Origin of the sequence: Streptomyces sp. NPDC005408 (genome assembly GCF_040606445.1) — a bacterium.
In the GTDB taxonomy this organism is placed as follows: Bacteria; Actinomycetota; Actinomycetes; order Streptomycetales; family Streptomycetaceae; genus Streptomyces.
The window spans coordinates 1-115343 of record NZ_JBEXEX010000018.1 but is presented as its reverse complement, the minus strand read 5'-3'; the positions used below and the strand labels follow the sequence as shown (position 1 = coordinate 115343).

Annotated in this window: 90 protein-coding genes, 4 tRNA genes and 1 pseudogene (1 of these 95 running past the window's edge); 22 read left to right on the top strand and 73 right to left on the bottom strand. The window is 69.7% G+C overall.

Annotated features, from left to right (window positions below; genetic code table 11):
• On the top strand, positions 1-3188 hold the 3' portion of the coding sequence (locus ABZS64_RS19210; RefSeq protein ID WP_355830603.1) for a hypothetical protein. It extends 1153 nt beyond the left edge of the window; the window shows 3188 of its 4341 coding nt (coding positions 1154-4341); its start codon lies beyond the left edge, outside the window; it ends in the stop codon at positions 3186-3188.
• Positions 3189-3362: 174 nt separating this feature from the next.
• Here the strand turns inward: ABZS64_RS19210 and ABZS64_RS19205 are convergent, their stop codons facing one another.
• The 14 genes and pseudogenes from ABZS64_RS19205 to leuS all read right to left on the bottom strand — a co-directional run bounded on the left by ABZS64_RS19205 (position 3363) and on the right by leuS (position 19326).
• Complete coding sequence (locus ABZS64_RS19205; protein ID WP_355830600.1) at positions 3363-5516, bottom strand: cell division protein FtsK; 2154 nt, start codon at positions 5514-5516, stop codon at positions 3363-3365.
• A 108-nt stretch (positions 5517-5624) separates the two neighbouring features.
• Complete coding sequence (locus ABZS64_RS19200; protein WP_355830598.1) at positions 5625-6599, bottom strand: hypothetical protein; 975 nt, start codon at positions 6597-6599, stop codon at positions 5625-5627.
• A complete protein-coding gene (locus tag ABZS64_RS19195) occupies positions 6596-6793 on the bottom strand; it encodes a hypothetical protein (protein WP_355830596.1) in 198 nt (65 codons plus the stop codon). The genes ABZS64_RS19200 and ABZS64_RS19195 overlap by 4 nt, the downstream gene beginning before the upstream one ends.
• Positions 6790-7002, bottom strand: a complete 213-nt coding sequence (locus ABZS64_RS19190) for a hypothetical protein (protein ID WP_355830593.1) — start codon at positions 7000-7002, stop codon at positions 6790-6792. Before ABZS64_RS19190 ends, ABZS64_RS19195 begins: the two co-directional genes overlap by 4 nt.
• Entirely contained in the window at positions 6999-7346 is a 348-nt protein-coding gene (locus ABZS64_RS19185; RefSeq protein ID WP_355830590.1) for a hypothetical protein, read from the bottom strand. The genes ABZS64_RS19190 and ABZS64_RS19185 overlap by 4 nt, the downstream gene beginning before the upstream one ends.
• Entirely contained in the window at positions 7343-7885 is a 543-nt protein-coding gene (locus tag ABZS64_RS19180) for a hypothetical protein (protein ID WP_355830588.1), read from the bottom strand. Before ABZS64_RS19180 ends, ABZS64_RS19185 begins: the two co-directional genes overlap by 4 nt.
• A 716-nt stretch (positions 7886-8601) precedes the next feature.
• Positions 8602-9588, bottom strand: a complete 987-nt coding sequence (gene holA / locus ABZS64_RS19175; protein WP_355830585.1) for a DNA polymerase III subunit delta — start codon at positions 9586-9588, stop codon at positions 8602-8604.
• A gap of 75 nt (positions 9589-9663) precedes the next feature.
• Positions 9664-9909, bottom strand: a complete 246-nt coding sequence (locus ABZS64_RS19170; protein ID WP_355830582.1) for a hypothetical protein — start codon at positions 9907-9909, stop codon at positions 9664-9666.
• Positions 9910-9920: 11 nt separating this feature from the next.
• A complete protein-coding gene (locus ABZS64_RS19165) occupies positions 9921-10697 on the bottom strand; it encodes an arylamine N-acetyltransferase (RefSeq protein ID WP_355830580.1) in 777 nt (258 codons plus the stop codon).
• Positions 10698-10797: 100 nt separating this feature from the next.
• Positions 10798-13392, bottom strand: a pseudogene (locus tag ABZS64_RS19160) (ComEC/Rec2 family competence protein); the annotation flags it as partial.
• Positions 13389-14480: a ComEA family DNA-binding protein gene (locus tag ABZS64_RS19155; RefSeq protein WP_355830577.1), complete on the bottom strand. Its 1092-nt coding sequence runs from the start codon at positions 14478-14480 to the stop codon at positions 13389-13391. The pseudogene ABZS64_RS19160 and the gene ABZS64_RS19155, both read right to left, overlap by 4 nt.
• Positions 14481-14611: 131 nt before the next feature.
• Positions 14612-15457 carry a DegV family protein gene (locus tag ABZS64_RS19150; protein ID WP_355830574.1) on the bottom strand — a complete coding sequence of 282 codons (846 nt, stop codon included), beginning with the start codon at positions 15455-15457 and terminating at the stop codon, positions 14612-14614.
• Positions 15458-15534: 77 nt separating this feature from the next.
• On the bottom strand, positions 15535-16323 hold the full coding sequence (locus ABZS64_RS19145) for a hypothetical protein (RefSeq protein WP_355830571.1): 789 nt from the start codon (positions 16321-16323) through the stop codon (positions 15535-15537).
• Positions 16324-16470: 147 nt separating this feature from the next.
• Positions 16471-19326 carry a leucine--tRNA ligase gene (gene leuS / locus ABZS64_RS19140; RefSeq protein ID WP_355830569.1) on the bottom strand — a complete coding sequence of 952 codons (2856 nt, stop codon included), beginning with the start codon at positions 19324-19326 and terminating at the stop codon, positions 16471-16473.
• A gap of 600 nt (positions 19327-19926) precedes the next feature.
• On the opposite strand from leuS, the gene ABZS64_RS19135 reads away from it, so the two are divergent.
• Together ABZS64_RS19135 and ABZS64_RS19130 are read left to right on the top strand one after the other, a co-directional pair.
• Positions 19927-21342 carry a hypothetical protein gene (locus ABZS64_RS19135; protein ID WP_355830566.1) on the top strand — a complete coding sequence of 472 codons (1416 nt, stop codon included), beginning with the start codon at positions 19927-19929 and terminating at the stop codon, positions 21340-21342.
• Entirely contained in the window at positions 21339-22934 is a 1596-nt protein-coding gene (locus tag ABZS64_RS19130; RefSeq protein ID WP_355830563.1) for a ferredoxin, read from the top strand. Before ABZS64_RS19135 ends, ABZS64_RS19130 begins: the two co-directional genes overlap by 4 nt.
• A 77-nt stretch (positions 22935-23011) precedes the next feature.
• Here the strand turns inward: ABZS64_RS19130 and ABZS64_RS19125 are convergent.
• From ABZS64_RS19125 to ABZS64_RS19110, 4 genes are all read right to left on the bottom strand, one after another.
• Positions 23012-23084, bottom strand: a tRNA-Ala gene (locus tag ABZS64_RS19125).
• Between the two features lie 141 nt (positions 23085-23225).
• Entirely contained in the window at positions 23226-23459 is a 234-nt protein-coding gene (locus tag ABZS64_RS19120) for a hypothetical protein (protein WP_040916346.1), read from the bottom strand.
• A gap of 3 nt (positions 23460-23462) precedes the next feature.
• The gene (locus ABZS64_RS19115) at positions 23463-23630 is read right to left on the bottom strand and encodes a hypothetical protein (protein ID WP_355830559.1); all 168 of its coding nucleotides are present in this window, start codon (positions 23628-23630) and stop codon (positions 23463-23465) included.
• A 70-nt stretch (positions 23631-23700) separates the two neighbouring features.
• Positions 23701-25137 (bottom strand): MFS transporter, encoded by a 1437-nt coding sequence (locus ABZS64_RS19110; protein ID WP_355830557.1) that lies wholly within the window; start codon positions 25135-25137, stop codon positions 23701-23703.
• Between the two features lie 94 nt (positions 25138-25231).
• Between ABZS64_RS19110 and ABZS64_RS19105 the strand changes: the two genes are divergently transcribed.
• The gene (locus ABZS64_RS19105; RefSeq protein ID WP_355830554.1) at positions 25232-26107 is read left to right on the top strand and encodes a helix-turn-helix transcriptional regulator; all 876 of its coding nucleotides are present in this window, start codon (positions 25232-25234) and stop codon (positions 26105-26107) included.
• A 97-nt stretch (positions 26108-26204) separates the two neighbouring features.
• Here the strand turns inward: ABZS64_RS19105 and ABZS64_RS19100 are convergent.
• The 7 genes from ABZS64_RS19100 to ABZS64_RS19070 form a co-directional block, all read right to left on the bottom strand.
• Positions 26205-26277, bottom strand: a tRNA-Ala gene (locus ABZS64_RS19100).
• Between the two features lie 105 nt (positions 26278-26382).
• Complete coding sequence (locus ABZS64_RS19095) at positions 26383-27045, bottom strand: histidine phosphatase family protein (protein ID WP_355830687.1); 663 nt, start codon at positions 27043-27045, stop codon at positions 26383-26385.
• The gene (gene rsfS / locus ABZS64_RS19090) at positions 27042-27473 is read right to left on the bottom strand and encodes a ribosome silencing factor (RefSeq protein WP_355830684.1); all 432 of its coding nucleotides are present in this window, start codon (positions 27471-27473) and stop codon (positions 27042-27044) included. Before rsfS ends, ABZS64_RS19095 begins: the two co-directional genes overlap by 4 nt.
• An 83-nt stretch (positions 27474-27556) precedes the next feature.
• Positions 27557-29284 carry an LCP family protein gene (locus ABZS64_RS19085; RefSeq protein ID WP_355830551.1) on the bottom strand — a complete coding sequence of 576 codons (1728 nt, stop codon included), beginning with the start codon at positions 29282-29284 and terminating at the stop codon, positions 27557-27559.
• Positions 29285-29303: 19 nt separating this feature from the next.
• Positions 29304-29927, bottom strand: coding sequence for a nicotinate-nucleotide adenylyltransferase (gene nadD, locus ABZS64_RS19080; RefSeq protein ID WP_355830549.1), 624 nt, complete (start codon positions 29925-29927; stop codon positions 29304-29306).
• A gap of 67 nt (positions 29928-29994) precedes the next feature.
• Entirely contained in the window at positions 29995-30156 is a 162-nt protein-coding gene (locus tag ABZS64_RS19075) for a hypothetical protein (protein WP_186357104.1), read from the bottom strand.
• Positions 30157-30269: 113 nt separating this feature from the next.
• Positions 30270-30434: a hypothetical protein gene (locus ABZS64_RS19070; protein ID WP_355830545.1), complete on the bottom strand. Its 165-nt coding sequence runs from the start codon at positions 30432-30434 to the stop codon at positions 30270-30272.
• Positions 30435-30552: 118 nt separating this feature from the next.
• Here ABZS64_RS19070 and ABZS64_RS19065 point away from each other — a divergent pair, with 118 nt between their 5' ends.
• Complete coding sequence (locus tag ABZS64_RS19065) at positions 30553-31680, top strand: M48 family metallopeptidase (protein WP_355830542.1); 1128 nt, start codon at positions 30553-30555, stop codon at positions 31678-31680.
• Positions 31681-31812: 132 nt separating this feature from the next.
• Here ABZS64_RS19065 and ABZS64_RS19060 read toward each other — a convergent pair whose 3' ends face one another.
• The 11 genes from ABZS64_RS19060 to rplU all read right to left on the bottom strand — a co-directional run bounded on the left by ABZS64_RS19060 (position 31813) and on the right by rplU (position 45455).
• The gene (locus ABZS64_RS19060) at positions 31813-32889 is read right to left on the bottom strand and encodes a hypothetical protein (RefSeq protein WP_355830539.1); all 1077 of its coding nucleotides are present in this window, start codon (positions 32887-32889) and stop codon (positions 31813-31815) included.
• 134 nt (positions 32890-33023) lie between these two features.
• Positions 33024-33641 (bottom strand): hypothetical protein, encoded by a 618-nt coding sequence (locus ABZS64_RS19055; RefSeq protein ID WP_355830536.1) that lies wholly within the window; start codon positions 33639-33641, stop codon positions 33024-33026.
• Positions 33642-33719: 78 nt separating this feature from the next.
• Positions 33720-35012, bottom strand: a complete 1293-nt coding sequence (locus tag ABZS64_RS19050; protein WP_355830533.1) for a glutamate-5-semialdehyde dehydrogenase — start codon at positions 35010-35012, stop codon at positions 33720-33722.
• Between the two features lie 74 nt (positions 35013-35086).
• Positions 35087-35605 (bottom strand): hypothetical protein, encoded by a 519-nt coding sequence (locus ABZS64_RS19045; RefSeq protein WP_355830530.1) that lies wholly within the window; start codon positions 35603-35605, stop codon positions 35087-35089.
• Positions 35606-35737: 132 nt separating this feature from the next.
• On the bottom strand, positions 35738-36865 hold the full coding sequence (gene proB, locus ABZS64_RS19040) for a glutamate 5-kinase (RefSeq protein WP_355830528.1): 1128 nt from the start codon (positions 36863-36865) through the stop codon (positions 35738-35740).
• Between the two features lie 320 nt (positions 36866-37185).
• On the bottom strand, positions 37186-39294 hold the full coding sequence (locus ABZS64_RS19035) for a hypothetical protein (protein WP_355830525.1): 2109 nt from the start codon (positions 39292-39294) through the stop codon (positions 37186-37188).
• Between the two features lie 115 nt (positions 39295-39409).
• Positions 39410-40909, bottom strand: a complete 1500-nt coding sequence (locus ABZS64_RS19030; protein WP_355830522.1) for a bifunctional cytidylyltransferase/SDR family oxidoreductase — start codon at positions 40907-40909, stop codon at positions 39410-39412.
• A 189-nt stretch (positions 40910-41098) separates the two neighbouring features.
• Entirely contained in the window at positions 41099-43159 is a 2061-nt protein-coding gene (locus tag ABZS64_RS19025) for a glycosyltransferase family 4 protein (RefSeq protein ID WP_355830519.1), read from the bottom strand.
• Between the two features lie 148 nt (positions 43160-43307).
• On the bottom strand, positions 43308-44744 hold the full coding sequence (gene obgE, locus ABZS64_RS19020; RefSeq protein WP_355830516.1) for a GTPase ObgE: 1437 nt from the start codon (positions 44742-44744) through the stop codon (positions 43308-43310).
• Positions 44745-44865: 121 nt separating this feature from the next.
• The gene (gene rpmA / locus ABZS64_RS19015) at positions 44866-45120 is read right to left on the bottom strand and encodes a 50S ribosomal protein L27 (protein ID WP_142217134.1); all 255 of its coding nucleotides are present in this window, start codon (positions 45118-45120) and stop codon (positions 44866-44868) included.
• Positions 45121-45134: 14 nt separating this feature from the next.
• Positions 45135-45455 carry a 50S ribosomal protein L21 gene (gene rplU / locus ABZS64_RS19010; RefSeq protein WP_147986440.1) on the bottom strand — a complete coding sequence of 107 codons (321 nt, stop codon included), beginning with the start codon at positions 45453-45455 and terminating at the stop codon, positions 45135-45137.
• 283 nt (positions 45456-45738) lie between these two features.
• Between rplU and ABZS64_RS19005 the strand changes: the two genes are divergently transcribed.
• Positions 45739-47565 carry a hypothetical protein gene (locus tag ABZS64_RS19005; protein ID WP_355830511.1) on the top strand — a complete coding sequence of 609 codons (1827 nt, stop codon included), beginning with the start codon at positions 45739-45741 and terminating at the stop codon, positions 47563-47565.
• A gap of 55 nt (positions 47566-47620) precedes the next feature.
• On the top strand, positions 47621-48223 hold the full coding sequence (locus ABZS64_RS19000; protein WP_355830509.1) for an acyltransferase: 603 nt from the start codon (positions 47621-47623) through the stop codon (positions 48221-48223).
• Positions 48224-48310: 87 nt separating this feature from the next.
• Here the strand turns inward: ABZS64_RS19000 and ABZS64_RS18995 are convergent, their stop codons facing one another.
• On the bottom strand, positions 48311-49375 hold the full coding sequence (locus ABZS64_RS18995) for a hypothetical protein (protein WP_355830506.1): 1065 nt from the start codon (positions 49373-49375) through the stop codon (positions 48311-48313).
• 415 nt (positions 49376-49790) lie between these two features.
• Between ABZS64_RS18995 and wecB the strand changes: the two genes are divergently transcribed.
• The 3 genes from wecB (at position 49791) to ABZS64_RS18980 (ending at position 54536) form a co-directional block, all read left to right on the top strand.
• Positions 49791-50894: a UDP-N-acetylglucosamine 2-epimerase (non-hydrolyzing) gene (wecB, locus tag ABZS64_RS18990; protein WP_355830502.1), complete on the top strand. Its 1104-nt coding sequence runs from the start codon at positions 49791-49793 to the stop codon at positions 50892-50894.
• Positions 50895-51060: 166 nt separating this feature from the next.
• Positions 51061-52416: a glycosyltransferase gene (locus ABZS64_RS18985; protein WP_355830681.1), complete on the top strand. Its 1356-nt coding sequence runs from the start codon at positions 51061-51063 to the stop codon at positions 52414-52416.
• A complete protein-coding gene (locus ABZS64_RS18980) occupies positions 52413-54536 on the top strand; it encodes a glycosyltransferase family 1 protein (protein WP_355830499.1) in 2124 nt (707 codons plus the stop codon). Before ABZS64_RS18985 ends, ABZS64_RS18980 begins: the two co-directional genes overlap by 4 nt.
• A gap of 86 nt (positions 54537-54622) precedes the next feature.
• On the opposite strand, the gene galE is transcribed toward ABZS64_RS18980, so the two are convergent.
• From galE to ABZS64_RS18885, 19 genes are all read right to left on the bottom strand, one after another.
• The gene (gene galE / locus ABZS64_RS18975) at positions 54623-55603 is read right to left on the bottom strand and encodes a UDP-glucose 4-epimerase GalE (RefSeq protein WP_355830496.1); all 981 of its coding nucleotides are present in this window, start codon (positions 55601-55603) and stop codon (positions 54623-54625) included.
• Between the two features lie 80 nt (positions 55604-55683).
• Entirely contained in the window at positions 55684-56967 is a 1284-nt protein-coding gene (locus ABZS64_RS18970; RefSeq protein ID WP_355830493.1) for a nucleotide sugar dehydrogenase, read from the bottom strand.
• Positions 56964-58583 (bottom strand): glycosyltransferase, encoded by a 1620-nt coding sequence (locus ABZS64_RS18965; protein ID WP_355830490.1) that lies wholly within the window; start codon positions 58581-58583, stop codon positions 56964-56966. Before ABZS64_RS18965 ends, ABZS64_RS18970 begins: the two co-directional genes overlap by 4 nt.
• Positions 58584-58594: 11 nt before the next feature.
• Positions 58595-59608: a Gfo/Idh/MocA family oxidoreductase gene (locus ABZS64_RS18960; RefSeq protein WP_355830487.1), complete on the bottom strand. Its 1014-nt coding sequence runs from the start codon at positions 59606-59608 to the stop codon at positions 58595-58597.
• Positions 59605-60723 (bottom strand): DegT/DnrJ/EryC1/StrS family aminotransferase, encoded by a 1119-nt coding sequence (locus ABZS64_RS18955; protein ID WP_355830484.1) that lies wholly within the window; start codon positions 60721-60723, stop codon positions 59605-59607. The genes ABZS64_RS18960 and ABZS64_RS18955 overlap by 4 nt, the downstream gene beginning before the upstream one ends.
• Before the next feature lie 333 nt (positions 60724-61056).
• Entirely contained in the window at positions 61057-64944 is a 3888-nt protein-coding gene (locus tag ABZS64_RS18950; protein ID WP_355830482.1) for an Rne/Rng family ribonuclease, read from the bottom strand.
• Between the two features lie 231 nt (positions 64945-65175).
• On the bottom strand, positions 65176-65955 hold the full coding sequence (locus tag ABZS64_RS18945; protein WP_355830478.1) for a TIGR03936 family radical SAM-associated protein: 780 nt from the start codon (positions 65953-65955) through the stop codon (positions 65176-65178).
• A 127-nt stretch (positions 65956-66082) separates the two neighbouring features.
• Positions 66083-67333: a hypothetical protein gene (locus ABZS64_RS18940; protein WP_355830476.1), complete on the bottom strand. Its 1251-nt coding sequence runs from the start codon at positions 67331-67333 to the stop codon at positions 66083-66085.
• A 115-nt stretch (positions 67334-67448) separates the two neighbouring features.
• Complete coding sequence (locus ABZS64_RS18935) at positions 67449-69374, bottom strand: TIGR03960 family B12-binding radical SAM protein (protein WP_355830678.1); 1926 nt, start codon at positions 69372-69374, stop codon at positions 67449-67451.
• Between the two features lie 52 nt (positions 69375-69426).
• Positions 69427-70962 carry a CYTH and CHAD domain-containing protein gene (locus tag ABZS64_RS18930; protein WP_355830473.1) on the bottom strand — a complete coding sequence of 512 codons (1536 nt, stop codon included), beginning with the start codon at positions 70960-70962 and terminating at the stop codon, positions 69427-69429.
• A 50-nt stretch (positions 70963-71012) separates the two neighbouring features.
• On the bottom strand, positions 71013-72215 hold the full coding sequence (gene rodA, locus ABZS64_RS18925) for a rod shape-determining protein RodA (protein WP_355830471.1): 1203 nt from the start codon (positions 72213-72215) through the stop codon (positions 71013-71015).
• Between the two features lie 3 nt (positions 72216-72218).
• Positions 72219-74384, bottom strand: coding sequence for a penicillin-binding protein 2 (gene mrdA, locus ABZS64_RS18920; RefSeq protein ID WP_355830468.1), 2166 nt, complete (start codon positions 74382-74384; stop codon positions 72219-72221).
• 16 nt (positions 74385-74400) lie between these two features.
• Positions 74401-75069 (bottom strand): rod shape-determining protein MreD, encoded by a 669-nt coding sequence (gene mreD / locus ABZS64_RS18915; RefSeq protein WP_355830465.1) that lies wholly within the window; start codon positions 75067-75069, stop codon positions 74401-74403.
• Positions 75070-75082: 13 nt separating this feature from the next.
• A complete protein-coding gene (mreC, locus tag ABZS64_RS18910) occupies positions 75083-76033 on the bottom strand; it encodes a rod shape-determining protein MreC (RefSeq protein ID WP_355830462.1) in 951 nt (316 codons plus the stop codon).
• Between the two features lie 111 nt (positions 76034-76144).
• On the bottom strand, positions 76145-77164 hold the full coding sequence (locus ABZS64_RS18905; protein WP_015033593.1) for a rod shape-determining protein: 1020 nt from the start codon (positions 77162-77164) through the stop codon (positions 76145-76147).
• A gap of 254 nt (positions 77165-77418) precedes the next feature.
• Positions 77419-77832 carry a nucleoside-diphosphate kinase gene (gene ndk, locus ABZS64_RS18900; protein WP_355830459.1) on the bottom strand — a complete coding sequence of 138 codons (414 nt, stop codon included), beginning with the start codon at positions 77830-77832 and terminating at the stop codon, positions 77419-77421.
• A gap of 64 nt (positions 77833-77896) precedes the next feature.
• Positions 77897-78250, bottom strand: coding sequence for a DUF4233 domain-containing protein (locus ABZS64_RS18895; RefSeq protein WP_355830456.1), 354 nt, complete (start codon positions 78248-78250; stop codon positions 77897-77899).
• 6 nt (positions 78251-78256) lie between these two features.
• Positions 78257-79747 (bottom strand): folylpolyglutamate synthase/dihydrofolate synthase family protein, encoded by a 1491-nt coding sequence (locus ABZS64_RS18890; protein WP_355830454.1) that lies wholly within the window; start codon positions 79745-79747, stop codon positions 78257-78259.
• 149 nt (positions 79748-79896) lie between these two features.
• Positions 79897-82518 carry a valine--tRNA ligase gene (locus ABZS64_RS18885; protein WP_355830451.1) on the bottom strand — a complete coding sequence of 874 codons (2622 nt, stop codon included), beginning with the start codon at positions 82516-82518 and terminating at the stop codon, positions 79897-79899.
• A gap of 135 nt (positions 82519-82653) precedes the next feature.
• Between ABZS64_RS18885 and ABZS64_RS18880 the strand changes: the two genes are divergently transcribed.
• Complete coding sequence (locus ABZS64_RS18880; protein ID WP_355830449.1) at positions 82654-83589, top strand: hypothetical protein; 936 nt, start codon at positions 82654-82656, stop codon at positions 83587-83589.
• A 65-nt stretch (positions 83590-83654) separates the two neighbouring features.
• Here ABZS64_RS18880 and clpX read toward each other — a convergent pair whose 3' ends face one another.
• The 5 genes from clpX to ABZS64_RS18855 all read right to left on the bottom strand — a co-directional run bounded on the left by clpX (position 83655) and on the right by ABZS64_RS18855 (position 88330).
• Positions 83655-84947 (bottom strand): ATP-dependent Clp protease ATP-binding subunit ClpX, encoded by a 1293-nt coding sequence (gene clpX / locus ABZS64_RS18875; RefSeq protein WP_355830446.1) that lies wholly within the window; start codon positions 84945-84947, stop codon positions 83655-83657.
• A gap of 145 nt (positions 84948-85092) precedes the next feature.
• A complete protein-coding gene (locus tag ABZS64_RS18870) occupies positions 85093-85767 on the bottom strand; it encodes an ATP-dependent Clp protease proteolytic subunit (protein WP_355830443.1) in 675 nt (224 codons plus the stop codon).
• Positions 85768-85808: 41 nt separating this feature from the next.
• Positions 85809-86426, bottom strand: coding sequence for an ATP-dependent Clp protease proteolytic subunit (locus ABZS64_RS18865; RefSeq protein WP_355830441.1), 618 nt, complete (start codon positions 86424-86426; stop codon positions 85809-85811).
• Between the two features lie 231 nt (positions 86427-86657).
• On the bottom strand, positions 86658-88055 hold the full coding sequence (gene tig, locus ABZS64_RS18860) for a trigger factor (protein ID WP_355830438.1): 1398 nt from the start codon (positions 88053-88055) through the stop codon (positions 86658-86660).
• Positions 88056-88253: 198 nt separating this feature from the next.
• Positions 88254-88330, bottom strand: a tRNA-Pro gene (locus tag ABZS64_RS18855).
• A gap of 152 nt (positions 88331-88482) precedes the next feature.
• On the opposite strand from ABZS64_RS18855, the gene ABZS64_RS18850 reads away from it, so the two are divergent.
• A tRNA-Gly gene (locus tag ABZS64_RS18850) sits at positions 88483-88556 on the top strand.
• 389 nt (positions 88557-88945) lie between these two features.
• Here the strand turns inward: ABZS64_RS18850 and ABZS64_RS18845 are convergent.
• Positions 88946-89140, bottom strand: a complete 195-nt coding sequence (locus ABZS64_RS18845; protein ID WP_355830435.1) for a hypothetical protein — start codon at positions 89138-89140, stop codon at positions 88946-88948.
• 422 nt (positions 89141-89562) lie between these two features.
• On the opposite strand from ABZS64_RS18845, the gene ABZS64_RS18840 reads away from it, so the two are divergent.
• On the top strand, positions 89563-90717 hold the full coding sequence (locus ABZS64_RS18840; protein WP_355830432.1) for an acyltransferase family protein: 1155 nt from the start codon (positions 89563-89565) through the stop codon (positions 90715-90717).
• 32 nt (positions 90718-90749) lie between these two features.
• On the opposite strand, the gene ABZS64_RS18835 is transcribed toward ABZS64_RS18840, so the two are convergent.
• From ABZS64_RS18835 to ABZS64_RS18825, 3 genes are all read right to left on the bottom strand, one after another.
• Entirely contained in the window at positions 90750-91208 is a 459-nt protein-coding gene (locus ABZS64_RS18835) for an HD domain-containing protein (RefSeq protein WP_355830431.1), read from the bottom strand.
• 47 nt (positions 91209-91255) lie between these two features.
• The gene (locus tag ABZS64_RS18830; RefSeq protein ID WP_355830428.1) at positions 91256-92458 is read right to left on the bottom strand and encodes an amidase; all 1203 of its coding nucleotides are present in this window, start codon (positions 92456-92458) and stop codon (positions 91256-91258) included.
• 108 nt (positions 92459-92566) lie between these two features.
• Entirely contained in the window at positions 92567-93712 is a 1146-nt protein-coding gene (locus ABZS64_RS18825) for a PP2C family protein-serine/threonine phosphatase (RefSeq protein WP_355830425.1), read from the bottom strand.
• A gap of 106 nt (positions 93713-93818) precedes the next feature.
• Between ABZS64_RS18825 and ABZS64_RS18820 the strand changes: the two genes are divergently transcribed.
• Complete coding sequence (locus tag ABZS64_RS18820; RefSeq protein WP_355830423.1) at positions 93819-95048, top strand: GNAT family N-acetyltransferase; 1230 nt, start codon at positions 93819-93821, stop codon at positions 95046-95048.
• Positions 95049-95214: 166 nt separating this feature from the next.
• Here ABZS64_RS18820 and ABZS64_RS18815 read toward each other — a convergent pair whose 3' ends face one another.
• Positions 95215-96024, bottom strand: coding sequence for a DNA-formamidopyrimidine glycosylase family protein (locus tag ABZS64_RS18815; RefSeq protein ID WP_355830420.1), 810 nt, complete (start codon positions 96022-96024; stop codon positions 95215-95217).
• A gap of 2 nt (positions 96025-96026) precedes the next feature.
• Positions 96027-96515: a ribose-5-phosphate isomerase gene (locus ABZS64_RS18810; RefSeq protein ID WP_355830418.1), complete on the bottom strand. Its 489-nt coding sequence runs from the start codon at positions 96513-96515 to the stop codon at positions 96027-96029.
• Positions 96516-96697: 182 nt separating this feature from the next.
• Here ABZS64_RS18810 and ABZS64_RS18805 point away from each other — a divergent pair, with 182 nt between their 5' ends.
• The gene (locus tag ABZS64_RS18805) at positions 96698-98194 is read left to right on the top strand and encodes an amino acid permease (RefSeq protein WP_355830416.1); all 1497 of its coding nucleotides are present in this window, start codon (positions 96698-96700) and stop codon (positions 98192-98194) included.
• Positions 98195-98325: 131 nt separating this feature from the next.
• Here ABZS64_RS18805 and ABZS64_RS18800 read toward each other — a convergent pair whose 3' ends face one another.
• On the bottom strand, positions 98326-98910 hold the full coding sequence (locus ABZS64_RS18800; protein WP_355830414.1) for a biotin transporter BioY: 585 nt from the start codon (positions 98908-98910) through the stop codon (positions 98326-98328).
• Between the two features lie 384 nt (positions 98911-99294).
• Here ABZS64_RS18800 and ABZS64_RS18795 point away from each other — a divergent pair, with 384 nt between their 5' ends.
• Together ABZS64_RS18795 and ABZS64_RS18790 are read left to right on the top strand one after the other, a co-directional pair.
• Positions 99295-100698 (top strand): amino acid permease, encoded by a 1404-nt coding sequence (locus ABZS64_RS18795; RefSeq protein WP_355830411.1) that lies wholly within the window; start codon positions 99295-99297, stop codon positions 100696-100698.
• Positions 100699-101082: 384 nt separating this feature from the next.
• A complete protein-coding gene (locus ABZS64_RS18790; RefSeq protein WP_355830408.1) occupies positions 101083-101718 on the top strand; it encodes a superoxide dismutase in 636 nt (211 codons plus the stop codon).
• Between the two features lie 195 nt (positions 101719-101913).
• Here the strand turns inward: ABZS64_RS18790 and ABZS64_RS18785 are convergent, their stop codons facing one another.
• Positions 101914-102558, bottom strand: a complete 645-nt coding sequence (locus tag ABZS64_RS18785) for a DsbA family protein (protein WP_355830405.1) — start codon at positions 102556-102558, stop codon at positions 101914-101916.
• 134 nt (positions 102559-102692) lie between these two features.
• Here ABZS64_RS18785 and pepN point away from each other — a divergent pair, with 134 nt between their 5' ends.
• Positions 102693-105263, top strand: coding sequence for an aminopeptidase N (pepN, locus tag ABZS64_RS18780; RefSeq protein ID WP_355830402.1), 2571 nt, complete (start codon positions 102693-102695; stop codon positions 105261-105263).
• Between the two features lie 296 nt (positions 105264-105559).
• The gene (locus tag ABZS64_RS18775) at positions 105560-106582 is read left to right on the top strand and encodes a hypothetical protein (protein WP_355830400.1); all 1023 of its coding nucleotides are present in this window, start codon (positions 105560-105562) and stop codon (positions 106580-106582) included.
• A 34-nt stretch (positions 106583-106616) separates the two neighbouring features.
• On the opposite strand, the gene ABZS64_RS18770 is transcribed toward ABZS64_RS18775, so the two are convergent.
• From ABZS64_RS18770 to ABZS64_RS18755, 4 genes are all read right to left on the bottom strand, one after another.
• Complete coding sequence (locus ABZS64_RS18770; RefSeq protein ID WP_355830397.1) at positions 106617-107789, bottom strand: serine hydrolase; 1173 nt, start codon at positions 107787-107789, stop codon at positions 106617-106619.
• Positions 107790-107873: 84 nt separating this feature from the next.
• Positions 107874-108347: an NUDIX hydrolase gene (locus ABZS64_RS18765; protein ID WP_355830394.1), complete on the bottom strand. Its 474-nt coding sequence runs from the start codon at positions 108345-108347 to the stop codon at positions 107874-107876.
• Between the two features lie 30 nt (positions 108348-108377).
• On the bottom strand, positions 108378-109286 hold the full coding sequence (locus tag ABZS64_RS18760) for a pyridoxamine 5'-phosphate oxidase family protein (protein ID WP_355830391.1): 909 nt from the start codon (positions 109284-109286) through the stop codon (positions 108378-108380).
• A gap of 14 nt (positions 109287-109300) precedes the next feature.
• Positions 109301-109756: a VOC family protein gene (locus ABZS64_RS18755; protein WP_355830388.1), complete on the bottom strand. Its 456-nt coding sequence runs from the start codon at positions 109754-109756 to the stop codon at positions 109301-109303.
• Between the two features lie 125 nt (positions 109757-109881).
• Between ABZS64_RS18755 and ABZS64_RS18750 the strand changes: the two genes are divergently transcribed.
• From ABZS64_RS18750 to ABZS64_RS18740, 3 genes are all read left to right on the top strand, one after another.
• Positions 109882-110427, top strand: coding sequence for a CGNR zinc finger domain-containing protein (locus ABZS64_RS18750; RefSeq protein ID WP_355830385.1), 546 nt, complete (start codon positions 109882-109884; stop codon positions 110425-110427).
• 188 nt (positions 110428-110615) lie between these two features.
• Positions 110616-113942 (top strand): S8 family serine peptidase, encoded by a 3327-nt coding sequence (locus ABZS64_RS18745; protein ID WP_355830383.1) that lies wholly within the window; start codon positions 110616-110618, stop codon positions 113940-113942.
• 147 nt (positions 113943-114089) lie between these two features.
• Positions 114090-115118, top strand: a complete 1029-nt coding sequence (locus ABZS64_RS18740; protein ID WP_355830380.1) for an aspartate-semialdehyde dehydrogenase — start codon at positions 114090-114092, stop codon at positions 115116-115118.
• The last annotated feature ends 225 nt before the right edge of the window (positions 115119-115343 follow it).

Below are 115343 nucleotides of genomic sequence, written 5' to 3'. Positions count from 1 at the left end.
TCCTGCGGGTCAAGGAGGCTCAGGCCGAGCTGACGAAGACGACGGCGGCCGGCTCGAAGGCGACCCAGCTCGAGCGGGACCAGGCGCAGCTGTCTTACGACCAGGCGGTGCAGGCGCTGGCGGAGCAGCGTAAGGAGAACGGCCGCCTGAAGGCCGACGTGGCGAAGGCCAACAAGGCCGGGGTGGAGGGTTCCGACGCGGTCCGTGCGGCTCAGCAGCGTCTTGCTGACGCGCAGCAGCAGGTTGCGGACCGGGCCAGGTCGGTGAAGGATGCTCAGGACGCTCAGGCCCGGCAGGCGGTGCAGAATGCGCAGGACATTGCCTCGGCTCAGGGCCGGATCGTTGACGCTCAGAAGAATGTGGCGGCAGCGCAGCAGTCGGCGGCTGACTCGATCTCCTCGGCTCAGCGGCAGATCCAGTCGGCGCAGCAGTCGGCGGCCGGCGGGGCGAATGCCGCGGCGACCGCGCAGGCGAAGTATCAGGCGGAGCTGGCGAAGCTGACACCGTCCGCCCGGGGCACGATGAACGCTTTCGTGAACCTGCGTACCGCGTTCGGCGCCTGGTCCAAGAGCCTGCAGCCCGCGGTGATGCCCATCTTCACCAGGGCGCTGGACGGCATCCGCAAGTCGCTCCCCAGCCTCACGCCGTTCGTGCTCGCGGCTGCTGCTGCGATCGGCAAACTGCAGGACCGGGTGTCGGCAGGCTTCAAGTCGCCGTGGTGGCAGTCGTTCAAGGCGGACCTTGCCGGTTCCGTGGGCCCCGCCATCACGGGACTCGGTATCAGCTTCGGCCGGATCTTCAAAGGGATGGCCGGGGTGATCCAGGCCTTCCTGCCCCACATGAACGGCATCAGCGAAACCATGCAGCGCATCACCGGAAGGTTCGCCACCTGGGGTACGCAGCTGAAGGGCTCGCCGGCGTTTGAGCGGTTCCTCGCGTACTCCTCGGAGATGGGGCCGAAGGTTGCCGAGGTGTTCGGGAAGCTGGGTAAGGCCCTGTTCGATGTGGGGCACGCCCTGGCGCCGATCTCGGGACCGCTCCTCGCGGTGATCGGTGCTCTGCTGGACGGTGTCTCGTGGATCGCGACGAACTTCCCGGGCGCGATCCAGCTGGTGTACGGGCTGATTGTTGCGGTGCGGTTGTGGGCGGTCACGCAGTGGCTGGCGAATGCGGCGCTCGCGGCGTTCACGTTCATCTGGAACCTCGGCCCGTGGGGCTGGGTAACCCTGGCGATCATTGCCATCGTTGCCGCGGTGGTCCTGCTGTACAACAAGTTCGACTGGTTCCGTAAGGGCGTCCAAGTCGTCTGGGACGCCATCAAGACGGCCGCACTGTTCGTGTGGGAGAACGTCCTGCGCCCGGTGTTCAACGGCATCTGGACGGCCCTCCAGACGGTGGGCAAGTGGGCGACGTGGTTGTGGCAGAACATCCTGTCGCCCGTCTTCAACGCCATCGCCCTGGCCGCGAAAATTCTCCTCACCGCCGTAGTCGTCATCGTCCTCCTGCCCATCATCGCCATCATCAAGGTCCTCGGCGCGATCGCGAAGTGGCTGTGGAACAACGCGATCGGCCCCGCCTTCCGGGCCATCGGCGCCGTGGCTGTCTGGCTGTGGCGGAACGTCTTCAGCCCCGTGTTCGGCTTCATCGGCGACAAGGCCAAGTGGCTCTGGAACAACGCGATCAAGCCTGCATTCGCCCTGTTCAAGCTCGGCATCCAGTCGCTGTCGGACAAGGCCAAGTGGCTGTGGGACAAGATCCTGAAGCCCACGTTCACGTTCATCGGCGACAAGGCTTCCTGGCTGTGGAACAAGGCCCTGAAGCCCGCGTTCGACAACATCAAGAAGGCGGTCGGGCTGGTCGGTGACGCCTTCGGCAAGGCGAAGGACGCCATCAAACTGGCGTGGGACAAGGTCGAAGGCATCGCCAAGAAGCCCGTCAAGTTCGTCATCGACAAGGTCTACAACCACGGCATCGTCCCCGTCTGGAACAAGGTTGCGGGCGCGTTCGGTGCACCGAGCATCTCGGAGATGTCGCTGAAGGGATGGGCGACTGGCGGCGTCCTGCCCGGCTACACCCCGGGCCGCGACGTCCACAGGTTCTACAGCCCTACTGGCGGCGGCCTCGAGCTGTCCGGCGGCGAGGCCATCATGAGGCCGGAGTTCACCCGCGCGGTGGGTGGCGGCTTCATCAACACCCTCAACAAGATCGCCTCTTCACGGGGTTCAACCGGCGTTAAGGCGGCCCTCGCGCCCACTCTCGGCGGTAACCCGCTCCCTAGCCAGCAGTTCTCCGACGGCGGCATCTTCGGTTGGATCGCCAAGACCACCGCGGGCGCCGGTTCGAAGGCGTGGGACGGCATCAAGAAGACGGCCAGCTGGCTGGGGGACACTCTCGAGTCTTCAGCCCGAGCCGGCGTGAAGGCTGCCGTGGACCCGATCCTGAAGAAGTTCCCCGGCGCGGACACCAGCTTCGGGAAGATGATCCGCCGCATCCCGACGAAGATCCTCGACTCGATGTTCGGATACTCGAAAGAGGCGGACAAGAAGGGCGGCGGCGGCCTCGGCGGACCGCGGATCCAGGCCGGATTGAAGTGGGCTCGCACGCAGGCCGGTCTGCCGTATCAGTGGGCAGGCAACGGCAACCCGTCCTGGGACTGCTCCGGCTTCATGTCGGCGATCGAGTCCGTGATCCGGGGGCAGGCGCCGCACCGCCGGTGGGCAACGGGATCCTTCTCCGGGAAGACCGCACCGGCCGGATGGGTCCTGAACGGCAAGAGCCCGTTCCAGATCGGCATCACGAATGCGGGAGTCGGCCACACTGCGGGCACCCTCGGCGGCGTCAACGTCGAGAGTAGGGGCGGCGAGGGTGTCGTCGTCGGCAAGCGGGCCCGGGGCGCCATGTCGATGCTCTTCCAGGACGTCTACGGCTTCCAGCCCGGCAAGTACGACTCCGGTGGCTACCTGCCCGAGGGCCTGTCCCTTGCCTACAACGGCACCGGCAGGCCGGAGCCCGTGTTCACCACGCAGCAGGCCAATGCGCTGACGAGGATGAGTACGGATGGTGGCATCGGCGACTTGAGCGTGTCGGTGTACGTCGGCGACCGTGAGATCACGGACATCGCCCGCACCGAGATCCACCGCAGCAACGGCGAGCTCATCTCGACCATCCGGGCCGGCCGGAAGGGCTGACAGGGAGGGAAGCAGAAAAGGGGAGTCCAGAGGCCCGTATACGGGCTCCTGGACTCCCCTTCAGCGTTGCCTCCCCTGCCTCCCTCGGCGGCCATATGTGCAGGTCACCCTGAGGGAGGCGGTACAGGGAGGCGGTGAGGGAGAACTCCCCAAGATCCGGGCGCCTCCCTGTCGTCAGATGGCGTCGCGTTCGTCGTCCGTCTCGTCCGGCTCGCCGTCCTGCTCGCGGTCGGCGATGGCGTCGACGATGCGCTGCCGGCTGACGTGCTGCCGCCCGCCGTCCGTCTTGTACTCGCCGTGCCCGGCCTCGTCGAGGACGCGCCGCAGGTGGCCGAACGACCATTCACCGTAGGCGTCCGGGTTGTGCTCGGCGAGCCCGCGCAGCACGTCCTGGGTGCGCATCTTGGGCGCGTGTCCGAGGACGGCCGCGATGTCGGTGAGGTGGTCGACCGGGGCGAAGGTGGCCACCTCGTACACGCCGTCATCGTTCTTGTACGCCTTCATCGCCCGCTCAACGACCGGCGTCACCTCGTCGATGCCTGCCTCTTTCCGCACGTAGTACGAGCGGATCAGCCCGGGAGTCTTCCCGAAGCCTGCGGCCATGGCGGTGCCGACGTCTTCACCTGCGACGAGGGTGGTCGCCGAGTACCCGTTCTTGTGCATGCCGGTGCCGAGGATCGCGTCGTTGCCCTGGTGGTCGTTGATCGCGAACGCGACCCGGTGGGAAACGGTCTTGGAGATGCCGCGCGGGAGGCTCGCCGCATCCGCATCCGGGGTGATCCACAGCAGCATGATGGCCGTTTTCCTGGCCTTCTTGGTGACCTTCAGCGCCAGTTCCTTGGCTTCCTTGCCGTGCTCCTTGTGCCCGAACAGCTCGTGGACCTCGTCGAACACGACGATCCGGGGCCGCATGGACGGGTCGCGTTCCGCCATCTCGCGAGTGACTTTGGTGTCCGTGCCGAGGCGTTCCAGTTCCTGCCCGCGACGGGACACCTCACCGGCCAGGGCGCGCAGCGTGTCCATGGCCGCAACGACATGCTCGTCGTCGTCGCCCTTGACCAGGCTCCGCAGGCGGGGCCGCATCGGGTCGTAGTCGCTGTTGTACGCCAGGACGTGCACGTCGATCTCGACCAGCGGGTCGAGCATCGCGCCGAGCAGCAGGGCGACGACCAGCGACGACTTACCCGAACCCATGATCCCGGCGATCAGGTAGTTCGCGGCCATCAGCCGCGCGATGACCTGCTCGCCGCGGGCGTTGAGTGCAACAGGGACGCCCTTGAAGAAGTCGGTGGTGCCCTCCGTCAGGAGCGGCCAGGGCGGTACCGGCTTGGTGAGTACACCAGGGTCGGCGACCCACAGGTCCAGCACGCCGGCCTGGTCGCGCGGCTCGGTCGGCCAGACCTCGATGGGCTTGCGCATCAGGTTGTGCGCGAGGATCTGCTTCTTGTCGGCGATCATCTCGACGGGCACGCCCTCCGGGAGCTGCAGCTGCGCGTGCCACCCGTTCCCGGAGCGGGTGGACGGCTGCACCCAGCGGGGCTTCCAGCCTTCCTTGAGGGCTGCGTTCAGCGGGGCGATACCGAGCTTGCCCAGGGCCCGCAGGATGGCGTTCTCATCAGGTACGACGTCCCGCTCGTCGCCGCCCACGGGCAGCGCCCACGTCGGCGCCGTCTGCTGGTGCCGGCCGACCGCCCACACACCGGCCAGGGCCAGCCACGGCAGGGAGAACAGCAGCGGGTCCCACACCACGCTGACGATGAACGCCAGCCAGCCGATCAGATCGACCACGGTGCTGATCGGCGTGAGGATGTCGCGGATGTCGCGGTTGTACCAGGCGAGAATGACGCCGAGCAGCAGCAGCACACCCGCACTGGCCCCGGCGGTTGTGGCGACAGCCTTCGGGGCGCTGAGGGCCAGCTGCAGCAGCTCCATACGCCGCCGGTGCCGCGCCATCCGGTAGATGTAGGCGCGCTGCTCCCAGTTCCGGGCGACTTCCTCGTTCCCGGAGGCTTCGGCGATGCGCATGAACCGCTCGTGGCGGGCGGTCGTCCTCGAGTCCCACGCGCGGCGGGTGAGGATGCGGCTGCCGCCGACCAGGTAGGCGCCGTGGCGGACGGTGAACCGGTATACGGGGTTGCTGCGGGTCTCGACGACGACGCGGCGCAGCGAGTCGATACGGACCCGGCGGCGCGGCCGTGCCTCGACCGCGGCGGCCGGAACCTCTTGGATCTTATCCAAGGGGTTCGGCTCGGCGGCCGGTACGGCGTCGCGGAGGTCGTCCTCGGGCGGGGGCCAGGCATCCCACTTGATCGGGGCGATGTCGGTCATGCTGGTCGTCTCCTGTTTTCGTCACGGATTTCGTCACGGATTTCGTTTCAGGCGGGAGGCCCGGGGCGGCCGGCTGTCTTGGCGGATGACGGCCGCCCCGGGGCGTGGCTACAGGTAGCCGTTCGTCTGGTTGGGCTGCAGGCCGCGGCGCTCACGGCGAACAGTCGCGGCGACGGATTCGGCATTGGCGTTCGGGATGCGGCGCAGGATCTCGTTCACGGCACCCTTGTTGTCCGCCCCGGCGGTGATCTGCTCGCGGGCAAGCTCGGCGATGCTCGGCACCTCCGGCTTCTCGGACGGCACCCAGCGCTGGGCGAAGTGGTCGAGCCGGTACTGCTGCTGCTCTGTCCGAACATCATTCGCGCTGGCCAGCGGCACACGCTCAGGCTCCGTGTCTGCAATTCCAGACACCCGCTCGGCGACAAGTTCGGGTGTGGCCGGGGTCTGTTCGGTCCACTCGTCGAGCTCGCTCAGCGTCTGCTCAGCGGCCAGGATCTCGAGGCGGGCACGGGCTTCGGCAGCGGCGGCCTGGCGGCGCACACCGGACACAGCCAGCTTCGCGTTCGCCTTGCTGATCTCCGCCGCGACCCACTGCCGATCGGCGTCGGACAGGTCACGGTCGATGAACCGGAACACGGCCAGCCACAGCAGCTTCGAGACGACGGACACCGAGGCGCCCACCACCGCGAGGGCCACCGATCCGACGAGCATCCCGTGCCAGAAGATGGCGCCGGCCGCGAACGCGACCAGCAGCCATCCCAGCTTGCGGGGGAACTTCCGCTTCGCCGGATCGAATCGGGCCAGCCACTCCAGAACCAGCACGGTCAGCCACGACAGGTCAGCCAGGACAGCCGCGGCGTAGCCGACACCGCCACCGAGCAGAGAGCCGATGCTGACGGTCGACCAGACGATGGCGATCGCGGTGAGGGCGAGCACCAGGCCGGCCGCGCCGCGCACGGCCAGCTGGTCAAGGTCACGCGGCAGGACCGGAGTACGGACGCTGTACGACTCGGTCACCTGATTGGTGATGCCGTCGATGGTGCGCGGCACCGTGCGCTTACGGATCTCTTCACGGAACTTCACTGGACTTCTCCTTGGGTTACGACGCGGGCGACGAGGTGGGCGCACAGGTTCACGCCGTGCCGGTCGCCCAGCTGATTGGCGGTGAGCAGGTCGGCGAGGATCGCCGGAACGGGAGGGAGCCGCCGCTCCGACCGGTCGGCCGCACGGAGCGCGGCGTTCTCGGTCGGGCGACGGACAGGCCAGGCACTGGTCACCGGCCGGCCTCCTTGTCGAGGGCGTTCAGCAGGTCCCGCAGTACCAACTCGAGGCCGACGGCGGCGCGGAGCATGGCGCGGTCGTCGTGGATGTTCGCGCCCTCGTGCTTGGCCAGGGTCTGGCGGGCCAGCGAGCGGGCCATGTCCAGCGGCGGCGTCCAGTGGTCGGCGTCGCGCTCGGGGTCGTGCAGAGGGGCGTTGGCGCTCACTTCTCCGCCCCCTCTGCCAGCTCGAGCACCGTCAGCGCGGCACGCATCGCCTGCTGAAGCGCGCCGACACGGGCAGCCAGAGTGCGGACATAGTTCCGGTCGATGGCCAGGCTCGGCGGCACCGGGGCGATGACGTCAGCAAGGATCCGCTGCGCCAGGGCCAGGCCCGGGTCCGAGTCGCCGGCGGACAGTTCATCCATCACGGTCACCGCGGCGGCGATGGCCTGCTCCAGCTCACCAATCCGGCCCGCGAGGTTCCGCACGAACTGGTCGCCAGCCCGCCGGGTCTCCAACGCATCGGTCAGGATCCGGCGAACCAGCGACAGAGCTACACGCTCGCTCATCGGCCGGCCTTGTACGCGGCACGGACGCGCAGCAGCTCGGCGTGCGCGGCACGCATCGCCCTGACCCGCTCCTCCAGCGTGTCAATAACGCCCTCGAACGCGTCCGGGTCCAGATCCTCGATCCACGCGTCCTGCATCACCTCGACGCAGGCGTGCGGCAGACGCTCGCTCAGCTTGCGGTCGAAGGGACGGGCGTTCAGCGTCCACGACAGGACCGGCACCTCTTCCGGAGTGCCACTGTCGTTGACCGGCAGCGTCACGGTGCGGCTGACGGTCTGGCACCAGATGTCATCGGGGTGGGTCGGCGTCTCGATGTCGTGGCTGTGGTCCATCTGGCAGCCCTGCATGCAGGTCACAGCCACCAGGTCGCCGGACACGGTGCTGATGAACGACCAGGTGCGCGGCTCGTCGAGCGCCTTCAGCGCCGCGGCGGTGAGCTCGAACGGGACCGGCTGGACGGGGATGCCGTTCAGCAGATCGGACGACGGGGCGACGTAGGCCCCGGACGGCTTGACGATGCCAGATACGGTTTCGTACATGGTTCGGTCCCTTCAAGGAGGGTCGATACCTAGGCCCCGTTCCGGTGTTCTCAGCACCGGGCGGGGTCGCTCACGTTCGCGAGCGGTTGTTCCTGTATAGCACCATGCGATCCTGGATAGCAACAGTTCCGCCGTACACATGCCGTACACATGAGATCCAGATACGGGCTAATACCAGCGAATGCCCGCTCACAAGAAAGTCGCAGGTCAGAGGGTCATTGACGGCTTTCCGCTGGTCACATCAGCCCCGTCATCGCACGCGGCCTGCGTTCGCCACGCGGGTGCGGCGCACCAGCTTGAACCGTGGGGCCCCGGTAACTGTCCTTCCCCAGGACGGGACCGGGGCTTTCGGCGTTTTTCGGGGGGCCGGGAGGGTGGCCGGGGCGCCGGCGGGGCGCCGCGGAGCTGGCCCTTCGGGGTGCGGGGGCCCGGGCCTGGCGCCCGTAGCGGGGGCCGGGGCAGGGGGCCCGGACTGGCGCCCGCGCAGCCTGGCGCTTCGGGGCAGGTGGCCCGGCTTGGCGCCGCGAAGCTGGCGCCTCGGGGGTGCGGGGGCCGGGGCTTGGCGCCGCGAAGCTGGCGCCTCGGGGGTGCGGGGGGGTACGAAGTACCCCCCGTCCCCCTAACCCCGGGGGTCCGGGGGCTTGCCCCCGGTTCGGGAAGGGGCGGGTAGGGGAAAGGCCCCCCGCAGGGCGCCGCCCGGCCCGGCCCGGCTCGGCTCAGCGCCGCGACCTGGCCGCGCGCGCGACCGCCACCACCGCCTTCTCCAGCGCATACTCCGCGTCGTCGCCCCCGCCCTTCACCCCCGCGTCCGCGTCCGCCACCGCCCGCAGCGCCACCGCCACCCCGTCCGGAGTCCAGCCCCGCATCTGCTGCCGCACGCGGTCGATCTTCCACGGCGGCATGCCCAGCTCACGCGCGAGATCCGCGGGCCGCCCGCCACGGGCGGACGAGAGTTTGCCGATCGCCCGCACCCCCTGCGCCAGCGCGCTGGTGATCAGGACCGGCGCGACCCCGGTCGACAGCGACCAGCGCAACGCCTCCAGCGCCTCCGCCGCCCGCCCCTCCACCGCACGGTCGGCGACCGTGAAGCTGGAGGCCTCGGCCCGGCCGGTGTAGTAGCGCCCGACGACCGCCTCGTCGATCGTCCCCTCCACGTCGGCCGCCAACTGGGACACGGCGCCGGCCAGCTCCCGCAGATCGCTGCCGATCGAGTCGACCAGGGCCTGACACGCCTCGGGCGTCGCCGACCTGCCAAGGGCGCGGAACTCGGAGCGTACGAACGTGAGCCGCTCCCCCGGCTTCGTGGTCTTCGGGCACGCGACCTCGCGCGCCCCCGCCTTACGGGCCGCGTCGAGCAGCCCCTTCCCCTTCGCCCCGCCGGGGTGCAGGAGAACGAGCGTGATCTCCTCCGCGGGCGCATCGAGATACGCCTTGACGTCCTTGATCGTGTCCGCGGACAGGTCCTGCGCGTTCCGCACGACGACGACCTTGCGCTCAGCGAAGAGCGAAGGGCTCGTCAGCTCGGCGAGCGTGCCCGGCTGCAGCTGATCGGCGGTGAGGTCGCGCACGTCCGTGTCGGCGTCGGCGGCGCGCGCAGCCGCCACCACCTGCTGCACGGCACGGTCGAGAAGCAAATCCTCCTGGCCCACGGCGAGCGTCACGGGGGCGAGGGGATCGTCGGTCGAATTCTTCCTGGTGGCCATCGCGACCCAGCATCCCACGCACCACTGACACTGCTCCCGGCCCGGCGCTCACTGCTCCCCCGGCCACCACGGCGCCTACGGCTCCTCGAGCCAGCCGTCCCACTCCCCCACGAACTCGTCCAGCTTCACCGGGTCGAGCCGCCGCTCCGGGTCCTCGACGACCACTAGCCACTGTGCGTCCTCGGCGTCGTCCTCACCGGCCAGGGCGTCCCGTACGAGCAGGGGCTCATCGGGGATGCCGAAGCGGTCGCGCAGGGCCTCGGCCGTCTCCTCCGCGGCATCGCGGTCGGGCAGTACCAGTACATGTCTCACAGCACTCACAAGGACATTGTTCAGGCCGCCCGTCCGGGAGCCGACGGCAGGCGGTCGAGCACCAGCCCGAAGTGATCGCGGTACGCCGCCAGCACGGCCGCGTCGTCGCCGAGCGGCTGCTCATGCCGCTCACCCCGCACCGTGGTGACCAACGTGCGGCCGCTGAGCGTGATCCGGCCCTCGGGGGTGAGCAGCGAGCACACGACGGACCGCGGGAAGTGCGAATCGGGCGAGGTGCGGTGCCACCAGGCACCCGCCCTGAAGTCGTCCAGCACCCGCGGCCGCCGATCCATACGGAACTGCGGCTTCCCGTCGCGGTGGACATCGAGATCACCGCTCTCCGGAACCTCCACGATCCGGAACGTACCGGCCGGGTCCTCCTGATCTCCCCTCTCGTCGAACACCAGCGGGTAGTGGCAGTGGTCGCCGAAGCCCACATCGGCCAGCCACGGGCCCGTCGAGTCCGTCGTCTCGACAAGGAGGGCGAGATGGTCGTACGGGATGCCGAGTCGGCCCTCTTCGCCGAAGGCCCGGGCCTGGAGAAGGGTCACACCGAAGCCGAGATCGCGCAGCAAAGCGGCGAAGGCACCGTTGAGTTCGTAGCAGAATCCCCCGCGCCTGCCCTCCACGACCTTCGCGAGGAGCGCCTTGTCCTCCAGCACGATGTCCTCGCCGAGATGGATGGAGAGGTTCTCGAACGGGACTGTCTGCAAGTGCCGCAACTGCAGGTCGCGCAGCGCGTCGGCGTCGGCACGCTGCGGGCGGCTCGCGCCGATACGGCGAAGGTAGGCGTCCATGAGGAGAGTGTCGCGCGCGGGGTGTCCGCACGCCATGCACCGCTGGTCCTAGGCCTGTGGCCCGAGCCTCCCGAGGCGTTCCCGGCGGGGGGTCCGGGCCCCGGGGCACCGCCCGCAGATCCCGGCCGCCGCCCGTCACCGCGATCGCCCCGTCCGTGTCCGTACGCAGCACCACCGCTCCCCCGGCCCGCAACGCGCCGACCGTCCGGGGCGACGGATGGCCGTATGTGTTGTCCCGGCCCACGGAGATCAGCGCCAGCCGTGGGCGCACACCCCGCAGCAGGTCTGGGTACTGATGCGCTGAGCCATGGTGGGCCACCTTGAGGACATCGACGGGCGGGAGCGCCGGAAAGGCTCGCAACAGCCCCCTCTGCGCCGGTGGTTCAAGGTCCCCGAGGAGCAGCAGCGTGGGACCGCCCTCGATCCGCACGAGCAGAGCGACACTGGTGTCATTGGGCCCGTCCGGTACAGAGCCCGGCCCGGCGGGACCCAGTCCGGTGGGACCCAGCCCGTCGCCCGGGCCGGGGGCACGGGCCGCAGGAGGCCACAGCACCTGCCAGGCGAGCCGCCCGACCCTCCGCCGCTCCCCGGGACCCGCGCGGATCACAGGCACTCCCGCCGCAGCCGTCGTCTTCCGCACGAACACGCTCTGCTCCCAGGGCTCGTCGTACGTCGTCGTCTGGACCGCACCAACAGCCCTCCCCCGCAACACCCCTGGCAGGCCCCGGACATGGTCGGCATGGAAGTGCGTCAGCAGGAGCAACGGAATCCGGGTGACGCCCAGGTCGCGCAGACACCGGTCGGCGAGCTCCGGATCGGGCCCCGTGTCCACGACCACGGCCGTGCCCTCCCCCGCCGCAAGCACGGTGGCGTCCCCCTGACCGACATCGCACATCGCGAACGTCCAGCCCGGCGGGGGCCAGCCGGACATCGCCCTCGTCAGCGGGGCCGGACGCAGTACGGCGAGCAGGACCAACAGCGCGCAGCCCGCGGCCGACCAGGGATGTCGCGGCAACCGTCGTGCGGCGAGCACGACCAGGACCGTGGCGGCGGCCAGCAGCCACCCGCCGCGCCAACCGCCCGGCCAGCCCGCCTCAGCTCCGGGCAGCGCGGCCCCGGTGCGCGCGACGGAGGCAATCCACCCGGCGGGCCACCCCGCGCAACGGGCCAGCAGCCCGGCGACCGGCATCGCCACCGGTGCCGCGGCGAGAGCGGCGAATCCGAGGACCGTGGCCGGGGCCACCGCGAGCTCGGCGACCAGATTGCAGGGGACCGCCACCAGGCTCACTCTGGCCGCGAACACCGCCACCACGGGAGCACACACCGCCTGCGCGGCGGCGGCCGCGCCCAGCGCTTCGGCGAGCCGGGGCGGCACCCGTCTGCGTTGCAGCGCCGCGCTCCAGCGGGGGCCGATGGTGAGCAGCGAGCCCGTGGCCAGCACGGAGAGCAGAAAGCCGTAACTCCGCGCGAGCCATGGATCGTACAGAACCAGCAGCAGTACGGCGGCGGCCAGCGCGGGCAGCAGCGACCGGCGGCGTCCGGTGCCGATGGCGAGCAGCGTGACGGTCCCGCAGGCAGCGGCCCGCAGCACGCTCGGTTCCGGTCGGCACACGACGACGAAGACAAGCGTGAGCCCACCGCCGAGGAGTGCGGCTCCTCGCAAGGTGATGCCCAGCTTGGGCGCGAGGCCCCGCCGTTCGGCCAGCAGGGCGGTGCCGGGCGGCCCGATCAGCAGTATGAGCACCAGCGTCAGATTGCTTCCCGATACGGCGAGGAGGTGCGTGAGGTCCGTTGCCTCGAAGGCGCCCTGAAGATCGGGCGTGACCCGAGAGGTGTCCCCCACGACCAACCCGGGGAGCAGAGCGCGGGCGTCCGGAGCGAGTCCGTCCGTCGCCGCGCGCAGTCCTGCCCTCAGCCCTCCGGCCGTGCGCTGAAGGGCGGTCGGCGGGCCGGTGATCTGCGGCGGACCCTCCCCGTCCGGCCTCAGCACGGCGGCGAACCGGTCGTCGGCATTCAACGGCGGCGCGAGCCGTCCGGCCAGCCTGAGCCGGGTCGATGGCAGCAGCCGCCGCCACTGGGCCGCGGATTCGCCAGCCTCGCCGGACTCACGCGCCGGCACGATCACCAGCACGGGCGTCCGGGTCGCAGTCACTGTGCCGCCGGGCGCCGTCACCCGGGTCACCTCCGCGTCCAGCACCACGGATCGGCCCGCCATCTGATCGCCGCGAACCCGCGGCCGGGTGAGTCGCGGATCGGACGTGACGGTCAACTCGGCGGTGATGTAGGCGTATTGGTCCGCCAGCTCCGGCAGCGGACCGCGGCGCAGATCCGCGCCGTGAAGCCCTGCCGAGGCGGCGCCCGCGGCAGCGCACAGCAACAGCGCCGCCAGCGCGGTGGCGTTGAGCCGGCGCCCGCGTCGACGGGTCGGAGCGTCCTCGCCATCCGCCGCCAGGCCCCCGCCCGTTCCGGCACGCATCGCCCGCGCCGCCGCCGGAGCGAGTAGCAGCCCTGCCACGACGACGCAGACCGTCACGGCCACCCCGGTCCACCAGCCCGGCGCGCCCACAGCGAGAGCGGCCGCGGCCCAGGCCGCCAGAGCCGGGGGTACCAGCCGCAGATCGGCCGGTCCCTCCTGGCGGGGGTCGGACGCCCCCAGCCGATGGCCCGACGCGGCATGCACCACGGGGCGCGTCATGGCCGTACGAGGGTCTGGAGGTCCGCGAACCGGCGGGCGCCGATCCCGTTGACCTCGCGGAGTTCGTTGACGGACCGGAAACCCCCGTGCTGGGTGCGGTAGTCGACGATGTGCTGGGCCAGCACGGGACCGACCCCGGGCAGGGTGTCGAGCTGCTCCACGGTCGCCGAGTTGAGGCTCACCGGCCCAGCGGGCTGCGCCCCCGCCCCACCCGCGCCCGATCCGCCCGCGCCCGATGCACTTGAGGCCAACCCCGGCGGCACGGGGACGCCCACCACCACCTGCTCGCCGTCCATGAGCACCCGAGCCCGGTTGAGTCCGGTCAGGTCGGTGCCCGCGCTGACGCCTCCAGCCGCCCGCAGCGCGTCGGCCACCCTGGATCCGGCCGGTAGCCGGTGCACCCCCGGCCGCCGCACCTTGCCGCTCACGTCGACGACGACGATCCGCCCGCCGCCCGGCCCCGGATCCGGCGGCGGCGGCGGCGGCGGCCCGGGCGAAGGCCGCGGCTCCGGCGTGGATGCGCCCTGCTGGACCAGTTCCGGGGCCCGTACGGTCTGGGGCCGCCCCACCCAGAAGTGCTGGGCCGCGAAGACCGCGGCCACGACGAGCACGACGGCCAGGGCGGCGAGAGCCCTCGGCTCCAGCCCGCATCTGAGCTGCACCCACAGCGGCAGCCGTTCCCGCACCGCGAGCCCGAAGCGCTGCCGGGCGCCCGTACCGATGTCGACGTCCGCGGCTGTGACACCGCCCCCTTCCGCGCGCGAGCGCCCGACAGCCGCGTCAAGACTCACGCTGGGGCTCAGGCCGGGACTCGCGCGTGGAGTGCGAACAGGGCCCGTACCGCCCGGCGGCCCGTCGAACAGGGCGTCCGCCCTGCGGCGCAGGGCTGTGGTCGACCCGGCAGCCACCCGCCTGGCGCGAAGACGAGCGGAACGGCGAGCAGAACGCCGGGCAGAAAGGCGTAAGCCACGGCCGGGACCACCGCTCGAGCCGGATGCGAAGCCGAAGTCGCGGGCGTCGCGGGCGCGGCCGTCCGAGGCCGGAGCCCTGCCCGGGCCACTGGTTGCGGAACGTGTTCTCAGAGCCATGTCACAGGACGGTAGGCACATCCATCCGAACCCGCTGAGCAGCCCCAATTTCCGTGGACAACCGCCCTGTTGTGGATAACTCGGTCACCCGCAAGTGGGACCGACAGTGCATCGGCGCGCCTCAGCACACCTCATCGAGGCGAGACCACAGCCCCCAACAGCCCCGGACCCGTGTGCGCCCCGATCACCGCGCCCACCTCGCTCACATGCAGATCCACGAGCCCCGGAACCCGCTCCCGCAGCCGCTCCGCCAGCGCAGCGGCCCTCTCCGGCGCGCCCAGATGGTGCACCGCGATGTCCACGCTGCTCGTGCCCGCCCGGTCGACGACGATCTCCTCCAGCCGGGCGATCGCCTTCGATGCCGTACGCACCTTCTCCAGCTGCTCGATCCGGCCGCCGTCCAGCTGCAGCAGCGGCTTCACAGCGAGCGCCGAGCCGAGCAGCGCCTGAGCGGCGCCGATCCGGCCGCCTCGGCGCAGGTAGTCCAAGGTGTCGACGTAGAAGTACGCCGACGTGCCCGCGGCGCGCTTCTCCGCGGCCGCCACCGCCTCGTCCAGCGTGCCGCCCCCCTCAGCCGTCTCTGCGGCGGCCAGCGCGCAGAATCCCAGGGCCATGGCGACCATCCCGGTGTCCACCACCCGCACCGGCACCGGCGCGTCCTTGGCGGCCAGCACAGCCGCGTCGTACGTCCCCGAGAACTCTCCCGACAGATGCAGCGATACGATCCCCGTCGCTCCGGCCTCGGCCCGCGCCCGGTACGTCTCGGCGAACACCTCGGGGCTCGGCCTGGACGTGGTCACCGGGCGTCGCTTCTGCAACGCGAGCGCCAGCGAGCGGGCCGAGATCTCGGTGCCCTCTTCGAGCGCCTGATCGCCAAGTACGACGGTCAGCGGCACCGCGATGATGCCGTGGCGCTCCATCATCGGCGGCGGCAAGTAGGCCGTTGAATCGGTGACGATCGCGACATGGCGGGACATGAGCGGGAGGTTACCCGCAGGGGCGGCCGGACGGGAGCCCGGGCCCTCGCCAATGATCGCGTCGCCTGAAAGGTGGTTCAGTTCGTGGTCTCCGGACGGGCTGTCTTCTGCCAGGGGTAAGTGGTCTGCTGCCGGGGATCCCGTGCCGTGATCGCCTGTGGCTGCTCGGCCACGGTGTGCCCGGGACCTGCCCCGGCCGCGGACTCCGCGGCCTCCGGCCAGGTCTGCCCCGCGACGCCACCATCAGCGCCACCACCGGCCCCGCCCGTGCCGCCCGCTTCCGGCCATGACGCCGGCGCAGCTTCCGGCTCCGCCTCCTCCGCGCCCGACCAGTGCCTCAGCGCGCCCGCCTCCACATCGATCTGCGTGCTCAGCGCGTCCAGATCGTCGTCCGCGAACTTCCGTGCCCGGTCCCGCGCAGCCCACCGCAGCGACTCGGCCGAGTGCGTGATCCGCTCCGTACGCTCACGCAGCCCCGGCAGCAGCGACGCCACCGTCGCCCGGTCCGGCTCACGCTCCAGCCGCTTCAGCTCGTCGTCGAGCTCAAGCCCGTGCGCGCTCAGCCGCTGGAAGAGGCTGAGCGACTCGGACAGCGACGCGTCCTCGGCCACGCCCGCGTGCAGCGCGTCCTGCGTCGCCCTCATCGACGTACGAAGTGACAGCCGTAGCTGCGCCAGCTCGCCGACCACGCCGCCCTGCCCGTAGCTCTTCGCCCGGAGCGTGGTCTCCTCGACGGTGCGCCGTGCCTGTGTGACCGTGCGCTCCACACCTCGCTTGGCCGCGCCGATGACCTTCACGCTGACATACACCCCCAACGCCACGAAGGCGACGAAAAGCAGCGCCAGTATCAGAATCGCGGCTTCCATGAGCGCCCCTCCGGCGTCGGCTGTTGTCCTTCCACCGTAAACGGAACGGGCAGGCCGAGGGTTCCATCGGAACCCCCAACCTGCCCGTAGGGGAAACCCCTGCCAACCGGCGTTCCCTGCGTTACGCGGGGACCAACCGGCCCCGCGTCACGCGGGGACGATGTTGACCAGCTTCGGCGCCCGCACGATCACCTTGCGGATGCCCGCGCCGCCCAGCGCCGAGACCACCGCCGCGTCACCCAGAGCCAGCGCCTCCAGCTCCTCGTCGGAGATCGACGGGGAGACCTCCAGCCGCGCCTTGACCTTGCCCTTGATCTGCACCACGCACGTCACGGACTCGTCCACGACATACACCGGGTCGGCGACCGGGAAGTCCTGGTGCACGACGGAGTCGCTGTGGCCCAGCTTGCGCCACAGCTCCTCGGCGATGTGCGGTGCCAGCGGGGCGATCAGCAGCACCAGCCGCTCTGCCACGCTCCGGGACAGCGGACCACCCGCCTTGGTCAGATGGTTGTTCAGCTCGGTGATCTTGGCGATGGCGGTGTTGAAGCGCAGCGCCGCCAGGTCCTGTCCGGCGCCGTCGATCGCCTTGTGCAGCGCACGCAGCGTCGCCTCGTCGGCCTCGGTGTCGACGACGGTGATCTCACCGGTCGCCTCGTCGACGATGTTGCGCCACAGCCGCTGCAGCAGCCGGTACTGGCCGACGACGGCCCTGGTGTCCCACGGCCGCGAGACGTCCAGGGGGCCCATCGCCATCTCGTACAGCCGCAGCGTGTCCGCGCCGTACTCGGCACAGATCTCGTCCGGAGTGACCGCGTTCTTCAGGGACTTGCCCATCTTGCCCAGCTCGCGCTTGACGGGCTCGCCATCGAAGTAGAACTTTCCGTCCCGCTCCTCGACCTCGGCAGCTGCCACCGGGAAGCCGCGGCTGTCCCGGTAGACGTACGCCTGGATCATGCCCTGGTTGTACAGCTTGTGGAACGGCTCGACCGAGGAGACGTGCCCCAGGTCGAACAGCACCTTCGACCAGAACCGCGCGTACAGCAGGTGCAGTACGGCGTGCTCGGCACCGCCCACGTACAGATCGACACCGCCGTGCGGCAGGCCCTCGCGCGGCCCCATCCAGTACTGCTCGATCTCGGGGTCGACCAGCTTCTCGCTGTTGTGCGGGTCCAGGTAGCGCAGCTCGTACCAGCACGAACCCGCCCAGTTGGGCATGGTGTTGGTCTCGCGGCGGTAGCGCTTGACGCCGTCGCCCAGGTCCAGCTCGACGTTGACCCAGTCCTCGTTGCGCGACAGGGGCGTCTCGGGCTGGGTGTCCGCGTCGTCCGGGTCGAACGTACGCGGGGAGTAGTCCTCGACCTCCGGCAGCTCCAGCGGCAGCATCGACTCGGGCAGGGAGTGCGCGACGCCGTCCTCGTCGTAGACGATCGGGAAGGGCTCGCCCCAGTAGCGCTGACGGCTGAACAGCCAGTCACGCAGGCGGAAGTTGACGGTCCCTTCGCCGATGCCGCGGGCGGTCAGCCATTCGGTGATCTTCGCCTTGGCCTCGGCGACATCCAGCCCGTCCAGCGAGATCTCGTCGTTGGACGAGTTGATCGCCGGGCCCTGGCCGGTGAAGGCCTCGCCCTCCCAGCCCTCCGGCGGCTTGACGGTACGGATGATGGGCAGCTCGAAGGCCTCGGCGAACTCCCAGTCGCGCTCGTCCTGGCCGGGGACCGCCATGATGGCGCCCGTGCCGTAGCCCATCAGCACATAGTCCGCGACGAAGACGGGGATCCGTTCCCCGGTGACCGGGTTCAGGGCGTAGGCACCGGTGAAGACACCGGTCTTGTCCTTGTGCTCGGTCTGGCGCTCGACATCGCTCTTCGTCTGGGCCTGCTTGCGGTACGCGGCGACCGCCTCGGCCGGAGTGGCCGCGCCGCCCGTCCATGCCTCCTTGACGCCCTGCGGCCACTCGGCCGGGATGATGGAGTCGATCAGGCCGTGCTCGGGCGCCAGCACCATGTAGGTGGCGCCGAACAGCGTGTCGGGGCGGGTGGTGAAAACGGTGATCTGCGCGTCATCGTGACCGACGGCGGAGAAGTGGACGCGCGCGCCCTCGCTGCGGCCGATCCAGTTGCGCTGCTGCAGCTTGATCGCCTCGGGCCAGTCCAGGCCGTCCAGATCGTCCAGCAGCCGGTCGGCGTAGGCGGTGATGCGCATGTTCCACTGGCGCAGCTTGGCCTTGAAGACAGGGAAGTTGCCGCGCTCGGAACGGCCGTCGGCAGTGACTTCCTCGTTCGCCAGTACGGTGCCCAGGCCCGGGCACCAGTTGACTGGCGCGTCGGAGGCGTACGCCAGCCGGTAGCCGCCCAGGACTTCGGCGCGCTCTACGGCGCTCAGCTCGCTCCACGCGCGCGTGGAGCCAGGAACGGCGCGCTCACCGCTCTCGAACTGCGCCACCAGCTCGTCGATCGGACGGGCCCTCTGGGCGTCCTCGTCGTACCAGGAGTTGAAGATCTGCAGGAAGATCCACTGGGTCCACTTGTAGTACTCCGGGTCGATCGTCGCGATCGACCGGCGCTGGTCGTGGCCCAGGCCCAGGCGGCGCAGCTGCCGCTTCATGTTCTCCATGGCGGCTTCGGTGGACACCCGGGGGTGCGTGCCGGTCGCGACCGCGTGCTGCTCGGCGGGCAGGCCGAAGGCGTCGAAGCCCAGCGTGTGCAGGACGTTGTGCCCGGTCATGCGCTGGTGACGGGCGAAGACGTCGGTGGCGATGTAGCCCAGCGGGTGCCCGACGTGCAGACCCGCACCCGAGGGGTACGGGAACATGTCCATGACGAACTTCTTGGGCTTGGCCGCCAGGGCGGGGTCCCCGGCCAGGTCACCGCTCGGATTCGGCGCCTCGTACGTGCCCTCGGCTTCCCAGAAGTCCTGCCAGCGTGCCTCGATGTCGGCCGCCATGGCAGCCGTATAGCGGTGCGCTGCGGCCACCTCTGCAGCTGAATTCGTCTCGCTCATGATCCTTGAAGCTCCATCGATTCGTCTCTGCCAGCGGAATCCAAAACGAAAAAACCCCTCGCACAGGAGGGGACGCCGCGCCGATTCCGACCGGATCTTTCATCCGTCGGGACTGATCAGCGCGGCTCGCTAAGCAGAAGGCGTACGGCACGCATGGCGTCAGGGTACCGCAGCGAGCGAACCGTCCGCATGGCACTTAGGGGCGAGCAGCGGTCGAGCAGATCCGGTACCCGACCGTGCAGATCCGGGCGACACGAACCGCGCCTCTGCACACTTCCCACACCAAACCCACGCGCACACTCCGCACACTCTCCGCACACGCACCGTAACGCGCCCCCCGGCCGAATCCGGAACCCCCTCACGCACCCCTGACGCGCCCTCGGCGCGCGCCCCGCGGAGAGCCCGGCGCACAACCGATTGGCATAGGCCAATGCCTTTGGCCGCTGAAGTTACTCCGCGTATCGCCCTTATCCGGGGCAACCCCAGAGTCAGTTGACTGTGGTTCCGCTCTCTAAACGCTCAAACCTCAGACCACTCGGTATGGGGCGACCTAGCATGCGTCAACGGGACCGCATTTCCCGCACCATTCGGAGTCGCCCCATGAACCCTCATCGCAAAAGCCGTTCGTCGCCAGCGCCGAGCCCCGGGCTCAGCCGCCAGGTCCAAGGCGGCCTCACCGCTGCAGCATTGGTGCTCATACCCCTGCTCGCCGTCGGCGGGAGCGACAGCTTTCGCGCTGCGCTCGACTTCACGACCGGGGTCCTGTCCCTGGTGTCCCTGACCGCTTCCGTCGCGTGGGGCCTGATCGCCACCGACCGGCTGCTGCTCTCCACACGCCACCGCCTCCTCGCCCAGGGCATCCACCGGGGCACCGCGGTGGCCTCGCTCGGCTTCCTGCTGCTGCACGCCACCGTGAAGGTGTCGCTGGGCCACGTCCAACTGATCGGCGCCCTGGTCCCGTTCGGACTCGGCGTCACCGGTACGTCCAGCCTCATCGGCTTCGGCTCGCTGGCCGGCTTCCTGATGGTGGTGGCCGCCACGACCGGCGCACTGCGCAGCGCCCTCGCGGCCAACATCAAGGTGGCGGGCCGCTGGCGGCCGCTGCACATGCTGGCCTACCCGGCCTGGTGCTTCGCCCTTGTGCACGGGCTGTACACCGGCCGTCCGGCCGCGACGTGGGTCGTCACGATGTACTGCCTGACGCTCGCCGCCGTCGCCGCGGCCGTCGCGGTACGGATGCTGCCACGACCCGCGAAGCGGCGTATCGCCGCCAAGATCCTGTCCGTTATCGGCTCGGCCGACGACAGGGCGGCCGCGGACGAGACGGCACTGCGCGATCTGAACGCCTCCCCGCTGCCCGGTGCGAGCGGATTGACCGCACCGGCCGGACTCAACGGCATGAACGGCATTCCCTCGCAGCGCCCCTACGAGGCCGAATTCCAGCGCGAGACCCCTCTCGGCCAGTCTCGCGCGCAACCCCGACGGCTCGCAGCGCCCGCTCCCCAGCTCTACGAGGCCCCGCCACCGCCGACCGCGGAACCGGCCGTCGAAAGGACGGCAGGCGGCGGCATGGGCCCCGGGATCTCCGCCGCGTACCGCGCGGTGTCCCTCGCAGGCGACCAGACAGCCCCGCTGGCCGAGCGCATACCGATGACCGAGGAGATTCCCGTCGTATCGGAATCGGGTCCTCGGCCGGGCCTGTGGCCGACCCCGTCACCGCCGCCGCCCGCGCAGGCCTTCCGGCCCGAGCCGTCAGAGGCCCCCGCTCCTTCGGCCTACGAGCCCCCTCCCGTGTACGAGGCACCTCCCTCCTCGTACGACACGCCTACTTCGTACGACGCCCCCTCGTACAACGCCCCTTCCGCTTACGACCCCTCATCCCCGTACGAAGCACCCCCCTCCCCGTACCAATCCGGCACTGCCGACGGCTACGAAGACACAGCGCCCATGCCCGGACCCCTCTTTCCGCCCTCGGCGGGGGAGCCCTGGAACGCGCCCGCAGGAGACCGACCGTGAACACCCCCCTTCCTGATGTCCCCGAGGTCCGAGTCGTCGGCCTTCCCCAGCTGACGCAGGGGTTCGACCTTGTCGAGCGACTCGACCTCCCCATGCATCTCAAGGTGCACGGCCCTCTTGAACCCATGACCGGCGAGCGGCTCGCTCAGCTCGCCGACGACATATCCCTGCGCGGCCGCGGCGGCGCAGGCTTCCCCTTCGGACAGAAGCTCAGAGCTGTCGCCAAGTCCGCCATCCGACGCGGGGTGCGGCCCGTCGTCGTGATCAACGGCAGTGAGGGCGAGCCCGCCTGCCGCAAGGACACCGTTCTGCTCAACCGCGCACCCCATCTGATCCTCGACGGCGCTCTGCTGGCCGCCGAGGCGCTCGGTGCGCGCACTCTGGTCGTCGCGGTCACCCGCAACTCGACAGAGGTCTCCATGCGCGCCGCGCTGGCCGAGCGCGGCCTGTCCGACCGGCGTGGGCAGGCGCTGCGCGCGCGGGTGGTGCGCACCCCGGAGCGCATGGTCTCCGGCGAGGCCTCTTCCGTCATCCGCGCGGTCAACGGCGGCCCCGCGCTGCCACCCGGCCGCCGTGAGCGCGCGTCCGACACCGGCGTCGGCGGCGCACCGACCCTGCTGTCCAACGCGGAGACGTTCGCGCAGCTCGCCATCGGCGCCCGCATCGGCGCGCGCCGCTACGGCCACACCGGCCTGGACACCGAGCCGGGCACGGTCATGCTGACGATCTCCGGGGCGGTCGCGCGCCCGATGGTCGTCGAGGTCCCCACGGGTGTGCCGCTGCGCTACGTGCTGCAGCTGGCGGGCGCCCCGCCGCTCCCCCAGGGCGTGCTGACCGGCGGCTACCACGGCAACTGGATCGACTCGGTCGCCGTCCATGAGTCGCTCGTCTCCAGAGAGTCCCTGGCCTCCGTGGGCGGCTCGCTCGGCGCCGGAGCGATCCTCCCGATCGGCCCCGAGACCTGCCCGCTGGGCGAGGCGCTACGGGTGGCCAACTGGCTCGCCGCCGAGACCGCCGGCCAGTGCGGTCCGTGCAAGCTCGGTCTGCCCGCCGCGGCCGGCGGTCTGTCCGACGTCATGAACGGCGGCGGTCCTGCCGCCCTGGAGGCGCTGCGCGAGGTGACCCAGGCCGTCAAGGGCCGGGGCGCGTGCAAGCACCCCGACGGCTCGGCGCGCTTCTTCGCCTCGACCCTGTCCGCCTTCACCGACGATCTCGCCGCCCATGTGCTCCACGGCGGCTGCGGACGCGAGACGACCGGCGTGCTGCCGCTTCCGCTGCCCGGCTACGAGGAGGCGGAAGAGTCCATTCCGAGCGGTGAGAAGGTCTTCATCGACTGGACGCTCTGCCAGGGCCACGGGCTCTGCGCGGACATCATCCCGGAGCTGATCCGGCTGAACCCCGACGGCTACCCCTCGGTGGCGGACGCGGTCGTGCCCATTCACATGCAGGGGCGTGCGCAGCGGGCTGTTCGCCGGTGCCCCGCGCTGGCGATGCGTATCGAGCAGATGCCGGCGGAGCGGGCCCCCGCGCCCTCCGGCCGACGAGAACTGCCCGGCGGCAACCGCAAGGCCCTTGGCAGCGGCCGGGGTTGACGGGACATAAGGAAGCGGGCCACCCGATCCGGGTGGCCCGCTTCCTTATGCGTACTTCTTGATCTGTACTGCTTCTGTGGAGCTAAGGAGAATTGAACTCCTGACCTCCTGCATGCCATGCAGGCGCTCTACCAACTGAGCTATAGCCCCTTGTGATGTGCCGCCCTGCTGGAAGGTTTCCCCCGCGGCGACGTCGACAACATTACACGGTCCCCCCGGTGCTTCACCAAATCGTTTCCGGTCCGCACGGACGCTCAGTACGGGCCCAGCTGACAGCGCGAGCCGTCCCGATCACGCCGTGGCGAACGAATAGAACCGCTTCAAGGTGCAGTGCTCGTCGAGCAGCCGCCCGTAGATCGGCTCCCCTTCGAGCTCTCTGTACGTCTCGATGGGGTCGCCCTTTATGATCAGCGCCCGCGCGCACTCCTCGCACCAGTACTGGTACTCGGGATTGATCGGGTCCATGTCCCTGACGATGGGCGTACCACTGCCGCACCAGTCGCATTTACGCCTGTGTGCACCCATCAATCAGCTCCAGCTGTGGCCGCAGGCCGTGCACACGTAGGACACTCCGCCATTGTCGCCGAGGACTTGGGCGACATGAGCCGATCCACAGGACGGGCAGCTGAGACGAGCGCGTACCTCCGCCGCGGCAAGCAGGTCATCCTCGGCCTCCTCGCTCCTGCTGGCGGACATCGTGCTCTCCCTCCCGTTCTGGCCGGTGTCCCCTCCGGCCGTCCGATTCTGCCATGGCCACGCAAGAGGGTCAGCGGCGTTTACGTACCAGACCGGCCACCGCACCCAAGATCGACGCCGCGGCCAGCGCGAGTGCGCACACCCACAGCGCGTCAGCCGACCCCTGCGCCCCGGGTACTGTCTGCCGATTCAGGAAGAGTGTGCCGAATGCGGCGACGCCGATCAGCTGTCCGAGCTGCGTGACGGTCACGAGCAGACCACTCGCGTCCGCGGCATCCTCCTGCCGTACGGTCGCGAGCGCGCCGGTGAGCGTGGGGCTGTAGGCGAGCGCCAGACCGGCTCCTACGCCCATGAACGCCGGGTACAGCCACAGCCCGCCGTCGCCGCCGTCCCGCAGCGTCACGCCCACCGCGAGGCAGGCGAGCGCCGTCAGCGCGAACCCGCCCGGGACCAGCGCCTTGTGCAGGCCGGCGGGCCAGCGCCGCCAGGTCAGCCCGACCGCTCCGAAGATCACTGCGGTCGGCGCGAACGTCAGCCCAGCGCGCAGCGCACTGTGGCCGAGACCACCCTGGACATGCAGGGTGAGGGTGAAGAGGAAGCCCGCGTTCACCGCCATCACCAAGGTGATGCGCAGCACCGCACGGCCCATGCCGGGGATACGCAGCACGCGCGGCGCGATCAGCGGTGCGCCGCCGCGCGCGGCCAGCCGCGACTCGTACGCGAGGAAGACGCCGAAGAACGCCACGGATGCCGCGAGGGAGAGCCAGGACCAGGCCGGCCAGTCCTGCTGCTGGCCGAGCACCAGCGGCACGGTGAACAGCGACACGGCGGCGGCGAGCAGCACCAGGCCGGGCAGGTCGAGGCCGCGGGCGCGCTCGGGCTCCTGGCGCCGGTCCTTCGGCAGCACCCGCGCGCCCAGGACCAGCAGGGCGAGGCCGATCGGGACGTTCACCAGGAAGACCGGCCGCCAGCTCGCGCCGAAGAGGTCCGCGCTGACCAGCACACCGCCCACGACCTGCCCGGCGGCGGCTCCGGTGGCCAGGACCGCGGAGTACGCGCCGAGTGCCCGCACCCGCCCCTCGCCGGTGAAGTTCCGCTGGATCAGGCTGAGCACCTGGGGAATCATCAGGGCCGCGCCCGCGCCCTGGATCAGCCGGAAGGCGATCAACTGGCCGGTGTCCGCTGCGAGTCCGCAGGCGAGGGATGCGGCCGTGAAGAGCAACAGCCCGCCCAGATAGGCCCGTCGGTGTCCCAGCAGATCCCCGAGCCGCGCGCCGGTGATGAGCAGGACGGCGTACGAGATGGTGTAACCGGCGATGACCAGCTGCAATCCCGCGCCGGATGCGTCGAGTTCAGTGCGGATGGTGGGGGCCGCGACATTGACGATGAAGGTGTCGAGGAGCGCCATGAACTGCGCCGCGAGCACGATCGCGAGCAGCAGGCGTGGCCGGTTGTCAGTGCCTCGGTCTTTACTGAGGAGTGGAGTTTCCGGAGCGGTTGTCGTCATGGCAGCGAGCCTGACGGCATTCCGGTACGGGTAACGAGAGCCCGCCGATGCTGGTACTGACAGCACCTGGCAACGACGGGCGCGAGGCTCGACCATGGGGGACGTGACCACGATGACGGCGACGACGAACACCGCAGGCGCTGCGCACCACCGCCGCAGACCCGAGCTGGCCGCGTTTCTGCGCAGCCGCCGGGCCCGGGTGACGCCCGCCGACGTGGGCATGCCGCCGGGGCTGCGGCGGCGCACGCCGGGGCTGCGCCGCGAGGAGGTCGCCCAGCTCTCCGGCGTCGGCGTCACCTGGTACACCTGGCTGGAGCAGGGCCGTCCGATCAACGCCTCGGCCCAGGTCCTGGACGCCGTGGCGCGCACGCTGCGGCTCGACCAGCCGGAGCGGGAGCATCTGTACCACCTGGCAGAGGTGCCGTACGCACCGGACAGGCAGGAGGGCGCCGAGCGCGTCGGCCCGGAGATCCAGGGCATCATCGACGCCCTCGACCCGCGCCCGGCCGTGGTCTACAACGCGCGGTACGACATCCTGGCGACCAACCACGCCTACCGCGATCTGTTCGCGCTCTCCCGCCACATAACCGTGCACAACGTGCTGTGGACGCTCTTCTTGGTTCCCGAGCCGGACTGCCCTGTGGTCTTCCGGGACGCGGAGCTGCCGCTGATGGTGGCGCAGCTGCGTGGTGCGTACGGACGTCATGTGGGCGAGCCCGCCTGGGAGTCCTTCATCCACCGTCTCTCGGCGGCCAGCGACTACTTCACCGAGCTGTGGGAGAGCGGGAACGTGGCGCCGCCGGGGCCGCGGGTGAAGACCTTCCGCCACGAGGCCGTGGGCGAGGTGCGGATGACCTCCGTATCGCTGTCGATCAACGGAATGCCGGAGTGCCGCGTCGTCGCCTACACCCCGAATGACGAAGAGAGCCTGAAGCGGATCGAGGCGCTGCGCGAGCGGCGCGGCCGATGACGAACCGGGCGGTCACGAACCCGGCGATCACCAACCGGGCGGCGACGAGCCCGGAAACGCGAAATCCCGCCCTCTGACGAGGACGGGATCCGGATTGTGGAGCTAAGGAGAATTGAACTCCTGACCTCCTGCATGCCATGCAGGCGCTCTACCAACTGAGCTATAGCCCCGCGTGTTCTTCGCGCTCCGCGCTGCGAACAAGAAGAACTTTAGCCTGCGACCTGCCGGAAAGTGAAATCCGGGGTCGCGGGGCGGAACGCCAGGCCCGGAGCGGGTCAGTCGTCGTCGCCGAGGACCGGTTCCGGCAGCGTGCCGGCGTTGTGCTCCATCAGACGCCAGCCGCGCGCGCCCTGGCCGAGCACCGACCAGCAGCAGTTGGAGAGGCCGCCGAGGCTCTCCCAGTGGTGGGCCTCCAGGCCGAGCAGCCGGCCAATGGTGGTACGGATCGTGCCGCCGTGGCTGACCACGACGAGCGTGCCGTTCTCGGGGAGCTTCTCGACGTGGTGCAGCACCACGGGAGCGGCCCGGTCGGCGACCTCCGTCTCCAGCTCACCGCCACCGCGACGCACGGGCTCACCGCGCTTCCACGCGGCGTACTGCTCGCCGTACTGCGCGACGATCTCCTCGTGGGTCAGACCCTGCCAGGCGCCCGCGTAGGTCTCGCGCAGGGCCGAGTCGTAGGAGATGTCGAGGCCCGTGATCTCGGCCAGCTCGCCGGCCGTGGCCGCCGCCCGCCTGAGGTCGGAGGCGACGATCGCATGGGGCCGGAGTGATGCGAGCAGCCGGGCGGCCCGGCGCGCCTGCGCGACGCCGGTCTCGGTCAGGGCGATGTCCGTGGAGCCCTGGAAGCGGCGCTCCAGGTTCCACGAGGTCTGGCCGTGCCGCCACAGGACGACGCGGCGTCCCGTATTGCGCGTGCTGGTGTCTCTGCCGTTCAGCTCAGCTCACCGTCCGGGTCGCCGGTGAGCTGCGCGTGCTCCTCGGCCTTGCCGCGGGTCTTCAGCGCGTCCTCGGGGAGAGGCAGCTCGGGGCAGTCCTTCCACAGCCGCTCCAGGGCGTAGAAGACACGCTCCTCGCTGTGCTGGACGTGCACGACGATGTCGATGTAGTCGAGCAGGATCCAGCGGGCGTCGCGGTCGCCCTCGCGGCGCACCGGCTTGGCGCCGAGCTCCTTGTTCAGCCGCTCCTCGATCTCGTCGACGATCGACTTGACCTGGCGGTCGTTGGGCGCGGAGGCGAGCAGGAAGGCGTCGGTGATCGACAGCACGTCACTGACGTCGTAGGCGATGATGTCGTGCGCGAGCCGGTCGGCGGCCGCCTGAGCGGCGGTGTTGACGAGCTCGATGGAGCGATCCGTGGCGGTCACAAGCAGGCTTTCGTCGGCGGTCAGGTACCCCTCAAGGGTCTCACGGACCACCGACAGCCCCTGCCGTGATTATTGAGCCTTGATCATCCGCCGTTCGCCGAGCCTTCGAACGTGTAGTCCTTGCCGAGCACGACGGAGACGTCGGCGTTCGCGGCACGTGCGCCCTTCTTCACCGCGCTCGTCGGCAGGCCCAGGGTCTTGGCGACCTCCACCGCCTTGGCCTTCTGCGCCTCGTCGCCGTAGGTGACCTTCGAGGTGGACTCGGTGTCCGCCGCCTTGCCGCCGTCGAGGACCGCGTAACCGCCGTTGACCAGGTCGATCCGGGCCTTCTCGGTGGCGTTGCCGTTCCCGGTGGCGTTCTTGATGCCCACCCGGACTGCCGCGTCCTTGTCCGGCGCGGTGACCGAGCCGCCCAGGATGTCCTTGACCACGCTGTCGGCGGCCTGCTTGGTGAGCGTGCCGTCCTGCTGGACCGGCAACAGCGCCGTCTTGTAGTCACCGCCCTTGGCGTGCTCGGCGAGCTTGGCCAGCGATGCGCCCAGGTCCTTCTCGCGCAGCGACGGATCGAGGATCTGCGCCAGCGTCTCCACGGTGACGGTCGCGGACTTGGGGTCGTCCGGGAACTTCTTCAGGACGCCCTGCATGACTTGGCCGAAGCGCTGGAGCTGCTTGGCCTCGGCCTCGCCGGGTCCGAGGTAGGTGGCATACGCGACGGCCGCGCGCCCGTTCAGCGTCTGGTTCTCGCCCTTCTTCACCAGCGGCGCCTCGCCCTTCTTGGCGCCGGGCACTGCGGTGTCGGTGGTCAGGTCGATGGTGCCGACCAGCTCGACGAGGTTCTCCAGATAAGGGGTGTCGAGCCGCCAGGTGCCGGTGATCTTGGCGCCCAGGAGGGTGCCGACCGCCTCACGGGTGCCCGTCGAACCGTCGTCCTCGACGGACTTGCCGAGGGTGGTGGCGGTGCCGTCGTCGTTCGCGACGGAGAGGGAGTTGGGGAGCAGAACGGTGGTGCCCTGCTTGGTGGTGGCGTTGTCGACGAGAAGGGCCGTGGATGTGCCCTTCTTCTTGGTGTTGTGCAGGTGCACCACGATCACGTCCCGCTTCTGCGGTCCGGTGGCCGTGTTGCTCTTCTTCTCGGCGTCCGAGAAGCCGGGGAGCTTGCCCGCGTACCAGAGGTAGCCGACGCCGCCGGCGAGGGCCAGCGCCAGGACGACCATCAGCGAGACGACCCGGTTGCGGCCGCGGCGCTTGGCTTCCTCGCGTCGTTCGGAGCGGCTCTCGGTGAACTTCAGCCAGTCGATGACGTCTTCGGAGTCCTCGTCCGGCTCCTCGATGAAGGAGAACTGCTCAGTGCGGTAATCACGGTCGGGCGCGGGGCGACGCTGCCCGGGCACGGCGGCCTGCTCCTGCTCGGGCCCGGGTGCCTGGGCGGGCGGCTCGGGCGGAGCCGGGGGCTGCTGCGGGATGTTCCACTGCCCGGTGGTGTCGACGGCCGCCTGCCGGCCGGTGTCATAGCCGTAGCCGTCGTATCCGTAACCCTGGCCCTGGCCCTGCTGGGGCTGCTGGCGGCCGTACGGGTCGTACTGCTGGGACTGGTCCGCCTGCGGCTGCTGCGGTTGCTGCTGCTGTGCGTACGGGTCGTAGCCGTACCCCTGGCCGGGCGCCTGCGGTTGCTGAGGGTGCTGCGGCTGCTGCTGCGCGTAGGGGTCGTACTGCTGGGGCTGCTGATAGACCGGCTGCCCGTACTCGTCGTAGCCGATGATCTGCGGCTGCTGGTAGTACGGGTCGTACGGGTGGCTCTGCTGGTCGTTCACAGGTGCCCCTCTCCGTGGCTCACTCGCCGCGGTACAACTGGCGCTTGTCGATGTAGCGCACCACACCGTCCGGCACCAGGTACCAGACCGGATCGCCCTTCGCGACCCTCGCCCGGCAGTCGGTCGAGGAGATCGCCAGTGCCGGAACCTCCACCAGGGAGACACCGCCCTCGGGCAGCCCGTCGTCCGTCAGGTCGTGACCGGGTCGGGTCACACCGATGAAGTGGGCGAGCGAGAACAGCTCTTCGGCGTTCCGCCAGCCGAGGATCTGGGACAGCGCGTCGGCTCCGGTGATGAAGAAAAGATCCGCGTTCTCGTTCAGGGAGTGCAAGTCCCGCAGCGTATCGATCGTGTACGTGGGACCGCCGCGGTCGATGTCGATGCGGCTGACCGAGAACTGCGGGTTGGACGCGGTCGCGATGACCGTCATCAGATAGCGGTCCTCGGCCGGGGACACCGTCTTGTGGGTCTTCTGCCACGGCTGCCCGGTCGGCACGAACACCACCTCGTCCAGGTGGAACAGGGCGGCCACCTCGCTGGCGGCCACCAGGTGTCCGTGGTGGATCGGGTCGAATGTCCCGCCCATCACACCGAGTCGGCGCTCGCCCGAACCGGAACCGGTAGGCACTATCTGCTCTCCCATGCGTGCAGAGCCTACTGGCACCACGGAAGGGCCCCTACTCGTCATCCGTCACTCGCCGGTCGCGGACTCAGCGGTCGCGGTTGAAGCGAGTCGTGATCCACAGCAGCAGGAGCAGGGCGAAGAGCGCGCCGCCACCGGTGAGGTAGGGGCTGAGGCTTTCGTGGTTGCCACCGTGCTCGGCGCCTTCGGCGAGAGTGACCAGGCTGGCAGCGGTGCTCGTGAGGCTCATCTTCAGCAGGACCTATCGATCAGGAGTCGGAGCTCGGGAATCGGACGCCTCCGACGGAGCGGAGAGACTTCGCGCACATCGTATGCGGGCCGCCCGGGCACGCTCACGCCGACTCAGTCGTTGTCCTGGTCGTCGGCTCCGTCTCCGCGGTAGCCGCGCAGCAGGAACCAGGCGAGCAGGGCCGCTCCGGCGATCGAGGCGATCAGCAGGATGCGCAGCGTATTGCCCGGTCCTTGCTGCTCGGATGCGGCGGCGAGCAGTGCGGCGGTGTCCGGCATGTCGGGTGTACTCCTCAGTTATCCACAGCCCCCGCCACACCGTAGCCCCAGCACCTACGCTGGGTCCGTCAGGGGGACGAGCCATAACTCGCACCAACAGGCGCAACAGGGGGCTTGAATGACCGAAAGCAGTCACGAGAACGTGCCGAGCAGGCAGCGCAAGCGCTTCCCCGGCATCTCGTCACGGGCGTACGAACATCCCGCGGACCGCTCGGCGCTGGTCGCGCTGCGCAAGCTCAGCGGCTTCGACACCGTTTTCAAGGCGTTGAGCGGACTGCTGCCGGAGCGCAGCCTGCGACTGCTCTTCCTCTCAGACTCTGTGCGGGTGAGCGACGCGCAGTTCGCTCATCTCAACACCATGCTGCGGGACGCCTGCTACCTCCTGGACCTGGAGAAGGTCCCCGCGATGTACGTCACGCAGGACCCGCGGCCCAATGCCATGTGTATCGGCCTGGACGAGCCGATCATCGTCGTGACCACCGGGCTGGTGGAGCTGCTCGACGAGGAGGAGATGCGGGCGGTCGTCGGGCACGAGGTGGGCCACGCGCTCTCCGGCCACTCCGTCTACCGCACGATCCTGCTGTTCCTCACCAGCCTCGCGCTGAAGATCGCGTGGATCCCGCTCGGCAATGTCGCGATCATGGCGATCGTGACGGCGCTGCGCGAGTGGTTCCGCAAGTCGGAGCTCTCGGCGGACCGCGCCGGACTACTGGTCGGCCAGGACCTGCAGGCGTCGATGCGCGGCCTGATGAAGATCGCCGGTGGCAACCACCTGCATGAGATGAACGTCGACGCGTTCCTCCAGCAGGCCGAGGAGTACGAGGCGGGCGGCGACCTGCGCGACTCCGTGCTGAAGATCCTCAATGTGCTCCCTCGCTCGCACCCGTTCACCACGGTGCGCGCGGCCGAGCTCAAGAAGTGGGCTGCGAGCCGCGACTACCAGCGGATCATGGACGGCCACTACCCGCGGCGCACGGAGGACAAGGACACCTCGGTCTCCGACTCCTTCCGCGAGTCCGCCTCGCACTATGCGGAGACGGTACGGACCAGCAAGGATCCGCTGATGAAGCTGGTCGGGGACATAGCCGGCGGCGCGGGCGACCTGGGCGGCAAGCTGCGGGACAAGTTCACCGGCGCGGCAGCGAGCAGCGGCTCGGGTTCGGGCGGCACCAAAGGCAGCGGCACCGCCGATGGCAACGGCAGCGGTCCGGCGGGTGAGACCGGGGACGGTCAGGGCGAGAGCTGAGCGCACGGGCCGAGCACGACCGGGCGGTGACCGTGACAGCGACGGCCGAGCCGGGCGATCCGGCTCGGGCTCAGCGCCCGGCGGTCACGGCGAAGGCTCCGTGCCCGACGGCGAAGGCTCAGTGCCCGTACGTCACGGCGATGGCTGGGCGCCTGGGGACAGGGAGCCGCAGAGCGCCGCGGTGGCCTGGCCCGTCGCATACGGGTCGGTGCCCGCCGGGCCCTCCGCCGTTGCCCGCTCTCCGGCGAGCAGCGGACGCAGCGTGCCGGACGCGTCCGCAGAGCAGGCCTGCGGGCCGGCCTGGACATAGCTGACCAGCAGCTCCGCGCGGTGCTGGTGCAGATCGTCCCGGTCGAAGCGGAAGTGCAGCTCACGCCGGACGGTGAACAGCGAGGCCTGGTCCGCTCCGGGCCCCCTCACGCCGACCGGTCGCAGCGCATAGGCGAAGGTGTGGTCCGACGTCACCTCCAGGGCGTCGGGCCCCGCCTCGGCGAAGCGCAGCGTGCCCTGCACCCGCACCTGGGAGTCGGCCAGTGCCACCTTCGCCGCGTCGAAGCGGACCAGCCAGCCGGTGGCGGCATGGCGGCCGTCGGCGGCAGGCGTGGCCATGCTCCGGTCGAACTGCTCCAGCTGGTCCGGGTCGAGCAGCACCCTCACCGGCCGCACAGCGCCGCCGGTGAGGACCTCGGGGTCGAGTGAGGACTCCACGAGGTAGTCCTTGGCGGTGGTCAGAGCCGTCATGACCTGGCTCTCGGAGAAGTTCTTGGTGCGCCGGGCGCCGGGCAGGTTGATGCCCGAGGCTCCGATGCGGAAGTTCGCGGCGGGGCTGTGCGCATAGAGGTCGGTGGGGGTGCCGCCCGGGACGGGCCCCTGAGGGGCGAGCGGGATCATCGTGATGCGCAGCGGTTCGGCCTGCTTGACGGCCAGTGACTGGTAGGGGTTGCGGATGCCGAGGTAGATCGCGGTTCCGAAGGCCAGCGCGACGAGCATGACGAGCACCAGGACCTGCTTGGAGCCGGTTCGGCGGCTCCAGGCGGGGAGGCTGCGCACAGCACGCGCGTGCTCGCCCATCCGTTCCTGCGCGGAGAATTCCTGCAGCCGCGCAGCCCGTACAAACGATTCGTCGAAGACGACGGATCGGTACTCGTCCTCACCACCGCCGGGGAGTCCCTCGGGTGTCCCCTCAGGCGGGTCTCCGCGCCCAGCCATACTTTCAGGGTAGGTCCGCCGGGGCCCTGGTAAACGCGCTGGTACACCACAATGTCTGACGAGTTCTCACGCAGTCTTTCAAGGGGACGCACAGCCCCTGATCAGGGGCTTGCCAGAGAGGGATCAGGGGGTGATCACGGGGTGCGCGGATCCGCCGAAACGGGCGGCGCGGAGTACTCCGCCGAGGCTGAGGGCCCGCCCACCCGGTCTGCCGCCGGGCCACCGGTCGGAGTGGCGTCGACGCCGGTCGTGGCGGGCGGCGGCACGCGGTCCTGGCGGTTGCCCGAGGTCCCGCGGTAGACGGCCGTGAAGGCGAGGGCGACCATGCCGATACCCATCAGCAGGGCAAGGACCCAGGCCACGGGGCGGTGCCAGCGGGCGCTGCCGCGGTAGGGGCGCAGGGCGCCGCCGTGCCGGCCGTACGGCCGGGCGTACTCGTCGTCGAAGTCCGTGCCGTCGTCATCGTCGTCGTAGGCCCGCTCGCGGCCGTACGGTCCGGCGGGGCCTGAGCCGTCGTCGTAGAGCTCCTCGTCGGGCACTCCGCCGCGGGATCCGGCCCGGGATGCCTCGGCCTCGGCGCGGGCCTCCGCGGCAGCCAAAAGCCGCTCGACGGCGGTCGGCTCATGGATCTCGGCGGCCCGTACGAAGTCCTCGTCGAACACCACGGAGGCGAAGTCCTCGTCCGCGCCCCCGCGGTCGTCGTCGGGCTCCCAGCCGTCCGGGAACGGCCTGCCCCCCACGTCGTCCGGCACGCCTTCAGAGTAAACCTGGCACGTCGGTTTGGGCAGGCTGAGTCCGAAGACTCCCCGCTCGGGTGACCCACGCGACAGTTACCGAATGTGACCGTCCCCTGTCACGATGTACTTCGTCGAGGTCAGCTCCGGCAGGCCCATCGGGCCTCGAGCGTGCAGCTTCTGCGTGGAGATCCCGATCTCGGCGCCAAATCCGAACTGGCCACCGTCCGTGAAACGCGTGGACGCGTTCACAGCGACCGTCGTGGAGTCCACCAGCTGGGTGAACCGGCGGGCCGCCGCCTGCGAGGTGGTGACGATCGCCTCGGTGTGCCCGGAGGACCAGAGCCGGATGTGGGCGACGGCCGCGTCCAGCGAGTCGACGACGGCTGCGGCGATGTCGTACGAGAGGTACTCCGTCTCCCAGTCCTCGGCCGTGGCCGCCAGGACCGTGGCCTTGGTGGCGTCGCCGTACTCCAGCACCCGCTCGTCGGCATGCACGGTCACCCCGGCCTCCGCCAGGGCGTCCAAGGCACGCGGCAGGAACTCGGCCGCGATGTCCTGGTGGACCAGGAGCGTCTCGGCGGAGTTGCAGACGCTCGGCCGCTGCGCCTTGGAGTTGATCAGGATGTCGACGGCCATGTCGATATCGGTCTGCGCGTCCACGTAGACATGGCAGTTGCCGGTGCCGGTCTCGATGACGGGGACGGTGGACTCCTCGACGACCGTACGGATCAGGGACGCGCCGCCGCGCGGGATGAGCACGTCCACCAGGCCGCGGGCGCGCATCAACTCCCGTACGGAATCACGGCTTTCGCCGGGCACGAGCTGCACCGCGTCGGCGGGCAGGCCGGAGCCGCCGACCGCGTCCCGCAGGACCTTCACCAGCGCACTGTTGGAGGAGTACGCGGAGGAGGAGCCGCGCAGCAGCACCGCGTTGCCGGACTTCAGGCAGAGCGCGGCGGCGTCCACCGTGACGTTCGGTCGGGCCTCGTAGATGATGCCGACGACGCCGAGGGGGACGCGCACCTGGCGCAGGTCGATGCCGTTGGGCAGGGTCGAGCCGCGGATCACCTCGCCGACCGGGTCGGGCAGCGCGGCCACGTCCCGGACGTCGGCGGCGATCGCCCGCACCCGCTCGGGGGTCAGGGTGAGCCGGTCGATGATCGACTCGCTGGTGCCCGCCTCCCGGGCCCGCGCGATGTCCTCGGCGTTGGCGGCAACGATCTCGCTCGTACGGACCTCGAGGGCGTCAGCGATCGCCAGCAGCGCGTCGTCCTTCGCGGAGCGCGGGAGCGGGGCGAGGTCGGCTGCGGCACCACGGGCCCGGTAGGCGGCCTGGGTGACGGGCGAGAGGTTGTCGTACGGCGAAAGCGGCGAGGACGTCGTCATGCCCGCAGGGTACTGCGCTTTCAGGGGGCTCCCGGCGGGCGTCCTCACCTGTCCCGAACTGCGAGACAGAAGCCTCAGAAGGGGTGTACGCCCACGGGGGCGGCCGGCGGCGGACCGTACCCTTCCGCGATGCGCTGGTGGTAGGTCTGGCGGTCGATGACCTCAAGGCCCACGATCTCCCACGGCGGCAGCTTGGCGCTGGAGCGGTGCTCGCCCCACAGCCGCAGGGCAACCGCCGCCGCGTCGTGCAGGTCCCGCGCCTCCTCCCAGTAGCGGATCTCCGCGTGGTCGTTGGCATACCGGCTCGTCAGCAGGAAGGGATGGTCGTGCGCGAGCTGCTCGAGACCGCGCCGGACCTCCTTCAGCGGGGCTTCGGCACCGGAGACGCTCAGCGTGATGTGCCACAGCTTCGACTGCACACGGTCCTCGCCGTGCGGGTCCGTCTCCGGCGTACTCTCCTGGCCCACTTCGCCGTCGTCGAAGTCGGGGCCCGCCCCGACGCTGGTCAGGGCTCGTTCCTCGCCCACGGCCCTTCGGGCGTGAGGGATGCCCCCCGACCCGCGGGGCACATCCCCTGGGCGCGCTCGTCTCACCGGCGGCCTCCTGTTGCATGTGTCGTGTTGCTGTACCCCGCCATTCCTCCGCAACAAAGTTGACCAGCCCGGGACGGCACGTGGGGCGCTTTTGGGGAAGGTCTCCGACAGAAGACGGGACTTTCAGCCGATTCAGGGGTGCAGGACGACCAGATCGTCTCTGTGTACGACTTCACGCTCGTACGCCGGGCCGAGCTCCTCGGCGAGGTCCCGGGTGGAGCGGCCGAGCAGCTGCGGGATCTCCTTGGCGTCGAAGTTGACGAGCCCGCGGGCCACGGCGCGGCCCTCGGTGTCGCGCAGTTCTACGGGGTCGCCCGCGCTGAATTCGCCCTCGACGGCGGCGATCCCGGCGGGCAAGAGCGACTTCCTGCCGTGCACCACGGCCCGTACCGCACCGTCGTCCAGGGTCAGTGCGCCCTGCGGCGTGGAGGCATGGGCGAGCCAGAGCAGCCGGTCGGCCGAGCGGCGTCCGGTGCTGTGGAAGTACGTGCCGGTGGCGCGGCCCGCGAGGGCGTCGGCCGCGCGGACGGCCGAGGTGAGGACGACGGGGACGCCCGCCGCCGCCGCGATCCTGGCGGCCTCGACCTTGGTGACCATGCCGCCGGTGCCGATGCCCGCCTTGCCTGCGCTGCCGATCTGTACGTGCGCGATGTCGGCCGGTCCTCGCACCTCCTCGATCCGCGAGGTGCCGGGCCTGGCCGGGTCCCCGTCGTACAGACCGTCGACGTCGGAGAGGAGGACCAGCAGATCGGCCCGTACGAGATGGGCGACGAGGGCGGCGAGCCGGTCGTTGTCGCCGAAGCGGATCTCGTCCGTGGCCACGGTGTCGTTCTCGTTGACCACGGGGACGGCGCCCATGTCGAGCAGCTGGTCCAGGGTCCGGTAGGCGTTGCGGTAGTGGGCACGGCGGCTGGTGTCGTCGCTGGTGAGGAGCACCTGGCCGACGCGTACGCCGTAGCGCGCGAAGGAGGCGGTGTAGCGGGCGACGAGCAGCCCCTGGCCGACGCTGGCGGCCGCCTGCTGGCGGGCCAGGTCCTTGGGGCGGCGGGCCAGGCCCAGCGGTGCGAGGCCCGCGGCGATGGCGCCGGACGAGACCAGCACTATCTCCTTCTCACCGCCGCTGCGGACCTTGGCGAGCACGTCGACGAGGGCGTCGACGCGGTCGGCGTCGAGCCCGCCGGATGCGGTGGTCAGCGAGGACGAGCCGACCTTGACGACGATCCTGCGGGCCTGAGTTACCTGCTGTCTTGCCACTGTCACACAGTCGAATCTATGCCAGTGGGCGCGATGGGTGCTCGGTCATTTCACGCGCTGGACAGCCCGCCCCGGCCTCAGCCGCTTTTTCCTCAGCTCCCTGCGCAGCCGCCGCACCACTCGCCGGGTGAAGGACACCTTCCGCCGCGGCGCTTCGGGCGCGAGCAGTGCCTCCTTCAGCAGATCCGGCCGCGCGGATGCTACGCAGTGAGCCGCCGCCGGTTGGTGTCCTGCGCCTGTGTCACCCGTGTGTCGGATGCGACACGGCCCGGAAACCCGCCCGCGAGGGGCGGCCTTCCGGGCCGTGGAAGCTCTGCTCGAACGCGTCAGTGGGCGACGGGCGCCTCGGCGCCGTTGGTCTCGGCACCGCTGTCGGACTCGCGGTCGAGCTCGCCCAGGAACTGCCCCCCGATGCGCTGCTCCACACCGGCGTTGCGCGCCTCGGCCTTGGCCGTCAGCGCCCGTACCGCCGAGTTGAACTGCTCGATCGAGGTGGGCTCGTCGGGGCCGAGCAGATACGTCTTGAGCTCACGCCGGGCGTCCGCCAGCTTGTCGCCGGACGGGTCCGCGACCGCTTCGAGCAGCTCGCCAAGCTCCTCCGCGCTGTTGGAGAGGATGACCGCGGCCCGTACGGCGGTGTTCTGCCGCCTGAACTCCTCGATGCCCAGCTCGGCGGAGTCGGTCACGGCGTACGGCTTGCCGCTCGCGATGAAGTCCGAGACCACGCTGGAGATGTCGGAGACCATGCCGTCGGCCTCGTTGAAGCAGTCGTACAGCTTCGGCTCGGAGCCCGTGACGACCCGGTGCTCCCACCAGCCGCAGGAGCTCCAGTACGCCTCGTTCCACTCCGCCCGCAGCCTCTTGATCCCGGCCAGGCGCTCCGGGTCGGCGAGCGAGACCCGCGACTCCTCCGACTCGTCCCCGCCCGCGCGGCCCGGCTTGGTGAGCTCGGCCAACCGGGCCTGGATACGGGTCAGTTCGGCCTTCGCCTCGGCCTGGTCCGCCTGCGCGGCCGCGGCTTCAGCGGCCCAGCGCGGGTCGACAGAGCGCTCGGCGGCCGCGGCGCGCACCATCGCGGTGATGCGCTGGTGGACGGCCAGGGCCTTCTTGTTGCGGATGCCGGTGAAGGGGTGCGGCTTGTAGATGACGCGCACCGGCTTCTCGGCCTCCAGCAGCCGCCGGACGATGTTCTCGCCGGCCAGCAGCAGGGAGGTGTTGCCCGGGTTGTCGTCCCAGCCTTCCCAGGTGGGGGCGTACAGCACCGTCGGGATGGGGTTCTTCGGCGTGCCGGTCCAGGTCTTGATGGGGGCCAGCTGCGGGCGGCCCACCTCGACGATGTCCTCGTCTCGCACGCCGACGTCGGCCAGCGCATAGCGGTCGCGGCCCGCGCGGCCCGCGGTCCACACCTCGTCGTACACCTTGGAGAAGGGGTTGACGCTGGCGAGCTTGTCGCTGTCGCCGTGGCCGATGAAGACGTGCTTCATGGTCGGTACGCGCAGGATGTGGATGTTCTTGCCGACGTTGGCCGGGTACAGCGCGACGCGGACGGTCGACAGCTCGAGGTTCATCAGATGCATGCCGCCGGGCACACAGATGACCGGCACCGCGGTCGCCGCGAGCTTCGGCACCAGGTTGCGCTCGCGCATGATGATCAGCGGCCGGCCTTCGATCTGCTCCAGCGTCTCGAGCCACATGTTGACCTGGTACGCGGACTCGTCGGAGCCGGAGAAGTACAGGACGACGGTGGGCTGGTACTCACGCAGCCAGGCGCCCACGGCCTTGAGCACGGTGGGCGCGCCCGGGACCCGGCGCTTGCGGCGCAGGAACGGCACGAGGACGGCCGTGTAGACCAGTCCGAGGGCGAGGGTGGCGGCGACGCCCGCGTATCCGATGGCGTCCTTGCCGCTCCCGGCGGCGATCAGCACACCGGCCATGGCCGGGATGTCGAGGTGGAGCATCTTCTCGCCGGAGCGGCGCAGCAGCGCGTTCGGCGGGGCGTCCGGGATGCGTACGGCGTGGAGGTCGACGTTGCGCGTGACGACGGGCATGGTGCGGCGCAGCCGGATCAGGGTCGCCAGGGCTCCCTGCGGCGCCTGGAGACCGTAGAAGATCAGGAATCCCGCGACCGCGGCGTAGAACAGTGGGGTCTCCGCCAGGCTCTCGCGAGCCAGCAGCAGGACCAGCAGCAGCTGACGCAGCAGGAAGCGGATAGGCAGGCCGACCCGGACCTTGTTGAGGCGGTTGATCAGGTAGCTGCCCTTCTGGTGCAGGTACCAGTCCGCTGCGTAGGTCACGGCACCGGCAGCCGTGAAGAACCAGATGTTCGGGATCAGTGCGGCGATCATGACGCACGGATAGCCGAGTCCCATCAGGGCTGCCGCGGTCAGCTCTGAGAGGCTGCCGACACGTGCCAGGCGAATGGCGGTCGAAATCACGAAGAACCTGCTCCAAGGGGTGCCGGTTGATTCACGTTTGGCGTGAATATGTGAAGGCGGATCTTCACATATTCGAGCCCGTAAAATACTTTAACCATTGATCATTGCAGGAGTGTTACACATCTTCCTGGACGTCCAGAACCGCGGCGAGCGCCTGCTCGAAGCCCGATGCTTCACTCGCCTCGCGCGTCGGATCCTGCTGTCGCACATCGATCACATGGCCGGTCAGCTCGGACAGCAGCACGTCCAGAGAGGTCCTGGCCACGGCCTCGGAGGAGAGCAGCGAGCCCTCCGGCTCCGCACCGAACGCCTTCGTCCGCATCGGGGTGGCCGTGCGCTCCGGATTGACGCAATTCACTCGAATTCCCTCGCCCGCCCATTCGTCCGAGAGGGCCTGGGTGAGATTCACCATGGCTGCCTTCGTGGACGAGTAAAGGCTGTATTCGGCGCGGCCGCGCGTGTAACTGGAGGAGGTGTAGAGCAGCAGCTGGCCCTTGGTTTCCGCCAGGTATTTGTACGAGGCACGGGCAATCTGGACAGGCGCCAGATAATTGACGTTCAGCGCTTCCTGGATGGTGCTGTTGTCGGTCTCGGCCAGCTTGCCGATACGCAGCACACCGGCCGTGTTGATGACGTAGTCCACACGGCCCGTCTCGGAGTACGCCCGCGAGAGAGCGTCGTCGACGTGCTCGGGGTTCTCGACGTGGGTGCCGGTGGTGGAGCGGCCCAGCGCATAGACGCTGGCGCCGTACTGCTCCGCGAGTGCGCAGATGTCCGCGCCGATGCCGTACGAACCACCGAAGACGACCAGCGTCTTGCCGGTCAACAGCTCGCGGTAGGCGGCGGCGTCGGCCTGGCGCGGGGCGGCGCTGGAGGCCAGTTGGAAGAGCTTGTCGGCGATGAAGACGTCGACCGGCTGCGTCACCTTCATGTTGTACTCGTCGCCCGCGACCACGTAGATCGGCACATCGGGCAGGTACTTGAGGACCACGCTGCAGTCGTCGGTCGCCTGGAAGTTCGGGTCGCCGACCGCGATCTCGTAGGCCCGCCGGATGGTGGAGAGCTTGAAGGCCTGCGGCGTCTGGCCGCGCCGCAGCCGGGAGCGGTCCGGGACGTCGGTGATGAACTCGCCGTCCTCGCCATGGGTGCGGGTCACGATGATGGTGTCCGCTGACGGGATCGCGACATCGACGGCCTGATAGCGGTCGAGGGCGTCGACACAGTCCTGGATCACGCGCTGTGACAGAAGCGGACGGACAGCGTCATGGAAGAGGACGTTCGGGTCCTCACCCTCCACGAGCCCCTCGCTGAGCGCCTCGATGGCGCGCTCGGTCGTCTCGTTGCGGGTCGCGCCGCCCTCGATCACCTTGGTGACCTTGGTGAGCCCGGCCTTGGCGACGATCCGCTCCACGTCGGGCACAAAACCCGGCGCCATCAGCACGATGACGTTGTCGACGGACTCCGCCTGCTCGAAGATCGACAGTGTGTGCTCGATGACGGCCTTGCCGGCAATCTTCAGCAGCTGCTTCGGGATCGCCAGTCCCACTCTCTGACCGGTACCACCGGCGAGCACAACGGCTGTAGTGCGGGGCTTGGCTACGTGCGGCACAGACACAGACGACCTACCTTGCGATGAATGGGGGACGGGCTGATGGTCGCACTCTCCGTGACCGTCTCGCAAGGCGGAGGCCAAGCACCCCACACCTTCGCGAAACCGGGCGTTCACCCCGTGGCCAGGGGGTACTGCTGGGTCCCGGCGCGGGCTCCGGGTGACTGAAACCACAGATGTCACGGGTGCGCACAGTTACTTGATCGGCTTGTCGACAACGTTCAGTACGAGCTCGTTGGCGGCGCTGTAGAAGACCTTGACCGTGACCCGCTCCTGCGGCTTGCCGACGAGCTTGCGGGCCACCGCGCGCAGCGTCCCCAGAGGGCGCTTCTTGCGCAGGTCAAGGCCGGGATACGGGAAAAGGGAGCCCTTCTCCACGACGTCGTCCAGGACCCGGGCGAGCCGGACCGGCTCCGCGTCGGGCGCGTACCGCAGCCACAGGTCCCAGACCTCGTGCACATCCGCCTGACAGTCCGCGGGAGCCGCGGAGGGGAAGGTGACACGGAAGCCATGGCTTCCGTCACGGTCGGCCGGGAACGTCAGCTCGGCGGGGACCTTGCCGCGGCGGCGCAGCAACAGGACGAGGTCTTTCGCTGCCGTGCCCAGGGCGAACAGCCGCCCGGAGATGGTGATCTCCTGCCGCGTGAGCCGGATCTCGCCGACCTCGGCGTGGACCGGCCTGACCCAGGACCGCAGGGAGAGCACTCCCTGCTTCACATACGGGACGAGATTGCGGACCGGCCCGGCGGCGGGCGTGCGGCCCGCGACGTGCATCGATCCGCGCTGGTCGACGGCCCGGGTCGCCGGCGCGACCCGCTCGCCGTCCGGCAGCTCGACCCGGCAGGTCCAGACGCCTTCGGGGAACTCCGCGCCGGCGGGCACCGTCGCCCGCCCCTCCGCGTCGAAGGCGAAGCGGCGCGGCTCGACGGCCGCGTCCGCATGCGTACACACCAGGTGCAGCTCGGTGCCGCGGCCGAGGCTCCGGCCGCCGCCGGGGATCAGAGTGACCGTCAGCGCGCCGTCCTGTGCGACGACACAGTCCGCGAGGGGGGTGAACTGATCGCCGTCCTCCGCGGCCGGGGCGATGGGCCCGACGCGGGCGCGCGATGCCGAGGCAGCGCCCAGCTCCGCGAAGAGCTCCTCGTACTGCTTGGCGACCGGGCCCGGGGCGAACCGGCGCGCATTGCGCAGCGCGGCGGCGCCCATCCTGCGGCGCAGCTCCTCGTCGTCGATGAGCTTCAGCAGGGCGTCGGCGATGGCGTCGACGTCACCGACAGGGACGAGCAGTCCGTCGACACCGTCCTCGATGATCTCCCGCGGGCCGTAGTCGCAGTCGGTGCTGACCACCGGCAGACCGCAGCGCATGGCCTCCACTAGCGTCATGCCGAAGGATTCGTGCCGGGAGGTGGAGACGGCGATCGCGCCCTTGACCCACTCCGGCTCGATGGGCGAGCGGGGGCCCATGAGTTGGACGCTGTTGTACAGGCCCAGCTCGTCGATGCGTCTGCGGAGCCGGTCCTTCTGGTTGCCCCAGCCGCAGATCCGCAGCGTCCACTCGGGCCGTACGGCGACGACCTTGCCGAAGGCCTCGATGAGCACCTGGTACTGCTTCTCCGAGGCCAGCCGTCCCGCCGCCACGACGGTCGTCCCCGAGGTGTCGGAGGGCTGGACCATCGGTTCGGGCACGCTGTTGGGGATGGCCAGCACTCGGGTGTCGGGCAGCGGCATCTGCTCGCGGTAGGAGGCTGCGTCGCCCTCGGACACCGTCACAAACGCGTCGAGCCTCGCGAGATGGTCGTACATCTCGGCGCGCAGCTCGGGCTTGTGATGGTTGTGCGTCATGTGCTCCTGCCCGATGAGCACGGCGCTCTGCGGGGCGAACTGCGCGACGTACGCGACGAGTCCGGGCCGGGTCCCGATGATCACGTCGGCGTCGGAGCGGGCGTAGTGGGCCTGTACGCGCTCGTCGGTGAGCTTGCTGTACTCCTTGTAGCGGGCCTCGGACCGGGGCATGAGCTCGGCGGGCTCCAGCTGGAGCGGGTGCTTCGTCTCGTTCGTCGGGGAGCTGGGACGGGTGTCGACGAGGGGTACGACGGTGACGCGCGGGTCGATGGCGAAGATCGGGTCGTCCCGGTGCCGGAAGACCGAGACGATTTCCACCTCATGCCGGTCGGCGAGTTCCTCGGCGAGGTTCAGCGTGGTGCGGATGGTCCCGCCGATGCCGTAAATCGTGTGGATGAGGAAGGAAATCTTCATCGACGCTCCGTTCAGTGTGCCGGGGCGATACGCCCCACCCCCGCGTACAAGACGGTCATTGGGGGCGGGAGGTTGTGCCGCTTCACGCATTGGAGCGAATCGGACGGGCCCGGGTTTCCGAGCCCGTCCTGCGATTGAGGACGAACCCTTAGAACGGGTCGAACTCGTCGTACTCCCGCTGCGCGTCGTCCCGTTCCGCATCCCGGTCCCGGCGGCGCTGGGCCGCGGGGCGCGGGGCCTCCAGGCGGTGGTCCTCGCCGCGGCGGCCGAGCATCTCCGCGCCCGCCATCATCGTGGGCTCCCAGTCGAAGACGACCGCGTTGTCCTCGGGGCCGATGGCCACGCCGTCGCCCGTGCGGGCACCGGCCTTCATCAGCTGCTCCTCGACACCGAGGCGGTTGAGGCGGTCGGCGAGGTAGCCGACGGCCTCGTCGTTGCTGAAGTCGGTCTGACGGACCCAGCGCTCCGGCTTCTCGCCGCGTACCCGGAAGAGGCCGTCCTCCTCCTGGACCACCGTGAAGCCCGCGTCGTCGACCGCCTTCGGGCGGATGACGATTCGGGTCGCCTCCTCCACCGGCTTGGCCGCGCGCGCCTTGGCGACGATGTCGGCGAGCGCGAAGGAGAGCTCCTTCAGGCCCGTACGAGCCACCGCCGAGGCCTCGAAGACCTGGTAGCCGCGCGCCTCAAGGTCCGGACGGATCATGTCGGCGAGGTCCTGGCCGTCCGGGATGTCGATCTTGTTGAGGACGACGATGCGGGGACGGTCGTCGAGACCGCCGTACTGCCGCAGCTCCTCCTCGATCACATCGAGGTCGGAGACCGGGTCGCGGTCGGACTCCAGCGTCGCGGTGTCCAGGACATGCACGAGCACCGAGCAGCGCTCGACATGGCGCAGGAACTCGAGGCCGAGGCCGCGCCCCTGGCTGGCCCCGGGGATCAGGCCGGGGACGTCCGCGATGGTGTAGACGGTCGACCCGGCGGTGACCACACCCAGGTTCGGTACGAGCGTGGTGAAGGGATAGTCCGCGATCTTCGGCTTGGCCGCGCTGAGCACCGAGATCAGCGAGGACTTGCCGGCGCTCGGGTAGCCGACGAGGGCCACATCGGCGACGGTCTTGAGCTCCATGACCACGTCACGGGCCTCGCCGGGCTCGCCGAGCAGCGCGAAGCCGGGCGCCTTGCGGCGTGCGGAGGCCAGCGCGGCGTTGCCGAGGCCGCCGCGGCCGCCCTGTCCGGCGATGAAGGTGGTGCCCTGGCCGACCAGGTCGGCGAGCACGTTGCCCTGCTTGTCGAGGACGACGGTGCCGTCGGGCACGGGCAGGACCAGGTCCTGGCCGTCCTTGCCTGAGCGGTTGTCACCGGCGCCGGGCTGGCCGTTGGTGGCCCTGCGGTGCGGGCTGTGGTGGTAGTCGAGCAGCGTCGTCACCGACTGGTCGACGACCAGGACGACGTCACCGCCGCGGCCGCCGTTGCCGCCGTCGGGGCCGCCGAGCGGCTTGAACTTCTCCCGGTGAACGGAGGCGCAGCCGTGGCCTCCGTTACCCGCGGCGGCATGCAGCTCGACGCGGTCCACGAAGGTGGTCATGGGTGTGCCTCCAGTTAAGTACGGAATGTCTCTTGGGTAACAAGCGAAAGGCGGACCCGCTTCCCGATCAACGGGAAGCGAGGTCCGCCCTCGCAAAGAAACCGCTCTACGGGTGCCTGATTCAGGCGACCGGAACGATGTTCACGACCTTGCGGCCACGGCGAGTACCGAACTCCACCGCGCCGGCGTCAAGCGCGAACAGCGTGTCGTCCTTGCCACGGCCGACGCCGTTGCCCGGGTGGAAGTGGGTGCCGCGCTGGCGGACCAGGATCTCACCGGCGTTGACGACCTGACCGCCGAAGCGCTTCACGCCGAGCCGCTGAGCATTGGAGTCGCGCCCGTTCCGAGTGGACGATGCGCCCTTCTTGTGTGCCATCTCTCCTCAGTCCCTTACTTCGCAGCCGCGGGGATGCCGGTGACCTTGATCGCCGTGTACTGCTGGCGGTGACCCTGGCGACGGCGGTAGCCGGTCTTGTTCTTGTAGCGAAGGATGTCGATCTTCGCGCCCTTGTGGTGGTCCACGACCTCGGCCGTGACCTTGATACCGGCCAGCACCCACGGGTCGCTGGTCACGGCGTCGCCGTCGACAACGAGCAGGGTCGAGAGCTCGACCGTGTCGCCAACCTGGGCAGTGGAAATCTTGTCAACCTCAACGATGTCGCCGACAGCAACCTTGTGCTGGCGACCACCGCTGCGCACGATGGCGTACACGCGGATCTCTCTCTCGCTCGGAACGGGCCCCCTGAAGCCAGCCGCTCGCACGGGCCGGGGCCCGTGACGATCCGGAAGGATGAGCGGCCTCTTCCGACCGGCGAAGCCGTCGGGAGGGAGTTGCTCAGGGGTGGGCGCGCATGGAAACACGCCGAGGGTCAAGGTTACGGGGCCCGCCCCAGGGGGTCAAACCGGGTACGCACCGTCAATCCCTGGTGGATGGTCGCCGGGGCCTGTTCAATATCAGCTCGTGTCCCTGCGCTCCTTGATCACCATGCCTCGTATGCTCCGCCACGGCTCTGCCGTGGGCGCGGATCTGCCGCCCGACGAGGCCGTCACCGTCGGCGCCGTGGCCGACCCCGCCCTGCGTGCCGCCCTGGCCGCCGCCGCGAGCGGCGATGCCGCGCCCGCCCGCGAGCTGCTCGCCGAGACCCGGCTCGGCGCGCAGTGGGAGCGGCGCAGTGTGTGCGTCTCGGAGCTCGCCGAGTGCGCGCTGCACAGCCCGGGCTGGCTGGAGGGCTGGCTCGCGTCGTCGCCCGAGGATCCCGACGCGATGCTGGTGAAGGCCGACCTGTGCATCCAGCAGGCCTGGGAGATACGGACCGGCTACCGCGCCCGGCATGTGTCCGAGGACCAGTTCCGGGCCTTCTTCACGCTCCTTGAGGATGCCGTTCCGGTGATCGCGGCGGCGGCCGAGCTGAACCCCACCGACCCGGTGCCGTGGGAGGTCGCCCTCACCCATGCACGCGGCATCCAGGCGCCGCGCGATGTGTTCGACGCGTACTGGGCGGAAGCCGTCGCCCGTGCGCCGCACCACTACGGCTGCCATGCCACGGCCCTGCAGTACCTGTGCGACAAGTGGTACGGCTCGCACGAGGAGATGTTCGCCTTCGCCGAGCAGGCCGCCGAAGGGGCGCTGCCCGGCTCCAAACTGCACGCGCTGCCGCTGCTGGCCGCCGTGGAGTACGAGGTGGTGTCCGACGACTCCACCGAGGACGGCCCGATCGACCGCGCCCGCGTCGGGGCCGCCGTCACCCGGGCCCTGGGGCTGTCGGGCTGGTACGAGCCGGGCGACCCCGAGGCCGCCGGGTTCCGCAACCACCTGGCCCTGATGCTGATCTTCGCGGAGCGCTGGAGCGAGGCCCTCGAGGTCTTCCGGGCGATCGGCGGGTACGCCACCGAGTTCCCCTGGGCGTACCTCGGTGACAGCCGCAAGGAGTTCCTGGAGTTCCGTCTCGGCGTACGGATGCAGGTCGCGTCGCAGACCCCGTTCTTCGGCCGCCCGCCGCAGCCCGCCGGACCGGCGGCTCCCGTGCCCGGTGTCCCGGCGCCGCGCTCGCTCGCGATAGCCGCGGCCCGGCCCCACCAGGTCGCCGAGGCGGCCCTGATGTGCGGTGTCTCGCTCCGGATCGCCCCCGCCCCGTCGGCGACGGGAATGAGCTACGTCGAACTCGTCCCCGACGCGTCCCCCGGCAGACGCGCGAGCCTCGCGGCGGGCGAGGAGATGCTGACGGCGGCCGCCGACAACTTCACCACCGGCGAGAAGTGGCCGGCCCTCGTGCTGCGCCGGACCGCCGGCCGCTGCGGCTTCACGCTGTTCCACAAGGGCAAGGCGCGCGCCTCCCATCTGTGGGACCCTGCCGCCCCGGTCACCGACCACGCCGAGGCCACCGCCACCGCGCAGGCCCTCGCCGCCGTCTTCCCCGCGGTGGACCCGCGCCCGCTGGTCACCCTGCTGCGCGGCACCAACAGCCCGGCCCAGCGGCAGTCGGAGCTGGTGGCAGCGCTCGGCCTGCCCCCGCTCCCGGACGGCTTCGGCGAGCGCGACGAGATCCTGGACGGCGTGCCCGGAGCCCAACTCCTCGCCAAACGCGGGGTGTTCAAGGGCATCCGCGACACCATGTCGACGGATCTGGGCACCCCCGCCCTGCCCGTCCCTCGCCCGAGACGCTGGTGGGGCCTGCGCATCGTGGGCCTGGTGATCCTGGTCCCCGCGGCGGCGTACGCCTGGTGGTCCCCGGATGTGAGCTGGTACCGCACCATCGTCCCGACGGCGGTCGCCGTGTACCTGGCGCTCCAGCTGCGCAAGGCCCGGGCCCAGGGGTCATGAGCCCGCGGCGGGTCGTATGCTCGCCGGGCGAAGCAGCGCACCGGAAGGCAGAACAGTGAACTACAGGGTCCAGCCCACCGCCCAGGTCGACGAGACCGCCGTCATCGGCGCCGGGAGCAGCGTCTGGGAGCTTGCCCAGATCCGCGAGGGCGCCAAGCTCGGTGAGGGCTGCGTCGTCGGCCGCGGCGCGTACGTCGGCACCGGCGTGCAGATCGGCGACAACGTCAAGCTGCAGAACTACGCCCTGGTGTACGAGCCCGCCGAGCTCGGCGACGGTGTCTTCGTCGGCCCGGCCGTGGTGCTCACCAACGACCACAACCCGCGCTCCGTCGACCCCGACGGCAAGCAGAAGCGCGGCGGTGACTGGGAGGCCGTGGGCGTCAAGGTCGCCGAGGGCGCATCGCTCGGCGCGCGCTGCGTGTGCGTGGCGCCGGTGCGGATCGGGCGCTGGTCCATGGTTGCCGCGGGCGCGGTCGTGACCAAGGACGTACCGGACTTCGCGCTGGTCGTGGGCGTGCCCGCCCGGCAGATCGGCTGGGTCGGCCGGGTCGGCGTGCGTCTGGTGGAGCGCGAGGGCGAGCCGGGTGTCTGGGAGTGCCCGCAGACCGGCACGGTGTACGTGGAGAAGGACGGCGTCCTCGCCGAGCAGGCGGTCTGACGCAAGGGCTGTCGAAACCCCCCGGACCTGGTCCGGGGGGTTTCGCCATGTCCGTCAGACCGATTGGCCGTCAGACCCGGGTGGCCGTCAGACCTGGGTCCAGGCCTCCAGGGCCAGGCCCGACTCCGCCTTCTGGCGCGTGACCCGCAGCGTCCCGTCCGTACCGAACGCCGCCATCACGACCCGGCCCCGCGCATCGATCGCGAGCGCAGGCGCCCCCGCGCACGGCTCACCCGTAAGAGTCCAGCTGACACCCGAGGACTCGTCCTCCGTCGGGTATGCGGCCAGCGCCGGGCGGCCGGATGCCGCGTCCCGGTGGGCGAGGATCGTGCAGTCGTGACCGTCGACCGGGGTACGCAGCACCGCGACCGGGCCGGTGCCCCCGCCATTGCCGAGCGGGGCCGCATCGGCGTTCTGGCGCCAGGCGCTGACCGTGTGATCGCCCGCGTCGTGCCAGAAGTGGGTGAGCCGGTTGCCGCCGGTGCGCTCCGAGGTGAGCGAGTCTGCCTCGGCCTTGGCCGGGATGTCGTCCACGCGCCGGAACTTGACGCCCTGCTCCTCCTGGTCCCAGCGCATGATGTGGTCCCCGGTCGGGACGAGCAGTTCCATCAGACCGTCCGGGGTGAGCGAGGCGGACACCGTGCCGACGCCTCCGCTGCCCTTGAGGTCGGCCCACTTGTTCCACTTGCCCGAAGGCACCTGGGCGCGCCCGCAGACCCCGCCGCCCGCGTTGCGTACGAACACGTGCAGCGAGCCCTCGGCGTCCACCACGGCCGAGGGAAGGCCGATCTGCTCGGCGAGGTCGGGGTCGTTCGGGTACGGGGAGCCGAGCGGGAACCAGTCACGTACCGCGAGACCGGACTGGTACTGGACGGCGTAGACCACATCGGTGCCGGTCCGGCCGTCCTTGAGGCGGCTGCGGCGCAGGCTCACCAGGTGGACGTAGCCATCGGCGCCCTGGGCTATCGAGAGATACGGCAGCACACCGCGGCCGGGGATCACTTCGGGTCCGTGCCACTCGGGGCCGCCGGGGCGTGCCTCGGTCCAGCGCAGCACGCCGTCGGTCGCCGGGGCATACGCCGTGAGCCTGCCGTCCTTGCCGCGCACCAGCCAGCCGGTGGTGGGGGCCAGGGACGTTTCCACGGTGGGCATCGGGGTGGCCTTTCGGCTAGGCGGCGCGTCCGAGCGACGCGCAGATTTCCGTCCGGACCAGACCGCCATGGCTCACCATCGTCTTTCGCGTGACCGCCCCGCAAAACTTGCGCGACGATAGTACGACAGGTGCGGAGCCCGGTACGGGCCCCGGTCGGCCCCTCACTCCCCTGCCGCACTCTCCTGCCGCGTTCACGAAATCGTTATCCGGGGTGCGCGCCCACCTGCGATCCCCCGGCCGCCGGTCCGCTCACCTCGGCCATTGCCTACCATTGGGTACAACACCCCTGGGAGCGCGCGCTTCGCCGGGCCGGTCCGGCCGCGTCGGCGGTGGCGTGATCGCGCGGGGTGTCGGCCCGCAGTATGAGACCGTGACACGCCCCGCCAGTGACCTGACCCAGAAGAAGAGTGTTCAGTGAAAGTCATCAGCATCGTCGGTGCCCGTCCTCAATTGGTGAAGCTCGCCCCCATCGCGGCGGCGTTCGCAGGGACCGAGCACGAGCACGTCATCGTGCACACCGGGCAGCACTACGACGCCGACCTCTCCGACGTCTTCTTCGACGGTCTCGGCATCCCCGACCCGGATGTCCACCTCGGTGTCGGCTCCGGCAGCCACGGCGTCCAGACCGGTTCGGTGCTCACCGCCCTCGACCCGGTCCTGGAGCGCGAGCAGCCCGACTGGGTCCTCGTCTACGGCGACACCAACTCGACGATCGCCGGTGCGCTCTCCGCCGTGAAGATGCACCTGCCGGTCGCGCACCTGGAGGCCGGTCTGCGCTCCTTCAACCGGCGCATGCCGGAGGAGCACAACCGCGTACTGACCGACCACTGTGCCGACGTCCTGCTGGCCCCGACCGAGGAGGCCATGCGCCACCTCGCCGACGAGGGCCTCAAGGACCGCGCCGTGCTGGCCGGTGACGTGATGGTCGACATCTGCCTGCGCATCCGCGACGCGGTGCTCGCCGGCGAGCACGCCGCGCCCGCGCTGCCCGAGGGCATCGACCCCTCGAAGCCGTTCCTGCTGGCGACCCTGCACCGGCCGGACAACACCGACGACCCCGAGCGCCTCGCCGCGATCATCGGCGCCATGGCCAAGCTGCCGGTGCCGGTGGCACTGCTTGCCCACCCGCGCCTGGTCGCACGGGCCGAGCAGCACGGCATCGAACTCGCGCAGGGCTCGGTTCACGTCGGCCGTCCGCTGCCGTACGCGGGTCTGGTCGCCGCGGTGCTCGCCTCGACCGGTGTGGTCACCGACTCCGGCGGCCTGCAGAAGGAGGCCTTCCTCCTGGAGCGGATCACCACGACGATCCGTCCCGAGACCGAGTGGGTTGAAACCGTCGACACCGGTTGGAACGTCTTGGTTCCCGACCCGCACGAGCTCTCCGCCGACGAGTGGGCCGCCACGGTCGCCCGCGCCGTTCCGACGGCCGACCCGGGTACCCCGTACGGCGACGGACGAGCCGCGCAGAACGTTGTCCGGATCATGGAAGAGTGGAAGGGGGGCAGCCGGCGCGTGTGACGGACAAGCGCCTCATTGCAGGCTCTAATCCGTACTTGTCACCGTGCTAGCGTCACCGTTTATGTCAGCGTCTCCCAGGTCCGGGCTGCCCTCAGAAGGCTCGCGACCGCACGTCATCTATCTCGCCATCGGCTTCCCGCCGGCTGCGAAGAGCAGCGCCTACCGCATGCGCGAGACGGCGAACCAGTTCTGCAAGGCAGGCTGGGACGTCACCGTCATCAACATCGCCCAGGAGTCCTGGGAGCGGGACTCCGGCGTCGACCTCACGCTTCTGGAGCAGGTCGACCCGCGGGTGAAGATCGTCGAGCTGCCGCTCTCCCGCGAGGACCTGGAAACGGACATCCGCCTCTACAGCGAGGACCGGGCGCTCAACCCCAACAAGTGGGTCACGCAGCTGCGCAAGCGGCAGCAGAAGCCGTTCCCCGAGCCGAACTTCGGCGAGTGGCGCGGCGATCTGGAGCGGGCCGTCCTGGACATCCACGCGGAGCACCCGGCCGATCTGCTCGTGGCCAGCTGTGTTCCGTATGTGAACCTCGCCGCGGCCTGGAAGCTCTGGGAAGAGGCCAAGGTCCCGTACGCCGTGGACTTCCGCGACGGCTGGTCCATCGATGTGATCACCGGCATCGAGGCGTTCACCAAGGACTCCGAGCTGGGCCGCTGGGAGCAGAAGGTCCTCGACAACGCGGTCTCGCTGTGGGTCGTCAACGACCCGATCGCGGACCACTACCGCGCCCGCTACCCGGAGTTCGCCTCGCGCGTCGAGGTCGTGCGCAACGGCTACGACGCGGACAGCTCGCCCGGCCGCGCCCACAACCCGGACCCCGAGTCGGGTCTGGTCTTCGGCTACCTGGGCACGGTCAACTTCACGCCGACGCACCTGGAGACCGTGCTCAACGCCTGGCGTGCGGCCCGTGAGAAGGAGCCACTGCTCGCCAACGCGCGCTTCGAGGTCCGTGGCCACATCGGCAACGGAGCCGGCCGCGAGGCGAACAAGCACTCCGAGATGCTCAAGCAGGCCGAGGCGGACGGCGTCTTCTTCGGTGGCCCCGCCGCCAAGGCCGAGGTCTCCTCGATCTACGCCCGCTGGGACGCCATGGTCCTCATCCTGATCGGCGGTCGCTTCGTGACCTCCGGCAAGGTGTACGAGTACATGGCCACCGGCCTGCCGATCGTGTCGGCGCACGTCGTCGAGCACGACGCCTCGAACGTCCTCAACGGTCATCCCCTGTGGACCGGTGCCGTCGGCATCGACGAGGAAGGCCTGGCGGAGTCCTTCGTGAAGGCGGCCCACATGGCCGTCGAGACGAGCGACGAGGTCCACGCCGAAGCGATGGCGCACGCCGACCAGTTCACCCGCGAGGCCCTGATGTCGGTCGCCGTGAAGAACCTCGTCGACCGGCTCGCCGCCGAGCACGGTGTAGTGGCCGAGCCCGCGGAGGGCATCGTTCCCCAGACTGCCGAAGCCACGGATGTGGACGACCTCTCATCGAAGTCGATCGTCGCCGGAGGTCCCACCCAGTGACCGAAGTGTTGCTCGTCGCCGCCTCCCAGCCGCAGCTCGGCGTGCTGGCCGGCGCGGTGCAGAAGTTCCGCGCCCAGGGCGCACGCGTCTACCTGGCCTGCGCCTTCGACACGAAGGGCTGCCAGGAGGAACTCGACCGGCTCGAGCTGGACGGGTACCAGCAACTGCCGTACGGCATAGGGCATCTGCGCACGGCGACCCGCCGCAAGCTGCGGAAGATCCCGGCGAGCCGTCGCCTGTGGATCCAGACCCGCCGCCATCCCTGGCTGCGCCGTCACGGCCTCGGTGCACAGCAGCTCGTCGCGCTCGACGCGAACGCCGTGTACACGGTGTGGCGGCTGTCCCAGTACACCGACGCGGACGCCAGTTTCGGTCTCGCACCGGCGCTGCGGGCCCTGTCGGACCCGCAGCGGACCCCGGCCCCGGCCAAGCGCAGGGCTCTGCCGCCGCGTTCGGTGATCGTCAGCGACGTACGCCGCCAGGCCAAGGCGCTGCCCGCGACTGTGATCCGTACGGCCACGGCGCGTCCCCTTATGCGCAGCAGCGTCGGTGCCCGGCTGTGGCGCACCGCGCTCGTCGCACCCGGTGTTCCCGCGAACGTACGGGCCGCTCTGTCCCGTCAGGTCGCCGAGGGCATGCGCTGGGCCGGCCGGCCGGGCGGCGCGACGCTCGCGCTGACCACCGCCGCGCAGCGCATCTCGGACCGCAAGATCAGGACTGGGCTGCTGGACGAGGCCGCCAAGACCGAGCTGAAGCGGGGTATCGCTCCGCGCGAACTCGACGGCACGGTCAAGGAGTTGCTGACCACCGCGGACGAGGAGTTCAAGGCCGGGGATCCGGCGTCCGCCGCGTCCACGCTGGACCGTGCGCTCGTGCTCGGTTTCCACCGGGTCGTCCACATCGACCAGCTCAGCTCGCCGCTGGCCAGTGACCCGGCAGCCTTCTCGGCGCCGGTGCACGGCTCCGCGGTCATGAAGAAGATCACGCAGCCCCGGGGCCGCAAGACCCCGGCCGCGACGCCTCCGAAGGACCGGCCGCTGCGGCTGCTGGTCACCACGAGCGCGAACGACAACTTCCTCAAGCTGATCCTGTCCCACTACGAGGCCCACCAGGGTGTCGAGGTCCGCTACCTGGACCTGGCGGCCAGCCCCGCCATGAAGCGCCTCTCGTGGGCCGGCCGGCGGATGATAGAGAACCGTCTCGGGGGCGACGCCCTCTACGCGGAGCAGGTCGAGACGCTCATGCGGCCCCATCTGGACTGGGCCGACACGGTGTTCCTCGACTGGTGTGTGGCACCGGCCGTGATGCTCACGACGATCGACCCGGGCGACACCCGGATCGTGGTCCGGCTGCACAGCTACGAGGCCTTCACCCGGTGGCCGCACCTGGTGGACTTCTCCCGCGTGGACGACCTCATCTATGTCGCCGACCATGTGCAGGACCTGACGACCGCGCTGGTTCCGCAGCTCCGCGGTCCCGAGGCGCCTCGTACGCACATGATCGACAACGCCATGGACCTGAGCGCCTTCAACCGCGCCAAGCCCGCTGACGCCCGCTTCAACCTCGGGCTCATCGGTGTCTCGCAGGTGGCGAAGGACCCGCTGTGGGCCATCGACGTCCTGGAGCGCGTACGCAAGCACGACGAGCGCTACCGGCTGCTGCTGGTCGGCGGTGACATGGATCCCAAGACCAGCCGTGCCACCAAGGACTACCTCAAGGAGTTCGAGAGGCAGCTGGAACCGCTGGTCGAGTCGGGTGCCGTGGTTCGTCTCGGACCGACGGACGACGTACCGTCCGCGCTGACCGGCATCGGCACGATCCTCAGCTCCTCGGTGCGTGAGGGCTGCCATGTCGGTCTGATGGAGGGCGCGGCCAGTGCCGCCGTCCCCGTCGTCCGGGACTGGCCGTTCTACGCCGGACGCGAGCACAGCGCCCGCACCCTCTACCCCGAGGGCTGGGTCGTCGGCTCCCCCGAGGAGGCCGCGAAGCGGATCCTCGAGACCACGGCGACCGAGGAGAGCTGGCGCAACGCGGGCAAGCTCGCCTCCGAGCACGCGCTGTCCGCGTGGGACTGGCCGGTGGTGAGCCGTCGCTTCGACGAGCTGTTCCTCGGCGAGTAGGACCGCAGGACGTGTAGGGCCGTAAGGCAACGCGAAGGGCCCCCGGGATTCCCCGGGGGCCCTTCGGCGTACGTGCTGCGAGCGGGTCAGCCGCGCGCCTCAGGGTGGCGCAGGCACCAGCCCTGCCAGGCCGAGGCCACCATCGCGCGGACGTCGTGGCGCGCCTCCCAGCCCAGCTCCTGGCGGATGCGGTCGGCCGCGGCCACCACACGGGCCGGGTCGCCGGGCCTGCGGGCGGTGACCTCGGCCTTGCTGTCCGTGCGCCCGGTGACGTCGAGGATGATGTCGATCATGTCCGCGACCGAAACGCCTTCCCCGCGGCCGATGTTGAGGACCAGCGAGGCCGAGGGGTCGGCGGCAAGCCGGCGCGCCGCCGCGACATGCGCGGACGCGATGTCCTCGACATGGATGTAGTCACGGATGCAGGTGCCGTCGGGCGTCGCGTAGTCGTCACCGAAGATCCGCGGCGGCTCTTCGGCCGTGAGGCGCTCGAAGACCATGGGGACGAGGTTGAAGACGCCCTCATCGCCGAGCTCCGGCGAGGCGGCGCCGGCGACGTTGAAGTAGCGCAGGGAGGCGGTCGCGATACCGTTCGCCCTGCCGACAGCGGTGACCAGCCATTCACCGGCCAGCTTGGTCTCGCCGTACGGGCTCATCGGCAGACAGGGCGTCGCCTCGGTCACCAGGTCGACGTCGGGCATGCCGTAGACGGCGGCCGACGAGGAGAAGAGGAACCGGCCCACGCCCGCCGCGGCCGAGGCCTCGAGCAGGGTCCGCAGACCCTCGACGTTCTCGCGGTAGTAGTACAGGGGCTTCTCGACCGATTCGGCCACCTGCTTCTTGCCCGCGATGTGCACGACTCCGGTGATCGAGTGCTCGGCGAGGACCCGGTCGACCAGCTCACGGTCGAGGACCGAACCGACCTCCAGCCGTACGCCCGCGGGCAGCCGGCCGGCGCTGCCGGTGCTCAGATCGTCGAGGACGACGACGCTCTCGCCACCCTCGGCCATCGCCTTCACCACATGGGAGCCGATGAATCCGGCACCGCCCGTGATCAGCCACGTCATGTCAACACCCCTTGCAGAACGGCCCCGTCCCGGTGACTCGGGACGGGGCCACTGTCTTGCTCACGTACTCAGGTACAAATTCAGCCGCCGATGACGACGCGGCGTACGCCTTCCCAGCGCGCCGGGTCGGTGGTGCGCCGGCCGTCGACCAGGACGCGGACGTCCGGCAGGTCGGAGGCGGCCAGCTCGCGGTACTCGGCGTGGTCGGCCTGCAGGATCGCGGCGGTGACGGTCTGTCCCTCGTGCGGGGTCAGGCCGTGCGCCGTGAGCTCCTCGGACGTGTACATCGGGTCGGACACGAAGGGGACGGCCCCGCGCGCCTTGAGCGCCTCGACGGTCGGGAAGACGCCGGAGAAGGCCGTCTCCTTCACGCCGCCGCGGTAGGCGGCGCCGAGCACCAGCACGCCCACGCCCTCCAGGTCGCCGTAGGCGGCGGCCAGCAGGTCGACGGCGTACTCGGGCATGGCGGCGTTCGCCTCGCGCGCCGAGCGCACGACGGTGGCCTCCGGGTCGTTCCACAGGTACATCCGCGGGTAGATCGGGATGCAGTGGCCGCCGACCGCGATGCCGGGCTGGTGGATGTGGCTGTAGGGCTGCGAGTTGCAGGCCTCGATGACCTTCTTGACGTCGATGTCGTTCTTGTCGGCGAAACGGGCGAACTGGTTCGCCAGGCCGATGTTGACGTCGCGGTAGGTGGTCTCGGCGAGCTTGGCCAGCTCGGAGGCCTCGGCGGTACCCAGGTCCCAGACGCCGTTCGGCTGCGCCAGGTCCTCGCGCTCGTCGAAGTCGAGCACCTGCTCGTAGAACTCCACACCGTGCTTCGCGGAGGCCTCGTCGATACCGCCGACGAGCTTGGGGTAGCGGCGCAGGTCGGCGAAGACCCGGCCGGTGAGCACCCGCTCCGGCGAGAAGACGAGGTGGAAGTCCTTGCCCGCGGTGAGGCCGGAGCCCTGCTCCAGCATCGGGGCCCAGCGGGTGCGGGTGGTACCGACCGGCAGGGTGGTCTCGTACGAGACGAGGGTGCCGGGCTTGAGACCGGCGGCGATCGCCTTGGTCGCGGAGTCCATCCAGCCGAAGTCCGGCACGCCCTCGGCGTCCACGAACAGCGGGACGACGACCACGACGGCGTCGGACTCGGCGACGGCGGCGGCGGTGTCGGTGGTCGCGGACAGCAGCCCGGCGCCGACGGTCTCCTTGAGCAGACGGTCGAGGTCGTGCTCGCCGGGGAAGGGCTCGGTGCCGGCGTTGACCAGCTCGACGACCTTCTCGTTGACATCGGCGCCGATGACCTTGTGGCCCTTGGCGGCGAACTGGACGGCGAGCGGCAGGCCGATCTTGCCCAGCGCGACTACACAGATATTCATCGGGTCAGTTTCCTCTTCACACGGGACAGCAGGGTGCGCAGGCGCGTGGCCCAGCCGAGTTTGGGCTCCCACAGGGGGGCCGTGGTGATGACCAGCCGCCCCTTCGGGTTCGCGTTGGCGGAGATGCGGTACGGGATCCTCTCCCGCCACCGCCGTGCGAGCGGCAGCGGCAGCCCGCAGGTCTTCACCGGGATCTCGTACGTCGAGCCTGCCACGTCCAGATGGACGCGGACGCCGAGCTTGGCTCGCTTCGGCTCGATCGGGATGGTGGCGCGGATCAGCGTGCCGGATCCGTCGGGCATGGGCTCGCGGCTGAATTCGCCCACGGGGGCGGCCGCCTCGTGCCCGTCAGGCAGCCTGCGGCCGCCCGCCTTGTCCGAGCTCTTGGGCATGGCTCCCTGGACGAGACGGATGACGGCCGAACCGGTGTCTCCGACGGCACCGGCCCGTACGGCCAGGGAAAGCGCCAGCTTCTCGCCGGTCTGCTCCCACTGGGCGGAGACGAGGCCGGTGGCGTCCGCCAGCACCTTGGGGAGGGACTCGGCGTCCGCCTCGAAGAAGCGGTCGGGCATGTCCACACCCGCGCTGCGAAAGCCCGGGTAGCGGACGTAGGCGCGGCCGTCCTCGATCAGGCACGGCGGTTCGGACTCGTCGGTGACGGCCCGTACGAGCTCCTGGACCGCGCCCCGCTGGGCAAGACCGATCCGTACGCGCCGCTTGACGTCCAGGGAGTCACGGAGCGCGTCGGTGAAGTACTCGTCCGCGAGACGGGCGACACCGGCGCACACCTCCTGCCGGGTCGCCTCGTCCAGCGACGGGAAGTCGTCCTGGACGAGCTTGGCGAGCTCCCAGGTGAAATGACGCTTGAAGAGGGCGTCACGCTGGGGGCCCGCTTCGATGAGTCCGGCCGCGTGCTTCATGATCTCGGTGGTGCAGCGCAGCCGCGCCAGATGATCGGCGCGGTAGGTGATGTTGCTCGCGTCCCCGCGCTTCACCGCGTAGTAGTACGTGTAGTCGGCGAGCACCGAGATCTTCCGGGCCCGGACGCACGCCTCGATGGTGAAGGGCTGGTCGCTGCCGACCGGCAGGTCCTCGGGGAAGCGCAGCTTGTACTTGTCCACCAGCTCGCGGCGGAAGAGCTTGGTGTTGGCCAGCGTGAACGGCAGCGCCGAGTCGTACAGGCTGACGTCCGGGTCGCTCTTCTTGAAGAGCGCCTGGTGGACATAGCGGCCGTTCGTTCCGACCATCTTGCCGACCACGACGTCGGAGTCGTGCTTGTCGGCACAGGCCACCATCCGCGCCAGCGCCTCTTTGCCGAGGTGGTCGTCGGAGCCGATGAAATAGACGTAACGTCCGGTGGCCACGTCCAGCGCCCTGTTGCTGGGCGCGGCCGGGCCACCGGAGTTCGCCTGGTGGATCACCTTGACGGTGTCCGGGTACTTCTTCGCGAACCGGTCGAGCTCCGCTCCGCTGTCGTCCGTGGAACCGTCGTCGACGGCCACGATCTCGAGCCTGTCCAGGCCAATGCTCTGCCCGACAAGGGAGTTAAGGCATTCCGTCAGATACGGCATCGTGTTGTACACGGCGACGACGACGGTGACATCAGGACTGGTCAAGGCTCCTCGCCCTACTGGGCCGCGGGGTACGCGGAGAGATCGACGGTGATGCCCGTGGCAGCGGACTCCAGAACGGCAGCTGCGACCTCGACCGTACGAAGACCCTGGCGCAGCGTGCAAATGTCGTGCGACTTCCCGAGCACCGCGTCACGGAAGAGCTCGTGCTCGACCAGCAGCGGCTCGCGCTTCGGGATGGCGTAGCGGATCATGTCACCCTCGGCGACGCCGCGGAACGCCTGCAGCGCCTCCCACTCCGTGGCCTGGGCGGCGTTGGAGTAGAAGGTCAGGTCGGCGGTGAGGGTGTCCGCGATGAAGCAGCCCTTCTCGCCGGTGACCGAGGTGAAGCGCTCCTTGAGCGGGCTCAGCCAGTTGACCAGGTGGTTGACCATGGTGCCGTCGGAGAGCTGGCCGACCGCGGAGACCATGTCCTCGTGCGGACGGCCCGACTTGGAGACCGTACGCGCGGAGATCGAGGTGTACGTCTGGCCGGTCACCCAGCCGGTGAGGTCGATGTCGTGGGTCGCGAGGTCCTTGACCACGCCGACATCGGCGATGCGGTGCGGGAAGGGGCCCTGGCGGCGCGTGACGACCTGGTAGACGTCGCCGAGCTCGCCCGCCTCCAGGCGCTGGCGCAGGGAGCGCAGCGCCGGGTTGCAGCGCTCGATGTGGCCGACGCCGGCGACCAGGCCGCGCGACTCGAAGGCATCGACGAGGCGGCGGGCGCCCTCGACGGTGTCCGCGACCGGCTTCTCGACGAGCGCGCCGACACCGGCGTCGGCGAGCGTGAGGCCGACTTCCTCGTGCAGGGCGGTCGGGCATGCCACGACGGCGTAGTCGATGCCGAGCGCGATGAGCTCCTCGACGGTCGACAGCACGGGGACGCCCTGCGCCCAGCCGTTCTTGTCGCCCATCGGGTCGACGACGGCGACGAGCTCGACGCCCTCCAGGCCGGCGAGTACGCGGGCGTGGTGGCGGCCCATCGAGCCGAGGCCGACCAGGCCGGCCCGCAGTCCCCGAGTGGTCACAGGTTCTCTCCAAGGTCATTCACGGCGACGACGATGCGCTCGAGGTCCTCCGCGGCCAGCGAAGGATGCACCGGCAGCGAGACGACCTCGGCGGCCGCGCGCTCGGTCTCGGGCAGGTCCCAGTTACGGCCGGCCTTCTGGTCCGGCTCCCAGTACGGCTTCAGCCGGTGGATCGGGGTCGGGTAGTAGACGGCGTTGCCGACGCCCGCCTCGGTGAGCTTCGCCATCGCGGCGTCGCGGTCACCGCTGATGCGGATCGTGTACTGGTGGTAGATGTGGCGCGCACCCTCGGCGACGGTCGGCGTCTGCACGTTCGGCGCGGTGATGTGCTCGGTGAGGTACGCGGCGTTGGCGATGCGCTGCTCGGTCCAGCCGTTCAGCTTCGACAGCTGTACGCGGCCGACGGCGGCGGCGACGTCCGTCATACGCATGTTGGCACCGACGATCTCGTTGGCGTACCGCTGCTCCATGCCCTGGTTGCGCAGCAGGCGCAGGGTGCGGGCGACTTCGGCGTCACCCGTGGAGATCATGCCGCCCTCGAGGGAGTGCATGTTCTTGGTCGGGTAGAAGCTGAAGGTGCCGCCGGAGCCGAACGCGCCGACCGGGGTGCCGTTCAGCGCGGCCGCGTGCGCCTGGCAGGCGTCCTCGACGACGGCCAGCTTGTGCTTGGCGGCGATGGGCATGATCTTGTCCATCGCGGCCGGGTGGCCGTACAGGTGCACCGGCATGATCGCGGCGGTGCGCGGGGTGATGGCGGCCTCGACGGCCGCGGGGTCCAGGCCGTAGCTGCCGGGCTCGATGTCGGCGAAGACGACATCGGCGCCGACCAGGCGGACCGCGTTCGCCGAAGCGGCGAAAGAGAACGAAGGAACGATCACTTCGTCACCCGGGCCGATGCCCAAGGCCAGCAGAAGGAGGTGCAGCGCGGAGGTACCCGAGTTGACGGCCACGCAGTGGCGCCCCTCGACGAGCTCCGAGAAGCCCTCCTCGAACGCGGCGACCTCGGGGCCCTGTACGACCCTGCCGCTGCGCAGTACGCGTACTGCGGCCTCGATTTCTTCCTCACCGATGACCGGGCGTGCAGCGGGGATGGGCTGCTGGTTGCTGCTCGTCATGGACGTCCTCCTTGAACACCGCAAGAGCTCTATATAGGCAGAGGTCAGGGGCGGAGCGGACGTCTCTCGAGGCCGCGCACACCCCTCCGGCGCAAAGCCAACGCCCTACCGAGGATCTGGGACCGGTCTTGTCCCGAACCGGGCCGGTCACCCACCGTAGTGTCCGGAACGGGGCCCTCACCCGGCAGCGACCGCCGTCACATTATCAGGGATTTCCTAGTCAATTTCGGGGCTGTTAACGCAGCACTGCATCGATTCGGCGACAAAAACCGCGTCCCATCCCGCGGTCTGCGAGATGGGACACGGTCCGTTCACTGAGGGCTCATCAACTGTTCAGCTCTCGGTGGTCGATGTCACTGACGGCAGCGACTGCTGCTCGGCCGCCGCGGTGGTCTTCTTCGCACCGGCCTTCTTGGCAGTCGTCTTCTTCGCCGCGGTCTTCTTGGCCGCCGTCTTCTTGGTGGCGGCCTTCTTCGCGGTTGCCTTCTTGGCCGTCTTGCGGGCCGCCTTCTTGGCCGGGGCGGCAGCCTCGGCCTCGTCGGCCTCAGCCACCGGCTCCGCCGTCGCGGGGACCACGACGATCGCGGCGTCCTCGGCGCCCGACGGCGAACCGGCGGGTGCGGTGACCTTGCGGGTCACCCGGCGGCGCGCACGCGGCGGGGCCGCGACGGGAGCCTCCTCGGCGACGGGGGCCTCGGGCTCGGCGGGCTGCGCCGGGACCTCGGCCTTCGCCTCGATGACGACCTCCGCCTCGACGGCACTCGTCTCGGCGGCCTTCGGCGCACCGGCCGGAGCCGTCGCCTTACGGGTCGCACGGCGGCGGGTGCGGCCCGTGGGGGCCGCCTCCTGAGCCGGGGCCTCGGGCTCGGCGACAGGGGCCTCGGCCACCGGCGCCTCGCTCCTGGCCTCGATGACGACCTCGGCCTCGGCCGCGGGAGCCGCTGCCTTCGGCGCACCCGCCGGAGCGGTGACCTTGCGAGTCGCCCGACGGCGGCCACGGCCGCGCGACGCGGCGGCCTCCGCCTCCGCGGGGCTGCTGTACAGCTCCTCGTCCGGAACGAACTCGGGCTCGGCGAGCGCCACCGGCGCGGCCGCCTCGGCGGCGACCTCCGCCTCGGTCTCGGCCTCGGTCTCGGTCTCGGCAGCGACCTCGTGCTCGTGGACCTGCTCCGCGCCGCCGCGGCCGCGCTTCTTGGAACGCTTGCCGCCACCGCCACCGACGGAGGTCGGCTGCTCCATGTGCACGATCACGCCACGGCCGTTGCAGTGGACGCAGGTCTCGGAGAAGGACTCCAGCAGTCCCTGGCCCACCCGCTTACGGGTCATCTGGACCAGGCCCAGCGAGGTGACCTCGGCCACCTGGTGCTTCGTACGGTCGCGGCCCAGGCACTCGAGCAGACGCCGCATGACCAGGTCGCGGTTGGACTCCAGGACCATGTCGATGAAGTCGACGACGACGATGCCGCCCAGGTCGCGCAGCCGCAGCTGACGCACGATCTCCTCGGCCGCCTCCAGGTTGTTCCTGGTGACGGTCTCTTCGAGGTTGCCGCCCTGGCCGGTGAACTTGCCGGTGTTGACGTCGATAACGACCATGGCTTCGGTCTTGTCGATCACCAGCGAACCGCCGCTCGGCAGCCAGACCTTGCGGTCCAGCGCCTTCATCAGCTGCTCGTCGATCCGGTACGTCGCGAAGACGTCGACCTCGGAGGTCCACTTCGACAGCCGGTCCGTGAGGTCCGGTGCGACGTGGTTGACGTAGCCGTGGATGGTCTCCCAGCCCTCGTCACCGCTGACGATGACCTTCGAGAAGTCCTCGTTGAAGATGTCGCGGACGACCCGGACGGTCATGTCCGGCTCGCCGTAGAGCAGAGTCGGGGCGTTCGAGCTGTTGCCGCTCTTGGCCTTCTTCTGGATGTCCTCCCACTGCCCCTGCAGACGCTCGACGTCGCGGCGCAGCTCGTCCTCGCTCGCGCCCTCGGCGGCGGTGCGGACGATGACGCCCGCGTCCTCGGGGACGATCTTCTTGAGGATCGTCTTCAGACGCGCGCGCTCGGTGTCGGGCAGCTTGCGGCTGATGCCGGTCATCGAGCCCTCGGGCACGTACACCAGGTAGCGGCCGGGCAGCGAGACCTGGCTGGTCAGGCGGGCGCCCTTGTGGCCGATCGGGTCCTTGGTCACCTGGACGAGGACCGACTGGCCGGACTTGAGCGCGACCTCGATACGGCGCGGGCCGTTGGCCATGCCCAGCGCCTCGAAGTTGACCTCACCGGCGTACAGAACGGCGTTGCGTCCCTTGCCGATGTCGACGAACGCGGCCTCCATGGACGGCAGTACGTTCTGCACCTTGCCCAGGTAGACATTGCCGACGTACGAGGTCGCCTGCTCCTTGTTGACGTAGTGCTCGACGAGCACGTTGTCCTCGAGGACGCCGATCTGAGTGCGCTCGCCGCTCTGGCGGACGACCATCACACGCTCGACGGCCTCGCGGCGGGCGAGGAACTCCGCCTCGGTGATGATCGGCACCCGGCGGCGGCCCTGCTCACGGCCCTCGCGGCGGCGCTGCTTCTTCGCCTCCAGACGGGTCGAGCCCTTGATGGACTGCACCTCGTCGGACGGCTCGTCGCTCTTCGAGCGCGCGGGGCGCGGCTCGCGGACCTTGACGACCGTACGCTCCGGGTCGCCCGAGCCCGCCTCTTCGACCTCGCCGGGCTCACCGCTGCGACGGCGGCGGCGACGGCGGCGACGGCTGCTGGTGGTGCCCGCGGCCGAGGGGGTCTCGGTCTCGCCCTCCTCCTCGTCCTCGGCTTCCTCGTCGTACTGGGCCTCTTCGGAGGCGGCCTCCTCGGAGGGCTCCTCCGAGGTCTCGTCGGCGTCGGCGGGCTCACCGCGACGGCGACGGCGGCCACCACGGCGACGACGGCGCGAAGGACGGTCCTCGAACTCGTCCGACTCCTCGCCCTCGGCGGCCTGCTCCACTTCGGTCTCGGTCTCCGCCTCGGCCTCCTGCGCGGCGGGCGCGGGGGCCTCGACCGGCTCGGCGGGCTCACCGCGACGGCGACGGCGGCGACGGCCCGCAGGCTCGGGGGCGACGGTCTCGGCGACCGGCTCGACGACGTCCTCGTCCTCCTCCGGCTCCTCCACGGCAGCGGCGGCGGCAGCGGCAGCGGTCTCCGGGGTCTGGAACATCGGCTCGGTGAAGACGGGGGCCTGGAACACGGCCACGGCGGGCCGTCCGCCCCGGCGGCCGCGCGCGGGCGCCTCGGCCTTCCCGGTCTCCGCCTTCTCGGTCTCGGCCTTCTCGCTCTCGGCCTTCTCGCTCTCGGCCCTGGCCGGCTGGGCGAACTCGGGCGTGGCGGCGCGACGGCGCGTACGGCCCCGGGTCGCCGCCTTCTCGGCGGCCGCGACCTCGGCCTCGTCGGAGGTGATCTGGGCGACGGCGCCCGTGGGCAGGCTCTCGCCGGCCTCGGCGACGTCCTCGTCCTGGTCGGCCTGCGGGGTGGCGGCGGGCGCGGCGACCTTGCGGGTGGCGCGACGGCGGGTGCGGCCCGTGGGGGCGGCCTCCTCGGCGGGCGCCTCCGGCTCGGCGGCCTCGGTCGCCTCTATGGCCTGGGGAGCACCGGCGGGCGCGGACGCCCGGCGGCGGGCACGGCCACGCGGCGCGGACGCCTCGGCCGGGGTCTCGTCCTCGGCGGCCACGGCTTCGGCGGCAGCAGGCTCGGCGACCGGCTCGGGGGCGGCCACCTGGCGGGTAGCACGACGGCGGGTGCGCGGCGCGGGGGTCTCGGCCTCCGGCTCGGCGCCATCAGCGGCCTCGGTGGTCTCAGCAGCCTCGGCGGGCGCGGCGACCTTACGGGTCGCACGCCGACGGGTACGCGGAGCGGGGGCCTCGGCCTCCGGCTCGGACACCTCGGCGGCCTCAGCAGCCTCGGTGGTCTCAGCGGCCTCTGCGGGCTGCGGCGCACCGGCGGGCGCGGTCGCCTTACGGGTCGCACGGCGACGCGTACGCGTCGCGGGAGCCTCGGCCTCAGTGGCCTCGGCGGTCACAGCGGTCTCGGCGGGCGCGGTCTCGGTGACCTGGGCGGCCTCCGCAGAACCCGCGGCCGCCGTCGGCGGCCCCGCGGGACGCGATGCTGCGCGGCGCCTGCGGCGCGGCGGCAGCGTGTCGCTGGGTGAATTGTTCTCGGTCTCTCCGGCAGTGCCGGATTCGTTCGGCTCGTGCATGCGGGCGGTTCTCCCGTCACGCTCCCGGGCGCCACGCCTGATTCCGGTCCGGTCACGGCCCGCATGATGTGCGCGGTGCCGCCGTCCGGGGCGCGGGCGCCGCACGGGAGCTGATGTATGGCTCGCCGGTTCCGTACGCGATGTACGCACGGCCTGGCGAAAGTCTCCTGTCAGTGCGCGGCCCGACCCAGGTGGCTCCCGAGTACCAGGGCTGCGCTACAACGACTGTCCTTACGCGGCGGGACCTTCCGGCGCCGTCGCGGCGGCGATTCCGGCGGCCGTGGGTGGAGCGGCCGGAATTGCCTCGCGGTCGGGCGCGAGCGGGTCGGTCACCGTGCCGGACTCCTCGTCGAAGAGCCCCTGCGCCAGCCTGGTCACCGCTGCGGGGACCGGCGGCGCCAGGTCGGCCACAGCTCGGAGACCGGACAGGACGTCGTCGGGTCGCACGGCAGGTGTTACGTGCCGAACAACCAGCCGCAGTATCGCACAGGGCCCGTCCCCCGGCCTATCAGCCGGTGGATGGAGCGCCTGCAGCTCTGCCACGGCACCTCGTGCGTCGAAGGTCCGCATGCCGTTCTTCGTCTTGCGCTCGACCTCGACGGTCTCGGCGGCGAGGAACGCGGACACTGCTTCCGAAGCATCCCCGACACCCACTCCGTCGAGCCGCAGCTCCCACACGGAGGCGGTGAGCCGGTCGGCGAGCCCAGACGTACGGACCTCGACGGCGTCGGTGATGTCGAGCCCGCCCGGCAGCGACTCGTCGAGCAGCTCACGCAGCTTGTCGGGGTCGCGGTGCTCGGTGAGGGCGATCTCCAGATACTCGGCCTCGCTGCCCGTGCCGGTGGGTGCGGCATTGGCGTAGGAGACCTTGGGGTGCGGTGTGAAGCCCGCCGAGTACGCCATGGGCACCTCGGCACGGCGCAGCGCCCGCTCGAAGGCACGCTGGAAGTCACGGTGGCTGGTGAACCGGAGGCGGCCGCGCTTGGTGTAGCGCAGTCGGATGCGCTGCACCGCCGGTGCGGGCGGCGGGCCTTCGGGCTGTCGCTTGCCCAGTGGTTCTTCTCCTCGGTGCGGGGCGGGCGCGGGGGGCGCGCCGCCCTCGGACGTGCGGGGGGTGTTCCCTGGGGGCCTGTCCGGCTCACCCCTGCTTGTGCAGGGAGATCTCGGGTCCGGCCGCCGCGCCGGGAACAGTCTGTGTTTGTTGCGTATCACCCAGCCTACGCGTCTGCCGCGCTACCGGTTCCACAGGCGTGGACGCCGGGGGCCCGCCGACCAGCGCCCTCCAGGCCTCCTGCCTGGCCTGGCGTACGGTCTCGCGGGCCGATCGCAGTGCGGCCCGGGCGGCCCGGCCCGCCTCGACGGCGGCCTTCTTCGCCGGACGCCAGACGGCATCGCGCACGGCATGCCCGACGGGGGTGGCGACGACCTGGTAGAACCAGCGCACCGGCCGCCCCACCAGATTCCAGGCGAGCCACTTCAGGGCCCTGCCGACGGCGTGCGAGATGTATCCGGCGATGCGCCAGGCGACGGCGAAAGCGTCGGCGATCTCGCGTCCGACAGGGGCGAGGATGTGCCGGTAGACCCAGCTGACGGGCGTGACGAGCAGCGTGACGACCAGCCAGACGACGGCCGCCCACACTCCGAGGCCGACGGCGGCGATGCCGCGGCCGATCACTGTCAGCAGCCAGCCGATTCCGTGGCCGAGCGCTGTGAGCAGCCATGCGATGCCGTGACCGAGCGGCGTCAGCAGCTGCCGGTAGATCCACACCACCGGCAGCACCAGCCCGTACGTCACCACCGGCACCACGACATACCGCCACAGCGCCACCCACGGCCACACGAACAGCGCCATGCCCAGCCAGCCGAGCACCGCGGCGATGCCGTGCCCGACCGGGGTGAGCAGCCGGCGGTAGATCCAGCGCGCGGGCCCGAACAGCAGATTCTCGACGAGCCAGCCGATGCCGTGGCCGAGCGCTGTGAGCAGCCATGCGATGCCGTGGCCCAGCGGCGTCAGCAGCTGCCGGTAGATCCACACCACCGGCACCACCAGCCCGTACGTCACCACCGGCACCACGACATACCGCCACAGCGCCACCCACGGCCGGACGAAGAGCGCCTTGCCGACGAAGAGCGCCGCGGGCGCGAGCACGCTCTCGTAGAACCAGACCAGCGCGCGGCCGAGCGGCCTCAGCAGTACGCGGTCGACAGCGCGCCCGCAGACGACGAGGAGGTCCCAGACCATCCGTACGGGTACGAACACGACCAGCACCACGATCCGCACCGGGACCCGGACGACGATGGTCAGACAGCCCTCGCCGGGCTGGTAATGCGCGGGCGCCTGATGACTCCCGTAGGTCTGAGGGGACTTCTCGAACTCCATGTCAGCCATGACGCGTTACAGCCCCGTTCGGATCCAGCACCTGCGCTTTACGCCGCATTGTGCCGGGACGCGCGAAGGCCCGGTCACGGGGGTTTCCCCCTGCGGCCGGGCCTTCCCCCGAGCTCTACTTGACGACGGTGAGCGGCAGCAGCTTCTTGCCCGTCGGGCCGATCTGGATGTGCGTGTCCATCTGCGGGCAGACACCGCAGTCGAAGCACGGCGTCCAGCGGCAGTCCTCGACCTCGGTCTCGTCGAGCGAGTCCTGCCAGTCCTCCCAGAGCCAGTCCTTGTCGAGACCGGAGTCCAGGTGGTCCCAGGGCAGGACCTCCTCGTACGTACGCTCACGCGTGGTGTACCAGTCGACGTCCACGCCGAACTCGGCCAGCGTCTTCTCGGCGCAGGCCATCCACCTGTCGTACGAGAAGTGCTCACGCCAGCCGTCGAAGCGGCCGCCGTCCTCGTAGACGGCGCGGATGACCGCGCCCACGCGGCGGTCGCCGCGCGAGAGCAGGCCCTCGACGATGCCGGGCTTGCCGTCGTGGTAGCGGAAGCCGATCGAGCGGCCGTACTTCTTGTCGCCGCGGATCTTGTCGCGCAGCTTCTCCAGACGGGCGTCCGTCTCCTCGGCGCTCAGCTGCGGGGCCCACTGGAAGGGCGTGTGCGGCTTGGGCACGAAGCCGCCGATGGAGACGGTGCAGCGGATGTCGTTCTGCCCGGAGACCTTGCGGCCCTCGGCGATGACCTTGACCGCCATGTCGCCGATCTGGAGGACGTCCTCGTCGGTCTCGGTGGGCAGACCGCACATGAAGTACAGCTTCACCTGGCGCCAGCCGTTGCCGTACGCGGTGGAGACCGTACGGATCAGGTCCTCTTCCGAGACCATCTTGTTGATGACCTTGCGCATGCGCTCGGAGCCGCCCTCGGGGGCGAAGGTCAGACCGGAGCGACGGCCGTTGCGGGTCAGCTCGTTGGCCAGGTCGACGTTGAAGGCGTCCACACGGGTCGACGGCAGCGAGAGGCCGATCTTGTCTTCCTCGTACCGGTCGGCGAGACCCTTGGCGAGGTCGCCGATCTCGCTGTGGTCCGCGGAGGACAGCGAGAGCAGGCCGACCTCCTCGAAGCCGGTCGCCTTGAGGCCCTTCTCGACCATGTCGCCGATGCCGGTGATGCTGCGCTCCCGGACAGGGCGCGTGATCATGCCGGCCTGGCAGAAGCGGCAGCCGCGGGTGCAGCCGCGGAAGATCTCGACGGACATCCGCTCGTGGACGGTCTCGGCGAGGGGCACGAGGGGCTGCTTGGGGTAGGGCCACTCGTCGAGGTCCATGACGGTGTGCTTGGAAACGCGCCACGGCACGCCCGACTTGTTCGGGACGACCCGGCCGATACGGCCGTCGGGCAGGTACTCGACGTCGTAGAAGCCCGGGACATAGACATTGCCGGTCCTGGCCAGGCGGAAGAGGACCTCCTCGCGCCCGCCCGGGCGGCCCTCGGCCTTCCAGGCGCGGATGATCTCGGTCATGTCGAGGACGGCCTGCTCACCGTCGCCGATGACCGCGCAGTCGATGAACTCCGCGACCGGCTCGGGGTTGAAGGCCGCGTGGCCGCCCGCGAGCACGATCGGGTCGTCGATCGTCCGGTCCTTGGCCTCGAGCGGGATGCCCGCGAGGTCGAGGGCGGTGAGCATGTTGGTGTAGCCGAGCTCGGTGGAGAAGCTCAGCCCGAAGACGTCGAAGGCCTTCACCGGACGGTGGGAGTCCACGGTGAACTGCGGGACCTCGTGCTCCCGCATGAGCTCTTCGAGGTCCGGCCAGACGCTGTACGTACGCTCGGCGAGCACACCCTCGCGCTCGTTCAGTACCTCGTAGAGGATCATGACGCCCTGGTTGGGCAGTCCGACCTCGTACGCGTCGGGGTACATGAGTGCCCAGCGGACATCGCAGGCGTCCCAGTCCTTGACGGTGGAGTTGAGCTCACCGCCGACGTACTGAATGGGCTTCTGCACGTGCGGCAGGAGGGCTTCCAGGCGCGGGAAGACCGACTCGACAGGCATCGCAATGTCTCTCATGAGCGGGCAAGGGTGACCATCAAGCGTACCTTGACCCTCAGCCGGTCAGATCCGCCCGAATTTTCGGGGCGGCGGCCTCGTCCCACACCTCCGGCAGCTCCGCCTCCCGCTGCGCCGCGGCTGCCTCCTCCTGGCCGTAGAGCAGGCCCCAGGTGAACGCGGACTCCCCCGCCGCATGCGCCTGGATCGCGAGATTCCGCAGCGCTTCGCGGGCGACGACGCTGTCCTGGTGGTCACCGAGGACCGTCTGCACGGCCTTCATCCGCTTGGCGAACCTCTTGGCCGGCTTGCCGAGCGCGGGCGTCGCCGCCTCGCCCGCGTACCTGGCGCGCTTGGCGGCCTTGCGGGCGTCGTGCATGGCCAGGTCCCGGGCCTCGCCGGGCGGGAGCTCCAGGGCGTGGTCGATCCGGGCGGCCAGCCGGTCGTAGTCCTTGATCACGGCCGCGGGGATCACCCTGGCCGCCGCGCCGCCCGCCGCCTTGAGCAGCGGTGGGTCGGCCAGCAGCGTGTCCAGCGACTCCAGCAGCGCGAGGTAGCGCTTGCTGTCGAGCACGGCGACGGCCTTGCGCCGGGCGCCCGAGCCGTGCGCGACGCTCCACAGGCGCAGCCGCCCGCGCACCGGGCCGAGCAGCAGGGTCCTGGGCAGGGCGTCGATCCTGGACTTGAGCCGCTCGGTGAGCACCTCCTGGTCCCGGGCGACGCCGAGTTCGGCCGCGAGCCACTTGAGCTCCTCGCCGATGGGATCGGTGACGGTCCGGTCGACGACCTTCTTGTACGTCTTGAACGCGCTGCGCATCCGCCGGGTGGCGACCCGCATCTGATGGACGGAGTCGGGCAGATCGCGGCGCACGGCCGGGTCGTAGGCGAGGAGCGCGTCGGCCTGTTCCCGCAGGTAGGCGAGGACGTGCTCGCCGGCGGTCTGCGGGGCGTGGTCGGCCGGCGGGGCCTCCTCCTTGCGGGCGCGCTTGCCCTTGGGGGCGGTCTCAGCGAGGGCCCTCGCCAGCTTCGACGGGGAGGCGGCGGGCTTCAGCCCGGCCTTGCGGAGCTTCTTCTCGACCACGTCCAGAAAGGGAGGATCACCGTCGTCCGCCAGCTCGACCTCGATCTCGTCCCAGGCGGCCGTGCGGCCGCCGTCGGTGAGGCGTTCGGCACGGACGGCGTCCCTGCTCATCTCGGCGAGCAGCGCGCCGTCGGCGTCGAGGAGGTGGCGGACATCGCGGGAGGAGAGCAGCCGTACCACGGGTACGAGTTCGGCATCGCGGGTGCGGGCCCGCACGAGGCTCCCCAGGCTGCGCGGGATCTGGTCGGACAGGGGTGCGCTGACCTCGTCGCGTACTCCTGGCGCGACAGGCAGCTTGAGGTGCCAGCCCGCGTCCGACCCGCCCGTTCTGCGCCGCAAGGTGATGGAGGCGGCGGCGAGGCGCAGGTCCGCCGTGTCGTAGTAGACGGCGTCGAGCTCGGCGACGCCCTTGTCGACGACCGCCGCCACCTTGGGCACGCGGCTCAGATCCGGCAGCCTGGTCTCGGGGGTGGCTTCGTACTTCCGCTCGATCTCGCGCTTCGTATCCGCCATGAACTGAATCTAGTTGCCCAAAGGTCCCTGCGGCAGCCCCAAGTGTTCACCTACGCAGTTATCGGCCTCTGCACGCGGATCGACTGGAGCAGTCCGATCGCGATCCAGACCGCGAACATGGATGTGCCTCCGTACGACACGAACGGCAGCGGCAGACCGGCCACCGGCATGATGCCGAGCGTCATGCCGATGTTTTCGAAGGCCTGGAACGCGAACCAGGCGATGATCCCGGCGGCGACGATCGTGCCGTACAGCTCGGTCGTCTCGCGCGCGATCCGGCAGGCGCGCCACAGCACGACTCCGAGCAGCAGCAGGATCAGGCCCGCCCCCAGGAAGCCGAGCTCCTCGCCCGCGACCGTGAAGACGAAGTCCGTCTGCTGTTCGGGCACGAACTGGCCGGTGGTCTGGGAGCCCTTGAACAGGCCCGTGCCGGTCAGTCCTCCCGATCCGATCGCGATCCTGGCCTGATTGGTGTTGTAGCCGACACCGGCCGGATCCAGCTCCGGGTTGGCGAACGCCGCGAAGCGGTTGATCTGGTACTCGTCGAGCAGGCCGAGGGCCGTGACCGCCACCGCGCCGATGACACCCGCGCCGATCAGCCCGAGGATCCAGCGGTTGGATGCGCCCGACGCGAGCAGCACCCCGAGCACGATCACCGCCATCACCATCACCGAGCCGAGGTCCGGCATCAGCATGACGATCGCCATCGGCAGGATCGCGAGGCCCAGCGACTTGGCGACCGTCCGGTGGTCCGGGTGCACCTGGTCGCCCGCGTCCACGCGCGCGGCCAGCATCATCGCCATCCCCAGGATGATCGTGATCTTCACGAACTCCGAGGGCTGGAGGGAGAATCCGCCGCCGACCACGATCCACGCGTGCGCGCCGTTGATGGTCGCGCCGAGCGGCGTGAGCACCAGCAGGACGAGCACCACGGACAGCCCGTACAGCACCGGCACCGCACCGCGCAGGGTGCGGTGCCCGAGCCAGATCGTGCCGATCATCAGCGCGAAGCCGATCCCCGTGTTGAGGGCGTGCCGGAACAGGAAGTAGTACGGGTCGCCCTGGTTGAGCGAGGTGCGCCCCCGCGTCGCCGACCACACCAGCAGCGAGCCCACGAAGGACAGCGCGAGTGCCGAGAAGAGCAGCGGCCAGTCCAGCTTGCGCACCATGGAGTCACGGGCGGTCAGCTGGGACCACAGGCCGCCGCGCTGGGGCCCGTATCCGGAGACGGAGAAGCCGTTCGTACCGGCCATGGCTCAGTCCCTCCGCGCGGGCGGGCCCGCGAGCTGCTGTGTCTCGTCCGGAGACTCTTCCTTCGGCTCGTACGGCTTGATCTCCGGAGCGTCGATGGTGCCGTCGGGCTGGATCTTCGGGAGCGCCTTCTGCGGCGCGGGCAGCAGGGCCTTCTTCAGGTCCTGGCCGCCCTTCTCGTCGAGTCCGTACATCGCCTCGTAGATCTTGCGCACGGCGGGACCCGAGGCGCCGGAGCCCGTACCACCCTGGGCGATCGTCATGATGATTGTGTAGTCGGGGGTGTACGAGACGAACCAGGAGGTCGTCTGCTTGCCGTAGACCTCCGCCGTACCCGTCTTGGCGTGCATCGGGATCTTGTCCTGCGGCCAGCCGCCGAATCGCCAGGCGGCCGATCCGCGGGTCGTGACTCCCGCGAGGGCTTGGTCTATCTGGTCGCGCGTCTCGGCGTTCATCGGCAGCCTGCCGTGCGGCTTCGGCTTGATCTCCTGGACGGACTTGCCGTCCGCGCTGATGACGGCCTTGCCGATGGTGGGGTTGAAGAGCGTGCCGCCGTTGGCGATCGCCGAGTAGATCGTGGCCATCTGGATCGGGGTGACGAGCGTGTCGCCCTGGCCGATGGAGTAGTTGACGGAGTCACCCGCTCGCATCCGGTTGCCTTCGAGGCAGTTCTCGTACGCGATCTTCTCGACGTAGTCGCCGTTCTTCTTGCCCTGCTTGCACCAGCCGTCCTTGTTGGCCTCCCAGAAGCGCTGCTTCCACTGGCGGTCGGGGACACGGCCGCTGACCTCGTTGGGGAGGTCGATGCCGGTCTCCTTGCCGAGGCCGAACTGGTGGGCGGTCTTGTAGAACCAGTCGTTGGGGTGCTTCTTGGGCTTGGTGCCGCCGTCCTTCTGCCACTCGCGATGGGCGATGCCGTAGAAGACGGTGTCGCAGGAGACCTCCAGGGCCCTGCCGAGGGAAATGCTGCCGTAGCCCTTGGACTCGAAGTTCTTGAAGACCTGGCCGCCGACGGAGTACGAGGAGGGGCACGGGTAGTCGCCGTCGAAGGGGTACCCGGCGTTGACCGAGGCGGTCGATGAGATCACCTTGAAGATCGAGCCGGGGGCGGCCTGCCCCTGGATCGCCCGGTTCAGCAGCGGGTAGTTGGAGTCCTTGCCGGTGAGCTTGGCGTAGTCCTTGGCGGAGATGCCGCCCACCCAGGAGTTGGGGTCGTAGGTGGGCTGGGAGGCCATCGAGATGATCCGGCCGGTCTTGTTCTCCATCACCACGACGGCACCGGCGTCGGCCTTGTAGTTCTCGTCGGTGTTCTTGTCGAACTCCTGACGGGCGGTCTTCATCGCCAGGTCGAGCTCGTACTCCGCGACGGCCTGGACCCGCGCGTCGATCGAGGTGACGAGGTTGGCGCCGGGCTGGGCCTCGTCCTTGGCGGCCTGGCCGATGACACGGCCCAGGTTGTCGACCTCGTAGCGGGTGACTCCGGCCTTGCCGCGCAGCTCCTTGTCGTAGGTGCGCTCGATGCCCGAGCGGCCGATCTGGTCGGAGCGCAGGAAGGGCGAGTCGGTGTCCTTGGCCTTGATGATCTCCTCGTCGGTGACGGGCGAGAGATACCCGAGGACCTGCGCGGTGTTGGTCTTGCCGGGCCCGGTGTAGCGGCGTACGGCGGTGGGCTCGGCGGTGATGCCGGGGAAGTCCTCGGCGCGCTCACGGATCTGCAGGGCCTGCTGGGTGGTGGCCTCGTCGGTGACCGGGATCGGCTGGTAGGGCGAGCCGTTCCAGCAGGGCTGGGGGGTCTTGGCGTCGCAGAGCCTGACCTTGCCCATGACCTCGTTCGGCTTCATGCCGAGGACGGCCGCGAGACGGGTGAGGACGCCCTTGCCGTCGTCCTTCATCTTCATCAGCTCGGTGCGGGACGCGGAGACCACGAGGCGGGTCTCGTTGTCGGCGAGCGGGATGCCGCGGGCGTCGAGGATCGCGCCGCGGACGGCGGGCTGGACGACCTGCTGGACGTGGTTGTTCTTCGCCTCGTCGGTGTACTCCTCGCCGTTGCGGATCTGGAGGTACCAGAGGCGTCCGCCGAGGGTGAGGAGGAGGGAGAAGACAAGTACCTGGATGATCACGAGCCGGATCTGGACCCGGGGGGTCCGCCCGGTCTCCGGAATGTTGCTCACGCCGCTGCCCCCTCGCTCACAGTCGCTTGACTCCCTTGATGCGGCCGGCCCGTGCCGCCCGCGTCCTTGCTGCCTTGACCCGCAGTCCGCCACGCTGGGTGCCGATCCGCAGTCCGGTGCCGGACGAGAGCCAGCCCGAGGCGACGTCGCCGCCTCCGCTGCTCTGGCTCTCGGCGAGCGGATCGTTCTCGGCGCGTCTGGCGAGCGCCATGATCAGCGGCACGGTGAAGGGCGCGAGCAGCAGGTCGTACACGGCGGCCGTGAACAGCAGGCTGCCCAGGCCCACATGGCGGGCCGCGGTGTCGCCGACGAGGGCGCCGACCCCCGCGTACAGCAGCGTCGAGCCGATGGCGGCCGCGACGACCACGACCATCGGCCCGGTGGCCGACTTGATCCGGCCGTTGTCGGGGCGCGCCAGGCCTGCGAGATAGCCGATGACGCAGAGCACGAGCGCGTAGCGTCCTGCGGCATGGTCGGCGGGCGGGGCGAGGTCGGCGAGCAGGCCCGCGCCGAAGCCGATGAAGGCGCCGGCCATGTGCCCGTAGACGAAGGCGAGTCCGAGGACGACGAGCAGCAGCAGGTCGGGGACGGCGCCGGGGAGCTGGAGGCGGGCGAGGACGGAGACCTGGATGACGAGGGCGACCACGACGAGCGTCGTGGAGAGCAGCATCCGGTTGAAGCGCATGACGGATCAGCTCCTACTCGACGTTCTGGTCGGTCGCGCTGACATCGCCGCCGGCCGACGGGGTGACCGTCACCGTGACTGTCGGCGTGGGCTTCGGGGCCGCGGGCTTGGGCGGGAGGACCGTGTCGCGCGGATCGGACCGGGGTGCGAGGACGACGACGCCGACGATGTCGAGCTTGGTGAAGCCGACGAACGGCCGGACGTAGATGGTCCGGGTGAGGTCGCCGCCGGAGGGGTCGACGCGGACGACCTCGCCGACCGGGACACCGGGCACGAACGGCTTGTCGGCCTGCGAGCCGAAGGTGACCAGTCGGTCGCCCTTCTTGACCTTGGCCTTGCCGTTGAGCAGCTGCACGGAGAGCGGACGGTCGCCCTGGCCGGTGGCGAAGCCCAGTTCGTCGGTCTTCTCCATTCGCGTCCCGACGGTGAAGTCAGGGTCGTTGGCGAGCAGTACGGTCGCGGTGTTCGGGCCGACCGTGGTGACCCGTCCGACGAGTCCGTCGCCGTTGAGTACGGTCATGTCCCGCTGGATGCCGTCGCTGGAGCCGACGTCGATGGTCACCGTCCAGGAGAAACCCTGGGCCGCTCCTATGGCGATGACCTCGGCGCCCTTGATGCCGTACTGGCCGGCGCCGGCCTTCTTGAGCATCTTGTCGAGCTCGCGCACCCGGCTTCGGTTGCGGTCGTCGCTGCCGAGTCTCTGCTTCAGCGCGGCGTTCTCGTGCTCGAGTTGGCTGATGCGGTCGTGGCGCTGACCGGAGTCCCGTACCGCGCCGATCGCGTGGCCGATCGGGTCGACCGCTGCCGCGACGCCGTTCTCGACCGGTCCGAAGACCGTGGCGGCGGCCTGCCGGGCGCCGTCGACCGGTGACTCCTCGCCCCCGCGGATGTCCACCGTGATCAAAGCGAACGCGATGGCGATCAGCAGCACCAGGAGCAGCCGGCTCTCTCGTGTGTCCCTCACGTGCGGCGGCCGTGCCTTCCTCGTAGGAATGTTGATGTCTGTATATCAACGATCCGCCGTACGGGTTGGCAGGCCCCCATACGGCGGATCTCGTCGATCGTGGAGTTCCGCTCAGCGGCGGGGCTGGGCGTCCAGCACCTGCTGGAGTGCCTCGAACTCCTCGACACACTTGCCGGATCCGAGGGCAACGGAGTCCAGCGGATCCTCGGCGATATGGATGGGCATTCCGGTCTCGCGGCGCAGCCGCTCGTCCAGGCCGCGCAGCAGGGCGCCACCGCCGGTGAGGACGATGCCGCGGTCCATGACGTCGCCGGAGAGCTCCGGCGGGCACTTGTCGAGGGTGGTCTTGACGGCGTCAACGATCGCGTTGACGGGTTCCTCGATCGCCTTGCGGACTTCGGCGGCCGAGATGACGACGGTCTTGGGCAGACCGGAGACGAGGTCACGACCGCGGATCTCGGTGTGCTCGTCCTTGTCCATGTCGTAGGCGGAACCGATGGTGATCTTGATCTGTTCGGCGGTCCGCTCACCGAGCAGGAGGGAGTACTCCTTCTTGATGTGCTGGATGATCGCGTTGTCCAGCTCGTCACCGGCGACGCGGATGGACTGTGCTGTGACGATTCCGCCGAGTGAGATGACGGCGACTTCGGTGGTCCCGCCACCGATGTCGACAACCATGTTGCCGGTGGCTTCATGGACCGGGAGTCCGGAGCCGATGGCCGCGGCCATGGGCTCCTCGATGATGTGCACCTGCCGGGCGCCCGCCTGCGTCGATGCCTCGATGACCGCGCGGCGCTCGACGCCCGTGATGCCGGAGGGCACACAGACGACGACGCGCGGCCGGGCGAGGTACCGGCGCTTGTGGATCTTCAGAATGAAGTAGCGCAGCATCCGTTCGGTGATCTCGAAGTCGGCGATGACGCCGTCCTTCAACGGCCGGACGGCAACGATGTTGCCCGGTGTCCGGCCGATCATCTTCTTCGCCTCGGCGCCGACCGCGAGAATGCCGCCCGTGTTGGTGTTGATGGCGACGACGGACGGCTCGTTGAGGACGATCCCCCGGCCCCTGACGTACACCAGCGTGTTGGCGGTCCCGAGGTCGACAGCCATGTCACGGCCGATGAACGACATGTTGTTCCCCATGAGGATGCGTCTGGCCTTCCCAAATCGAGCGTTGATGGCTTTTTAGGATGGCGAGGTGGGTGCTGTGGCGTGGAGGCTTCATCGTAGTGCCGCCTGCACGAACACCGCGCGGTGAGTCCACCTCTGTATTAGGTGACGAGGTGTCGGAGCGATGCGTTCCCGCAAAGCGCTCATGTACACCGAAGGGCGACCGAAATTCCTTCGGTCGCCCCAGGTGGAGGCTCTGTATGGCTGACGGCCAATCAGGAAAGCCCGGGGAAGAAAATCTTGAGTTCTCGAATGGCGGACTCCTCGGAGTCCGAGGCGTGGATGAGGTTCTCCCGCACGATGGTGCCGAAGTCCCCACGGATGGAGCCGGGAGCGGCCGCGATCGGGTCGGTCGGGCCGGTCAGGGCGCGGACACCCTCGATGACCCGCTCGCCCTCGACGACAAAGGCGACGACCGGGCCGGACTGCATGAACTCGACGAGCGGCTCGTAGAACGGCCGGCCGACGTGCTCGGCGTAGTGCTGCTCCAGGATCTCCCGGTCGAGGGTGCGCAGCTCCAGCGCGCTGATGGTCCAGCCGGCCTTTGCCTCGATACGGCCGATGATCTCGCCGATCAGGCCACGGCGTACGGCGTCGGGCTTGAGCAGGACGAGCGTGCGCTGGCTCACGGTACGGGCTCCTTCATGTGCGGATTCAGGAGTTCAGAGGCTACAGGGCGGGGCAGCTCCGCGATTACGCAGCGTCAGGCTCTGACGAGGCCTGCGCGGCCCATCTCGCTTTCGCCTCGTCGATCTTCCGGCCGTAGTGGACCGAGGCCCACCACAGGCCCGCGAAGATCGCGCCGAGGAAGAACATCGTCGGCACCACGAAGCCGCTGGCGATCAGCGCGATCTGCAGCGCCCAGCCGAGCTGCACTCCGCCGGGGCGGCCGATCATCCCGCAGAGCAGGACCGAGAGCAGCATCCCGACGCCGCAGACCGTCCAGACGGTCGCCATGGAGAGTTCATCGGACTTCATGGCGACGAGACCGGCGAAGCCGATCACGAAGAACTCGCCGATCAGGGTGGATGCACAGAGCGTACGCATCGGATGTCAGCCCTTCCCCAGCAGCAGCCGGGCCTCGCCGACCGTGATCACGGAACCGGTCACCAGGACGCCGGCGCCCGCGAACTCGGACTCCTCCTCGGCGAGCGTGATCGCCGCCTCAAGCGCGTCGTCGAGACGCGGCTCGACGACCACCCGCTCGTCGCCGAAGACCTCGACCGCGACCGCCGCCAGCTCATCGGCGTCCATCGACCGATGGCTCGAATTCTGCGTGATCACAACCTCGGCGAAGATCGGCTCGAAGGCCTCGAGGAAGCCCCGCACGTCCTTGTCGCCGCTCGCGCCCACCACACCGATGAGGCGGGAGAAGCCGAACGACTCGGTGATCCCGTCGGCGGCCGCGCGGGCGCCCGCCGGGTTGTGCGCGGCGTCCAGGACGACCGTCGGGCTGCGGCGCACGACCTCCAGGCGGCCCGGCGAGGTCACCGCGGCGAACGCCTTGCGGACGGTGTCCATGTCGAGCGTGCGGGCCTGCTCGGAGCCGATGCCGAAGAAGGCCTCGACCGCGGCGAGCGCCACCGCCGCGTTGTGCGCCTGGTGCGCCCCGTAGAGCGGGAGGAAGATCTCCTCGTACTCCCCGCCGAGTCCGCGCAGCGTCACCAACTGGCCGCCGACCGCGACTTCGCGGGCGACCACGCCGAACTCCATGCCCTCGCGGGCGACCGTGGCGTCGACCTCGACGGCCTTCTTCAACATCACCTGCGCGGCGTCCACCGGCTGCTGCGCCAGGATGACCGTCGCGCCCTGCTTGATGACACCGGCCTTCTCGACCGCGATTTCGGCGGGCGTTTCACCAAGACGGTCGGTGTGGTCCAGGTCGATGGGGGTGACGACGGCAACGGACCCGTCGATGACGTTCGTCGCGTCCCAGCTGCCGCCCATGCCGACCTCGACGACCGCCACATCCACGGGCGCGTCGGCGAAGGCGGCGTACGCCATGCCGGTGAGCACCTCGAAGAAGGACAGCCGGAAGTCCTGCTGGGCATCCACCATCTCGACGTACGGCTTGATGTCGTTGTACGTCTCGACGAAGCGCTCGGCCTCGATCGCGGCGCCGTCCAGGCTGATCCGCTCGGTGACCGACTGGACGTGCGGCGAGGTGTAGCGGCCGGTACGCAGATCGAAGGCACCGAGCAGGGCCTCGATCATGCGGGCCGTGGACGTCTTGCCGTTCGTCCCCGTGATGTGGATCGAGGGGTACGCGCGCTGGGGCTCGCCCAGCACATCCATCAGCGCGGAGATACGGGCGACGGAGGGCTCCAGCTTGGTCTCGCCCCAGCGCGTCGCCAGATCCGCCTCGACCGCACGCAGCGCCTTGTCCACCTCCGGGTCTGCGGGCCGGGCGGGCACGGGGTCACCCTGGGGCGATCCGGCCTGCGCGCGCAGGGTACGGCTGCCGGCCTCGATCACCGCCAGGTCGGGGTCGCGGTCTGTCTCGGCGTCGACGATCTCGTCAAAGGGGTCGGGCTGCTCACTCACAGGGCCAGTCTACGGAGGAGCAGTGACAGGACGTTCGCCCCGCCCTCTTCCCGGCTCGGGCACGGATGCGCGAGAGGCCCCCGGGGGATCCCCAGGGGCCTCTCGCGCATCGTGACTACGCCTGCATCGTGACTACACCCGCATCGTGACTACGCCTGCGGCAGCCGGTCCAGCTGAGCCGTGATCCGCTCGATGTCCTCCTCGGCCTTGGCGAGGCGCGTACGGATCTTGTCGACCACGTTGTCCGGGGCCTTGGCCAGGAACGCCTCGTTGCCGAGCTTCCCCAGCGCCTGGGCCTTCTCCTTCTCGGCCGCGGCCAGGTCCTTCGCAAGCCGCTTGCGCTCGGCGCCGACGTCGATCGTGCCCGACAGGTCGAGCGCGACCGTGGCCCCCGCGACCGGGAGGGTCGCCGTGGCACTGAAGCCCTCGCCCTCCGGCTGCAGACGCAGCAGCTGCCGGATGGCGGCCTCGTGCGGCGCCAGCGCGGTGCCGTCCAGGGTCAGCCGGGCCGGGACCTTCTGACCGGGCTGCAGCCCCTGGTCGGACCGGAACCGGCGGACCTCGGTGACGACCTGCTGGACCAGCTCGATGTCCTGCTCGGCGGCCTTGTCCCGGAAGCCGCTGTCGCTCGGCCAGTCGGCGATGACGACCGACTCCTTGCCGGTGAGCGTGGTCCACAGGGTCTCGGTGACGAACGGAACGATCGGGTGGAGCAGTCGGAGGGTCACGTCGAGGACCTCGCCGAGGACGCGTCCGGAGACCCGCGCCTGCTCACCGCCCGCGAAGTACGTGGTCTTCGAGAGCTCGACGTACCAGTCGAAGACCTCGTCCCACGCGAAGTGGTAGAGGGCGTCGGACAGTTTCGCGAACTGGTAGTCCTCGTAGTACGCGTCGACCTCAGCGACGGTCGCGTTGAGCCGGGAGAGGATCCACCGGTCCGTGGCGGACATCTGCGCCGGGTCGGGCAGCTCTCCCTCCACGGTCGCGCCGTTCATCAGCGCGAATCGGGTCGCGTTCCAGATCTTGTTGGCGAAGTTGCGCGACGCCTGGACCCAGTCCTCGCCGATCGGCACATCGGCCCCGGGGTTGGCGCCACGGGCAAGGGTGAAGCGGACGGCGTCGGAGCCGTACGCGTCCATCCAGTCCAGCGGGTCAACGGAGTTGGGGTTGGACTTCGACATCTTCTTGCCGTGCTCGTCGCGGACGAGACCGGTCAGCGCGATGGTGTGGAACGGCGGCTCGCCGTCCATCGCGTACAGACCGAACATCATCATCCGGGCGACCCAGAAGAAGATGATGTCGTGGCCGGTCAGCAGGACGTCGGTGGCGTAGAACTTCTCCAGGTCCGGCGTACGCTCCGGCCAGCCGAGCGTCGAGAACGGCCACAGGCCGGAGGAGAACCAGGTGTCCAGGACGTCGGCGTCCTGCGTCCAGCCCTCACCGCTCGGCGGCTGCTCGTCGGGTCCGACGCAGACGACCTCGCCGTCCGGCCCGTACCAGACGGGGATCCGGTGGCCCCACCACAACTGGCGGGAAATGCACCAGTCGTGCATGTTGTCGACCCAGTCGAAGTACCGCCTCGACATCTCCTGCGGATGGATCTTGACCCGCCCGTCGCGGACCGCGTCACCGGCGGCCTGCGCCAGCGGGCCGACCTTGACCCACCACTGCAGCGAAAGACGAGGCTCGATGGTGGTCTTGCACCGGGAGCAGTGGCCGACGGAGTGGACGTACGGCCGCTTCTCGGCCACGATCCGGCCCTGCTCGCGCAGCGCCTCGACGATCGTGGAGCGCGCCTCGAAGCGGTCGAGTCCCTGGAAGGGACCGTGGGCGGTGATGACACCGCGCTCGTCCATGATCGTCAGGGAGTCGAGCCCGTGGCGCTGGCCGATGGCGAAGTCGTTCGGGTCGTGGGCCGGGGTCACCTTGACCGCGCCCGTACCGAACTCCGGGTCGACATGGGTGTCGGCGACGACCGGGATCGTACGGTCGGTCAGCGGCAGCTTGATCCGCTTGCCGACGAGGTGGGCATACCGCTCGTCGTCGGGGTGGACGGCGACGGCGGTGTCGCCCAGCATCGTCTCGACGCGGGTGGTCGCGACGACGACGGTCTCGTCGCCCTCGCCGTACTTGAGCGAGACCAACTCGCCGTTGTCGTCCTGGTAGTCCACCTCGATGTCCGAGATGGCGGTCAGACACCGGGGGCACCAGTTGATGATGCGCTCGGCGCGGTAGATCAGCTCGTCGTCGTAGAGCTTCTTGAAGATGGTCTGGACGGCCTTGGACAGCCCTTCGTCCATGGTGAAGCGCTCGCGGCTCCAGTCGACGCCGTCGCCGAGGCGGCGCATCTGGCCGAGGATCTTGCCGCCGTACTCTTCCTTCCACTGCCAGACCCGGTCGACGAACTCGTCGCGCCCCAGGTCGTGACGGGACTTGCCCTCGTCGCCGAGCTGCTGCTCGACCTTGTTCTGGGTGGCGATACCGGCGTGGTCCATGCCGGGCAGCCAGAGCGACTCGTACCCCTGCATCCGCTTACGGCGGGTGAGGGCGTCCATGAGGGTGTGCTGGAAGGCATGCCCGAGGTGCAGAGAGCCGGTGACGTTCGGCGGCGGAATGACGATCGTGTACGGGGGCTTCTCGCTCTTCGCGTCCGCCTCGAAGTAACCGCGCTCCACCCAGCGCTCGTACAGCTTCCCCTCTACTTCGGCCGGCGCGTACTGGGTCGGCAGTTCGGGGTTGCTGGCTGGCTGCTGCTGAGCGTTCTCGGTCACGGGCTCAGTTTAGGGGTGTCACAGGGCCGTACTGAAACGGGAATGTTCGTAACGGTGTGACCCCCGCCGCCCCAAGGCGTCGGCCATTGGGCCAGGATGTTCGGATCACATAAGTAACTGGAGGGGAACGCAGTAATGAGCTACAACCAGCCGGGCCCGTACGGCGGCCAGCCTCAGCAGCCCGGACCGTACGGTCAGCCGGGTCCCTACGGCCAGCAGCCGCAGGCCCCGCAGCCCGGCTACGGGTACCCCCAGCAGGCCCCTCAGGGCGTCCCGCCGCAGCAGCCGGGCCAGTGGGGCCAGCCGCAGCAGCCGGGCCCGTACGGCCAGCAGCCCCAGTACGGTCAGCCCTACGGCGGCGGCCAGGTCCCGCCCCCGCCGGCGCCCCCGAAGAAGAAGACGGGCCTGATCGTGGCGGCCTCGGTCGTGGCGCTCGCGGTGATCGGCGGAGGTGTGTACTTCCTGCTGGGCGGAGGCGGCGGGAACGGGGACGTCTCGGCCGACACCAAGGGGTACAAGCTCACGCCTGCCGCTTCGGTCGACGACTACAAGAAGCAGGGCACCGACAAGACTGGTTCCATGTCGGACAAGGACAAGAAGGAAGCTGAGGCGATCGGGATCAAGAACCCGACGCAGGTCAGCGCCTCCTACAAGTCCGGCGCCGAGAGCGAGCCGCTGAAGGGCAAGCTGCTCAACGTCAACGGTCTGTGGGGTGAGATCTCCGACCCCGAGAAGGCACTCGACGGCTACTTCGCCAGCCTCGCCAAGGGCGATGCCGAGGAGAAGAAGAACGAGGTCACCCTCGTCGGCAGCCCCACGTCGGTTGAACCCTCCGGGTTCGAGGGCGCTTTGATGAAGTGCCAGAACATCAAGACCAAGCCCGACACCGGCACGGGAGCCGGCGCCAAGGAGTTCGAGACGCCGATCTGCGTCTGGGCCGACTACAGCACGATCGGCGCCGTCATGTCCTTCGAAATGAGTTCCATGCTGACCGGCGGCAAGGGCGCGTCCCAGGACCAGGTCGCCGAGCTCGCGGCCAAGGTGTACAAGACCTCGCGCACCAAGGTCTGATCAACGCGAAGGGGCGCCCGGCCAGTTGACTGGCCGGGCGCCCCTTCGGCGTAAGTACGTAGCCGCTACGCGGACTTTTCGTGGCGCCCGTCGTTCTTCACGATCCGCGGCTCCCGCGGCACCAGCGTCGGGTTCACGTTGTTGTGCACCACGTCCGACGTGATGACCACCCGTGCGACGTCCTTACGTGACGGGACCTCGTACATCACCGACATCAGGACCTCTTCCATGATGGCCCGCAGGCCTCGAGCGCCCGTGCCGCGCAGGATCGCCTGGTCGGCGATCGCCTCGAGGGCCGGGAGGTCGAAGTCCAGCTCCACGCCGTCCAGTTCGAACAGGCGCTGGTACTGCTTCACCAGTGCGTTGCGCGGCTCGACGAGGATCTTCAGCAGGGCCTCGCGGTCCAGGTTGTGCACTGAGGTGATGACCGGGAGGCGGCCGATGAACTCCGGGATCATCCCGAACTTCACCAGGTCCTCCGGCATGACCTCCTGGAACTGGTCGCTCGCCTCGATCTCGCGCTTGGAGCGGATCGTCGCGCCGAAGCCGATGCCCTTCGCGCCCGCACGCGACTCGATGATCTTCTCCAGGCCCGCGAAGGCACCGCCCACGATGAACAGCACGTTCGTCGTGTCGATCTGGATGAACTCCTGGTGCGGGTGCTTGCGGCCGCCCTGCGGCGGGACCGAGGCCGTCGTGCCTTCCAGGATCTTCAGCAGCGCCTGCTGGACGCCCTCGCCCGACACGTCCCGGGTGATCGACGGATTTTCGCTCTTTCGGGCGACCTTGTCGATCTCGTCGATATAGATGATCCCGGTCTCGGCCTTCTTGACGTCGTAGTCGGCCGCCTGGATCAGCTTCAGCAGGATGTTCTCGACGTCCTCGCCGACATACCCGGCCTCCGTCAGCGCCGTCGCGTCGGCGATGGCGAACGGGACGTTCAGCATGCGCGCGAGCGTCTGCGCGAGGAGTGTTTTGCCGGACCCGGTCGGGCCGAGCAGCAGGATGTTCGACTTGGCCAGTTCGATCGCGTCGTCCCGGCCCGTGCCCCCGCCGTTCTCGCCGGCCTGGACACGCTTGTAGTGGTTGTACACCGCTACCGAGAGGGCCTTCTTCGCGGGCTCCTGCCCGACGACGTACCCCTCGAGGAACTCGTAGATCTCGCGCGGCTTGGGCAGTTCCTCCCACCGCACCTCGGAGGTCTCGGCAAGCTCCTCCTCGATGATCTCGTTGCAGAGGTCGATGCACTCGTCGCAGATGTACACACCGGGGCCTGCGATGAGCTTCTTCACCTGCTTCTGGCTCTTTCCGCAGAACGAGCACTTGAGCAGGTCGCCGCCATCACCGATGCGTGCCACGAGGTGCTTCCCCTTCGCCTGGGAGCAGCTTGGTTCAGCCGACTCCTGGTGCCTCATATCCGACGGTACCTTGCCGGGCCCCCCGTTCGGGCCCCCCTTGGCGCGGTTCACATGGTCGTGCTCCGCACCAAGGGGACCGGACCGGTCAGGCGGCCGCTGCGGCCGTGCTCTTACGGGTCGAGACGATCTGGTCGACGAGGCCGTACGCAAGTGCGTCCTCGGCGGTCAGGATCTTGTCGCGCTCGATGTCGTCACGGATCTTCTCGATCGGCGTGGTGGAGTGCTTGGCCAGCATTTCCTCGAGCTGCGTGCGCATCCGCAGGATCTCGTTGGCCGCGATCTCCAGGTCGGAGAGCTGCTCGCGGCCGGTCTGCGAGGACGGCTGGTGGATCAGCACGCGGGCGTTCGGCAGGGCCATCCGCTTGCCGGGGGTACCGGCGGCGAGCAGCACGGCCGCGGCGGAGGCCGCCTGGCCCATGCAGACCGTCTGGATGTCCGGCTTCACGAACTGCATCGTGTCGTAAATGGCCGTGAGGGCCGTGAACGAGCCGCCGGGGCTGTTGATGTAGATCGAGATGTCGCGGTCCGGGTCCATCGACTCCAGGCACAGCAGCTGCGCCATGACGTCGTTGGCGGATGCGTCGTCGATCTGCACGCCGAGGAAGATCACGCGCTCCTCGAAGAGCTTCGCGTACGGGTCGTACTCACGCACGCCCTGCGAGGTGCGCTCGACGAAGCGCGGGACGACGTAGCGGTTGTCCACCTGCGGGCCGGTGTAGAGGCCGCTCGCGGAGTAGTTGCTCATGTGGGTGTTCACCATCCTGGTGGCATTCTACGGGCGGGGGCTGGGGGCAGTACGGCTCAGGCGCCGGTGCCGCCGCCGCCCGGAACGCCCGATGCGGCGGAGATGATCTCGTCGATGAGGCCGTAGTCCTTGGCCTCTCCCGCGGTGTACCAGCGGTCGCGGTCACCATCGCGGATGATCGTCTCGACGGTCTGGCCGGAGTGGTGGGCGGTGATCTCCGCCATGCGCTTCTTCGTACGAAGCAGGTACTCGGCCTGGATCTTGATGTCCGAGGCGGTGCCGCCGATACCGGCCGATCCCTGGTGCATCAGAATGTCGGTGTTCGGGAGCGCGAAGCGCTTGCCCGCGGTGCCGCCGGTGAGCAGGAACTGGCCCATCGAGGCCGCCATGCCCATACCGATCGTGACCACGTCGTTCGGGATGTACTGCATGGTGTCGTAGATCGCCATGCCGGCCGTCACCGAGCCGCCGGGGCTGTTGATGTAGAGGTAGATGTCCTTGTCCGGCTCTGCGGCCAGGAGCAGCATCTGCGCCGTGATCTTGTTGGCGATCTCGTCGTCGACCTGCTGGCCGAGGAAGATGATGCGCTCGCCGAGCAGCCGGTTGTAGACATGGTCGCCGAGGCCACCACCGATGGACGGCTCACCCGCGGCGTAAGGCTTCAGATTCGTCACGTATCCACCTGCTCGTCTCTGACGGCTGCGGCCGTCTCAGCGTCTTTCGTACTGGGGGCGGGGACTCCCCTGCCCTCGTATTCATGGACCCTAACGCGCTGGTCGGCGGGCGCCATCCCGCTTCCCCAACTGTTCGCTCGGAGCGCAAGGTGTCTGGGCCCCGGCAGCAGTACGAGTCGGGCCCCGGCGCTTGGTGCGTCCGGGGCCCGAATCAGTGCTTCAGAGCGAGGCTCAGGCCTCGGTCTTCTCCGCGGCCTCGTCGGCCTCGTCACCCTCGACGACGGCCTCGACCGTCTCCGCGGCGGTCTCGGTCTCGTCCTCGTCCTCGAGGTCGACGACCTCACCGTTGGTGTCAGTGACCTTGGCGGCCTCGACGACCACGGCGAGCGCCTTGCCGCGGGCGACCTCGCCCACGAGCATCGGCACCTGGCCACCCTCGACGACCGCCTGGGCGAACTGGTCGGGGCTCATGCCGGAGGAGGCCGCACGCCGCATGAGGTGCTCGGTGAGCTCCTCCTGGTTGACGTTCAGCTTCTCCTTGTTGACCAGCTCGTCGAGGATGAACTGGGTCTTGATGCCCTTGATCGCCTGCTCGGACGTCTCGGCGTCGAACTCTTCCTCGGTCTTGCCCTGGATCTCCAGGTACTTGGGGAGGTCGATGCCCATCTGGCCGAGCTGGTGGTGCTCAAGGTTGTGCTTGCGGGTCTTGACCTCGTCCTCGAGCAGCTTCTCGGGGATCGGCACCTCGGCCAGCTTCAGCAGCTCGTCGAGGACGCGCTCCTGGGCCTGGGTGGCCTGGTCGTACTGCTTCATGTTCTCGAGGCGCTTGCGGCTGTCCGCCTTCAGCTCCTCGAGGGTGTCGAACTCGCTCGCCATCTGCGCGAAGTCGTCGTCGAGCTCGGGGAGCTCGCGGGCGGCGACGGCGGTGACCTTGACGGTGACCTCCGCGTCCTTGCCCTCGGCGGAGCCGCCCTTCAGCTGCGAGGTGAAGGTGGCCTCGCCGTCGGCCTCAAGGCCGGTGACGGCCTCGTCGATGCCGTCGAGGAGCTCGCCGGAACCGATGGTGTACTGCACGCCGCTCGCGACGCCGTCCTCCAGGACCTCGCCGTCGACCTTGGCCTCGAGGTCGATCGTCACGACGTCGCCCTCGGCGGCGGCACGCTCGACCGGGTTGGTGGAGGCGAAGCGCTCACGCAGCTGCTCCACGGACTTCTCGACGTCCTCGTCGGTGACCTCGACGGCGTCGACGGTGACCTCGATGCCGGAGTAGTCCGGGATCTCGATGACGGGGCGGATGTCGACCTCGGCGGTGAAGGCCAGCAGCTCGCCGTCCTTCAGCTCGGTGATGTCGACCTCGGGCTGGCCGAGCGGGTTGACCTCGGCCTCGTTGACCGCCTCGGTGTAGAACTTCGGGAGGGCGTCGTTGACGGCCTCCTCCAGCACCGCACCACGGCCGAACCGCTGGTCGATCACTCGGGCCGGGATCTTGCCCTTGCGGAAGCCCTTGACCGTGACCTGCTGGTTGATCTTCTTGTACGCCGCGTCGAGGCTGTCCTTGAGCTCCTCGAAGGGCACCTCGACAGTGAGCCGAACCCGGGTCGGGTTCAGGGTCTCCACGGCGCTCTTCACGGTTCGGTCTCCTTGGTGGCTGATTCTGGGGTTCTGCTGCGTCCGCCGCACTGGAGGCGGCTCAGCGGATTCGGCCCGGTCTCTCCGTCAGACTCGCCGGCTTTCGTCGGACTCGTCGGACACACGGGCACGCAGCTTGCATAGTAGCCGCAAGCAGGTTGAGGCCCACAATGTGATCTTGAAGAGCGATCGTGATGATGGTCGGGGTGGCCGGATTCGAACCGACGACCTTCCGCTCCCAAAGCGGACGCGCTACCAAGCTGCGCCACACCCCGTCGGTGCGACACGTAGGGTACATGCCCGCAGGCCATGCGGCTGCCGCATTCTTCGGGAGGCGCACGGGGCGGATTGGGGTGTGCGGCACCGGCCCCGGACCCGCTACGATGCTCCTCGTACCGCGGCCCTCGTGACCTGCGGTGCGGCGCTTGCGGGCGTAGCTCAATGGTAGAGCCCTAGTCTTCCAAACTAGCTACGCGGGTTCGATTCCCGTCGCCCGCTCCATACGACTCAGGGCCAGGTCAGAGGATCAATCCTCCGCCTGGCCCTGATCGCTTCCGGGACTGCGTTCAGTCCCTCGTGCCCCTGCGTGCCCGTTCCAAGCCGGGCCCGGTGGGGTCAACTTGAGTGCTGGGGCGTGTCGTGAAAGTCCCTCCTGGCCCGCGACGCCTGGCACGCACGCTCGCGGTGTCACCCGTACTCAAGGACGAACTGGGCGTGCAGAGCGACCCCCAGGCGGAGATCTCCCCTCTGTACAGGCGCTTCGTTGTCCCAGGCGTCACTGGCGCCGCCTGACGTTCCCCGCGACCTCTGCCGCTATTCCCGTCGCCCGCTCTTCATGTCTCAGGCCCGGCTCGGTGGTTCACCACCCGAGCCGGGCCTGAGTCGTTGCGTCAGAAGTTGATCTGGTTGATGGTGTCGGCTATCGAATTGAGAAACCTGTTGATCGACGGCGCCATCCCCGTCGAGGCGAGGAAGAAGCCGAACAGCGCCGCGACAATGGCGGGTCCGGCTTTGATGGAGCCGCCACGGATCAGCACCACGAGGATGATCGCCAACAGCAGCACCACAGACAGTGAAATGGCCACAACTGATCACACCCTCGGTCGGTCCGCCTTGCCGGCCCGGGAGCGTGCGGCCCAGCACACCCCCGCCATGACCATGGTGCCACCAACAGCCCCATACATGCTCCCTGCTGACGAATCATCGACGACGGGATCGCGCCAACCGCGCGCCCGAGTACGCCTGCCCGCGCGGGGCGGCTGGTCCGGCAGGGTGAAATACGGGAAGGAATTCGGCCTGATCGTTTCCATGCCCCCACATGTCGGTCACGAGAAATTCGAAGGCGCCGGGTGAGGTAATTCACCTGCTCAAAAGAGCGTGCCGATATGCACCATTTAAGGGGGATTAATTGGGGCATAGGGTGCGGTTGGCGGCCGTTTCAGATTCGAATGGGAGACGCGCGGCGGGGGTTTTACGAAATCGAATCGGCGCGGCTAGGGTGCCTCAGATGTTCCACGCTCCGCATGGATTCAGCAGGGGCCCGCTCCCCCAGGCCCGGGAGTCGGAGCCCGTCCCTACAACAGAGAAGACGGCCGCACCGGCCGTTGACGCCGCGGCCGAGAAGGCCCCGGCGACGTCCACCAGTCGAGACGCGTACTTCGACAACGCGAAGTATCTGGCCATCGTGCTGGTCGCGATCGCGCACGCATGGGAACCGGTGATGGACGGCAGTCGCGCCTCCCGGGCGCTCTACCTGCTCGTCTACACCTTCCACATGCCGGCCTTCATCCTCATCTCCGGCTATTTCTCCCGGAGTTACACCGGCAGGCCCGACCAGCTCAGACGGCTGCTGACCGGCATCGCCGTGCCGTACGTGGTCTTCGAGGTCGTGTACTCCCTCTTCAGACGGTGGGCGCAGCACGCTCCCGAGCAGCCGATCAGCCTGCTCGACCCCTTCTATCTGACCTGGTTCCTGGCGGCTCTGTTCATCTGGCGTCTCACGGCCCCGCTGTGGCGGCTGATCCGGTGGCCGCTGCCGGTCGCGCTCGCCCTGGCCTCGCTCGCCGCGCTGACGCCGAACATCGGCGCCGATCTCAATCTCCAGCGTGTTCTGCAGTTCCTGCCGTTCTTCGTGCTGGGGCTGTGCCTGAAGCCCGAGCACTTCCAGCTGGTGCGGCGGCGGGAGGTGCGGCTGCTTGCGCTGCCGCTCTTCGCCGGTGCGGCCGTCTTCGCGTACTGGGCCTCTCCCCGGATGAACTTCAGCTGGCTCTACCGCTCCAGCAGCGCCCAGGAGCTGGGTGAACCGTGGTGGGTGGGTGTCGTGATGACGCTCGCGTTCTTCGGCTGCGCGGTGCTGCTCACGGCAGGGTTCCTGGCCTGGGTGCCGCGCCGCAGGACCTGGTTCACGGTGCTGGGCGCGGGCACGATCTGCGGCTACCTGCTGCACGGTCTGCTGATCAAGGCCGCGGATTACGGGCATGTCTTCCCGACGTACGCCTGGCTGAGCGACCCGAGCGGCGAGATCATGCTCACGCTGATCGCGGCGGTCGCGGTAACGCTGCTGTGCACGCCGCCGGTGCGCAGGGCAATGCGCTTCGTGACCGAGCCGGAGATGGCGTGGGCGTTCCGCCGGGACGCGACGGAGCTGGGGCCGCGGCACTGAGGCATGCGGGCAGGGACCGCCCTCCGGTCCGTTCAGGCCGGGGAGCCGCCCGGCAGGCCCAGCAGTCCGCGCACCTTCGCGTACTTCGCCGTCAGCCGCGTCCGCGTCGCCTCGTCCAGGACCGCGAGCCGCGCCGGGTCGGCGTTGTGCGCGAGGTCGGCCTCCTTGACGAGGCGCGCGCCCGGCGTGGCCAGAATGCGCCGTGTGTACTCCTCCAGATCCTCGCCCTTGCGCTTCGTGAGGGCGAGGACCATGTCCTTGACCGGCTGCGGCAGCGCGGCCGCGTCGAGCCACTCGCGGGAGAGCGCGTCGTCCTCGACGGAGTCGTGCAGCCACCCCGCGGCGATCTGCTCCTCGCTCCCGCCACGCGCCCGCACCCCTTCGGCGACGGCGGCGAGATGCTCGGCGTACGGCCGTCCCGCCTTGTCCGTCTGGGCGGCATGGGCCGTGCGGGCGACGGCCTCGACCTCGGTGAGCGTGAGATACGGCATGCGCCGACTGTACGGGCGCACAGGCCCGCCTACCGCAGGGCCGCCGATCACCTGACGGCGCGGAAGTCCTGCCCGGCGCTCCGCACACCCAGGTCGAGCAGCGCGCGGTCGCTCCCACGGCCGGCGATCACGGCAAGGCCCACCGGCAGTCCGTCCACCGACATCCGGGGCAGCACCAGGCACGGCAGGCCCGCGCAGCTCGCCAGGCACGTCAGGCGGAACGTCGCCCGGCGGGTGGCGGCCTTGTGTTCGTTCTCCTGGTCGGGCAGCGGGGCCGGTCCGCTCGCGGCGGGCAGTAGCAGCACCGCGTCATCGGGAAGAGCGGCGATCAGGTCGCGGGCGCTCCGGTGGACCACGGCCTCCGCTGCCTCCCGCTCCTCGGGGGTGACCTTGGCCGCACGGGCGAACCGGGCTGCGACGCCGGGCCCGAGCGTCCCGGGGTGGGCGCTCACCCAGGCCCCGTCGCACTCCCACACCTCCGCGGCCTGAGCGGTCGCGAAGGCCACTGCCCGCTCTCCCGGATCGCCTCCCAGGGACGGCACTTCCTCGATCTTCAGGCCAAGGCGCTCGGCCAGTCCCGCCGCGGCGGGGCCGAAGGCCTCACGTACTCCCTCGTCGCCGAGCGCGAGGAGGTCCGTCGCCACCAGGGCCGTACGGAAAGGGCGTTGACCTCCGCCGCCCCCGGCCGGCAGGAGTACGTCGCCCAGCCGCGCCAGGGTGCGCGGGTCCCGCGCGAGCCAGGCGACGGTGTCGAAGGAGGGAGCCAGCGGCAGCATTCCGGTGGCGGGCACGGCGCCGTGGGTGGGCCGCAGGCCGTAGAGCCCGCAGTACGAGGAGGGCACCCGGATCGATCCGGCGGTGTCGCTGCCGAGACCGGCGTCGGCCTGGCCGAGGGCGACCGCGGCGGCCGGTCCGCCGGAGGAGCCGCCGGGGACGCGGCCGGGTGCCGCCGGGTTGGGCGGGGTGCCGTAGTGCGCGTTGGTCCCGTTGAGGCTGTAGGCGAATTCGTCGGTCTGCGCGATACCGGTCACGTCGGCTCCCGCGGCCAGCAGGGCACCGACGGCCCAGGAGTGGGCGGGCTGTGGTTCCGCCTCGGCAAGCCAGGCCGGATTGCCTGCGCCCAGGCGGTGGCCGGCGACGGCGTGCATGTCCTTGACCGCGAGCCGGATGCCGTGCAGCGGGCCGGTGCCGGAGCCGGTGACCAGGGGGTTGCCGCGCTCGCGCCAGACTGCGGTGTCGGTCGTCGCCATCAGGACTCCTCGGGACACGATCGCGGCGCTTCGTGGCGTCCGAGCATCTCAGACCGGATCTGTCCGTCGTCGACGGCGCACGGACCACCGTCATCGACGGCGCACGGACTACGCCTCGCGGCACAGAAGCAGCAGCGCCCTGTCGTCGTTGACGTCCTTCGCGACCGCTTCGATCAGATGCCAGGCGGCACCCTCGAACCCCGATGCCACATAGCGGTCGGCCTCGCCGGTGAGGCGGTCTATGCCCTCGCTGATGTCACGGCCCGACGCCTCCACCAGGCCGTCGGTGAAGAGCATCAGTACGTCGCCGGGACGCAGAGAGCCCTTGATCGGGTCGAACTGGGCGCCGTCGTAGACACCGAGCAGCGGGCCCTCGGTGTCCTTCTCCTCCCAGCGGCCGCTGCCCGCGTGCAGCTGGAGCGCGGGCAGATGGCCTGCCGACAGCAGCTCGTAGTCGCCGGAGTCCAGGTCCAGGACGAGATGGATGGAGGTCGCGAAGCCCTCGTCCCAGTCCTGGCGGAGCAGATAGCCGTTGGCCGCGGGCAGGAAGCCGTGGGACGGCAGCGAGCCGAGCAGACCTCCGAACGCGCCGGACAGCAGCAGCGCCCGGGACGCCGCGTCCATGCCCTTGCCGGAGACGTCGGTGAGGACGACCTCCAGGGTGCGGCCACCGTTCGTACGGGCTGCGACCACGAAGTCGCCGGAGAAGGACTGGCCGCCCGCCGGGCGCAGCGCCATCTCGTGGTGCCAGCCCTTCGGCAGCCGGGGCAGGGCGCTCTGGACCCGGATACGTTCGCGCAGGTCGAAGAGCATCGTTCCGCCACGTCGCCAGGGCACCCCGACGCGTGCCCGGAACTGGGCTATCAGCAGGCCGAAGAAGCCGCACGCCGCGACGGTCAGCACCGTGCCCGGGGTGACTCTCGCCGGGCCCTCGGTGTACGGGCCGAGCACGAACGACTCGACGATCAGCGCCGCCGCTGCCCCTGCGTACAGACCCAGCAGGCTCGCCGGGCGCAGCAGCAGACCCCCCGCCACGATCGGCAGGACCAGCGCCGCCGGGGAGACCCAGACGGGCATCACGATCGATCCCCACGTGAAGGCGGGGATCGTCAGAAGCAGCCCCGCCAGCGCGATCCAGTCGGAGCCGTCGCCGCGGAAGTAGTCGACCCCGGATTTGCGCAGCGCGATACGTGCCCGGTGCACCGCTTTCCGCAACCGGGCCGTGTACGAGTCTGCTGCAGAGCCGCGGGCCATTGCCGTGGACCCTATCCACCCGCTCGCCCTCCGTGCAGGGGGACCCCAGCGACAATGCGTTCGAAATCGGGTCGCCTCGGCGGCGCAGCCCTGGTAGGCATGGCATATGACGATCGAGCTGCGAGTGCTGCGTCCGTCCGAATGGAGCGACTGGTACGGGAAGTTGGAACGTGCCTTCGGCGGTGTGACGGAGAGCCCGGAGGAGCGAGAGCTGTATCACTCGCTGACCGAGCCCGAGCGCTCCATCGGTGCCTGGGACGGGGACGAGTGCATCGGGACCGCCGGGGCGTTCTCGTTCGGGGTCACGGTCCCGGGCGGCGCGATGGTGTCTGCCGCTGGCGTGACGATGGTCAGCGTGGCCGCGACGCACCGGCGGCGCGGGGTGCTCACCTCGATGATGCGGCGCCAGCTCGACGACGTACGCAGCGGGGACGAGCCGATCGCCGCACTGACGGCTTCCGAGCCGGAGATCTACGGACGGTTCGGCTACGGGATCGCGACCCAGCAGATGTCCGCGACGATCGACACCGTCCGGGGGCGGATCGGTCTCCCGGAGGGCGCGGACGCCGTCCGGCTGCGATTCGCGGACGTCGAGGCTGTCGCGCAGGAGTGCGAGGCGGTGTACGTACGCAGCATCGGCTCACGGCCGGGCATGCTCGCCCGTAAACCGGGCTGGGAGCGGCTGCCCCTGCTCGACCCGCCGGGCCAGCGGGACGGCGCATCGCCCTTGCAGTGCGTGGTCGCCGAGCGCGACGGCGAGATTGTCGGTTTCGTGCGCTTCCACAACAAGCCGGAGTGGGGGGCGGGCGGCCCGAAGGGCACCATCACGCTGCGGCACATCGAGGCGCTCGACCCGGTGACGTACGCCGTGCTGTGGCGCTTCCTCTTCGACATCGACCTGACCGTGCAGGTGGTGACACGCAACCGGCCCGTGGACGACCCGCTGCTGCATCTCGTCAATGACGTGCGGCGCTGCGAGGTGCGGGTGCGGGACAGCATGTTCGTACGGCTGGTGGAGCTCGGGGCCGCCCTGGAGGCGCGTACGTACCAGACGCCGGTGGATGTCGTCTTCGACGTCACCGACGACTTCTGTCCGTGGAACGCCGGGCGCTGGCGGCTGACCGGCGACCACAAGGGCGCGTCCTGCAAGCGGACCGAGGACGACGCGGATCTTGCGCTGTCCGTACGGGAGTTGGGCTCGGCGTATCTGGGCGGGATCTCGCTGGCGGCGCTGGCGGGGGCGGGGCGGGTTCAGGAGCTGCGGCCGGGGGCGCTGGCAGAGGCGTCGGTGGCCTTCGCCTCGGACATCGCCCCCTGGTTGCCGCACGGCTTCTAGGTCCTGTCTGGTCGATCAGGCCGGATGAGGGAGCGGGGTCTGGCGTGGTGCATCGCAAGGCGGAGGAAGGAGCCGACGCGGAGCGTCGGCGACTGACGACAACGCAGCGAGGTGCCGTGCCAGGGCACGCGAGCCCGGCACGATCGACCGGACAGGGCCTAGTGCGTCAGGCCCGCTGGCAGACCGGGCACCAGAAGAGATTGCGTGCGGCGAGACCGGCGGTGCGGATCTCGCCGCCGCAGACATGGCAGGGCAGGTGTGCCCGGCGGTAGACGTAGACCTCGCCGCCGTGGTCGTCGACGCGCGGCGGGCGGCCCATGGCCTCGGGGGTGTGTTCAGGGCGGACGGTGTCGATGCGGTTGTTGCGTACGCCCTCGCGCATCAGCTCGACGAGGTCCGCCCAGATCGCGGTCCACTCGTCGTGGGTGAGGTCCTTGCCTGCGCGGTAGGGGTCGATCCCGTGCCGGAAGAGGACCTCGGCGCGGTAGACATTGCCGACGCCCGCGATGATCTTCTGGTCCATGAGCAGCGCGGCGACGGTGGTCCTGGAGCGGGAGACACGAGCCCAGGCACGGTCAGGATCGTCAGTGGGGCGGAGCGGGTCGGGGCCCAGGCGCTCGTGTATCGCCTGCTTCTCGCCGCCGGTGATCAGGGCGCAGGCGGTGGGGCCGCGCAGATCGACGTACGCCGTGGGGCCGGCGAGGCGCAGCCGCACCGTGTCGGTCGGCGGCGGCGCGGGCGCGTCACCGAAGTTGACCTTGCCGAAGAGGCCGAGATGGATATGGACCCAGCCGAGCGGGCCGAAGCCGAGGAAGAGGTGCTTGCCGTGCGCCTCGGTGCTCTCGAGCTCCTGGCCGTCGAGCAGCGCCGCGCTGTCGGAGAACTTCCCCTGCGGGCTGGTCGCCCGCACAGGCCGGCCGCCGAACCTCTCGAAGTGGTCGGCGGCCAGTCGGTGGATCGTATGACCCTCGGGCACGCTCAGCCCTGCTGCGGGTGGTGCGCCGGGATCGGGGGAAGCTCGCCGGTCTCCTCGTACGCCGAGAGCATCTCGATGCGGCGGGTGTGACGCTCCTCACCCGAGTACGGGGTGGAGAGGAAGATCTCGACGAACTTCACCGACTCCTCGAGCGTGTGCATCCGGCCGCCGATGGAGACGACGTTCGCGTTGTTGTGCTCACGTCCGAGCGCGGCGGTCTGCTCGCTCCAGGCGAGTGCGGCGCGCACTCCCTTGACCTTGTTGGCGGCGATCTGCTCGCCATTGCCGGAGCCGCCGATCACGATGCCGAGGCTGTCCGGGTCGGCGGCCGTCTTCTCCGCGGCACGCAGGCAGAACGGGGGGTAGTCGTCCTGGGCGTCGTAGATGTGGGGACCGCAGTCGACGGGCTCGTGGCCGTGGGCCGTGAGCCACTCGACGAGGTGGTTCTTGAGTTCGAAGCCGGCATGGTCGGAGCCGAGGTACACGCGCATGGTCCGAGTGTGGCACGCGGGCATCTGGGTAGCGGTGACCGGGGTCAGGCCCTGTCAGGGTCGCAGGCTTCCGCTTATCTCCCGGACCTAACGATCCGGAGACGGGACTTCACACATCTGGAGTCAGGGGTTTGAATGCGGTGGCTCGTGACCCGAGTGCACTCAAACCTAAGGATTCGTCCATGACCTCGCAGCAGACCCTCACGAAGGAAGGCGAGCAGGCCGGTACGCCCGGTAAGCCGCAGTCCTCCGACGGTCTCCAGGCCGGACTCAAGAACCGGCACCTGTCCATGATCGCCATCGGCGGTGTGATCGGGGCCGGCCTGTTCGTCGGCTCCAGTTCCGGCATCGCCGCGGCTGGTCCCGCCATCCTTCTGTCGTACGCACTCGTGGGCGCGCTGGTCGTCTTCGTGATGCGGATGCTGGGCGAGATGGCAGCTGCCAACCCGACATCGGGCTCGTTCTCCGCCTACGCGGACCGCGCGCTCGGCCGCTGGGCCGGGTTCTCCATCGGCTGGCTCTACTGGTTCTTCTGGGTCGTGGTGCTGGCGGTCGAGGCGACAGCCGGCGCGAAGATCCTCGAAAGCTGGGTCCCGGCGGTCCCGCAGTGGGGCTGGGCGCTGATCGTGATGCTGGTGCTGACGGCGACGAACCTCGTGTCGGTGTCGTCGTACGGCGAGTTCGAGTTCTGGTTCGCGGGCATCAAGGTCGTGGCGATCGGCGCGTTCGTGGTGATCGGTCTGCTGGCCGTCTTCGGTGTGCTGCCGGGCTCCGACAACCCGGGCGCGGGCTTCGCGCATCTGACGGACGCCGGCGGATTCCTGCCGAACGGCGCGGGCGCGATTCTGACCGGTGTGCTGATGGTCGTCTTCTCCTTCATGGGCAGCGAGATCGTGACCCTCGCGGCGGGCGAGTCCGAGGACCCGCAGCGCGCGGTCACCAAGGCGACGAACAGCGTGATCTGGCGGATCGGCGTCTTCTACCTGGGCTCCATCTTTGTGGTGCTGACGCTGCTGCCGTGGAACGACAAGTCGATCCTCGACAAGGGCTCGTACGTCGCGGCCCTGGACTCGATCGGCATCGCGCACGCCGGGCAGATCATGAACGTGATCGTGCTGACGGCAGTCCTGTCGTGTCTCAACTCCGGGCTGTACACGGCATCCCGTATGGCCTTCTCGCTGGGTCGGCGCGGCGATGCGCCGAAGGCCTTCGCCCGGACGAACTCGCGTGGCGTGCCGCAGGCGGCGATCCTCGGCTCTGTCGTCTTCGGCTTCCTCGCCGTCTTCTTCAACTACAAGTGGCCCGACACGGTCTTCGCGTTCCTGCTGAACTCGTCCGGTGCCGTCGCGCTGTTCGTGTGGCTGGTCATCTGCGTCACGCAGCTGCGGATGCGCGGGATCATCCTGCGCGAGTCGCCGGACAAGCTCATCGTGCGGATGTGGCTCTTCCCGTATCTGACGTGGCTGACGATCGCGATGATCGCGTTCGTACTGGGCTACATGGTCTACGACGGCGGTGACGCGCGGGAGCAGGTGCTGCTGTCACTGCTGGTGGCGGCGCTGGTGATCGCGATAGCGGTCGTCCGGCAGCTGCTCGGCAAGGGCGGCGCCGGTGCTGATGCCGGTGCGGTTGCCGACGCCGATCAGAGTGGCGGGAAGGACTCGGTCCCCTCTTCCTAGGTGGTCACGACCTCGCCCTGAGATCGCCGCCTCGTGCCAGTGCGCACGAGGCGGCGATTTCTTGTTTCCCGTCGGGCGAAAACCTGACGGGCGATATCAGGATTTGCGGGCAGACTCCGGATCCACCGGCATCAGCCCCGGCGGTCGATGAGCTTCCAGGCCGCGGGCAGCGCGCCCATTGCCAGCGCCGCCTTCAGCGCGTCGCCGATCAGGAACGGGGTCAGACCGGCGGCGACGGCCTGAGGCAGCGTCATACTGGTGGCCAGCGCGAGATACGGGACACCGACCGCGTAAATGATCAGGGAGCCGGCCACCATCGCGCCCGCGGTGCGCAGCACCGAGCGGTCGGCACCGCGGCGCGCGAGGGCGCCGACGACCGTGGCCGCGAGCAGCATGCCGAGGATGTAGCCGAAGGACGGCATCCCGTAGCCCGAAGTGGCCTGCGCGAACCAGGGCACGCCCGCCATACCCGCCACCGCGTAGAGCGCGAGGGAGAGGAAACCGCGGCGGGCGCCGAGCGCGGTTCCGACGAGGAGGGCCGCGAAGGTCTGGCCGGAGACGGGGACCGGGGAGCCGGGGACCGGGACGGCGATCTGGGCCGCGAGGCCGGTGAGCGCGGCGCCGCCGAGGACGAGCGCGATGTCCTTCGTACGGGATGCGGGCAGCAGGTCGGCGAGGACCACTCCGGGGCGGGACGTGACGGAAGCAGTACTCATCGGGACTCCGCTGAGGTGAGGACGGGTTGGGGACACCGCGACGCTAACCCAGGGGGAATCGGTTGATCACCGTCAGCCGCCGACAAAGCCCGGCTCCGCAGCTTGGTGGGGAACGCACAAAGTCGGCTCGTCATACGCGAGTTGGCGTGACGCTTGTCACTGAGGTCGGGCACGGTCAGCCTGTTTTGCATCCAGGGGCCGGTGTTGGCGACACTGTGGGGTCCCACCAAATGACCGGGGAGCGCGACCATTCGGCACGCGTGAGGATGTGTTCACCAGGTGTGAGCATCGTGCCCGTATAGCGGACATGCGTTCCATGTAAGCGGTACACGCACCCAGACTGTGGTCCGCCTCCCCGTCTCAGCTACTGAACAGGGCACGCCCATGTCTCGGACCTCCGCGCCCGCGCCCGTCGACCAGCAGGCCGACGCTCCGCTCTCGCACGGACTCAAGCAACGCCATCTCTCGATGATCGCCCTCGGCGGCGTCATCGGAGCCGGACTCTTCGTCGGATCCGGCGCGGGCATTGCCGCGGCCGGCCCGTCGATCGTCATCGCCTATGCGACGTCCGGCCTTCTCGTCATGCTGGTGATGCGCATGCTCGGCGAGATGTCGGCGGCCAACCCGGCATCCGGCTCCTTCTCGGTGCACGCCGAGCGGGCGATCGGCCCCTGGGCGGGATTCACGGCGGGCTGGGCGTTCTGGTTCCTGCTCTGCGTGGCCGTCGGCCTCGAAGGCATCGGCGCGGCGAAGATCATGACGAGCTGGCTGCCCGGTACTCCCGAGTGGGCCTGGGTCGCCCTGTTCATGCTGGTGTTCTGCGGCACCAACCTGGCGGCGGTGAAGAACTTCGGCGAGTTCGAGTTCTGGTTCGCGGCGCTCAAGGTCGGCGCGATCACCCTGTTCCTGGGTATCGGCGTGCTGGCGATCCTCGGCATCCTGCCCGGCACCGACGCCCCCGGCACCGCCAACCTCACCGGCGACGGCGGCTTCATGCCGCACGGCACGGAGGGTCTGGTCGTCGGACTGCTCGCCTCCGTCTTCGCGTACGGCGGTCTGGAGACGGTCACCATCGCGGCGGCCGAGTCCGAACACCCCGTCCAGGGCGTCGCCAAGGCCGTGCGCACCGCGATGTGGCGTATCGCCGTCTTCTACATCGGCTCGATGGCGGTCATCGTCACGCTGGTCCCGTGGGGCGACCCGAACGTCGTCGCGAAGGGCCCGTACGTCGCGACCCTCGACCACCTGGACATCCCCGCGGCCGGTCAGATCATGAACGTCGTCGTGCTGGTGGCCCTGCTCTCGGCGATGAACGCCAACGTCTACGGCGCCTCCCGCATGGCCTGCTCACTGGTCGCCCGCGGCCAGGGCCCGAAGGCGCTCGGCCGGACCTTCAGCGGAGTGCCGCGTACCGCGGTGCTGGTGTCGTCCGTCTTCGGCTTCCTGTGCGTGCTGCTCAGCTACTGGCGGCCCAACGACGTCTTCATGTGGCTGCTCAACATGATCGGCGCGATCATCCTGGTGGTCTGGATCTTCATCGCGGTCTCGCAGCTGGTGCTGCGCCGTCGGACCGAGCGCGAGGACCCGTCGAAGCTCGTCGTCAGGATGTGGCTCTACCCGGCGCTGACGTGGGTCGCGCTTGCCGGGATGGTGGCGGTGTTCGTGCTGATGGCGCGGGAGCCGGATACGCGGAAGCAGCTGTACTTCACGGGTGGGCTGACGCTGGCGCTGGCGGCCGTCGGGTACGTACGGCAGGTCCTGGCCCGTAAGGCCGCGGCAACAGACTGAGCTTTCCCTGCGCGCAGCATCCGACCCCCGGGCCACCGCCCGGGGGTCTTCCGCGTTCGGGGGACCCGGAGACCTAGGGCCTGTCGTTTGGATCAGGCCGGATCAGCGAGCGGCCCGCCGCGGAGCAGCTGATGTCACTGCGGTGCGTGCGATCGCAAGGCGGAGGAAGGAGCCGACGCGGAGCGTCGGCGACCGACGACAACGCAGCGTGGGGGCACCTCCCGTGCCCGAAGGGCTACGGGGGAGTGCGTGCCAGAGCACGCGAGCCCGGCAAGATCAGAACGACAGGCCCTAGGACCAACGCCTGATCACGACCCGGCCCTGCTGCTGCTAGCGTGCACTTGCATAAGATGTGCAATAAGCAGCCGGAGGGACCGGACAGACATGGCCATTTACACGCTTCCCGAACTTCCTTTTGACTACGCGGCGCTCGAACCGGTCATCAACCCGCAGATCATCGAGCTCCACCACGACAAGCACCACGCGGCCTACGTCAAGGGCGCCAACGACACCCTGGAGCAGCTCGAAGAGGCCCGCGACAAGGAAGCCTGGGGCGCGATCAACGGCCTTGAGAAGAACCTCGCGTTCCATCTCTCCGGCCACATCCTGCACTCGATCTACTGGCACAACATGACGGGCGACGGCGGTGGCGAGCCGCTGGAGAAGGACGGCGTCGGCGAGCTCGCGGACGCGATCGCCGAGTCCTTCGGGTCCTTCGCCAAGTTCAAGTCCCAGCTGACCAAGGCCTCCGCCACCACCCAGGGTTCGGGCTGGGGCGTACTCGCGTACGAGCCGGTCAGCCGCCGCCTGATCGTCGAGCAGGTCTACGACCACCAGGGCAACGTCGGCCAGGGCTCGGTCCCGATCCTGGTCTTCGACGCCTGGGAGCACGCCTTCTACCTTCAGTACAAGAACCAGAAGGTGGACTTCATCGAGGCGATGTGGCAGGTCGTCAACTGGCAGGACGTGGCGAAGCGTTACGCCGAGGCCAAGGAGCGCACCCCGCTCATCACCCCGTGAACCGGGGAATCTGAAGCGTCCTGCTCGTGATCGTCTTCTCAACCTTCACGTGCGGGCGGAATAACGAAGGACCCCCGCGAGGACGTGACTCGCGGGGGTCCTTCCCCCTTTTGCGCCTGAACCGGCGCCGCTCTCGCGGACCTGGTTGCTCGCCGCCGGGGTTCCTCAATTGAGGGTTGCGGTGCGTCTGAGTAATCAGCCGAAGCTTGGCCCTGCAGTGCGGGTGCGCTTGATCTCGTAGAAGCCGGGGATCGAGGCGACCATCAGCGTGCCGTCCCAGAGCTGCGCCGCCTGCTCGCCCTTCGGGGCGGGCGTGACCACCGGGCCGAAGAACGCGATCTGTTCGCCGTCCGAGCCCGGGACCGCGATGACCGGGGTGCCGACCTCCTGGCCGACCTTGTCGATGCCCTCCTTGTGGGAGGCGCGCAGTTCGGTGTCATACACGTCGGAGTCGGCGTACTCGATCAGCTCGGCCGGGAGGCCGGCCTCCTCGAGCGCGCCCACTATGGCCTCGCGGGTCGCGCCCTCGCCGCGGTTGTGGAAGCGGGTGCCGAGCGCGGTGTAGAGCTTGCCGAGCACCTCGTCGCCGTGCTTCTGCTGCGCGGCGATGACCACCCGGACCGGGCCCCATGCCTGCTTCAGGCCCTCGCGGTACTCCTCGGGGAGCTCGTCGAGCTTCGGCTCGTTCAGGACGGCAAGGCTCATCACATGCCAGCGGACCTCAACGTTGCGGACCTTCTCCACCTCGAGCATCCAGCGCGAGGTCATCCAGGCCCAGGGGCACAGGGGGTCGAACCAGAAGTCGACGGGGGTCTTGCCGGTCTGGCCGTTCTCGGACATGTCTCTCCTCATAAGGACGTCACGTGTGCCTCGAAACGGCAACGCCGATGGTCGCCGGACGATTCCCGGACGCACCCCGCGCCGGTGCCCATGGGAGGATCGGTGCTGTTCGAACGAGACACGAAGGAGTGCCCGTGCCCGGTGAGAATCTGTCCCGCGACGAGGCCCGACGACGGGCCGAGCTGGTGTCCGTCGACGGGTACGAGGTTGCCCTCGATCTGCGTTCCGCGGTCGGGGAGGCCCCGGAGGGCTCCGGGCCGCGCTCCTTCCGTTCGGTGACGACGATCCGTTTCCGCTGTACGGAGCCGGGGGCATCGACCTTCGCGGATCTGCTGGCGCCCTCCGTGACGGCCGTCACGCTGAACGGCGAGAAGCTGGACGCGGCCGCGGTCTTCGACGGCTCGCGGATCGCGCTGGACGGTCTGGCCACGGACAACGTGCTGGTCGTGGACGCACAGTGCGCGTACAGCCGTACCGGCGAGGGGCTGCACCGCTTCGTCGACCCGGAGGACGGCGAGGTCTACCTCTACACGCAGTACGAGCCGGCCGACGCCCGCCGTGTCTTCGTCACCTTCGAACAGCCGGACCTCAAGGCACCGTTCAGCTTCGAGGTGACCGCACCGGAGGGCTGGACCGCCTGGAGCAACGGCGCGGGCGCGCGGGACGCGGACGGTGTGTGGCGCTTCGCGGAGACGGAGCCGATCTCCTCGTACATCACGGCCGTCGTGGCCGGTCCGTACCACTACGAGACCGATCTCTACACGCGCACCTTCGACGACGGGACGACGCTGGAGATCCCGCTCGGCGCGATGTGCCGCAAGGGGCTCGCCAGGCACTTCGACGCGGACGACATCTTCCTGGTGACGAAGCAGGGACTGGACTTCTTCCACGACCACTTCGACTACCCGTACCCCTTCGGGAAGTACGACCAGGCGTTCGTGCCGGAGTACAACATCGGGGCGATGGAGAACCCGGGCTGTGTGACCTTCCGCGAGGAGTTCATCTTCCGCGGGAAGGTGACGCAGGCGTCGTACGAGCGCCGGGCGAACGTCATCCTGCACGAGATGGCGCACATGTGGTTCGGCGATCTGGTCACCATGGTGTGGTGGGACGACCTGTGGCTGAAGGAGTCCTTCGCGGACTTCATGGGCACCTTCTCGATGGTCGGGGCGACCCGCTTCACCAACGGCTGGATCACCTTCGCCAACAACCGCAAGTCGTGGGCGTACCGCGCGGACCAACTGCCGTCGACGCATCCGATCACGGCCGACATCCGTGACCTGGAGGACGCCAAGCTGAACTTCGACGGGATCACGTACGCGAAGGGCGCCTCCGTGCTGAAGCAGCTGGTCGCGTACGTCGGCCAGGACGCCTTCCTGGAGGGCGCCCGGCGCTACTTCAAGCGGCATGAGTACGGGAACACGCGGCTCGGGGATCTGCTGGCGGTCCTCGAGGAGACGTCCGGGCGGGACTTGGCCGCCTGGTCGCGGTCCTGGCTGGAGACGGCGGGGGTCAACTCCCTGACTCCGGTGGTCACTTACGACGCGGGCGACCGGATCACCGAGCTCGCGGTGCTGCAGGACGGCGATGAGCCAAGGCCGCACCGGGTTGGGGTCGGCCTCTACCGCAACGAGGTGGGCGCGCTGGTGCGTTACGCCCGGGCCGAGGTGGACGTCGAAGGTCTGCGCACCGTGGTGTCCGAACTGACAGGCGCCGAACGCCCCGACCTGATCCTGGTCAACGACGAGGATCTGACGTACTGCAAGATCCGCTTCGACGAGGGCTCGCTGGCGACTCTGCGGGATCACCTCGGCGACATCACGGACCCGCTGGCGCGGGCCCTGTGCTGGTCGGCGCTGTGGAATCTGACGCGGGACGCGCTGATGCCCGCGCGGGACTTCATCGCCCTGGTGCTGCGGTTCGCGGGACGGGGGTCGGACATCGGTGTGCTGCAGATGCTGCAGACGTGGGCCCGCTCGGCGCTGGAGCACTACGCCGCGCCCGCATGGCGCGAGGAGGGCGGGCGGCTGCTCGCGGAGGGGGCGCTGCGGGAGATGCGGCTGGCCGAGCCGGGCAGCCAGCACCAGCTGACGTGGGCGCGGTTCTTTGCGACGACGGCCTCATCGGCGGCCGATCTACAGCTGCTGCAGGGCCTGTTGGAGGGTACGGCGAAGATCGACGGCCTGGACGTGGACCAGGAGCTGCGGTGGGCGTTCGTGGAGCCGCTGGCGTCGCACGGGGTGGTGGACGAGTCCTTCATCGCGGCGGAACTGGCCCGCGACGACACGGCCTCCGGCAAGCGCCACCAGGTCCGCTGCCTGGCGGCACGCCCGTCCGCGGCGGTCAAGGACCAGGCGTGGGCGCAGGTCGTCGAGTCGGACTCGCTGTCCAACGCGCTGGTGGAGGCGACGATTTCGGGCTTCGTGCAGGCGGGGCAGCGGGAGCTGCTGGCGCCGTACGCGTCGAAATACTTCGAAGCGATCGAGCGCGTGTGGGAGGAGCGGTCGATCCAGATCGGCATGGACGTGGTGAAGGGCCTGTTCCCGGGCCTCCAGGACAACGAGGCGACGCTGGCGGCGACGGACGCGTGGCTTGCGGCGCATGAGGATGCGGCGCCGGCGCTGAGGCGGTTGGTGCGGGAGTCGCGTGACGACCTGGCGAGGGGGTTGCGGGCGCAGGAGTGCGACGCGGGGGCGTCGGCCTGACGTACCGGGGGCCGGATGCCTGCGGCCCTGTTCCCCTACCCGCCCCTTCCCGAACTGGGGCAAGCCCCAGACCCCGTATGCGACCTTCGGCCGCATGTCCTCAAACGCCGGACGGGCTGAAATTCAGCCCCTCCGGCGTTTGAGGAGCGGGGTCCGGGGCGGACCCGGTCAGGGCCGGGCGCGGCCTCGTCTGATCGGCAGTCGAACGCTCGTACTTTAGGACGGTGTTGTCCTGAATTGTCGACGAGTGTGTAACAGCGGTTAGCTCCCCGGCCCCCCGCGGGCATCCCCGTCGCATGAACCACAACACCCCGCTCTCCCCCCTCCCCCACAGCCACCTCTCGGACGTCCAGCGCCGCGTCCTGTCCTCCGCGCAGTTGCGGGCGCACGGTGTGTCCACCGCGCGGACCACCGCGCAGTGCCGGCCGGGTGGGCCCTGGCAGTTGCTGCTGCCGGGTGTTTTTCTGCTGCACCCCGGTCCGCCCACCAGCGAGGAGCGGCTGCACGGCGCCCTCCTGTACGCCGGGCGCCCCGTCATTCCCGCGCAGGGCAAGACCGGCACGGCGCCCGGCTACGGCGAAGCCATGGTCACCGGGCTCGCCGCCCTCGCCCTGCATCAGTTCTCCTCGGCCCCGCCCCTCCTCTCCCTCGACCGGATCGACGTCCTGGTGCCCCGCACCCGGCGGCTGCGGTCGACCGGATGCGCCCGGCTCGTACGTGCGCACGTGCTGCCCAGACCGGAAGAGATCACCGGCGTGCCTGTTGCGCCCGTGCCCCGCGCCATCGCGGACGCCGTCGCGCAGCTCGCCGACGCCAATGCCGTACGCCGGCTGCTCACCGAGGCCGTACGCGGCGGGCACTGCGAACCCGCCGCAGTCGTCAAGGAGTTGAACAGCGCGCGGCTGCTGAACCGCCCCCACGTCGTCGACGCCGTCGACTCGCTGCTCGCCGAGGGGCGGGCGCTGGCCGAGGACCGGCTGTACGCGCTGGTGCGCGAGCACGGGCTGCCCGACCCCGTCTGGAACGTGGACCTGCGCCTCCCCGGCGGCCCCCACCTCGGCGGTGTCGACGCCTACTGGCCCGAGCAGGCCGTCGCCGTCGAGCTGGACACCCGGGCCCCCCGTCACGACGAGGACGCCCTCTGGTCGGAGTACGCCCGCAAGCGCGAGCATCTGGAGCGCCTCGGCATCACCGTCGTACACATCACTCCGCGCAAGCTGCGGGAGGCGCCGGAGCAGCAGGCAACCGTCGTACGCACCGCCCTGATGGCGGCGGTGGACCGCGACCCGGCCGCCTATGTCGTGGTGCTCCCGCGCTGAGCGGTCAGGCGGTCACGGGCCGTCGGTCACCCGGTCAGCCGCAGAACTCCGCCTCCACGACCGCCCAACTGTCCCCCGACCAGTCGCCGTTGAAGTTCATCGCCAGCGAGTGGCTCCCGTCCCGCGTGGTGAGCGCTTCGGACGACGAACCGTGGATCCCGCCCCCGTGTCCCCAGACGTCCTTGCCGCAGCTCGTCTTGATCTGCATCAGGCCGAGGCCGTACCGCTTGTCCTGATCCTTCGGGTCCATCGGGACGGTCGTGGTCATCTCCCACAGCTGCTCGCGCGGCAGCAACCCGCCCTTCAGCAGCGCCCGGTAGAAGCGCTGCAGATCGGCGTTGTCGGAGACCATCTCACCGGCCGACCCGGCGACCGACGGGTTCAGTTCGGTCACGTCGTGGACCTTCGCCTTCGGGTCCTGCGACAGTTTCGAGTACGCCCGGCCGCTGGGGCGCGGCATCCGCGGGTCCGTCCCGGGCACGGAGGTGGCGTGCAGGGAGAGCGGGCGCAGGATCCGGCGTCCGATCTCGGATCCGTACGGACGTCCCGTGACCTTCTCCACGATCATCCCAGCGAGGATGAAGTTGGTGTTGGAGTAGTGCCAGCCCGCACCGGGCGCGAAGTAGGGCTCGTGCCCCACCGCGAGCCCCACCAACTGCCGCGGGGTCCAGGTGTCGTAGCGGTGCTGGAAGAAGCCGTCGCCGAAAACCTGCTCCGCGAAGCCCTGGTCCTCGGTGTAGTTGTAGATCCCGCTGGTGTGGTTGAGCAGTTGCCTCAGGGTGATCCGGCGTCCGTCGTGGCCGTTGCCGCGCACCACGCCGGGGAGCCAGTGGTCGACGGTGTCGTCCAGGCTCAGTCTGCCTTCGGCCTCCAGCTGGAGCACGACGGTGGCGACGAAGGTCTTGGTGATGGATCCGACGCGGTAGCGGTCCTGCGGCAGACGTTCGCGCCCGGTCTGCAGGTTCGCGACGCCGGCCGTGCCGTTCCAGGTGCCGTTGCGGTCGCGTGCCTGGGCGACGACTCCGGGCACCCCGTCGCGGACGGCGGCCTCGATCGCCCGCTGAGTGCCCCGGTGGTCAGTGCCGTGGCTCGTGCCCGTCCCGCTGTCCGCGGCGGCGGGGCTCACCAGCGCGCCGGTGGCCAGGGCCGCCACCGCCACCGCTCCTGTCAACGCCGTCCGGACCGTGCGTACTGAACGTCCTGCCATCTCAGTCTCCTGTCTCCGACTGCGGTCGCAGGACAGGACTCGGGCGGCGTGCACGGCGTTGCCCGGGGCAGAAGGGTTGAGCGGCTATCGGCCAGTCCCGGAGATCCGGCCCACCGGGGGCCTGGAGCGCCACAACTCCAGGCCGATGTCGACGAGTTCGACCCGCTCCAGGCCGGTCACCGAGGCGAGCGGATGCCAGGCGGCGAGGTCGGTCGACCCGTTCGTCTCGTGGCGCAGTTCGCCGCCGGTGACCCGGCCTTCGTACACGATGCGCAGCCCCTGGAAGTCGGCGAACGCACCGAGTCTGCGGGGGTACTGGCGGCGGATGGTGTCGAGGCCGAGCAGCGCGGTCATCTCCGAGGCGTAGCCCGTCTCTTCCTCGACCTCACGCACGACGGTGTCGAGGGGGTCCTCCCCGTGGTCCATGCCGCCGCCGGGCAGCGTCCACTTCTTGGCTCCGTCGCGCGCCACCCAGCGGGCGAGCAGAATCTGTTCCTCCCGTACGCAGACGGCGTAGGCCGCAACCCTCAACTCCCTGTTCCGCAACTGCTTGTTCATGCGGTGAGGGTAGACGTACGCCCAAGATCCCTACTCCAGGGGCGGGTTGGCGGGAGAGTACTCGGGCGCCGACCAGCGCAGCGGACTGGCCGCCTCGGTCTCGACGACCTTCTCGACTGCGAACCGGACGGTGCGGCCTGTGCCGGAGTACTCGGTGTGCGCGGTGCCGGTGAGCTGGAGCGTGGTGCCGGTGCTCCAGTCGAGGAAGAGCAGTCCGGCGCGCGGATCGGTCTCGAGATTGCCCAGTGTCAGGAACATCGCGTTGCCGGGATAGTCCTGCCAGCCGAGCGTGGTGGGCGACGTGACCTGTACGAAGCCGGGGTTGCCGCCACGGTGGCTGGCATCGACGCCGTCGGCCGTGCCGGTGGCGATGAAGAAGGTGTCGGCGGCGCGGATGAACTCCTGCTGGCCGGGCGTGAGTTGCCCACTGCGCCGACCCGCACCGGTCGTGTCCCCGTCGCTGCCCGGGTCGGCGGTGTACAGCTCGCGCTTCTGCAGATACTTCGGGCAGTTGGCGAAGACCCGCTCGGCCTCGATCGCAAGACCGCGGGCGGACGGGCGGACCGTTCCGCCCATGCGCATCCGGCGGCGGGTGCGCGGGTCCAGAGCGATCGCGCCGACGGGCGTCTCACCGGCGCCGAGGACACCGGCGAGCGGGTCGCCCTGATGCACGCCGCCGGCGACCGAGGCGGAGTGCGGCCCCGTGGCCCGTACGAAACCGGGCTCACCGGTCAGCAGCGAGGCCCACATCCGGCCGTCGCCGTCCGCCGCGGCGAGGACCAGCATGGGCTGGAGCCCGAGGAAGGCGGCGGCTACCGGCTTGATGCCCTGGCCTATGGACCGTCCGACGTGCGCGGCCTGATCGCGTACGCCGACGCGGTCCTGCACGGCGAGCGAGCCGTGGTGGTACGGAGCCCGGTACGGGTCCAACGGGTCCACAGGAGCCAACTCCTCTAGAAGAAGCCGCAGGTGGGCGCGGCTGCTGTCGGCGCGGGGGCACCCTCGGCGCCGGTGGGGGCGTAGATCTCCAGCCTGGTGCCGTCCGGGTCGTGGAAGAAGATCCCGCCGGAGGCCGCGCCCTCGCCGTGGGCGACCACGCCCTCGTAGGCGAAGTCGACGCCGAGGGTCTTCAGGCGCGTCTCGGCGGCGCGGACCTGCTCGATGGATTCCGTCTCGAAGGCGAGGTGGTGCAGCCCGGCGAGAGCGGGGGCATAGGCACCGTCCGCCTGCTGCCAGAGCGTGAGGACCAGCTGCCCGTCCCGGCCGAGAAAGGCATAGCGACGGCCCTCCTCCTTGCCCTGGCCGAGCACGTCGAATCCGAGGGCGTCCCCGTAGAAGGGGAGCGAGCGGTCGAGGTCGGTGACATTGAGGCCTATATGGCCGGTACGCAGAGTGCTGGTCGCCGTCATGGCACACCTCTCGGGCGTTGGAAGATCGATACGAGCTAACCTCTCACTTTGACTTTAAGGGTTAGAGCAAAGAAGCGCAACCAGTCACGTACCCTTGAGGGGTTAGTCGCGAGAGGAGTCCAGGAATGCCCGCCATGTCCGACCCACGGCCGCTGACCGGCGAGCCGGTCTCCCTCGATCTGCTCAACACCCGCTGGATGCACGACGGCGAACACCAGGACCTGCTGACCGGCGTCGACGGACTGCACGTCTGGCTGACGGCCAACGGCCTCGCCGACCGGTTCACCGCCGACACGGCCACCCTGAAGCGGACACTGATCGCCCGCGAGGCGCTCGCAGCCCTCGCCGACAGCCCCGGCGACGCCGCCGCGGCCGCGCGCGTCGACGAGGTGCTCGACCACGGGCGCATTCGCGCCACTCTCGGCACCGAAGGCCCGGGCGAGCGGGCGGAGTTCACCGACCCGGCCTGGGGCCCGGGCTGGATCGCCGCCCGCGGCCATCTCGATCTGCTGCGCACCGCGCCCGACCGCATCCGCGCCTGCGCGCACGAGGCCTGCGTCCTGCACTTCTTCGACACCTCGCGGAACGGCACCCGGCGCTGGTGCTCGATGTCGGCGTGCGGCAACCGCGCGAAGGCGTCGCGGCACTACGCCCGCAACCGCGAGGGCTGACCTACCGGGCTCACCCCGGAGCCTGCGCTTCAGATGCGCCGGGACCCTCGTGGCGCATTGATCGCAGTGGCGGGTTTCCGCCATGACCACATCACGCCTCGGCCAACCCTCCACAAACCCCTGTCACTTACGAAAGGCTGAGCGGTCATCCGGCACCGTATTCCGGACCCTCTCTTTCACAAGCAGGGATGCTGATGACCCCCGAATCCCAGAGCCCCCTATCCGGGCGCTCCGTACCAGGTCACAGACGCGCGGCCCGCATCGCGGCCGCCGCATCGATAGTGGCCGCGCTGGTGGCCGCGGGCACCGTACCGGCCTTCTCCGCCGCGCCCGCCGACGATCCGGGCACCGCCGCCGGTGTCAAGGCTGCCTCGACCTCCGACAAGCTCGGTTCGGCCGACGAAGAACTTCTCGCCCAGGCCGAGGCCAAGGGCGAGAAGAGCGTCACCGTCATGGTCGCCACCGCTCCGGGCGCGACCGAGCAGGTCGCCGGACAGCTCGACGCCGTCGAGGGCGCCGTGGTCGGCAAGACGTACGACCAGCTCGGCTATGTGCGGGCCACCCTCCCCACCGGCAAGGCACAGGCCGCGCTCAAGGCGGCCGCCAAGCTCTCCAGCGTTCACGGCATCGACCTCAAGCACGAGGTCAAGCTGGACGACCCGACCCCGGCCGCCGATGCCGCCAAGTCCGCGGGCACCGCTGCCGCGCAGGCGACGAAGTACCCGGCGCCCGGCAAGGCCACCCCGGCGAAGAACCCGTACAACCCGTCCTTCGAGACCGGCGCGGTCGACTTCGTCAAGGAACACCCCAAGGCCGACGGCCGCGGGGTGACCATCGGCATCCTCGACTCCGGCATCGACCTCGGTCACCCGGCGCTGCAGAAGACCACCACCGGTGAGCGCAAGATCGTCGACTGGGTCACCGCGACCGACCCGGTGGCGGACGGCGACGGCACCTGGCGCCGGATGTCGCTCGATGTCAGCGGCCCGACGTTCACCGTCAACGGCCGTACGTACTCTGCCCCTGCGGGCGCGTACAAGTTCAACCTCTTCGCCGAGGCCGCCACCAAGGGCGGCGACATGGCCGGTGACCTCAACCGGGACGGCGACACCACCGACGTCTGGGGCGTGCTGTACGACGCGGGCACCCGCACCGCGCGTATCGACCTCGACAACGACGGCAACTTCGCCAACGACACCGTCATGAAGCCGTACAAGAACGGCTTCCAGGTCGGCTACTTCGGCACCGACAACCCGGCCACCGAGGTCGTCGAGCGCATCCCGTTCGTCATCGAGGTCCGCAAGGACGTCGTCTACAACGCCGCGGGCGCCAAGGCCGACTACGTCAACATCGGCGTCATCGAGGGCGAGCACGGCACGCACGTCGCCGGTATCACCGCGGCCAACAGCCTCTTCGGCGGCAGGATGAACGGCGCGGCGCCCGGCGCCAAGCTGGTCTCCTCGCGCGCCTGCACCTGGAGCGGCGGCTGCACCAACATCGCGCTCACCGAGGGCATGGCCGACCTGGTCATCAACCGCGGCGTGGACATCGTCAACATGTCCATCGGCGGTCTGCCCGCGCTGAACGACGGCAACAACGCCCGCGCGGAGCTCTACACCCGCCTCATCGACACCTACGGTGTCCAGCTGGTCATCTCGGCCGGCAACGAGGGTCCGGGCACCAACACCATCGGCGACCCGGGCCTCGCCGACAAGGTCATCTCCGTCGGCGCCGCCATCTCCAAGGAGACCTGGGCGTCCAACTACGGATCCGAGGTGACGAAGAAGTACGCGATGCTGCCCTTCTCGTCCCGCGGACCGCGCGAGGACGGCGGCTTCGCGCCGATCATCACCGCGCCCGGCGCCTCCATCAACACCACCCAGACCTGGCTGCCCGGCAGCCCGGTCGCGGAGGCGGGCTACCCGCTCCCGGCCGGCTACTCCATGCTGCAGGGCACCTCGATGTCCTCGCCGCAGGCCGCGGGCGCGAGCGCGCTGCTGCTCTCCGCCGCCAAGCAACGGCACATCGAGCTGACCCCGGCGAAGCTGCGCACGGCGCTCACCAGCACCGCGCACCGTATCCCCGGAGTGCAGGCGATTGAGCAGGGCTCCGGCCTGATCAACATCGTGGACGCCTGGGACGCCATCGAGGACGGTGCCACCGCCCACGAGTACAGCGTCAAGGCCCCGGTCGACACCGCGATCGACTTCGCGCTGAAGACACCCGGCTTCGGCACCGGCCTCTACGACCGCGAGGGCGGTCTGAAGACCGGCCAGAAGAAGTCCTACGACGTCGTCATCACGCGGACGACCGGCCCGGACCGCCCCGTGCGGCACGAGCTGGACTGGAAGTACAACGACGGCACCTTCGACCTGCCCGGCTCCGGCGCGGTCACGCTGCCGCTGAACACGCCGGTCACCGTCAAGGTCGACGCCAGGCCCGGCTCGGCCGGTGTCCACAGCGCCATCCTCGAGGTGGACGACGAGCGCACCGAGGGCATCGACAAGCAGATCCTCGCCACCGTGGTCGTCTCCAAGGAGCTGGCGAAGCCCGAGTACACCTTCTCGGCGTCCGGCTCGGTCCAGCGCAACAGCCACAAGTCGTACTTCGTCACGGTGCCGGAGGGCGCGAAGAACCTCGAGGTCGCCCTCGGCGGTCTGGCCGCGAACAGCCAGACCCGGTTCATCGGCATCCACCCGTACGGCGTGGGAGTCGACGACAGTTCGACGATCTTCTGCTACCCGAACTACAACAATCCGGCGAACACCTGCCGTCCGGACTTGCGCTCGTACGCCGAGCCGACGCCGGGCGTCTGGGAGATCGAGGTCGAGTCGCGGCGTACGTCTCCGCTGCTCGACAACCCGTACAAGCTGGACGTCAGCCTGCTGGGCGCCTCCTTCGACCCGGCCGTCAAGACGCTCCCCGAGGCGAAGGTCGGCACGCCGGCCGCCGTCGAGTGGAAGGTCACCAACGGCTTCGCCGCGATCGACGGCAAGCTCGCGGCCGGTTCGCTCGGCTCGGCGAAGGTCACCCGTCCGTCCATCAAGAACGGTGAGTCGCAGGAGTCGACGGTCACCGTCGGTGAGGGCGTCGAGCGTCTCGACGTCGCCATCGGCGGGGTCTCCGACACCGGCGCCGACCTGGACCTGTCGGTCTACCTGAACAACGTGCTGGTCGGCCAGTCCGCGGACGGCGACTCGGAGGAGGCGGTGAGCCTGCTCAAGCCGGCCGCCGGCACCTACACGATCGTCGTCGACGGTTACTCCGTCCCGGCCGGGACCACCGAGTACAACTACCGCGATGTGTACTTCGCGGCGGCGCTCGGCTCGGTCAAGGTCGACTCGACGAAGGCAGTCAAGCTCGCCAACGGTGCGTCGGCGCAGGTCAGCGCCGAGGTGCTGGTGGGTGGCGCGGCTCCCGAGGGACGTCAGTTCTTCGGCGAGGTGCAGCTGCTGAACGGCCGCGGAACGGTCGCGGGCTCCGGCAGTGTCGTGATCGAGAAGGTCACTCCGTAGCGGTATCGAGTGACCCGAAAGGGGCGGGCGTCCATGCCGGACGCCCGCCCCTTTCATATGCCGGACAATGGATTGGACAAGAAGACCCGGGTCATACGCATGATGGGCAGGCTGCCCGCGTCACACGCAAAGACAGAAGGAGTCACCGTGAGGGTCGGAATCGTCGGAGCCACCGGTCAGGTCGGCGGAGTCATGCTCAAGATCCTCGCCGAGCGCAAGTTCCCGGTCGACGAGCTCCGCCTCTTCGCCTCCGCGCGGTCCGCGGGCTCCGCCCTCACGTGGCAGGACCAGGAGATCACCATCGAGGACGCGTCCACGGCCGACTACTCCGGTCTGGACATCGTGCTCTTCTCCGCCGGCGGCGCGACCTCCAGGGCGCTCGCCGAGAAGGTCGCCGCGCAGGGCGCCGTCGTGATCGACAACTCCTCGGCCTGGCGCCGCGACCCCGAGGTGCCGCTGGTCGTCTCCGAGGTCAACGCGCACGCGATCAAGGACCGGCCAAAGGGCATCATCGCCAACCCGAACTGCACGACGATGGCCGCGATGCCGGTGCTGCGCCCGCTCCACGAGGAGGCCGGGCTGACCGCGATGGTCGCCACGACATACCAGGCCGTATCGGGCTCCGGCCTCGCGGGCGTGGCCGAGCTGCGGACGCAGGCGTGCGCGGTGGCCGAGCAGGCCGACCAGCTCGCCTTCGACGGTGACGCCGTCGAATTCCCCGAGCCCGGCGTCTACAAGCGCCCTATCGCCTTCAACGTGCTGCCGCTCGCGGGGTCGATCGTCGATGACGGCTCCTTCGAGACGGACGAGGAGCAGAAGCTCCGCAACGAGTCCCGCAAGATCCTGGAGATCCCGGAGCTCAAGGTCTCCGGCACGTGTGTCCGAGTGCCGGTCTTCTCGGGCCACTCGCTTCAGGTGAACGCGCGCTTCGAGCGCCCGGTCTCCGTGGAGCGTGCGTACGAGCTGCTGAAGAGTGCGCCGGGGGTTGAGCTCTCGGAGATCCCGACGCCGTTGCAGGCGGCGGGCAAGGACGCGTCGTACGTGGGCCGGATCCGGGTGGACGAGACGGTCGAGAACGGCCTCGCGCTGTTCCTGTCGAACGACAACCTTCGCAAGGGCGCGGCGCTGAACGCGGTCCAGATCGCAGAACTGGTGGCGGACGAGCTCCTCGGCTAGGTCCTGTCCGGTCGATCAGGCCGGATCAGTGAGCGGGTCTGGCGATGGGGGCACCTCCCGTGCCCGAAGGGCTACGGGGGAGTGCCGTGCCAGGGCACGCGAGCCCGACAAGACCGGCCGGACAGGGCCTAGCGCGGCCCTTCGTGGAGCGGGGCACCGTCCGGCGGGGCCGCGCCGCCCGGTCAGTCGCCGAGGTGGTCCGTGAGCACGCAGCCCTCGACGAGC

Excerpts from the sequence above, each read along its gene's own strand:
- ABZS64_RS19205 (WP_355830600.1), bottom strand. The coding sequence starts at position 5,516 with ATGACCGACATCGCCCCGATCAAGTGGGATGCCTGGCCCCCGCCCGAG.
- ABZS64_RS19185 (WP_355830590.1), bottom strand. The coding sequence starts at position 7,346 with ATGAGCGAGCGTGTAGCTCTGTCGCTGGTTCGCCGGATCCTGACCGAT.
- ABZS64_RS19180 (WP_355830588.1), bottom strand. The coding sequence starts at position 7,885 with ATGTACGAAACCGTATCTGGCATCGTCAAGCCGTCCGGGGCCTACGTC.
- holA (WP_355830585.1), bottom strand. The coding sequence starts at position 9,588 with ATGGCCACCAGGAAGAATTCGACCGACGATCCCCTCGCCCCCGTGACG.
- ABZS64_RS19165 (WP_355830580.1), bottom strand. The coding sequence starts at position 10,697 with ATGGACGCCTACCTTCGCCGTATCGGCGCGAGCCGCCCGCAGCGTGCC.
- ABZS64_RS19155 (WP_355830577.1), bottom strand. The coding sequence starts at position 14,480 with ATGGCTCTGAGAACACGTTCCGCAACCAGTGGCCCGGGCAGGGCTCCG.
- ABZS64_RS19150 (WP_355830574.1), bottom strand. The coding sequence starts at position 15,457 with ATGTCCCGCCATGTCGCGATCGTCACCGATTCAACGGCCTACTTGCCG.
- ABZS64_RS19145 (WP_355830571.1), bottom strand. The coding sequence starts at position 16,323 with ATGGAAGCCGCGATTCTGATACTGGCGCTGCTTTTCGTCGCCTTCGTG.
- leuS (WP_355830569.1), bottom strand. The coding sequence starts at position 19,326 with ATGAGCGAGACGAATTCAGCTGCAGAGGTGGCCGCAGCGCACCGCTAT.
- ABZS64_RS19135 (WP_355830566.1), top strand. The coding sequence starts at position 19,927 with ATGAACCCTCATCGCAAAAGCCGTTCGTCGCCAGCGCCGAGCCCCGGG.
- ABZS64_RS19120 (WP_040916346.1), bottom strand. The coding sequence starts at position 23,459 with ATGGGTGCACACAGGCGTAAATGCGACTGGTGCGGCAGTGGTACGCCC.
- ABZS64_RS19115 (WP_355830559.1), bottom strand. The coding sequence starts at position 23,630 with ATGTCCGCCAGCAGGAGCGAGGAGGCCGAGGATGACCTGCTTGCCGCG.
- ABZS64_RS19110 (WP_355830557.1), bottom strand. The coding sequence starts at position 25,137 with ATGACGACAACCGCTCCGGAAACTCCACTCCTCAGTAAAGACCGAGGC.
- ABZS64_RS19105 (WP_355830554.1), top strand. The coding sequence starts at position 25,232 with ATGGGGGACGTGACCACGATGACGGCGACGACGAACACCGCAGGCGCT.
- nadD (WP_355830549.1), bottom strand. The coding sequence starts at position 29,927 with ATGGGAGAGCAGATAGTGCCTACCGGTTCCGGTTCGGGCGAGCGCCGA.
- ABZS64_RS19075 (WP_186357104.1), bottom strand. The coding sequence starts at position 30,156 with ATGAGCCTCACGAGCACCGCTGCCAGCCTGGTCACTCTCGCCGAAGGC.
- ABZS64_RS19070 (WP_355830545.1), bottom strand. The coding sequence starts at position 30,434 with ATGCCGGACACCGCCGCACTGCTCGCCGCCGCATCCGAGCAGCAAGGA.
- ABZS64_RS19065 (WP_355830542.1), top strand. The coding sequence starts at position 30,553 with ATGACCGAAAGCAGTCACGAGAACGTGCCGAGCAGGCAGCGCAAGCGC.
- ABZS64_RS19060 (WP_355830539.1), bottom strand. The coding sequence starts at position 32,889 with ATGGCTGGGCGCGGAGACCCGCCTGAGGGGACACCCGAGGGACTCCCC.
- ABZS64_RS19050 (WP_355830533.1), bottom strand. The coding sequence starts at position 35,012 with ATGACGACGTCCTCGCCGCTTTCGCCGTACGACAACCTCTCGCCCGTC.
- ABZS64_RS19025 (WP_355830519.1), bottom strand. The coding sequence starts at position 43,159 with ATGAAGATTTCCTTCCTCATCCACACGATTTACGGCATCGGCGGGACC.
- obgE (WP_355830516.1), bottom strand. The coding sequence starts at position 44,744 with ATGACCACCTTCGTGGACCGCGTCGAGCTGCATGCCGCCGCGGGTAAC.
- rpmA (WP_142217134.1), bottom strand. The coding sequence starts at position 45,120 with ATGGCACACAAGAAGGGCGCATCGTCCACTCGGAACGGGCGCGACTCC.
- ABZS64_RS19005 (WP_355830511.1), top strand. The coding sequence starts at position 45,739 with ATGCTCCGCCACGGCTCTGCCGTGGGCGCGGATCTGCCGCCCGACGAG.
- ABZS64_RS18995 (WP_355830506.1), bottom strand. The coding sequence starts at position 49,375 with ATGCCCACCGTGGAAACGTCCCTGGCCCCCACCACCGGCTGGCTGGTG.
- ABZS64_RS18985 (WP_355830681.1), top strand. The coding sequence starts at position 51,061 with ATGCGCGAGACGGCGAACCAGTTCTGCAAGGCAGGCTGGGACGTCACC.
- galE (WP_355830496.1), bottom strand. The coding sequence starts at position 55,603 with ATGACGTGGCTGATCACGGGCGGTGCCGGATTCATCGGCTCCCATGTG.
- ABZS64_RS18970 (WP_355830493.1), bottom strand. The coding sequence starts at position 56,967 with ATGAATATCTGTGTAGTCGCGCTGGGCAAGATCGGCCTGCCGCTCGCC.
- ABZS64_RS18955 (WP_355830484.1), bottom strand. The coding sequence starts at position 60,723 with ATGACGAGCAGCAACCAGCAGCCCATCCCCGCTGCACGCCCGGTCATC.
- ABZS64_RS18950 (WP_355830482.1), bottom strand. The coding sequence starts at position 64,944 with ATGCACGAGCCGAACGAATCCGGCACTGCCGGAGAGACCGAGAACAAT.
- ABZS64_RS18940 (WP_355830476.1), bottom strand. The coding sequence starts at position 67,333 with ATGGCTGACATGGAGTTCGAGAAGTCCCCTCAGACCTACGGGAGTCAT.
- ABZS64_RS18935 (WP_355830678.1), bottom strand. The coding sequence starts at position 69,374 with ATGCCTGTCGAGTCGGTCTTCCCGCGCCTGGAAGCCCTCCTGCCGCAC.
- ABZS64_RS18930 (WP_355830473.1), bottom strand. The coding sequence starts at position 70,962 with ATGGCGGATACGAAGCGCGAGATCGAGCGGAAGTACGAAGCCACCCCC.
- rodA (WP_355830471.1), bottom strand. The coding sequence starts at position 72,215 with ATGGCCGGTACGAACGGCTTCTCCGTCTCCGGATACGGGCCCCAGCGC.
- mreD (WP_355830465.1), bottom strand. The coding sequence starts at position 75,069 with ATGCGCTTCAACCGGATGCTGCTCTCCACGACGCTCGTCGTGGTCGCC.
- ABZS64_RS18905 (WP_015033593.1), bottom strand. The coding sequence starts at position 77,164 with ATGTCGTTCATCGGCCGTGACATGGCTGTCGACCTCGGGACCGCCAAC.
- ABZS64_RS18895 (WP_355830456.1), bottom strand. The coding sequence starts at position 78,250 with ATGCGTACGCTCTGTGCATCCACCCTGATCGGCGAGTTCTTCGTGATC.
- ABZS64_RS18880 (WP_355830449.1), top strand. The coding sequence starts at position 82,654 with ATGAGCTACAACCAGCCGGGCCCGTACGGCGGCCAGCCTCAGCAGCCC.
- ABZS64_RS18870 (WP_355830443.1), bottom strand. The coding sequence starts at position 85,767 with ATGGTGAACACCCACATGAGCAACTACTCCGCGAGCGGCCTCTACACC.
- ABZS64_RS18840 (WP_355830432.1), top strand. The coding sequence starts at position 89,563 with ATGTTCCACGCTCCGCATGGATTCAGCAGGGGCCCGCTCCCCCAGGCC.
- ABZS64_RS18835 (WP_355830431.1), bottom strand. The coding sequence starts at position 91,208 with ATGCCGTATCTCACGCTCACCGAGGTCGAGGCCGTCGCCCGCACGGCC.
- ABZS64_RS18830 (WP_355830428.1), bottom strand. The coding sequence starts at position 92,458 with ATGGCGACGACCGACACCGCAGTCTGGCGCGAGCGCGGCAACCCCCTG.
- ABZS64_RS18825 (WP_355830425.1), bottom strand. The coding sequence starts at position 93,712 with ATGGCCCGCGGCTCTGCAGCAGACTCGTACACGGCCCGGTTGCGGAAA.
- ABZS64_RS18820 (WP_355830423.1), top strand. The coding sequence starts at position 93,819 with ATGACGATCGAGCTGCGAGTGCTGCGTCCGTCCGAATGGAGCGACTGG.
- ABZS64_RS18810 (WP_355830418.1), bottom strand. The coding sequence starts at position 96,515 with ATGCGCGTGTACCTCGGCTCCGACCATGCCGGCTTCGAACTCAAGAAC.
- ABZS64_RS18805 (WP_355830416.1), top strand. The coding sequence starts at position 96,698 with ATGACCTCGCAGCAGACCCTCACGAAGGAAGGCGAGCAGGCCGGTACG.
- ABZS64_RS18800 (WP_355830414.1), bottom strand. The coding sequence starts at position 98,910 with ATGAGTACTGCTTCCGTCACGTCCCGCCCCGGAGTGGTCCTCGCCGAC.
- ABZS64_RS18795 (WP_355830411.1), top strand. The coding sequence starts at position 99,295 with ATGTCTCGGACCTCCGCGCCCGCGCCCGTCGACCAGCAGGCCGACGCT.
- ABZS64_RS18790 (WP_355830408.1), top strand. The coding sequence starts at position 101,083 with ATGGCCATTTACACGCTTCCCGAACTTCCTTTTGACTACGCGGCGCTC.
- ABZS64_RS18785 (WP_355830405.1), bottom strand. The coding sequence starts at position 102,558 with ATGTCCGAGAACGGCCAGACCGGCAAGACCCCCGTCGACTTCTGGTTC.
- ABZS64_RS18775 (WP_355830400.1), top strand. The coding sequence starts at position 105,560 with ATGAACCACAACACCCCGCTCTCCCCCCTCCCCCACAGCCACCTCTCG.
- ABZS64_RS18770 (WP_355830397.1), bottom strand. The coding sequence starts at position 107,789 with ATGGCAGGACGTTCAGTACGCACGGTCCGGACGGCGTTGACAGGAGCG.
- ABZS64_RS18765 (WP_355830394.1), bottom strand. The coding sequence starts at position 108,347 with ATGAACAAGCAGTTGCGGAACAGGGAGTTGAGGGTTGCGGCCTACGCC.
- ABZS64_RS18755 (WP_355830388.1), bottom strand. The coding sequence starts at position 109,756 with ATGACGGCGACCAGCACTCTGCGTACCGGCCATATAGGCCTCAATGTC.
- ABZS64_RS18750 (WP_355830385.1), top strand. The coding sequence starts at position 109,882 with ATGCCCGCCATGTCCGACCCACGGCCGCTGACCGGCGAGCCGGTCTCC.
- ABZS64_RS18745 (WP_355830383.1), top strand. The coding sequence starts at position 110,616 with ATGCTGATGACCCCCGAATCCCAGAGCCCCCTATCCGGGCGCTCCGTA.